This window comes from Massilia sp. PAMC28688, from assembly GCF_019443445.1.
In the GTDB taxonomy this organism is placed as follows: domain Bacteria; phylum Pseudomonadota; class Gammaproteobacteria; order Burkholderiales; family Burkholderiaceae_D; genus Telluria_A.
The window spans coordinates 5,336,472-5,449,561 of sequence record NZ_CP080378.1; the positions used below are offsets into that span (position 1 = coordinate 5,336,472).

Below are 113,090 nucleotides of genomic sequence, written 5' to 3' on the forward strand. Positions count from 1 at the left end.
AGCGAAGAGCGCCGCCGTCGTTGGTCACCAGCGGAGAAAGCAGCCCTGGTGCGGGAAAACCTACGAGCCTGGCAGCAGCGTGTCGAGGGGTACGGCACGGCGGGAGCGCCGGCGTGGATGCTGATCTTTCCAGGCTTAATACTGGCCTTGGCCTTGAAGATGGTGCACAGCGGCTATCGTGAAATGCAGTGCGAGATGCGGCCGATCACCGGCGGAATCGTGACGCCGGCCGTTTTGGTGAGGAACGCAACGGACGCCATCAGGCTGCAGTTCACGCTGTCCGACGGCACCCTGCATAGTCTGGTGCCGGACGCGGCCGCGTTAAAAATGAAACCGGGCCGGCAGGTGGAAATCATCTACTTGCCAGAGAATCCGGAAGCGGCAGTGCGCGTGCAGGCGATGGAGGAAATGACGCGCGCCATACTGCTGGCGCATCGGGGCGGAAGCTGGTGACGGCTTGAAATACAGAATAGAAGTATTCACTGCCCGCTTCCGAATCTCAAACCGCCCCGCTGTCCTGCCCGTGTCCGGATGTCGGCTCTGACCCGTCGAATCCCCCTTACGGCACCATCCCGGAGGCCGTCACGGATGACGCAGGGGACGGAGGCGGCAATTCAGAATGCGAGTGGTCGATAGCAATGCCAGGACCCCAGGAGCCACACCCCCGTTCCATTACAGAATAGACCATGAGACAAGGGCTTCACCTACAATTCCGATAGTAGACCCCGTCGATTCTGCTCGATGGAGCACACCATGGTAGAGTTGCATACACGTCAATTGATCGTAAGCCAAGCTTGGAGAATAAATGGAAAACCTTCCGGACGAATTTCCAGAAACTGAAGCGCCTCCACCGAGTGCCATGTCAGTGATCGTAGACGCAATAGGCGCATTTCTGGGACATATTCCAGCCGCGCTGAAGCGGAATGTGTTCAAGGCGTTTAATCACATGCTGAAAGTGCCAAACGCGTATCTCGACGGATGGGCCGACGAGGTTCGAGCGACATCCGACGCTCGCATACAGATTACTAAGGCGACGGGAAAAGCACTCGCAAAGGCAGTTGAAGTCGATAGTGCACTTGCACTAACAGCCACGCATACTCACGCTAGTAAAATATTGAGGCAGCAAACGAACGCTGTAAAAGTACTTCAGCATGCTGCGGAGGAAATAAAGTCGACACCACCGTCTGACGACACTGCTACTCCAGATATCAGTGAAGATTGGTTGAACGCGTTCGAAGCAGAAGCCATCAACATGAGCAGCGAGCAAATGCAAAAGTTGTTCGGTAAAATTTTGGCTGGTGAAATGCGGAAGCCGAGCACTTACTCCATACGCACGGTCAGACTATTGGCGCAGCTCGATAACGACGTTGCAGAATCGTTCCGGATGTTCTGCTCAATGGCAAGTGTTCTTCAAGTTGGTGGCCGGGTTGTGGAAGCGCAAATGCTTACACTGGGCAGTAACGACAGCCGAACTCTCGGGACCTACGGCATCACCTACAGCCGCCTGCACCCGCTGATCGAATACGGCCTTGTGTTTAGTACCGACACAGTCAGTCTTCCCTATGAAGTGTGCATTCCCGAGGGTGGAGCCGGTCCTTTGATAGCACTTCGTTATTGCGGCAAAGATTACTTTCTACTACGCTTACCGGAGCAAGATCAACGTGACTTCACCAACTTCCTTCAATCCGGGGTTGGGCTCACGCGCGCTGGCAAAGAGCTATCGAATATAGTGGAATTAGCAGAAAATCCAGAATACACGCGAGCACTCCAAACCCATCTTGCGAAGGCCGGACTCAAAATGACTCCAGTTTCAGAATGCTTGGATATCAAAGTTCCGAAATCGCGGTTCCAAAAATAGAAAGCTGTTGCGGCCATTAAATGGTGGTCAAGCGATCATATTGCGCGGAAGTAGTATCCGCCCCTAAAGTTTACGCGCTGAGCATTGCAGTTTGATGTTTTCGATACGCCGCTCCGTCCGACTGTCTCCCATACGAGTGCGCTCTTGAATAGCAAGTCGGAAAAATTTTTGCCGTTTTGTATTGCGAAAATTTTTTGAGGGTGATGTCTATCAAATGCGTAGTTGGGGCCGGTGGCTTCGCCCCTCCCCGTGGTGGGCTGGTCAGCGCGCTGCGGCCTCAGGCTGATGGGCAAAAGTCTGAGAGCGCCGCATGCGGTGATTTGACTACTTACAGATGAGGGTACGCCACAGTTCAAGTCTGCCATGGGCGTCAGGAATCTCGTTGTGCATTTGACGTGCCCCCCCGCGCCAGGACGTAATTCGATTCATCGGTTTCTCGTGCCAGCCGATATTGAATGTAACTTCATCCGCGAAGGCAAGGTTAGGCGTTGCAAAAAACTCTATGGTGCTCCAACCCGGCAAGTTGTCGTATATCCACCAAGCCACCGACGCAACGTCTGCACTGCCTTCAATTATCTTTTTTGAGATACTAGGCACACTTATACAGGCCGTGGCGCCAAAGCCATTTCCGGTTGTGCTTTCAAAGTCCCAAGTATGCGCACGTAAGCGTGACGCCAGCACCGTCTGGACGCAAGTAGGCATGCCCGCCAAAGTAGTTCCCACTACTTTTATGATGGGAACTACTTTGGATACTGAAATGAAGCCGGGAAACCGGAAAGGGCGGCCGAACTATCCGGTCGAGTTCAAGCGGCGCCTTGCCGCTGCGGCGTGCGAAGCCGGGGTGTCGGTTTCGAAGCTTTCGATGGCCAACGGCGTCAACGCCAACATGGTGTTCAAGTGGCGCCGCGAGTATCGCGCAGGTCTCTTTGACAATATACCGGACGCAAGCACAACGTTGCTGCCGGTCGTTATTGCGGATACTCCGTTGATGGTGGCGCCGGCGGTGATCGCCCAAGCGGCGTCGCCTGCCGCCAACCTGAGCACGGTCGAGATCATCTTCGCCGACGCGGTCGTGCGTGTTCACGAGGGCGTCGACGCTGCGCTGCTCAGAACGATCTTCCAGAGTCTGCGACCATGATCGGGCTGCCGGCGGGCACACGTATCTGGATCGCTGCAGGCTTCACGGATATGCGCTGCGGCTTTAACGGCCTGGCGGCCAAGGTGGAGAGTGCGTTGCTGGACGACCCATTCAGCGGCCACGTGTTCGCGTTCCGTGGTCGGCGCGGCAACGTCATCAAGTTGCTGTGGTCCAGTGGCGATGGCCTGTGCATGTTCGCCAAGCGCCTCGAGCATGGCCGCTTCGTCTGGCCGCAAGCAACCGACGGCAAGGTCCATCTGACGCCGGCCCAACTGTCGATGCTCCTCGAAGGCATCAACTGGAAACAGCCCGAACGCACCGCGCCCCTCATGTCGGTGTTGTAAACGTTTAAACATGCGCGTAAACTGCGCGCATGCCTTCCAGCCCTACCTCACTTCCCGACGATATCGAAGCCTTAAAAGCGCTGCTGCTGCAGCGCGACGGCGAAGTGCAACAACTGCGCGATACCGTCACGACGCTGGAGCAGGCCCTCAATGTCCGCTCTCTCGAAATCGAGCAGCTCAAACTCCAGTTGGCAAAGCTCAAGCGAATGCAGTTTGGCCGCAAGTCCGAGAAGCTCGACCGCAAGATCGAACTGCTGGAAACGCGGCTGGAGGATCTCATTGCCGAGGATGGCGCCGGCGAGCAGAAAGCGACATTGCCCGCTGCGCACGCGCGCAAGGTTGCGCGCCAGCCGCTGCCGGTGCATCTACCGCGCGAAGACAATATCATTGAGCCGCCGGACCAGGCCTGCTCCGAATGCGGTGGCAAACTCAAGCCCTTGGGCGAGGATGTATCCGAGCAGCTTGAGCTCATCAATTCGGCCTTCAAGGTAATTCGGCATATACGCCGCAAGAAGGCATGCGCCTGCTGCGATCACATCGTGCAGGCGCCAGCGCCTAGCCGCCCCATCGAACGCGGCATCGCAGGACCAGGCTTGCTGGCGCACATACTCGTCGCCAAGTTCGCCGACCATCTGCCACTGTACCGCCAGTCCGCCATCTACGCACGTGACGGCGTCGAGCTTGATCGTTCCACGATGGCGCGCTGGGTAGGTGCGTGCGGGGCCCTGATGCGCCCCCTGGTCGACGCACTGCAGCGCTACGTGCTCCAGCCCGGCAAGATCCATTCGGATGACACGCCGATGCCTGTGCTTGCGCCGGGGAACGGCCAAACCAAGACAGCACGCCTGTGGGTCTACGTGCGCGACGACAGGCGCTCCGGCTCGACTGCGGCGCCGGCCGCATGGTTCGCCTATACGCCGAATCGCCAAGGCCAGCATCCACAGTCGCACCTGGCCAACTTCACTGGGGTTCTACAGGCCGACGCGTTTCCAGGCTACGATAAAATCTTCGCCGATGGCCGCGTGCGCGAAGCAGCGTGCATGGCGCATGCGCGACGCAAGATCCATGATCTGCATGCGCGCAAGGCGACCGTGACAACGACAGAAGCGTTGCGGCGGATCGGCGAACTGTACGCAATCGAAGAACAGATCCGCGGCCAGCTGCCTGATCATCGACAGCGAATACGGCAAGCACAAGCGCGGCCTTTGCTCGACGACTTTGAAGTATGGTTGCGGGCACGGCTGCTCACACTATCGACCCAGTCCGACACTACGAAAGCCATAAACTACTTGCTCAATCAGTGGCAGGCGCTGGTGTACTACTGCGAAGATGGCTTGGCCGAGATCGACAACAACATCGCCGAGAACGCGTTGAGAACCTGCTGCCTTGGCCGCAAGAACTTCTTGTTCATGGGCGCAGACAGCGGCGGCGAGCGCGCTGCAACGATGTACTCGCTGATCGTCAGCGCCAAGCTCAACGGCATCGATCCGCAGGCTTATCTACGCCATGTGCTGGCCCACATCGCCGACTATCCGGTCAATCGGGTTGAAGATTTGTTGCCGTGGAATCTGGCTGATAAACTGAGCACTGTCAGCGCGTAGTTGTAACGTCACATCCGGTGATGGTAATTGCGCGCATTGAACGAAACTCTCATGGCCAAGAAAAATATCGTCATCACTTTGCGCATCAGCATCGCAGACATCACGCCGCCAATCTGGCGCCGTATCGTCGTCGACGGCGACCTCAGCTTGCGTGCGCTTCATCACATCATCCAGGCCGCGTTTGGCTGGACCGACGCCCATCTTCATGAGTTTCGTGTTGAGGGCCGCACCTACAGCATGCTTGACAACGAGCATGTTCTTGAGGGCAGCTACGACAGCGACGAGGAAATGTTCGATGACCGAAAAGGAAAGCTGAATCGATTGCTGTACACCGGCCAGCGCTTCACCTACCAATACGATTTCGGGGACAGCTGGCAGCATGAAATTCACGTCGAAAAAATTGAGCAACGTCCAGAGCCAATGGGCAGTGCCTATATCATCGATGGCAAGCGCGCATGCCCGCCTGAAGACGTCGGCGGCATCGGCGGCTACGACGACTTCCTCACGACACTGCGGGACGAACCGAAGAGCCAGGAAGCAAAGGACTATTTGAGATGGGTGGGCGGCAGCTTCGACGCAGAGGCCTTCGATCAGCGAATGGCGAACGCGACGCTGCTGCGCATGGCTTGGAATGGCTGGGGCCGGAAGTAAGCGGGCGTCAAGACGGTACTGATGCCACGCTTACATGCGCACCGTCGTTGTCTGCCGAGCAGTTGTGTTTTCCAACGCCAGCAGCGTTGACGGTTCGACTGCGGTAACCCGACCGGACATGCACGCGACCGAACACGTTCTGCAACGGCTCTAGTAGCAAGCCGCATAGTTTGCTCCCGGACTCCACAGCGCGATCGACGTCGTCTGGTATATTTCTCAGCCCATAGTGGGCCGCGATCTCGCTATACAAAATTCACGCATATGGAAAGAGCTAGAAAGCGGTATACGCCCCAGTTTGTCGAGACCTGCATACGAATTCACATCGAAATTATAATGCTTCGGCATTGGTTTATGGCAGACTTACGTTAGAGCAGGTAGGCACTTTGAAGATTAAAAGTTGCAGGCCGCGGCACCGTTTTATCCGCGGCCGCTGTCGCGGAGTAACTTACTTAATCGTATTTTTCGCAAGCACCAGCAGAGCTTAACCTGGTAAAACTAGTGCAACCTCTTAGTTTGGCTTCACAATGGTCAAAACGGTCGACCGGGAAATGCCGTAGAGCTTCGGCAAGGCGCTATCGCTCTGCTTGCTCGCTTATTCTTCCGTCATCGCCTTGCGCTGCTTAGGGGGTAATCCCCCCAGCAAATGATCGCATTTAAAAGTAGAATTTTCTAACTTAGCATTTGAAAGTTCTGCATGAAGACTTCCCGCTTTACCGACAGCCAGATCATCGCCATCCTGAAACAGGCCGAAGGTGGCTCGCCCATTCCAGAGCTGTGCCGTGAACACGGCATGAGCGCGGCCACGTTCTACAAATGGCGCTCCAAATTCGGCGGCATGGACGCCTCGCTGATGGCCCGCATGAAGGAGCTCGAAGAAGAGAACCGTCGGCTCAAGAAAATGTATGCCGAAGAGCGCCTCAAGGCCGAGATCGTGGCCGAGGCCCTCGCAAAAAAGTGGTAGCGCCATCTCGCCGACGGGAGATGGCGCGCAGCTTCGTTGACGCTGGACGGGTGAGCATCACGACGGCGTGCCTAGCCTTTGGCATCAGCCAGACCTGCTTCCGCTACCAAGCCAAGCTCAATGCCGAGAACGAGGCCATTGCCGATTGGTTGATTCGCCTGACGAACAACCAGCGCAACTGGGGCTTCGGCCTAAGCTTCCTGTACCTGCGCAACGTGAAGGGCTTCAAATGGAACCACAAGCGCGTCTACCGCATCTACCGTGAGTTGGAACTCAATCTGCGCATCAAACCGCGTCAGCGCCTGGTGCGTGAGAAGCCCCTGCCTCTGGCGGTGCCCACGGCGATCAACCAGACCTGGTCGATGGACTTCATGCACGACCAGCTTGCCGATGGGCGCAGCATTCGTCTGTTCAACGTCATCGACGACTTCAACCGCGAAGGCTTGATCATCGACGTCGATTTCTCGCTGCCATCGGAGCGCATCATACGGTCACTGAATCAACTGATCGAATGGCGTGGCAAGCCCCGCATTATCCGTTGCGACAACGGTCCCGAATACATCAGCGAGACGACCAAGATGTGGGCCGCCAAGCATGACATCGAGATTGCGTTCATCCAGCCTGGACAGCCGCAGCAAAACGCTTACGTCGAGCGCTACAACCGCACTGTACGCTACGACTGGCTGGCACATCATTTGTTCGATTCCCTTGATGAGATTCAGGACTTTGCCACGCGCTGGTTATGGACTTACAATCACGACCGGCCACACATGGCCCTTGGCGGCATCACTCCGATTCAGAAATTGGCCCTCGCCGCATAGCCTCTACTTTTGGCGCCCATCATTAATGGGGGGATTACCAGGGGTCGTTTTAGGCCGCTTGCCTAGAACTTTGCCCTCAGCCTTGGCACGCGCAAGTCCTGCTTGGTTGCGCTCAACTATAAGGTCACGCTCCATCTCGGCCACGGCTGCCAGCATCGCCAGCTTGAGCTTACCGGCCGGCGACGTCAGATCCAGTTTGCCAAGCTGGAGAACTACAACCTCCACTTCCAATTCAGCACATGATTGTATCCTCGTCATCACGTCGCGAGCATCGCGGCCGGGCCGACCGTTTCTAGTCAGGCAGCACGCTCCCCAAAAGGTATTACTGCAAAGTTAAAAGCAATCTTGCCGATACGCTCCCACCTTGTATCGTTATTAAGTAGCTGGAGGACTAACCGTGGCGGATTGTCGCGAAGGTACGCAATACACTTCTCAAGCAGTCCAGGCCCAAAGCCTGGAATAGCGGAGCATGAACACGTCTCGGCGACATCAATAGTTGCATGATCACAAGACGGACAGCCTTGCCGTTTCTTTTCAAGCCGGACTTTGGCCCTAGCCCAAAATTCCTGCGTTCGGCTATCTTGTGCCCTCATCCACTTCAAAGTAGGTCCAGTCTTCAAGTCGACATATGGCCAAAGTTCGGGACAATCCGAAAACAAGCAATCGAAAGCACCTAAAAAACGGTCTAATTCAACAACTCTATCCAACACGGCCAGCGGAATGAGATTTTCCACCTCCCGCTCTTCGAGGAATACGTACTCGATTACAGCGGCGCGTTCGCGAACAATCTTTCCACATTTCTTCACCGTGGATGACAATTCCCCGGCCGGATGAAATCTGTCACTATCGCTGATGCTGAGACAGGGCGAAGCTTCGCATTCTAAATACCGCTCAATAGCCGTGGGCAAGCCCGACCCACCACCACTTTTAAGCCTAGCCTTTACCCCGAAAGATCTGATACCGTGCTTACGCCGATAGAAGTCAGCAAAGATTAAGAATAGCTCAGCGTCTAGTTCGTTCTCGCCGAGAATGGCGCTTTGTAGCAAACCAGAGTGTGCCAGATAGTGCAAGGACACATTCCATAAATTCTTTTCCCGATAAATTGCTGATTTTTCGTCATCAATGAATACTATAACCTTATATTCGAGGTTTTTCGCGAACTCCCAGTCCTCTACGGAACGGTTTAACATTGTCTGGAGCATTGCCAAACTAGGGGAGCTAACATGGCCAGTGACCTTCGCAATTAAAGTCCGAAGTTCTTTCATTCTGCAAAACAGAAAATGATTGCCACTTTGGAAAGCGCCGAGTAAATTTTCTAAGGCGCGAATTTGGGCGTGCGAAGTGGGATCGATGTTTGCAAGTGTTGCGTCGAATTGAAATAACATCACATTCCCGGCTCGAAAAATCCTGTTGGCCAATTTTGCAGATACCCCTCTTCATCAAACCCGGCAGTTCGTATCGATGAGTTTGAATCGCCGTTTTTTTCGAAGATTAGAATTTGTACGTCCTCGTGGCGTAATTTTCCTTCGCTAATAAGCTGACCAAGTCGATTCACGATGTGGTTACTGTGGGTCTCGATGACTAAATGTGGTGTTTCTCCCTCACCCGTTACAGATGCGGCGAATACATCGGCCAGCTTCGCCTGAAAGGACGGGTGAAGATGCAGTTCTGGTTGCTCGATTACGATGCAGCTTGTTCTCTTAGCACGTGGTAAGGGCCTAGACGATAGCCACATTTGAGTAATTACCGGCAGAATCTGAGAAAACCCGAATCCGATGTCGGTGAGATTCGACTCTCCTTTCACACCTTCTTCGCCAATTACGATAGCCACATGACCACCATCATTTATGGTCTTGGCGGTAAATCCGAAGTTTTTCTGCGTCCACTCGTTGAAGTCTTCCAAATGCCATGGCCCTATATTATCCAAGTACATAGCAAGATTTTCGCCTTTTGAATCAATTTCGTCCAGAGCTAATTCTTGCTTACGATAATACCGCTGTGCCGTAGCTCGTAGCGGTTCGATATACTTCACGCCCGTGTAATACGAGCGCATCGAATTATCAAGCACCCCCAACAGTTCGTTGATTTTTGATGCAAAGACCAATTCCTCAATGCTTGCGATAAAACGGTGAAAGCGCTCGTGATTAATAGTATGAAACTCTTTATCTACAAACCGCAATCGTCCGACTAGGTGGGCGTTTAAACTTCCCCGCTCCAACAAAGGGGCAGTGACGATCGCGCCGTAGAGGGATTCTTGGTACGCGAATTCGCTCTCGCCAATCATTTGTAAAATTCGATCACTACAAGGAGCTATCTCCGCATATCGTGGATGAGGGCCTGTACGTTCGATTTCCCGCATTATAGTTACGCGTGGCAGGATCGACTCGTAAGTGACGTCGGTAAAGTCTGAGACAGAAGGCTTCCACTCTTCGCTACCACACTTAATCATCTCAAAATTGTTGGTTTCAGACAGTCGGAGCGTTACATCATAGCCAAGGCACTTTAGTCGAATCTGCGATGCGAAGCTGCGATGAATGCCTGCGCTGCGGATTGACAAAAAAATCTCAGCGTCGAACGTGCTTTTTGCAGCCTCGGACGGCACAGGGCGAGCCGACTTCGCGCCAGACCAAGAGGCCGCGGACAAACTAAAAACCAACTGAATTTCGTCTTTTTTTCCCGCGCCGCGCCTGAGGGACTGCTGATATGATCCGAAGTCAACCCGATCACCAAACCAGAGAATTGGTGCGCGTTTTTTCGCCTCGCAACTTTGTCTTATGAGAGGAAAGGTCCGTGCGAATGTGCTTTTCCCGGCGCTGTTCTTTCCAATCAAAATCGTTATGGGAACGAATTTAATCGGCTCATTCATTGAAATTGATCGGAGATTATTGATTTTAATTGCTGTTAATGTAGGGTGCACGATTTTTCCTAGGTTGAAGGTGAAGTGCGGACGGATCTGTCGTAACAAAAGATAACATTTCTCGGGGGGCATAACAACGCTTTGATTGCAATCTTACGACCCAGCCCTCGCGCTTTTTGCTGTCGACTGGTGCGTAACAATGGCATCTCATCGATCCCTGCGGCAAATTTTTATCCACTTTCGAACCGCCGTATGGTACGAATCGTCAAGTTCTTTAAATGAGTTGGCATTTTTGAGATATCTGCGGCGCCACTCATTCTGCGGCCGAGTCGGCGTGGCGAACTCTGGCGTGCATCCCAACCTTTTTCATTAACTTGTTTCGTGCTATTCGGGTCGTCTCAGCATCAGATGACGCTACGGTCGTCCGATACCTCAGCCGGTGACATAAACGGCACGCCAGTTCCTCGTCCCAAAAGTACAGCGACTGAAAATTTCCTCCTGCGCGCCGGGACACTTCAGGAGGGGGCGCACGGTCTCCAATGCACTGGACAGGCACGATGTCCACGCCCCAGTCGCGACCGCCCAGAACGATCGCTAGGCGGGTCTCAGCGAGCAAAACGACGGTCCGCACATCCCCGTTGCCAAGGACGAACTTGGACTACCTTTTGGCCTTCCCGGCTCTCGTCAGCTTCGGCAAGTTCACCTCGAATGCATTTTCGAGGATCGGAACTCTGGCCGCTTTGGCATTTTTCATTGACAGTACCTAAAAGATAAGCGAATCGAGCACCCGTATGCGCGGGTCATGAGCGCAGTACCGGATCAGATTGCACAACGCAGCGATGATGGGAGATGGTCAGTCCGGCGAAAAGGAAAACGCCCAAGAATCGCAGTGGGTCGGCTGCAAAGTTGGTTTACGAATGGAGCAGCCAGTTTCGCGATTCGCCCGTTGTCTCACACCGTTAACCTCCCCCGTGTTGAACTGCGGCGTGTGCGAGAAATGCTCAGGGATGCTGTTAGATTACCTGACAAAAAGCAATTCGTACGTGTGCCTTTCCTGACGCAGACGCTCTGTCTCCGCCGCGCAGGAGTTGATCTATCGGCGGCGCATACGCCGGGGCAACTACGGCAGAGACCTTAGATAGCACTTTGCGCACCACTGCAAGGCTCATTTCCACATAATTCAGCGGGCTGTGCGCATTCACGTCGCAGGCGGCCACTATGGAAGCACGCGAGCAAGTGGCTTGGATGATTAAGCGAGATTAAAAGCAAAAGCCGCTTGCGGCCTATGAGCTAGGCCACATGCGGCTTTCAGGTTAAATAGTGTATAAAAAGGATACCATCTTTCTTATACATTTTCTCTTCCACGCGACTGACGTAGCCTGAGTTCTGTGGACACTTCCATTTGATAAAATTGTCAAAGGGAGTGAACTTATGAAATTAACGACATACACGCCGGAGTTCCGGGCGGAGGCCGTCAAACTGGTGCTTGCCCAAGGCTTGACACTGGAAGAAGCGGCGAAGCGAATTGCGATCCCAAAGGGGACATTAGCGATCTGGGTGAGCGCGGCCAAGCGCGGCAGCGACCCGACTGCACCGCCAAGCAGTCGTGGCGTGGCCGAGCTTGAAGCAGAGGTGGCGAAGCCGCGCAAAGAACTGGCCGTGGAGCGCATGGAGAAGGAAGTGCTAAAAAAGGCCACCGCGTACTTTGCGAGGGAGTCGCTGCCCGGTACGCGTTCATGAATTCGGTGCGACTCGATTATCCGCTTAGTCTGTTGTGCCGCGTCTTTGACGTCTCGCGCAGCGGGTTCTACGCAGCAGTGGAGCGCCCGCCGTCCCAGCGTGCCCAGGACGACGAGCGATTGAAGGTGGCGATCAAGGCTGCGCATGTTCAAACCCGCGAGACATACGGCCCGCTGCGCCTTCGGCCCGAGTTGGTCGCTCAGGGGTTCGATACCGGGCGTGACCGCAACGTCCGGTTGCGGCAGGAGCTGGGCTTGCGGTGCAAGCAGAAGCGTAAGTTCAAGGCGACGACGAACTCGCGCCACGCGTTCCCAGTGACGGAGAACTTACTGAACCAAACGTTCGCGCCAACCCGGCCTAACGAAGCCTGGGTGACCGACATCACGTACGTGATGACCGATGAAAGATGGCTGTACCTCGCTGGTGTGAAAGACATTTTTACGTGCGAGCTGGTGGGCTGTGCGATGGGCCCACGTATGACGCAAGACCTGACCGCGCAAGCCCTGTGGCGTGCGGTACGCAGCAAGCGACCGGCAGCGGGATTGATCCATCACTCGGATCGCGGCACTCAGTATTGTGCTGATGATTACCGCAAACTGGTCGAACAATTCGGTATGCAGGCGTCCATGTCGCGCAAAGGGAACTGCTATGACAATGCTCTGATGGAGAGCTTCTGGGCTAGCTTGAAGAACGAAATGATTCATCATCAGAGGTATGCCTCGCGGGCTAACGCGGAGTCAGCTATCAAGGAGTACATCGAGATCTCCTACAACCGCCAGCGACGCCACTCGCGTCTTGGAGACGTATCGCCAGCTTCATTCGCCGAAAATTTATGGAAAGAGGCGCTGGCTGCTTGAAACGGACGTGTCCACGATTGACAGTACACCTCACACCTTGACGGAACGCGACAATGTCATCCCAGGATTGGTACGGCTGGTCTTCTTAGAGGCAAGCCGGGCGATCTGTGACAGCCTGAGGTCCGGGGCTATAGTGGTGCGGCCGCGTAGATAGGAAGGTGATGGCGGATTACCGCACGGGTAAATTCATCCTCGGTCCAAGCGCGTTTAGTCAGGGCACTCAGTACCTGGACTGCTTCAAGGATTGAGCAAACTTCATCAATTTACATCTCGACCTCGCTTGTTTGGCCGACCACCCTAGCAGTGGAGACGGGCATCCTCATTTTCACATGCGGGAACTGTCCCTGCTAGCAAATGACTGTCAGGGATCAATATTTTTTCGCATCTGGAAGTAATGGCGGCGCACACCGGATAGACGCGCGCCCAGCCATTGAGAGCAATGGGCGATAGAACTGCATAAATGACGCTGATATTCGGCACATCCGAATGCACTGTACACGAGCGCATCAGATCGGGCCGGTAAGGTATGCGCTCTTTCCGAATGGTCGACCGGACAAACAATCACGTCGGGGTACAGAGCGGGTACACGCCGTTTGCAACCGAGAATGCAGAGCATGTTCACACCAACAACTAATAAGTAAGTCATTGATTTCATTGGCCTGCCCAACAGGAATCGAACCTGTGACCCTCAGCTTAGAAGGCTGATGCTCTATCCAACTGAGCTATGGGCAGTATTGTCGCGGGCAAGAAAATGCCTGCGGAAATGGAAACGGGCTGTCACCTGAATGACAGCCCGTCCTTTGAACTTGGTCGGAGTACAAGGATTCGAACCTTGGACCCCCTGGTCCCAAACCAGGTGCGCTACCGGACTGCGCCACACTCCGAAGACGTCATTATACGTCGCGCGGCCGGTGGCGTCAACTTTGCTTACGAGACGACTTTGTCCGCAATCCGGCGTGCCGTCGAGGCTGCAACATGCGCGTCCTTGGCTTCCACCATTACCCGAATCAACGGCTCCGTACCCGATGCGCGGATCAGCACGCGGCCGGTGTCGCCCAGTTCCTGCTCAACAAGTTCCTTCTCCGCCACCATGCCGGCGTTCTTGGTCCAGTCGAAGCCAGCCGGCACTTTGACGTTGATCAAGGTCTGCGGGTACAGCGTCAGCTTGGCGCAGCACTCGTCGAGCGACTTGCCGGTGCGGCGCAGTGCCGACAGCACTTGCAGGGCCGACACGATGCCATCACCCGTGGTGTGCTTGTCCAGTGCCAGCAGGTGGCCCGAACCTTCGCCGCCGAATAGCCAGCCCTTCTCTTTCATCACTTCCAGCACGTAGCGGTCACCCACCTTGGCGCGCGCAAAGCCCACTCCCATTTCCTTGAAAGCCACTTCCAGCGCCATGTTGGTCATCAATGTGCCCACGGCGCCGGCCACCGGCCCGGTTTCCATGCGGTCCAGCACCATTACGTACAGCAGCTCGTCGCCGTTGTAGATGCGGCCCTTGCTGTCGCACATGACCAGGCGGTCGGCGTCGCCGTCCAGCGCAATGCCGAGGTCGGCGCGGTGTTCCAGCACGGCCGCGGCCATCGCTTTCGGCACCGTGGCGCCGCAGCCGTCGTTGATGTTGAAGCCGTCCGGCTTGGCGCCGATGGAGATGACCTCCGCGCCCAGTTCGTGGAACACGTGCGGGGCGATATCGTAAGCGGCGCCGTGGGCGCAGTCGACCACGATGCGCAGGCCGCGCAGGTCCAGCTCGTTCGGGAAGGTGCCCTTGCAAAATTCGATGTAGCGGCCCTGCGAGTGCTGCAGGCGCTTGGCGCGGCCCATTTTTTCCGGCGCCACGCAGGTCATCGGCTGGTCAATCATTTCTTCGATTTCCAGTTCCACCGAATCGGCCAGCTTGGTGCCGTTCTTGGAGAAGAACTTGATGCCGTTGTCGTGGTACGGGTTGTGCGAAGCCGAGATGACGACACCGGCCGACAGGCGCAGCGCGCGCGTCAGGTAGGCCACGGCCGGGGTCGGCGTGGGGCCGGCCAGGAGGACGTCCACGCCGGCGGCGTTAAAACCCGCTTCCAGCGCCGACTCCAGCATGTAGCCGGAAATGCGCGTGTCTTTTCCGATCAGAACCGTGGGACGACCCGATGATGAGCTGCGGGTCTTGGCCAGGACCTTGCCCGCGGCGTGACCGAGGCGCATCACGAAGTCAGGGGTGATCGGCTCGACGCCCACCAGTCCACGTACACCGTCCGTACCGAAATATTTACGTGCCATATTTTGCTCTTTTTGAATGAAAAGTTGTTAAATCGTGGCGGCTTGCCACACGTTGACGGCGTCGACTGTTTCAACGACATCATGCACCCGTACAATGCGAGCGCCATGCGCGATCGCAGCGAGTGCTCCAGCGATATTGCCTGCGAGTCGCTGCTCCACCGGCTTGCCGGTGACGGCCCCGATCATGGACTTGCGTGATACGCCAGCCAGAACCGGTAAGCCAATTTCTTGCTGCATCCTGCCAATGTTGCGCAGTAATGCGTAATTATGTTCCACGGTTTTGCCAAAGCCAAAGCCGGGATCGATGCAGATGCGCTCGCGCTCGATGCCGGCCGCCACCATGGCGTCGACCCGCTCGCGCAGAAAGCTGATCACTTCCGCCACCACATCCTCGTAGCGCGGATCCTGCTGCATCGATTGTGGCGTGCCCTGCATGTGCATTACGCACAGGGCGCAGTCGCTGCCCTGCACCGCTTCCAGTGCCCCCGGCGCCCGAAAACCGTTGATATCATTGATCATGTCCGCGCCGGCAATGATGGCTTCGCGCATGACCTGGGGCTTGTACGTGTCGACCGACAAGGGCTTGCCCATGTCGCGCAAAGCATACAGCACCGGCATCACCCGGCCCAGTTCCTGTGCCAATGGCACTGCGGGCGCGCCCGGACGGCTCGATTCGCCGCCCACATCAATGATGTCGACGCCCTCCCCGATCATTTCCTCGGCGCGCGAGACGGCAAACTCGAGCGACTCGTAACGCCCGCCATCCGAAAACGAATCCGGCGTCGTGTTCAGTATCCCCATCACGAGGGGGCGCTTGTCGAGCGCGAAGCCGAAACGGCCGCATTGCAGGTATTGTCGCATTCGTTGTTGGATTTCTTCCGGGCGTCATCCATGAAAAATGCCGCTCAGTTATTGCCTGAGCGGCATTATATACTTCTACGGAAACTTTCCGTTTTCGATTAGGCAGGTGCGGGCGCGTTGGGCGACACGCCGCCCGGGCCGCTGTCACCTGGCGGCACGCGCTTGGTCAGCAGGCCCGACTTTGGCGGACGCGGCTCGTTGCCGGCCATGATGTCGTTGATCTGGTCAGCGTCGATGGTTTCCCAGTCGAGCAGCGCGCGGGTCATGGTTTCCACCTTGTCGCGGTTTTCTTCGAGCAGGCGGCGTGCCAGGGCGTACTGCGTGTCAAGGATGGCACGGATTTCCGCATCCACCTTTTGCTGCGTCGCTTCCGAGATGGTCTTGGTGGCGCCGCCGAAGAAGCCTTCGTTCTCGCTGTCTTCGTACACCATCACGCCCATGCTGTCGCTCATGCCGAAGCGGGTGACCATGGAACGGGCCAGCTTGGTGGCACGCGAAAAGTCATTGGATGCACCGGTCGACATCTGGCCCACGAAAATCTCTTCCGCGATACGGCCGCCAAACAGGATGGAGATCTGCTCCAGCATCTTGTCCTTGTAGCCGGACAGCGCATCGTGCTCGGGCAGCTGCCAGGTCAGGCCCAGGGCGCCGCCGCGCGGCATGATGGTGACCTTGTGGACAGGGTCAGCCTTTGGCAGCAGCTTGGCGATGACGGCGTGGCCGGACTCGTGGTACGCCGTATTGCGGCGCTCTTCTTCACGCATGACCATCGACTTGCGCTCGGGACCCATGTATATCTTGTCCTTGGCGTCTTCAAAGTCGCTCATTTCCACCAGGCGCTTGCTGCGGCGTGCGGCAAACAATGCTGCCTCGTTGACCAGGTTGGCCAGGTCGGCACCCGAGAAACCAGGCGTACCGCGGGCCAGGATGTCGGCCTTGACGTCGGTGGCAATCGGCACCTTGCGCATGTGCACATTGAGAATTTGCTCGCGGCCGCGGATGTCCGGCAGGCCCACCATGACCTGGCGGTCGAAGCGGCCCGGACGCAGCAGCGCCTTGTCCAGCACGTCGGCGCGGTTGGTGGCAGCGACGACGATCACGCCGGAGCTCGCTTCAAAACCGTCCATCTCGACCAGCAGCTGGTTCAGCGTCTGTTCGCGCTCGTCGTTGCCGCCGCCCATGCCGGCACCGCGGTGGCGGCCGACAGCGTCGATCTCGTCAATGAAGATGATGCAGGGCGAGTGCTTCTTGGCGTTCTCGAACATGTCGCGCACGCGGCTGGCGCCCACGCCGACGAACATTTCCACGAAGTCGGAGCCGGAAATGGAGAAGAACGGCACCTTGGCTTCGCCGGCGATGGCGCGCGCCAGCAGGGTTTTACCCGTGCCCGGAGGGCCGACCATGAGCACGCCCCGCGGGATACGGCCGCCCAGCTTCTGGAATTTGCTTGGATCCTTGAGGAAGTCGACGATTTCGTTGACTTCTTCCTTTGCTTCGTCGCAACCGGCAACGTCGGCAAAGGTAACGGTGTTATTGGTTTCATCCATCATGCGCGCCTTCGATTTGCCGAAGGAGAATGCGCCGCCCTTGCCGCCACCTTGCATCTGGCGCATGAAGAAAATCCATACGCCGATGAGCAGGAGCATCGGGAACCAGTTGATGAAGACATGCTGCAGGAAACCTGGCTCTTCCGGTGGACGCACGTCGAACTTGACGCGGTTGTTCACCAGATCGCTCACCAGGCCGCGGTCGAGCATGGTCGCCGTGGAGGTGACGCGGGTGTCATCCGAGCGGGTGGCCGTGATGTTCTGGCCCACGATGACGACTTCCTTGATGCGGCCGGCTTTTACCTCGTCCAGGAGTTCGGAATAGGCGATGGTCTTGCTGCCGCCTGCCGCACCCGGAGTGTCGAAATTCCGGAACAGCATGAATAGCAACAGGGCAACCACTACCCAAATGGCCGATTTGGAAAACATATTATTCACGAAAACTCCTTCGATGCAGACGCATCCGATACCGATTCTAGAACGCCGATTTTACTCGCATTAAGCAGCAGGTGCCACGCGCGCCCCACTGCGGAGTCGAAAAACCCGCGAAAATCTTTGCTTATTAGCCGATTTGCATGGTTTTTCGGTTCTTCCACAGCCGATATTGGGGGAACCCATCAAATATCAAGGGGGGCTTCTTCTTCCAGCGCGGTATTGGTGGCCGAAGGATTTTTCAAGCCCTTGCCAACGAGGAAAATCTCGGACGATTTGTCCCGGCTCGCCTTGGGCTTGACTTGTTTGACAACCTTGAATTCGGTGCGGAATTTCTCGACGATTTGACTAAAACCCATGTCTTTAAAACATTTGACCACGAGCGCGCCGCTCGGCTTCATGTGGAACTGGGTAAATTCAATGGCCAGGTCAATCAGGTGCTCCATGCGCGCGGAGTCCGCCGTCGGAATGCCCGACAGGTTCGGGGCCATGTCCGACAGCACCAGGTCGCACTTGCGTCCGTCCAGGATGGTGTCGAGCTGACGCAAAATGCGCGCCTCGCGGAAGTCGCCGAGAATGAAATGCATGTCCGCGATCGGCTCCATGGGCAGCATGTCCAGCCCGATGATGGTGCCATTGATGCCGCCGCCTTCCTTGCCCGCCAGCTTGCGGCGCACGTACTGCCCCCAGCTGCCCGGCGTGCAGCCAAGGTCGACAATAACCTGGCCCGGCTTGATCAGCTTTTCAGCCTCGTCAATTTCTTTGAGTTTGAAAGCTGCGCGCGCCCGGTAACCCTCTTTTTGCGCCAGTTTGACGTAAGGGTCGTTGATATGGTCGTGTAACCAGTTTTTGTTTAATTTCTTCTTCTTCATTCGCGTAGAATACTGCTTTTAAGGGATTTAACTAAAATATTATGCAAAAACTTACACCCGTCGAGCGCAGCGCACTGCGCGCTGAGGCGCATGCGCTCAAGCCCGTTGTGATCATTGGCGAAGCGGGCCTGACGCCTTCCGTCATGAAGGAAATCGGCGCCAGCCTCGACTCGCACGGCCTGATCAAGGTCCGTGTGTTCGGTGACGACCGTGAAATGCGCACGGAAATCTATGAAAATATCTGCACCGAATTGCAGGCCCACCCGGTCCAGCACATCGGCAAGCTGCTCGTCATCTACCGCCCCAAGGTGGAAGTGGAAAAAGCGCGCAGCACCAAGTCCGGCAAGGGCATGCGTGAAGTGACCATCGTCAAGGCCAGCGCCAGCGGCACCAAGCGCCCCAGCGTGACCAAGGTCATGATCAAAGGGAATGAGCGCGTGACCGAAGGCGGCACCATCAAGCGTGCCAAGCCGCGCCAGAAGAGCACCAAGAAAAGCGAACTGGGCAAATAATGCCCATCCGGGTGGAAGGCTGGGGCTATTAACCCTATTGCGCTTCCACCTTGCGCGTTTCCTTGTGAATCAAAAAGAACGCCAGGATCGTCATCTGCGCGTACAGCAGCAGCGACACACCATGCAGGATGCCAAACAGGCGGCGGCTGTCGGCAATCATCACCCCGCCCTGCCCTGAAGCGCGCAGTTCCTGCATCAGCGGCTGCGAGCCAAAATAGAACAGCACCCACGCCAGCATCACCAGCAGCACGCCGGTCATGACATTGCGCGTGGCCGCATCGAGCTTCTTGTCCATCCACACCAACACCAGCAGCGCCATGCCGCATACGAGACCAATGATGGCTTCAGCGCGAAACAGCGGCGCCACCGCCTGGCCGAAGCCGGCGCGGTCGCTGATGCTCGCATTGATCAAGGAGGCGCGGATGGCCACCAGCACGGCGCTGCCCGCCCACAGGCTCAGAAGAGCCACGCGGGCGCGCTGCAGGAGAGACAAATTCGCCATCAAATGTATTTGACTTCCAGGATTTCGTATTCGCGCGGGCCGGACGGCGCCTGCACTTCCACCACGTCGCCGGCGTACTTGCCGATCAGGGCACGCGAGATGGGCGAAGTCACCGAAATCTTGTTCAGTTTGAGGTCGGCTTCGTCCATGCCCACGATCTGGTAGGTCACCTTCTGGCCGTTTTCCAGGTCTTCCAGGTCGACGGTGGCGGCAAACACGACACGCCCTTCGGCGTCGAGCGTGGTCGGATCGATGATCTGGGCGGCCGACAGCTTGCCTTCGAGTTCGGCGATGCGCCCTTCCACGAACGCCTGGCGCTCCTTGGCGGCGTCGTATTCTGCGTTCTCGGACAGGTCGCCGTGGGAACGCGCTTCTGCGATGGCGTCAATCACGATACGGCGCTCCTTGGTCTTGAGCTGATGCAGCTCTTCCTTGAGCAGTTCTGCGCCGAATTTGGTAAGTGGGACGGATGAATTCATGGTGTATTCGCGTTTCTGCTGAAAAGTGAAAACCACAGAGGCACGCGGCGTGTTACAAAAAACGCCGCCGCGCGAACTCTGTGGTTAAGGGTACTGCTGACTGCTTAGTTTAAGGTTTTATGCAGGCCTTGTAAATCGTACACGCGCAACTCGTCGAGATGACGCATGCCTTCGACCGCAGCCTCCGCACCCGCTATTGTAGTGTATGTCGTGACCCGGGCGGCCAAAGCCGAAATCCGGATCGCGCGCGAGTCCACAATCGCACTGCGTTTTTCATCGACCGTGTTGATCACCAGCGCGATCTCGTGGTTCTTGATCATGTCGACCACGTGCGGACGGCCTTCCAGCACCTTGTTCACGGCCTGGCACGGAATGCCGGCGGCGTTGATGACGGCGGCGGTGCCCTTGGTGGCGGCGATCTGGAAGCCCATCTCGTGCAGGTCACGTGCCACTTTCACGGCGCGCGGCTTGTCCGGGCCTTTGATCGACAGGAATACCTTGCCCGATTCCGGCAGCTTGACGCCGGCGCCCATCTGCGACTTCACGAACGCTTCGCCAAAGGTGGTGCCAACGCCCATCACTTCGCCGGTGGACTTCATCTCCGGTCCCAAAATCGTGTCCACGCCGGGGAATTTCACGAACGGGAACACCGCTTCCTTGACGCTGTAGAACGGCGGCACCACTTCCTTGGTGATGCCCTGCGAGGCGAGCGTCTGGCCCACCATGCAGCGCGCCGCGATCTTGGCCAGCTGCAGGCCGGTGGCCTTGGACACGAACGGCACGGTGCGCGATGCGCGCGGGTTCACTTCCAGCACGAACACGGTGTCCTGCACCACGCCGTCGATCTCCTGCTTCTGGATTGCGAACTGCACGTTCATCAGGCCCACCACGTTCAGGCCCTTGGCCATGAGCGAGGTCTGGCGCTTGAGTTCATCGATGGTGGCCTGCGACAGCGAATACGGCGGCAGCGAACAGGCCGAGTCGCCCGAGTGCACGCCGGCCTGCTCGATGTGCTCCATCACGCCGCCGATGAAGGTGGTCTCGCCGTCCGAGATGCAGTCCACGTCCACCTCAATCGCGTCGTTCAGGAAGCGGTCCAGCAGCACCGGCGAATCGTGCGATACCTTGACCGCTTCGCGCATGTAGCGCTCCAGGTCGCGCTGCTCGTGCACGATTTCCATCGCGCGGCCGCCCAGTACGTAGGATGGGCGCACCACCAGCGGGTAGCCGATTTCCTGTGCCAGGTCGATCGCTTCGGCTTCGGTACGCGCGGTGCGGTTGGGCGGCTGGCGCAGGCCGAGGGTTTGCAGCATCTGCTGGAAACGCTCGCGGTCTTCGGCCGCGTCGATCATGTCGGGCGAGGTGCCGATGATCGGCACGCCGTTCGCTTCCAGGTCCAGCGCAAGTTTAAGCGGGGTCTGGCCGCCGTACTGCACGATCACGCCCACCGGCTTTTCGAGCGCCACGATTTCCAGCACGTCTTCCAGCGTCAGCGATTCAAAGTACAGGCGGTCGGACGTGTCGTAGTCGGTCGAAACGGTCTCGGGATTGCAGTTGACCATGATGGTCTCATAGCCGTCTTCGCGCATCGCCAGCGCCGCGTGCACGCAGCAGTAATCGAATTCGATACCCTGGCCGATGCGGTTCGGGCCACCGCCCAGCACCATGATCTTTTTCTTGTCGCTCGGGTTGGACTCGCACTCTTCATCGTAGGTCGAGTACATGTACGCGGTGTCGGTCGAAAACTCGGCCGCGCAGGTGTCCACCCGCTTGTACACGGGACGGATGCCCATGGCGTGGCGCGCTTCGCGCACGGCCGTGTCGGTGGTGTGCATCAAAAAGGCCAGGCGGCGGTCCGAAAAGCCCTTTTGCTTCAACTTGTACAGCAGCGGCTTGTCGAGGTTTTCCAGCTTCTGATGGTCCAGCCACAATTCGATGTCGACGATTTCCTTGATCTGGATGAGGAACCACGGATCGATGTGGGTGAGCGCATGCACTTCTTCGAGCGTGAAGCCCTGGGCGAAGGCGTCGCCCACGTACCAGATGCGGTCCGGTCCCGGCTCGCCCAGTTCTTCCTCGATCTTTTCGCGGTCGCGCGTCTTTTCGTTCAGGCCATCGACGCCCACTTCCAGGCCGCGCAGCGCTTTCTGGAACGACTCCTGGAAGGTGCGGCCAATGGCCATGACTTCGCCCACCGACTTCATTTGCGTCGTCAGGTGCTGGTCGGCAGCGGGGAATTTTTCAAACGTGAAGCGCGGGATCTTGACCACCACGTAGTCAATCGACGGCTCGAACGATGCCGGCGTGGCGCCGCCCGTGATCTCGTTGCGCAGTTCGTCGAGCGTGAAGCCCACGGCCAGCTTGGCCGCCACCTTGGCGATCGGAAAGCCGGTCGCCTTGGAAGCGAGCGCCGAGGAACGCGACACGCGCGGATTCATTTCGATCACGATCATGCGGCCGTCGGCCGGGTTGATCGCGAACTGCACGTTGGAGCCGCCCGTGTCCACGCCAATTTCGCGCAGCACTGCCAGGCTGGCGTTGCGCATGATCTGGTATTCCTTGTCCGTCAGCGTCTGCGCCGGGGCCACGGTAATGGAGTCGCCCGTGTGCACGCCCATCGGGTCGAGGTTTTCGATCGAGCAGATGATGATGCAGTTGTCGGCCTTGTCGCGCACGACTTCCATCTCGTACTCTTTCCAGCCAATCAAGGACTCTTCAATCAGCAGTTCCTTGGTGGGCGAGGCTTCCAGGCCGCGCTTGCAGATGGTCTCGAATTCTTCTTCGTTGTAGGCGATGCCGCCGCCCGTGCCGCCCATGGTGAACGATGGACGGATAATGGTCGGAAAACCCAGCTCGCGCTGCACGGCCCACGATTCCTCCATCGAGTGAGCCACGCCCGAGCGCGCGGAACCGAGGCCAATCTTGGTCATCGCTTCCTTGAACTTGGAGCGGTCTTCTGCCTTGTCGATGGCTTCGGGCGAAGCGCCGATCAGCTCCACGTTGTACTGGGCCAGCACGCCGTTGTTGTGCAGGTCGAGCGCGCAATTGAGCGCGGTCTGGCCGCCCATGGTCGGCAAGATGGCGTCGGGACGCTCCTTGGCGATGATGCGCTCGACCACCTTCCAGGTGATTGGCTCGATGTAGGTCACATCGGCCATCTCCGGGTCGGTCATGATGGTGGCCGGGTTGCTGTTGACGAGGATGACCTTGTAGCCTTCTTCACGCAGGGCCTTGCAGGCCTGGGCGCCGGAATAATCAAACTCGCAGGCCTGGCCGATAATGATCGGGCCAGCGCCAATAATCAAAATACTTTTAATGTCACTACGCTTTGCCATCTATCTCTCTCTGCTTTAATTTTTCGCCGCGGCTTGCATCAGGCTGATGAAGCGGTCAAACAGGTAACTGACGTCGTTCGGTCCCGGCGACGCTTCAGGGTGGCCCTGGAAGCAGAAGGCCGGCTTGTCGGTGCGGGCAAAGCCCTGCAGCGAGCCGTCGAACAGCGACACGTGGGTCACGCGGCAGTTGGCCGGCAGCGACTGGGCATCGACTGCAAAACCGTGGTTCTGCGAAGTGATCATGACCTGTTTGGAGTCGAGATCCTGCACCGGGTGGTTGGCACCGTGGTGGCCGAACTTCATCTTCAGTGTCTGCGCGCCGGACGCCAGCGCCATGATCTGGTGACCAAGGCAGATGCCGAAGGTAGGCAAGCCTTTTTCAATCAGTTCTTTGGTCGCTGCAATGGCGTAGTCGCACGGTGCCGGGTCGCCCGGGCCATTGGCCAAAAAGATGCCGTCCGGGTTCAGGGCCAGTGCGTCGGCAGCGCTCGACTGGGCCGGGAGCACCGTCACGCGGCAGCCGCGCTCGGTGAGCATACGCAGGATGTTGCGCTTGACGCCGTAGTCGAACGCCACCACGTGAAATTTCGCGTCTTCCAGCTTGCCGTAGCCCTGCCCCAGCTGCCACTCGGTTTCGGTAAATTCGTAGGCGGTCTTGGTGGAGACCACCTTGGCCAGGTCCATCCCGTTCAGGCCCGGGAAAGAGCGCGCCAGTTCCAGCGCCTGCAGCGTGTCCGGCTCATTGCCCTGGGTACCCACCAGGATGGCACCGCTCTGCGCACCTTTTTCGCGCAGCAGGCGCGTGAGCTTGCGGGTGTCGATGCCGGCGAGGGCAACGATGCCTTCGGCTTTCAGGTATTCGGAGAGGGATTGGGTGGAGCGGAAATTCGATGCCAGCAATGGCAGGTCGCGAATGATGAGGCCGGCGGCGTGGACCTTGCTCGCTTCCACATCTTCAATGTTCACACCGGTGTTGCCGATGTGCGGGTATGTCAGGGTGACGATCTGGCGGGAGTAGCTGGGGTCGGTCAGGATTTCCTGGTAACCCGTCATGGCAGTATTGAAAACGACTTCCCCGGTGGTATGACCGGCAGCGCCAATGGAAATACCTTTAAATATGGTTCCGTCTGCTAGCGCCAGGATGGCTGGAACGGATGGGCCAGAAAAAAACGGCGGCAAGGGCAACTCCTGATAAAGTTACCGTAGCTGCGCCACGTCAGACCGACCGCCATGTGACCCCGGGCCGCATTCGCCTCTGGGTATGGTGTCTATTTGAATGAGGGATGGGTGGGTAGTCGCTACGGTATGTGGTGAATGGCTAAACCTCCGAATTATAGCGCAGTGCATCATTTACGGCAATCGCCAATTGGCGCATTTGACGGCAACAACGGCGATTTTCTTTCTTGTTGAGGACACAATACGATGACCACGTTTGGCAGAGATACTCCGATGGATCGTCCCAACCCCGGTGGCCGCGCGGCCGTGTTTGTGCCGCGCGCGGACGGCGATCCGGCCGTGATTGAAGCGTTCAGGAAGGGGTCGGGCATGGTCGGCTTTGGCAACCACGATGGCTCGCTGATGGTTTATTTCGAGAACAACAAATTCAATGACTCGTCGCTGCATGCCTGGCAGAACAAGGTGTTCAAGGCCTATGACCGCATGGTCAAGGGCTTCCCCACCGTGAACAAGATTTCTTGCGACGCGGGAAATGTGGAACAGGTGGGATTTATTGAAGGGCCGGAAATCCTGGTGCGCAACATGGATGCGCTGACCGACTGGCTGGTGCGTAGTGGCGCGGCCGATTCAGCCCCGGAGGGGCCGAATATCCACGCCTGAAGCCTTACAGGATGGCGGCAATGCCGGCCTTGGCAATCTGCGCGTCCTGCGCCGACTGCACGCCCGATACGCCCACCGCCCCCACCACGTGGCCATCGACCACGATCGGCACGCCGCCTTCGAGCATGCCCTCCAGCACCGGCGCGCTCAGGAAGGAAGTGCGGCCATTGTTGATGATGTCTTCGTAGATCTTGGTTTCGCGCCGGCCCAGCGCGGCCGTGGTGGCCTTGGCCGGCGCAATGTGGGCGGAAATGGCAGCGACGCCATCCATGCGGTGCAGGCTCAGCAGATGACCGCCGTCGTCCACGACGGCAATGGTGACGGCCCACTTGTTGGCCAGCGCTTCGGTTTCGGCAGCGGCTGTGATTTTCTTAACGTCATCGGCGGTCAGTACTGGTTTGGTGTGCATGGTTTTTCCTGTTGTGAAGTAAAACGGTCTGGCGGCAGCCACGTGCGCAGCCGCTGTGTTGGCGCTGGCAGCTTATGGCTGCTGGCGCGCTTTCAGTTTGGCTTTGATCTGGGGCATCATGGCCGCAGCTGCCTGCTCGCCGGCCAGGATGGCAAGGTTGCGGCCGGCAAAGTCGGCGCCGCCCATCTTGCCCAGCGCGGGCTGTATGACCACATCGGCGTCTTTGAGTTCATGATGATTGAGGCGCTGGCCCATGATGCTGAAGGTTTGCAGCAGCACTTCAAGCGAGCTGGTCGCCGCCTGCGCTTCGGTCTGGGTCGAGATATTGACCGCGATGATGAAGTCCGCGCCCATCTGCTTGGCAAAGCGCACCGGCACCGGTGCCACCAGGCCGCCGTCGACGTAGGAGCGCCCGCCAATGGTCACCGGCTGGAACACGCTCGGCACTGACGAGGACGCCCGCACGGCTTGCCCGGTATTGCCGCGCTGAAACAGGATCGGCTGGCCGCTGTGCAGGTCGGTCGCCACCGCGCCGAACTTGAGCTTGAGCTTTTCCATGGTGGTGTTCTTGACTGCCTTGTTGACATAGGTCTGCAGGGCGTCGCCCTTGAGCACGCCCGAGGACTTGTTGAACAAGGGAATGGCCCAGTCCGAGATGGTCGCCTCGTCCATCTCCATGGCCACGCGCTGCAGCTGGAAGCCATTGTTGCCGGCCGCGTACAGGGCCCCGACCACGCTGCCGGCGCTGGTGCCGACCACGATTTCCGGGTAAATGCCCTGCGCTTCCAGGGCCTTGATCACGCCAATGTGGGCGAAGCCGCGCGCCGCGCCGCCGCCCAGCGCCAGGCCGATGCGCACCTTTTTGGGCGGCTGGGGCGCCACCACGACAGGCTCAACCGGCTTGGGATCGGGCGTCGAACGGCAGGCAGACAGGAGAACGGCGAGGGACAGCAGGGCGAGGCGGCGTGAGGACATTGGTGCTCTTTAAAAATGTGGCGAACGCAATTGTAACTGCCTTCCCTTAAGTGGTGCTGAGCTGACATGCTTGTCCGCCGCGCCCGCGGCGCAGCGCCTAGGGCGCCGCCCGCGGAACGTCGTCCGGCATCAGGATGGCCTCGCCGTGGCCGCCGCGCAGCCACCAGAACAGCAGCGCCATGAAGAACGGCCCCACGAACAGGCCCAGTACGCCGAGCGTGGAGACCCCGCCCAGCAGGCCGAACAGCACGGCCAGGAATGGCAGGTTGACGCGCTGGCCAATCAGGCGCGGGCGCACGAACTTGTCGACCAGGAACAGCTCGAACGCGCCCCAGCAGAACAGGCCGAGCGCGGCGTCGGGATGGCCCTGGCCCAGCAGCAGCAGCGATACCGAGCTGAAGGCAAGCGGCGCGCCGCCGGGAATCAGGGCCAGGTAGCCGGTAATGACTCCCAGCAGGGCCGGTGCCGGCGCCCCCGCCAGCCAGTAGGCCACGCCCAGCACCACGCCCTCGATCACGGCCACCAGGCACAGGCCGAGCGCCGTGCCGCGCACCGACAGCGGGAACAGGCGCCGCAGCACGGGGTAATGGCGGGGAATGAGGCGCTCGCCTGCACTGTCGGTGTAGCGCATGACGGCCGGGCCGTGCAGGTAGAGGATGAATAGCGTCAGCAGTGCCAGGAACAGGAACAGGCCGTTGGCCAGGATGGTCGATCCCAGCACCCGCACGGTGCCGGTCAGGTGGGGCACGAAGTCGCCCACGGTGGAGCGGATCAGCGCGCCCAGTCCGCCCGGCACGGCAAGGTTTTCCTGCCACCACTGGATGGCCGGTTCGGCAATCAAGGGCAGGCTCGCCAGCCACTGGGGCGCGGCGACCCCGGTCTGATTGATTTGCCCGAGCAGACGCTGGACGGTGGCCAGTTCGCTGCCCAGCTTGTGGAACAGATAGATCGAAGGCGCCACGAAGGTCAGGAACAGCAGCACCAGCAAGGTGCTGGCACTGGCCACGCGCGACCAGCCCTGGCGCAGGAAGCGCTCATGCAGGGGCCAGGTGATCACCGCCAGCAAGCCGGCCCACGCCAGCGAGACGAGAAAATGCTGCAGCAGAAAGGCGAGCGCTACCGCAAAGGCCATGGGCAGGACGAGGGACAGAACATGCATCGTGAGAATTTTCCTGAAAATCTAATGGCCAGTGACAGTCGCCGCCGGTCCTGCGTGGTGCCGCCGCATGGGGCGCGGCTGTCATCATATAGGAGAGCGTTGCCGCAGCAAACACTTGCGTGGACACGCCCGCGGCAAATACCTGCCCGGCCACAGCATAGCCGTCACATGGTTGTCATGACAAGGTTTTAAGATCGATCACATTCAACCTGGAGTGACCCGATGACCCTGAACCAACCCACCCTGCTGCCGCTGGCTGCCATGCTGACACTGGCAGCCTGCGGCGGCGATGCACCGCCACCCTTGAACACCCTCGACAGCCGCCCTCCCCTGATTGCCGCCCACCGCGGCGCCAGCGGCTACCTGCCCGAGCAAACCGTGGAAGCGTACGCCATGGCGATCGCACAAGGGGCCGATGCCATTGAACCGGACCTGGTCTCCACCAAGGATGGCGTCCTGATCGCGCGCCACGACCCCAACCTGACCTACAGCACCGATGTGGCCATGCATCCCGAGTTTGCCGCCCGCAAGCGCACCCTGGATGTCGATGGCGAATTGCAGGAAGGCTGGTTCGCGGGCGACTTCACGCTGGCCGAAATCAAGACCCTGGGCGGGATCGCGACCGACGCCGAGCGGCCGCAGCAGTTCAACGGGCGCTACAAGATTGCCACCTTGCAGGAAGTGATCGACCTGATCAAGAAATCCGGCAAGCCCATTGCCCTGTATCCCGAAACCAAGAACCCCAGCTTTCACCGCCGCCACGGCCTGCCGCTGGAAGACAAGCTGCTGGCCACGCTGGACGCCGCCGGCTGGTCCACCCGCAGCGCGCCCGTGTACGTGCAATCGTTCGAGCCGGGCAGCCTCAAGTACATGCGCTCGAAAGGATCGACCCTGAAAATGATCCAGCTCATCGATGCCTATGATGTGGACCTCAAGACTGGTGCCCTGGTCTACGAAGCGCCCTACGACCGGCCGTTCGACTGGAAGCTGGCCGGTGACAGCCGCACCTTTGCGGCCATGATCACGCCCGCGGGCCTGGCCGAGATCAAGACTTACGCCGACGGCATTGGTCCCTGGAAGCGCTACATCGTGAGCCTGAAGGGGACGGTGGGCGCGGACGGCAAGCTGGCAGACGTCAATGGCGACGGCAAGATCAATGAAGCCGACGCGTCCACCACCGCGCCCACCCGCCTGATCGAGGACGCGCACCGGGCCGGACTGATGGTGCATGCCTACACCTTCCGCAATGAAAAGCGGCGCCTGGCGCTCGACTACAAGGGCGATCCCAAGGCCGAATACAAACAGTTCTATGCGCTGGGGCTGGACGGGCTGTTCACCGATTTTGCCGACACCGCCCTGGCCGCGCGCAGCGAATTTATGCGCGAACGCGGTTTATGAGTCGGCCGCACGCTTGCCGGCCAGTGAATTTTCGCCATTGATCAAACTATAACTTTATAATAGGAGACCTCTACCCACCAGGAACTGCACCATGCTGATGTCAAATATCGAAACCATCCCCGGCAAGACCATCACCACCTGTTTCGGCGTGGTTGCCGGCAGCACGGTGCGTTCCAAGCACGTCGGGCGCGACATCATGGCCAGCCTGAAAAACATCGTCGGCGGCGAGTTGCGCGGCTACACGGAGCTGCTCGAAGAATCGCGCGCGAGCGCCATCGAGCGCATGCAGGCCCAGGCCACGCAGATGGGCGCCAATGCCGTCGTCAATGTGCGCTTTTCCACGTCCTCCGTGGCTGCCGGCGCGGCGGAAATTTATGTGTACGGCACCGCCGTCACCGTGGTCTAAGCATGATCGAATTCATCCTTGGCCTGGCGTTCTGGGTCATTCCCATCTTGCTGGGATACATTTTCGGCCGCCGTGCCGAGGCCGCGCATTTCAAATCGATCCGGGAGCGCGAAGCGCGCTGGCTGCAACTGCCCACCACCTCCGCGAAAAAGCCCATGCTGAGCGGGCGCGAGGTCGCCAGTGCGCGGCTCGTGACCGGGTCGATGGTGGTGTCGATCGATTACTTCAAGCGGGCCCTGGGCGCCCTGCGCGCGATCATTGGCGGCCCCGTGCAATCGTACGAAACGCTGCTGGACCGGGCGCGGCGCGAGGCGGTGCTGCGCCTGAAGGAAAGCTGCAAGGGTGCGCACGAAGTCGTCAACCTGCGGTTGGAGACATCGTCCATTTCCGGCAAGGCCCCGGGAACCGTCGCCTGCGTGGAAGTGGTGGCCTACGGCACGGCAATTTATTACGCCTGAGACGGCGCATGGAATACAAGCCGGTCCTACCCGAGCATAACGACAACATCTCGCACGCGCAGCCGGTCAAGGAGTTTTTCGAGATCGCGGCAAGCCTGGCCATGATCGCCCTGCTCATTTTCGTGGGCCTGGGCTTGCTGGTCGATCGCATCGTTGATGGCATCAGCGCAGAAACGGAAGCGTCCATCAGCCGCATGGTGTCGGTGCCCACGGCCACGCCGGCGCCATTGCAGGCGCGCCAGCGCCAGGTGCAGCAGCTGGTGGACCAACTGCGCGCCTGCACACTCCTGCGCCGCCCTACGCCCATCTACCTGCACGATGCCGAACCGGTCAACGCGGCTGTGGGCCCGGGCGGCAATATCACCGTCTTCACCGGGCTGCTGGGCGCCAGGCTGTCGGAAAACGGCCTGTCGTTCGTGCTGGCGCACGAACTGGCGCACATCGAGCACCGCGATCATTTGCGCGGCATGGGGCGGGCCATTGCCATGGCGGCGGTGATCGCCACCATCACCGGCGGCGGCGACATCGATGCCATCGTCGGCCCCGGCCTGCACCTGGGCACTGCCAAATTTTCGCGCACGCGGGAAGCGGCCGCCGACGCGCGGGCGCTGGAAATTTTGCAGTGCCGCTACGGACATGTGGGCGGTGCGACACAACTGTTTGACAGCATGAAGGCCGAGGATTCCAGCTGGCCGCTGTCGCACTACATGGCCTCGCACCCGGCCATGCAGGAACGGATCGCGACCATCCATGCACTGGCCGCCGCCAGGCGGTTTCCAGTACGGCAGACCGTAGCGCTGGCCGCGCCGGCGGCAGGCCAACCGGCACCCTAAGCGGGGCCAGTCGCCTGCGGCGAAAACGGCCAAGGGCGCCGCAGCGCCCCGGTTACATGCAAGGCTGGCGCCAGTATTACTTTCGGCGGCGGCGCAGCATGGCACATGCCCCCATTCCTGCCAGCATCAAGGTCAGGTTGCCCGGTTCCGGCACGGCCGAGGTGATCACGAAGCGGTCGCCAACGGCCAAACCCGCCGTTGCCAGCTGCCAGTCAAACTTGTCGGCTTCGAGTACCGGGTTACCGATGTGCAGTTCAGCGTATTCGGGCGCGGAAAAGGTGATCGCCAGCTTGCCGTCGGTGCGGGTGACGGTGCCGACGCTGCCGAAGGCCGGGGTGACGCTGCCGTTGGCCGGGCCGAAGGCAATGCCGTCGAGGTAGAGCGCAAAGCCGTGCAGGGCCGAGCCGCTCAGGTTGCGCACCAGGGCGTTGAAACTGAGGTAGGGATTGGCCAGATCGGCCGCTTCCACGGTGTAGGTGAGCGATGTGTGGCTCAGCTGCGCCAGGTCCAGGTCAAATGATACCTGCGAGCCGGTCGAGTAGTCAGTGACCACATTGCCCGCACCGGTCGTGGTCGAGCTCAGCAAGGCAGCATTGGCGCTACCGGCAAAGGCCATGGCGCCCAGCACGGACACCAGCAATTGTTTTACAGTCATGGCAGTTCCTTAAAATGAATGTGGTTGGCTTACAGGGGGCCTTTCGCCCACGGACCGGTGATGGCAAAGGTGATGCCCGGGGTCTGGATGTTCGCAAACAGGTAGCGGCCCGTTGGGTCGAAGCAGGCACCGGCAAACTCGCTGCTGCGGCGGTCCCCTGCCAGCGTGCCCAGCTTGCCGGCGGCGAGCAGCTCGCTTTCGGTCAGATTGACATTGTTCTTGCCGAAAATGTAGGTGTCGCCGGCCGTGGTCACGCCCATCAGGCGGTTGCCCATGCCAAATTCGTCCACGCCTGCGGCGCCGCCATCTTCGCAAATGAGGATGCCGTGGCGCGGGCTGACGGTGAGGTTGTCGCCCATGTTGCCGATCGTGGGGCTGGGGCTGGAATAGATGCAGCGCAGGGTCTGGCGGGCCAGGTCGAGCTCCCAGATGGCGCCGCGCGCAACGTCGCCGCCGGACGTATCCATGACATAGATCTTGCCCTGGTCATACCACATGCCTTCGCCGCGGTTCATGCGCAGGCCACCTTGCAGCCAGCCCTGGACGAAAGGACCGGAAGCATTGCTGATGGCAACGCCGCTCGGGCCCACCACGTCGCTGCGGTCCTGGTCCGGATTGGCGATAGTGACCCATTCCAGTTCGTAGATATCGTTCACCGATACCCGGGCCAGGTTGGCATTGACGATGCCTTTGACCCGGGCCATCTGCAGCGTGCCGCCCTGGGCCAGCGAGCCCGGGTAGCCCGGGGTGACGAAGGGAATGTAGCGGTAAAAGCCCGAGCGCCCGCCCGAATCTTCCGATTCATAGACAATGCCGGTCGCAGGATCGACGGCCGCGGCCTCGTGGGCGAAGCGGCCCATGCCCTTGATCGGTACGGCGCTGGTCTGGAACGGGTCGGCATGGACTTCAAACACGTAGCCGTGCCGGTTGCCGGTGCTGCTGACCAGATTGGAGGCAACTTCTTCGCACGACAGCCAGGTGCCCCACGGCGTGACGCCGCCGGCGCAGTTGGTGGCCGTGCCGCCGAGGCTGGGACTGACGCTGACCCAGTTGCCGTCGCGGAAAATCAGATTGCTGTTACCACCGCGGAACTGACTCTCGCTGCCAGGCGGGCTGCCGCGGTCGTACACGGCGGGTGCACTGAGCAGGGCCGCGCTGGCACCGGCGCCAAGTTCGTGGTTACGCACCAGCACCAGTTCCGTGCTGCGCCCTACCCTGCGCGAGACCACCACGCCCATGCCGTCATGGCCGCCCGGGCACGGGTAACCGTCGCTCATGATGTCGCCAGTCCAGCCAAAGCTCTTGTAGCTGAAACCGGGCGGCAGCTGCAACAACGGCAAACCGGTGGTCAGGTCCCTGACCGGGGCGATCTTGCCGTAAGGGCTGGGCACCAGCATGGTGCTGCCATCGGCGGCGCCCGCTTCGCGCGCCTGCAGGGCAGCGAAGGAAGCAATAAACGGCAGGGCGGACGCGCCCGCAAGACCCTTCAGCAGGCTGCGGCGGGTGACTGACTGGTCGGATGAATCGTGGTTCATACTGTCCCTTTCTGTGGTGAAATGGCTGAGGAGCCTGCAAGCGGGCCCCGTTTGCTGAAGTGCCATTTCAACAAAGGAACACTACGGGACGATGACATTTGCATACCGAATTTGCGGCGCGGGGCGCCAGTGATCAGCGTCCGTCATCATATTGTCATACGGCAATTTTAGAATGATGCTTTCCATTCTTGAGAGCCGCACGTGTTCAAACGATTCATCAGCCTGCCCTGTGCGCTGTTGCCGGCACTGCCATCGCAGCCAGCCGCAATGTCGTTGTCGTCCAGTCCATCGACCTGTCCGGTCCCAATGGCAGCATAGGCCGCGATTACGTGGCCGGCATCACGACCTACTTCGACGGCATCAATCAGAAAGGCGGGGTCAAGGGGCGCAAGATCGCCTACATCGTGAAGGATGACCGTGGCAGCGCGGGCGACTCGGCCGCCAATGTCAGCGCATTGATCCGCGACGCAGGCGCCGATTACGTGCTCGGCGCCATTGGCACCAGCGCCAACCGGGCCATCCTGAGCACGCCCGCGTTTGCCCGGTCGCGCCATCAACTGTTCGCCCCGCTGGCCGATTCCAGCGCCACGGCCAGTGCCCGCGCCGTGTTCTGGCGTCCCAGCATTGAAAGCGAACTGCTGCACCTGCTCACCCACTTTGAAAAGCTGGGCGTGAGCCAGGTCGGCATCGCCCTCCAGCTATTGCCCGACAATACGCGCGCTTTCGAGTTCCTGAAAAGCGAAATCAAAAAGCGCAACATGAGGCTAGCCGGCGTGGCCAATATCACGGCCCATCCGGAGGAACTCAACACGCAGGCGCAGCGCCTTGCACAAAGCGGGCCAAGGCTGGTCATCTCGATTGGCGACACGATCGCCATGGCACAGTTCCTGCGGGCCTACCGCGCCCACGATGGGAGCACGTTCGTGGCTGGCACTTCGCTGGTCAACCTTACCACCCTGAGCGAAATTGCCGGCCGCCGCGCCACGGAATGGACCGTGTTTTCCCAGGTGGTGCCCAATCCTGCGCGCGCCGTGTCGGCCCTGCAGTCGGAGCATATCGACATGATGAAGCGGTTTCGCGATGAGCCCGTGTCCTCTTTGACCCTGGAAGGCTATGCGGTGGCCAAGACCATGGTCAGCCTGCTGCAGATCGATGAAACGTCGTCCGCCCCGCTGGCCGGCAAGTGGGGCAAGCTGGACCTGGGGGGCATGATCGTTGCAGCGCCGCAACAGGGGACCAATCTGTCCAGCTTTGTTGGCATCGCCCTGTTCCGCCCGGACGGTAGCTTGATGTTTTAAACTGTTGGTCAAGGTCAACATCCCATCTTTTTTTCCCATTCGCATCAGGACTCTTGTCTCTTTCGCGACATTGGCGCATGATTGTTTGACGCGCATCATGCTCCATGAATTCCCTTGTGCCAGGAATGTCCATGCAACTAGCCAATCTTCGTATTGCCGCGCGCCTCGCCCTGCTGGGCGCGTTTTTCGTGATCGCCATGATCATTGTTGCCGTGAGCGGCTCAAACACGCTCAGCAACGTCAGCGCCCGCAGCGCGGCCGGCCTGCAACAAGCCGCTGTGCTCACCGATGCCATTGACACGGCGCGCGCCGCCCAGGTCCACTTCAAAATCCAGGTCCAGGAATGGAAAAACATTCTGCTGCGCGGCGGCGACCCCGCGCAGCTCGAGCGCTATACGGCGTCGTTCAGGAAGAGCGGCGCCACCACCCGTGCCGAACTCGACAAGACCGCGGCCCTGCTTGCCAGGCTCGGCCTGCAGACGCCACTCATTGGCGACGCCATTGCTGCCCACGAAGCACTCGGCAAGAATTATTTGACAGCACTGGAACAGTACGACAGCGCCGACCCCGCCAGTCCCCAGCGGGTCGACGCCCTGGTCAAGGGCATGGATCGCGCCCCGACGGCCAGGATTGATCAGATCGTCGCCTTCATGCAGGCACAGTCCAAACAGCTCGTTGCCAGCACGGCCGCTGCCAATGCCGAGGCGCAGCGCCAGGCCACCATGGTCATCGTGATCACCGTGGTGTGCACGGTGCTGGTATGCGGCGCGATCATGCTGTGGCTGGCGCGCAGCATCACCACGCCCCTCAATGAAGCGGTGTCAATTGCACGCACGGTGGCCGATGGCGACCTGTCGACCAACATCAAAGTGCGCGGCAGCGATGAAATCGGCATGCTGCTGGCCTCGCTCAAGCACATGCACGACAACCTTGGTGATATCGTCGGCAAGGTGCGCGCCGGCACGGACGCCATCGCCCATGCGTCGACCGAGATCGCCGATGGCAACCTGGACTTGTCGATGCGCACCGAAGAACAGGCCAGCGCGCTGGAAGAAACGGCGTCGGCCATGGAAGAACTGACCAGTACGGTCAAGCAGACCAGCGCCAGCGCGGGCCAGGCCAGCAGTCTTGCGGGCGAAGCGAGCGGCGTGGCAGAACGTGGCGGGGAAGCCGTGAGCAATGTGATTGCGACCATGGGCGTGATCAATGAATCGTCGCGCAAGATCGTGGACATCATAGGCGTGATCGACGGGATCGCCTTCCAGACCAATATTTTGGCCCTGAATGCGGCAGTGGAAGCGGCGCGTGCCGGCGAACAGGGGCGCGGCTTTGCCGTGGTGGCGGCCGAAGTGCGCAGCCTGGCCCAGCGCTCGGCGGCGGCGGCGCGCGAGATCAAGGCCCTCATCGGTGACTCGGTCGACCAGGTGGCCGCCGGCAGCAAGCTGGTTCAGCATGCAGGCACCACCATGGGCGACGTGGTGAGCAGTGTCCAGAAGGTCAACAGCATCATTGGCGACATTGCCGTGGCGAGCAAGGAACAGAACGCCGGCATCGACCAGGTCAACGATGCGATCGCGCAAATGGACGCCATGACACAGCAAAATGCGGCGCTCGTGGAACAGGCAGCGGCAGCGGCGGCGGCAATGCGGCAGCAGGCTGCGGAACTGAAGCAGGCGGTCAGCGTATTCAAGATCCACGAACGGTTTGATACTGTGGTGGTTGCGGCGCCGCGCGTGGCGCGTGGTCATCGGGACGACGTGCTGAAGCTGGCGTAGCGCCGAAAAAAAACCCGCGCCATCGCTGGTGCGGGTTAAAAACGGAGTTTTCCCAGAAGAGGAAGAAACAAGTCCATGGTAAGGGCGGTATATGACGCCATGATGAAGCGGCATCGATTTTTGCAGGACTGCGGTAATGAGGAGGTCATGCGTGCTGCTTACAGTACGTCTGTCCGGCCCTGGGGCCGACAGCTTTGTCCGGTCAGCTCAAGCATCGGGCACCAATTCAGCAACGCCAGCTGCCGGCGATGAGGCAGCGGTTTGTTAATTCGTTTGGAGGCAAGAATGACGTCCAGGACCGAGTTACGCAACGACCGCAGCACCGCCGCCCACATCGCGCGTGCCCTCAAGCTGCAGCAGCAATGTGGCTACGACTATGCCCGCTCCCACTTGCACTCGGTCGGCGTCCCGGACGACCTGGCACGGCGCCTGCTGGCGATCCGCTTCGACCGGCGCCAGGCGGGGCAGCCCGGAGCAGCTGTGAGCATGCCGGCAACGGCGACACAATAGCGGGTCAGCCCAACGCCAAAGAAATTGATTTTGCCCCGTTTAAGTGGTCTGACCCTGGCAAGAGGAAATTGATTTTGCCCCGTTTAAGTGGTCTGACCCTGGCAAGAGGAAATTGATTTTGCCCGTTTAAGTGGTCTGACCCTGGCAAGAGGAAATTGATTTTCTCCCGTTTAAGTGGTCTGACCCTGGCAAGAGGAAATTGATTTTGCCCCGTTTAAGTGGTCTGACCCTGGCAAGAGGAAATTGATTTTGCCGTGTTTAAGTGGTCTGACCCTGGGCATGAGGAAATTGATTTTGCCCCGTTTAAGTGGTCCGTTTAAGTGGTCTGACCCTGGCAAGGGGAAATTGATTTTTCTGCGTTTAAGTGGTCTGACCCTGGCAGGAGGAAATTGATTTTGGGTTGTGCCGCAGACCTTGTCGCGCCTGCGGCACCAGGCAATATCAGCCAGCCTGCGGGTAGCGCAGGTCGAAGCGGTCCAGTTCCATGACCTTGGTCCACGCCTTGACGAAGTCTTGCACGAAGTGTGCCTCGCCATCGCGCGCGGCATACACTTCCGACAAGGCGCGCAGCTGGGCATTGCTGCCGAAGATCAGGTCGGCCAATGTCGCCGTCCAGCGCCGCTCACCCGTGGTGCGGTCGGTGCCTTCGAACAGGTGGGCGGTGCCGTCCACCCGCTTCCACGCGGTGCGCATGTCCAGCAGATTGGTGAAGAAGTCGGACGTGAGCGCACCAATCCGGGTGGTGAACACGCCATGCCGCTCGCCGCCACTGGTGGCGCCCAGCACCCGCATGCCCCCTACCAGCGCCGTCATTTCCGGCGCCGTCAGCATCAGGAGGTTGGCCTTGTCGATCATGGCGTTGGCCACATTCCCCGCAGCGCCGGCATGGATGTAGTTGCGAAAGCCATCGACTGCCGGCTCCAGCACGGCGAACGAATTGACGTCGGTCTGCGCCAGCGATGCGTCCATGCGGCCCGGGCGAAATGGGACGGTCACTTCGTGCCCCGCCTGCCTGGCCGCAGCTTCCACCGCGGCGCTCCCGCCCAGTACGATCAGGTCGGCCAGCGACACCTGCTTGCCGTTGTTTGCACCGGCGTTGAAGTTCTCGCGGATCGCTTCCAGCCGCGTCAGCACCTGCGCCAGTTCTGCCGGGTCGTTCGCCTCCCAATCCTTCTGTGGCGCCAGGCGGATGCGGGCCCCATTGGCCCCGCCACGCAGGTCGCTGCCGCGGAAGGTCGAGGCCGATGCCCAGGCCGCTTTGACAAGCGCCTGCACCGACAGGCCACACTCCAGCAGCGTTGCCTTCAATGCGGCAATGTCGGCCTCGTCGATGAGTGCATGGTCCACCTTCGGGATCGGGTCTTGCCAGATCAGGTCTTCCTGCGGCACGAGGGGCCCCAGGTAGCGTACCTTCGGTCCCATGTCGCGGTGGGTCAGCTTGAACCAGGCGCGCGCAAAGGCGTCGGCAAATGCGGCCGGATCAGCCAGAAAGCGGCGCCCGATCTGTTCGTAGGCCGCATCGAAGCGCAGCGCGAGGTCGGCAGTGGTCATCATCGGCTGGTGCAGCTTGCCGGGGATATGGGCGTCCGGCACATTGCGCCCGACGTCGCCAACCGGCTTCCACTGGTGCGCGCCGGCCGGGCTCCTGGTCAGCTCCCAGTCAAAGCCGAACAGCGTTTCCAGGTAGCTCATGTCCCAGGTCGTGGGCGTGGCGGTCCAGGCGCCTTCCAGGCCGCTGGTGATGGTGTGCGCACCAACGCCGCTGTCGTAAGCATTCTTCCAGCCCAGGCCCAGTTCTTCGATGTTGGCGCCTTCCGGATCCGCGCCCACATGGTGGGCTTCGGCGGCGCCATGGCATTTGCCAAAGGTGTGGCCGCCCGCCACCAGCGCCACCGTTTCTTCGTCGTCCATGGCCATGCGGGCAAAGGTTTCGCGGATGTCGCGCGCCGAGCGCACCGGGTCCGGCTCGCCATTGGGGCCTTCCGGGTTCACATAGATCAGGCCCATCTGGACTGCGGCCAGCGGCTTGGCCAGTTCCCGCTCGCCGCTGTAGCGTTCGTCCCCGAGCCACGTCGACTCAGGGCCCCAGTCGATCGGCAGCGGCTCCCAGATGTCGTCACGCCCGCCGCCGAAGCCGAAAGTCTTGAAGCCCATCGATTCGAGCGCCACGTTACCGGCGAGGATCATCAGGTCGGCCCAGGACAGCTGCTTGCCGTATTTTTGCTTGATCGGCCACAGCAGCCTGCGCGCCTTGTCCAGGTTGCCGTTGTCGGGCCAGCTGTTGAGGGGGGCGAAACGCTGCTCGCCGGAGCGGGCGCCGCCACGGCCGTCGAAAATGCGGTAGGTGCCGGCCGAGTGCCAGGCCATGCGGATGAAGAAGGGGCCGTAGTGGCCGTAATCGGCTGGCCACCAGTCCTGGGAGTCAGTCATCAGGACATTGAGGTCGGCAATGACGGCGTCCAGGTCAAGCTTCCGGAACTCCTGCTGGTAATTGAAGTCTTCCAGATTGGGGTCGCCCAGTTTGGCGTGCTGGTGCAGGATGGAGAGGTTGAGCTGATCAGGCCACCAGTGGGCGTTGGTCAGTGTCTTCTTCGGCTTGTTCCCGTGCGCGACGGGGCACTTGCCCATGTACTGCGATTCGGCGTTCTTGAGGTCGTTCGTGTCGTTCATGTGGCAGTATCCTTTGGTGAGATCGGGTCGAGGCAACTCGGTCACGATAGGATAAAACTACAATTAACTATGTTCCAATTGATATTTTTAATCGAAGGGATAGCCGACAACCCGTTTAGCGGGGTAAAAGGAAGCCGGCAAGGCAGGGAAACGCGCCGTCAAGCGGCGCCTGCCGGACGATGGAGACGCCGTCCACGGTCCGACACGGCAGAAAGTCGCCTGCTCAGGCCGCGATGATGCCGTCGCGGGATTTTTCCAGCGCCATGGACTGCGGCAGCGACACGGTGAAGGTGCTGCCCTTCCCCGCTTCCGAACAAATGGCGAGCTGGCCGCGGTGGCGCAGCAGCACGTGCTTGACAATGGCCAGGCCCAGGCCCGTGCCCTGGGTCTCGCGCGAGCGGCTCTTGTCGACCCGGTAGAAGCGCTCGGTCAGGCGCGCGATATGAATCTGCTCGATGCCGATACCGGAATCACGGGCCACGAATTGCGGCCCGTCCGGTCCCTGCTGCCAGCGCAGGTCGATGGTGCCGCCGGCCGGCGTGTAGCGCACGGCGTTCGAGGCCAGGTTGCCAAAGGCGCTGCGCAGTTCTTCCGCGCTGCCCGTCACGTCAGGGCCGCTCACGTCCGACGTCACCGTATGCTTGCCGGCCGAGAGCGCGCGCGCTTCGTCGGCAATGGCGCTCATCATGGCGGCCATGTCGACACGTTCCGGCCGCAGCGGATAATCGACCGATTCCAGGCGCGAGAGCGTGAGCATGTCCTCAATCAGGCGCTGCATGCGGCGCCCTTGCTCGGTCATGAGCTTGAGGTGCGCGGCGCGGGTGGCGGCATCGAGGCCCGGCTCGCTGGAAGCAATTTCCAAAAAGCCGACAATGACGGTGAGCGGCGTGCGCAGTTCGTGCGAGGCGTTGGCGATGAAGTCGCGCCGCATTTCTTCAATGCGCTGCGTTTCGGTGGCGTCGTGCGTGACCAGGATCTGGCGCCGGTTCTCGAACGGGATGATCTGGCAGATCAGCTTGCGTTCGCGCAGCGCCAGCGTGAGGGGCTGCTCGTAGCGGCCCAGAATGATGTAGTCGATAAAGGCAGGATGGCGGATCAGGTTGGTGATGCGCATGCCCTTGTCCTTGTCCAGCGTCAGGCCCAGGTGCTGCTCGGCGGCCGGGTTGCACCACTCCAGAAACAGCACGTCGTCCATGATGGCCACGCCGTCCGGCAGCAGGTGCATGGCCTGGCGAAAGCGCGCCAGCCATTCGGTCAGTTCGGCCTGGTTGCGCTCGTCATCGCGGCGCAGGCGGTACAGGCGCGAGAATATGCCCGTCCACGAACCCCAGCCGTCCGGCAGGCGCGAGCTGTGCGGGTCTTCCAGCCATTCGCCCAGCTTGCTCAGGTAGCTCAGCTGCACGAACAGCAGGATCGTCACCGCCGCCAGCGCCAGCATGGCCCCGTACACGGCGCCGAACATGGCCCCCACGATGGCGCCGCCGGCCAGGATGAAGGCCAGGCGCAGCATGGCCGGAATCCAGAAGAGCAGGCGCGGGTTCATTTGACCGAAAGCATATAGCCGACACTGCGCACGGTGCGGATCAGGCTTTCGGCCTGCTTGAGCGCCTTGCGCAGGCGCAGCACGTGGACGTCGACGGTGCGCTCTTCAATGACGGCGTGGTCGCCCCACACCTTGTCAAGCAGCTGGCTGCGCGAAAACACGCGCTCGGGATTGGCCAGGAAGAATTTGAGCAGCTTGAATTCGGCGTGGCCAATGTCGATCTTTTGTCCCGCCAGCGACACGCTGCAGCTGACCGGGTCCAGCGTGACCTCGCCGGCCGACAAGGGCGCTTCGGCATGCTCGGGACTCTTGCGCCGCAACAGCGCCTTGGAGCGGGCCAGCAACTCGCGCGGCGAGAATGGCTTGGTGACGTAGTCGTCCGCCCCCGTGTTCAGGCCGGCGATCTTGTCTTCTTCCATGCTCTTGGCGGTGAGCATGATGACCGGAATATCCTGGAAATGGCGGTCGGCCCGGATGCGCGAGAGCAGACGCAAACCGGTCTGGTCAGGCAGCATCCAGTCCAGCAGGATCAGGTGCGGGATGCGCTGGGTGATGAATTCCCAGGCCGCGCCCACATTCTGCACGGAACACACATTCCAGCCGGTTTCGCGCAGGGAGAACGTGACCAGCTCGATAATGGCCGGTTCGTCCTCCACGATCAGGACCGTGGTTTTGTCTACTGCCATCTGTTACGCCTGTGCGTCCGGTTTGCGGTGGCGGATGTCCTTGCCTTCGACCACGTAGATCACGTATTCGGCAATGTTCTTGGCATGGTCGCCAATGCGCTCGATGGCCTTGGCCACCCACAGGGTGTCGAGGGCCGAGGAAATGGTGCGCGGGTCTTCCATCATGAAGGTGATCAGGTTGCGCATGATGGACTTGAATTCGTGGTCGATCACGGCATCCTGGGCGATGAGCTGCAAGGCTTGCTTGCCATCGAGGCGGGCAAAGGCGTCGAGCGCATCGTGCAGCATGTCGATGGTGGAGGCGGCAATGGTACGCACCATTTCATAGTGGTTCAGGGCCGGGGCGCCGCGCGAATGCAAGCTCTTGGCAGTGCGGGCGATCTTGGACGCTTCATCGCCAATGCGCTCGAGGTCGGTGATTACCTTGACGGTTGCCATGACGGTGCGCAAGTCATTGGCCGTGGGCTGGCGGCGCACGATCAGGTGGCTGCAATCGTCGTCCAGCGCTACTTCGAGCTGGTTGACCTGGTCATCGTCGGCAATGACACGGTCGGCGCCTTCCTGGTTGCCGGTGCGAAAGCACGTCATGGCATCGATTAACTGCGACTCCACCAGGCCTCCCATCAGGAGTACCTTGGAGCGGATGGTTTCTAGTTCGTGGTCGTACTGTTTCGAGGAATGCTCGCCTATCATGCTGCTCTCCGTATTGGATGTTGTTGTCGGATCAGCCGAAGCGTCCGGTGATGTAGTCCTGCGTCTCTTTGCGGGCTGGATTCATGAAGATCTGGTCGGTCTCGCCAAACTCCACCAGCTCGCCCAGGTACATATAGGCGGTATAGTCCGAGCAGCGCGCAGCCTGCTGCATGTTGTGGGTGACGATGGTGATCGTGTAATCCTGCTTGAGCTCGCTGATCAGTTCTTCCACCTTGGCCGTGGAAATCGGGTCCAGTGCCGAGGTCGGCTCGTCCAGCAGCAGCACGTCAGGCTTGACGGCCACGCCGCGCGCGATGCACAGGCGCTGCTGCTGGCCGCCCGACAGCGACAGGCCGCTCTTGGACAGCTTGTCCTTCACTTCGCCCCACAGGGCTGCCTTCTTGAGGGCCCACTCGACGCGCTCGTCCATGGCACCCTTGGACAAGTCTTCATACAGGCGCACGCCAAAGGCGATGTTATCGTAGATCGACATGGGGAACGGTGTCGGTTTCTGGAAAACCATGCCGATCTTGGCGCGGATCATGTTCACGTCCTGATTGGCATCGAGCAGGTTGCGCCCGCGGTACAGGATCTGCCCTTCCGCGCGCTGGCCCGGGTACAGGTCGTACATGCGGTTGAGCGTGCGCAGCAGGGTCGACTTGCCGCAGCCGGACGGGCCGATAAAGGCCGTCACCTGCTTTTCATGGATGTCCAGGTTGACGTTGGTCAGCGACTGCGTCTTACCGTAAAAGAAGTTGAGGTTCTTGATCTCGATGGTCTTGTTCTTCGGCGTGACGGTCGGGATCGGTTGTGGCAATGGGCTCATGATCGTTATCTTATTTAGGCGTTTTTTGGCTGAACAGGCTGCGCGAGAGAATATTGAGCAGCAGCACGCTGAAGGTCACGAGCAGGGCCGCGGCCCAGGCCAGCGGAATCCAGTTCGCTTCCGAGCTCATCGCGAATTTATTGATGACCACGGGCATATTGGCCATCATGCCGTTCATGTCGGTACTGAAATACTGGTTGTTCAGGGCAGTAAATAGCAGCGGCGCGGTTTCGCCGGAGATGCGGGCCACTGCCAGCAGCACGCCGGTGATGACGCCGGCCTTGACGGCGCGCAGGCGCACGAAGGTGGCCACTTTCCAGCGCGGCGCGCCCAGGGCAAAGGCGGCTTCGAGCAGGCTGTTGGGAACCAGGCGCAGCATGTTGTCGGTGGTGCGCACCACCACCGGAATGGCGATGAGCGAGAGCGCGAGACTGCCGGCATAGCCCGAAAAGTGCTGGACCTGGGCCACATAAATCGCATACACGAACAGGCCGATCACGATCGAGGGGGCCGAGAGCATGATGTCGGTGACAAAGCGGGTGACACTGGCAAACCAGCTGGTCTCGCCATACTCGGCCAGGTAAATGCCGGCCAGGATGCCGATCGGGGTGCTGACGGCGGTCGACAGGCCCACCATCAGCAGGCTGCCGACAATGGCGTTGCGCAAGCCGCCCGGGTCGTCGCCCGGCGGCGGGGTATCGAGAATGAACAGGCTCAGCGACAAGCCGCCCACGCCCTTGATGATCAGGGTAGCGAGGATCCACAGCAGGAAGATGAGGCCGAAGGACATGGCCAGGATCGACAGCGCAATGCCGATGCGGTGCACCAGCAGGCGCTTGCGATAAACGGGATTGACCGCAGGATTAACCGCGGATTTGACGGCGGGATTGAACGAGGCCTGGCTCATTTGACGCCTTCCTTACGCGACATACCGGCCAGCATCAGCTTGGCGGCGGATAAAACGACGAATGTGATGGCGAACAGGATCAGGCCCAGCGCATACAGGGACGAGACATGCAGCACCGATTGTGCTTCGGCAAATTCATTGGCGAGCGTGGACGAAATCGAGTTGCCGGGTGCGAACAGCGACCACGACAGGCGCTGGGCGTTGCCGATCACGAAGGTCACGGCCATGGTTTCTCCGAGCGCGCGGCCCAGTCCCAGCATGACGCCGCCTACCACGCCGGTCTTGGTATAAGGCAGCACAATTTTGCGCACCACTTCCCAGCGTGTGCAGCCGAGGCCGTAGGCAGATTCCTTGAGCACGGCCGGGACGATCTCGAACACGTCGCGCATCACCGAGGCGATAAACGGGATGATCATGATGGCCAGGATCAGGCCGGCGGTGAGGATGCCCAGGCCCATGGCGGGGCCGCTAAAGAGCTGGCCGATGATGGGCAATTGGCCCAGGGTACTTTTGAGGGCCGGCTGCACATATTCGCCAAACAGGGGCACGAACACGAACAGGCCCCACATGCCATAAATAATGGAGGGGATGCCGGCCAGCAGCTCGATGGCCGTGCCGAGCGGGCGGCGCAGCCAGGCGGGGCAAATTTCAGTGAGGAACAAGGCGATGCCAAAGCTGATCGGAAACGCAATCAGCAGTGCAATCAGCGAAGTAACGACGGTGCCGAAAATGGCAATCAGGGCGCCATACTGGTCGTTGACGGGATCCCATTCAGACGAGGTGATGAAGCCGGCGCCGAATTCGCGGAAAGCGGGCAGCGAGCCATGCACCAGATAAATGATAATGCCCGCCAGCACCAGCAGCACGGAGGTGGCGAACAGCAGGGTTGTCTTGTGAAAAATAAAATCCTGCAGCCGCTGCGTTCGCATGGTGGAAAGCAAAGCGGCCTGATCATTGTCAGGCACGGCAGGAGAATCGAGTTGTATCGCAGCGGTTTGTGCACTCATGCGCTAGAGACCTAAGATTGCCGGCGGACGGCGCCGCCGGCGAAACAGCAAAAAGCGCACTTCCCTGCTGCAGGCAAGAAAGTGCGCCTGCCAGGAATTACCAGATCGCCTTGCCCGAAGCGTCTTTCAGGTTGGCCTTCCAGGCATCAGCAACCAGCTTGGTCACGACGTCCGGCATCGGCACGTATTCCAGTTCGGTGGCAGCCGCGTCACCATTCTTGGCGGCCCAGTCGAAGAACTTGAGCACTTCCTTGCCACGGGCAGCGTCGGCCTGCGCCTTGTGCATCAGGATGAAGGAAGCGCCGGTGATGGGCCAGCTTGCCTTGCCAGCCTGGTCGGTCAGGATGATGTTGAACCCTGGCGTCTTGGCCCAGTCGGCCGAGGCAGCAGCTGCCTTGAAGGCTTCATCGTCAGGCTGCACGAACACGCCATCGCGGTTCTTGATCTGGGTGTGAGCAATCTTGTTCTTCTTGGCAAACGCCCACTCGACGTAGCCAATGGTGCCCTTCATGCGCTGCACGTTGGCCGCGACGCCTTCGTTACCCTTGCCGCCCACGCCGGTGGCCCACTTGACGGACGTCTCGGCGCCGACTTTCGACTTGAACTCCGGGCTGACCTTGGACAGGTAGTCGGTGAACAGGAAGGTGGTGCCCGAGCCGTCAGCGCGGTAGACGACGGTGATGTCGTCGGCCGGCAGCTTCAGGCCAGGATTGAGAGCGGCGATTTGCGGCGCATTCCACTTGGTGATCTTGCCCATGTAGATGTCGGCGATCACAGGACCGGTCAGCTTCATGGCGCCGGGGGCGATGCCATCGAGGTTGACAATGGTGACCACGCCGCCCATGACGGTCGGGAACTGCATCAGGCCGGCCGCTTCCAGCTCGGCGGCCGAGAGTGGCTTGTCGGAAGCGCCGAAGTCGACGGTCTTGGCCTTGATCTGCTTGATGCCGGCACCAGAGCCAACGGATTGATAGTTCACGGCATTGCCGGAAGCTTTCTTGTACATGTCAGCCCACTTGGCGTACACAGGGGCCGGGAAAGTCGCGCCGGCGCCAGTCACATCGGCGGCGTGGGACACGGAGCTGGCCACGACGGCGGTGGCACCAACGATCATCGAAGCTAACAACTGTTTCATTCGCATATCAAGTCCTAAGTCCTGGTTGGGGGTGGTCACAAAAACCGAAAGCCTTTGTCGACGCTGCGCAGTCTAGCGCGCCAATATGACACGATTATGACATTCATGACATCCATGAAAACTGATGAATTCGTCCAGCATGGTACCCTTGTTCCACTGCGTTGATGACATGGTCTGCAGTATTGTCACAGACCTGTCACAGTTGGAAATTACACTGAAATGGGTTATTGGATCAGCAATCACACGACATAAAGAGCTAATGAAAACAGACGCCAAAACGTCCCCGCGGCCCTTGTTTCTGGACCGGGAATTGTCCCAACTGAAATTCAACCGGCGGGTCCTGGCCCAGGCCGAGGACAATGCGATACCGTTGTTGGAGCGACTGCGTTATTTATGTATCGTATCGAACAATCTCGACGAGTTCTTTGAAGTGCGCGTGGCCAGCCTGCTGGCCCAGGGCAGCCTGGCCGGTACCGCCGCCCTGGCCGCGTCGCTTGCGCGCATCAGCAGCGAATGCCATCTGCTTGTCAAGCAGCAATACGCAATCCTGAACAATGACGTGCTGCCCCAGCTGCAGGCGCGCGGCGTGCACCTGGTGCGCCATTCCGACCGCAATCCGGCCCAGCGCGCGTGGGTCAAGGAATACTTCGAGCGCGAGGTGCGGCCCCTGCTGACCCCGATCGGGCTCGACCCGGCCCACCCCTTCCCCCAGGTGGTCAACAAGAGCCTGAACTTCATCGTGGCCCTGAGCGGCAAGGATGCCTTCGGGCGCGGCAGTGCCATTGCCATTGTCAAGGCGCCCCGCGTGCTGCCGCGCGTTATCCGCCTGCCGGACAAGCTGTCGAAGAACGGCGCTTCCTTCTGCCTGCTTTCCTCCGTCATCCATGCCCATATTGAAGACTTGTTCATGGGACGCGAGGTGACGGCTTACTCCCAGTTCCGCGTTACCCGCGACAGCGATCTGTGGGTGGACGAAGACGAAGTCAAAAACCTGCGCCAGGCCCTCAAGGGCGAGCTGCAGGGACGCCAGTTCGGCACTTCGGTGCGGCTGGAAGTGGCGCGCAATTGTCCGCCGGAACTATCGCAATTCCTGCTCAACCAGTTCAGCCTGGATGAAAGCCGCCTGTACGCCGTGGACGGCCCCGTCAACCTGGTGCGCCTGCAGGAACTGGTGGGCCAGATCGACGAACCGGACCTGCGCTTCCCTGCCTTTACCCCGGGCCTGCTGGACAAGGCGGCCCACGCCGATATTTTCGAGCAGCTGCGCCGTCACGATGTGCTGCTGCACCATCCTTTCCAGTCATTTCAACCGGTCGTCGATTTCATCCGCGCCGCGGCGGTGGACCCGCAGGTGGTTGCCATCAAGCAAACCATTTACCGTACCGGCACCCATTCCGAACTGATGGAAGGCTTGATGACGGCCGCGCGCTTGGGCAAGGAAGTCACGGTCGTGCTGGAACTGATGGCGCGCTTTGACGAAGAAGCCAACATCAACTGGGCCGACAAGCTGGAACAGGCCGGCGCCCAGGTGGTGTACGGCGTGGTGGGCCTGAAGACGCACGCCAAGGTGGCGCTCGTGATCCGGCGCGAGGACAGCGGCCTGCAGTTCTATGCCCACCTCGGCACGGGCAATTACCACCTGACCACCACCCGCTTCTATACTGATTTTGGCATGCTCACGGCGCGCCAGGAACTGGGGCGCGAAGTCAATGAAGTATTCATTCACCTGACCAGCCTGACCAGGCCGGCGCGCATGCAGCACCTGTGGCTGGCACCGTTTGCGCTCCAGGCAGAGATCATCAAGGCCATCCGCAATGAAGCGCGCATCGCCAAGGCCGGCAAAACAGGCCGCATCATCGTTAAAGTCAATGCGATGGTCGACGAATCGGTGATCCGCGCCCTGTACGCGGCATCCCAGGACGGGGTCAAGATCGATCTCATCGTGCGCGGCGCCTGTACCTTGCGCCCCGGTGTGAAAGGTTTGTCGGACAATATCAAGGTGAGGTCGATCATTGGCCGCTTCCTGGAACACAGCCGGATTTATTATTTCCGCAACGACTTGAAGCACGATGTCTATCTCGCCAGTGCCGACTGGATGAGCCGCAACCTGTTCCGGCGCATCGAAGTGGCTTTCCCGGTGCTCGACAAGGCACTCAAGAAACGGGTCATCAGCGAAGGATTGAACCCCTACCTGAAAGACAACTCGAACGCCTGGGAACTCGATGCCGACGGCGAATACCACCGCCGCTCGCGGCGCGCCAGGACGGGTGGCTATTCGGCGCAGCAGTACCTGATGAACACGCTGGGCACGCCCGGCTGACGAGCAAGGAAGGAGCGAACATGGACCTCATCTTATGGCGCCACGCGGAAGCGGCCGATGCCGACGCCGGCGAAACCGACATGGAGCGCGCGCTCACACCCAAGGGACACAAACAGGCGCGGCGCATGGCCGACTGGCTCACCGCGCAACTGCCCGAAGGCTGCAAGATCCTGGTCAGCCCGGCAAAACGCACGGTGCAAACGGCTGAAGCGCTGGGCCGGAAGTTCAAGATCGTGCCCGAAATCGGCCCCGGCGCCGACGAGGAAGATGTGCTCGATGCGGCCAACTGGCCCAACAGCAAGGAGCCGGTGCTGGTGGTGGGCCACCAGCCCACGCTGGGCCAGGTGGCGGCAGTACTGCTGTCAAGCCAGCCGCTGGACTGGGAAGTCAAGAAGGGCAACGTGTGGTGGTTCGTGCAGCGCGATCCCGACGACGTCTACAGCCTGTACCTGAAAGCAGTCATGGGCCCGGACATGGTCATGAAATCCTGAGCCGGTTCCAGCCGCAAAACGCTCTTGCATTACGGCCCGGGAGTGCTACATTGAAACTGCTCCCAGGCTGGGGAGAAGTACTGGAAAGGCAGGGAAACATCATGTTGAGCGCACTGGTATTTGCCGCACTGGGCGGCATGGCTGGCTTCGTCGCCTGGGAATGGATCCAGGAGGCACGGGGCGGACGCCATCGGCTACGCGATCGCTATCACGAATAGCACTGGCCCATCGGGCCCACATCAAGCGGCGTTCAACGCCGCTTTTTTTTAGGACACTAGACGTGCAGCAGCAAGTGCTCGCGCTCCCACGGGCTGATCACGGTCATGAATTCCAGGTGTTCCTGGTCCTTGATGGCTGCGTACACATCAATAAAGCGCTCACCGAGCACTTCGCGCAGCTTGTCTTCGGCGCGCAGCATGGCCAGCGCTTGCGGCAGGCTCGATGGCAATTCAAAGTCGAGCGCCTGGGCGCTGCCGGAGGCAGGCGCCCCCGGTTCAAGCTGCTCCGTCATGCCCAGGTAGCCGCAGGCCAGGGTCAATGCAAAGGCCAGGTAGGGATTGGCATCAGCCCCGACCACGCGGTTTTCGATATGCCGTTCCTGGGGCGCCGCTTCCGGCACCCGGAAGCCGACCGTGCGGTTGTCGTGGCCCCACTGCATGTTAATCGGCGCGCTGGCATTGCGCACCAGGCGCCGGTACGAATTGACATAAGGCGCTGCCAGCGCCATGGCGGCAGGCATGTAGCGCTGCAGGCCGCCGATGAAATGATAAAAATGGCGTGAGGGCGCTCCGTCAGGATTGCTGAACAGATTGCGCCCTTCCCTGTCGAGCACGCTCTGATGCAGGTGCATGGCCGAGCCCGGCTCAGCTTCCAGCGGCTTGGCCATGAAGGTCGCGTACATGCCATGGCGCGACGCCGCTTCGCGGATCATGCGCTTGAACAAGAACAGATTGTCGGCCATGGCCAGCGGTTCGCCGGTGAGGAAATCCATGCCGATCTGGCCGGCCCCGAACTCGTGGATCAGGGTGTCCACATCGAGTTCCATTGCGTCGCAATAGTCGTAAATATCCTCGAACAGGGGATCGAATTCGTTGACAGCATCAATGCTGTACACCTGGCGGCTGGTTTCGCCGCGCCCGCTGCGGCCAATGGGCGACTTGAGCGGCTGGTCGGGATCGGCATTGCGGGCCGTCAGGTAAAACTCGATTTCCGGACGGATGGCAGGCGCCCAGCCGTGGCCGGCGTACAGCTTGAGCACCCGCCGCAGCACCGAGCGCGGCGCAAAGTCGACCAGCGTGCCATCGGAAAAATGGCAATCGTGGATCACCTGCGCGGTCGGGTCCTGCGCCCACGGCACCATGGTGATGGTGGCCGGGTCGGCCTTGAGTATCATGTCGCGGTCGGTGGCGGAAATGGCGCGCAGGTAAGCCGCGTCATGCTCCGGGTAGTTGCCGGTGACGGTCATGCCCAGCACGGCCTCGGGAATGCGCATGCCGCGCTCGTCCGCGAATTTGGCCCTGGGCAGGATTTTGCCGCGGGCCACGCCCGTCAGGTCGGGCACCAGGCATTCAATTTCCGTGACCTGGCGCCCGTTGAGCCACTGGTCCATCTCGGCGTAAGTAAAATTTTTTCTGCTGGACATCCGCGCCTCCACTGCGGAGTGGCAGCGCGGCGCACGCTGACACTCACCGTTGTCAATAACTATACGTTAGCAGATTTCCACGCAGTTTGAAAATCGCCCAGCCGCAGGCAGTGTGGCGCAGCGAACCGACGCCGGGATCGGCCCGCCCTATGATTGCCTCATTCATTACCTGGAGAAGACCATGTCCGACGACCTGAACAATCGTGGCCCTGCCGACCGTGCCCGCATCAACCTGTCGGAACAGCACGAGATCAATTACTGGACGGTAGCCCTGGGCGTACCGGAAGACGAACTGCGGCGCCTGGTGGCCGAAGCCGGCAACAGTGCCGAGGCCGTCCGCGAGGCGCTCGCGAAGAAGAACCCGCCCAGCATCCTCATCGAACGCTAGCCATCGCCGCACTGCGGAAGCTTGACCCACCCGCCGTGCGAGGATTGCCAAGCCCCTGCCATGGCGCATGCGGCCAGGCGCCTGCACGCGCCGCCGGAACGCGGGTTTCCGGCTCCCGAACAAGGTTGGGCGGCCGGTTTCCCGTTATACTTGCACGTTTATACATTTGCTCAACGCCCGTGCGTGAACAGCTGACAAGCGGCGCGCGGTCCCTGAGCACACTATGACCTTGCGCTGCCGCTAATATAGCAGTGCGTGGCCACCGGCATGCCTGCGGCCGCCGCCGAAATTGCAGCGGGCGCAGGAACTGATCACCAAGATGATAAGACAACGATTACTCCACCCGGCGCGCATCGTGGCCATTGCGTTTCTTGTGGCAATAGCGATTGGCACGACCTTGCTCATGCTGCCGTTTGCCCGGACGGGAGCGGGATCGGCGCCCCTGCTCGTGGCCCTGTTTACCGCGGTGTCTGCCGTCTGTGTCACGGGACTTGCCGTGGTCGATACCGGCACCTACTGGTCCCCTGCCGGCCAGGGCTTGATCATGTTCATGTTCCAGATCGGAGGATTCGGCATGATGACCGGCGCCACCCTGCTGGGCCTGATGGTCAACCGCTCGCCAAGGCTGCGCCTGAAACTCATCACCCAGACCGAAACCCATTCCCTGGGCCTGGGGGACGTGGCCAACGTGGCCAAGCTGGTCCTGGTCGTCACGGTGACGTGCGAACTGATCGTGGCCACCGTGCTGACCCTGCGCTTTCATCTGGCGTATGGCCTCGACTGGCAGCAGGCTGCGTGGAGCGGCCTGTTCCACGCGGTGTCGGCCTTTAACAATGCCGGCTTTTCCATCCACGCCGACAGTGTCATGCGCTACGCGCCCGATGCCCTGGTGCTTTTGCCCATCATGCTGGCCGTGATCATTGGCGGCATCGGCTTTCCCGTGATTGCCGACCTGCGCAACAAGACCTGGTCGCCGCGCAGCTGGTCCTTGCATACCAAGCTGACACTGGTCGTCACGGGCTTGCTGCTGCTGATCGGCTTTGTCGGTGTACTTTTGTTTGAGTGGAACAATAGCAACACCCTCGGTGCCATGTCGGTATCCGACAAGCTGCTGGCTGCCTCCTTTACCTCGGTGTCGGCGAGAACAGCGGGCTTCAATGCGATCGACTTTGCGCTCGCTACCCGCGAAACCTGGGCCATGCATTACTTTCTGATGTTCGTGGGCGCCGGCAGCGCCGGCACCGGTGGCGGCGTCAAGGTGGGCACGCTGGCCATCCTGTTCCTGCTGGTGGTGGCGGAATTGCGTGGCCAGCCCGACAGCGAAGCCTATGGCCGCCGGGTCGGCACCTCGGCCCAGCGCCAGGCCATTACCGTGGTGGCACTGGGCAGCGCATCGATTGTGATTGGCACCACCATCCTGCTCTCGCTCAGCGATGCGTCCACCGACCGCATCATCTTTGAAGTCATTTCCGCTTTCAGTACGGTCGGCCTGTCCACCGGCATCACCGCCGACCTCCCCCCGGCCGGGCAATATGTACTGATCGTCCTGATGTACCTGGGCCGGATCGGCACGGTCACCCTGGCCACTTCACTCATACTCAGCGAGCGGCGCATGTCGTATCGCTATCCCGAGGAGCATCCAATTGTTGGGTAGAATCTTTACAGAGCAGTTCGCATTTTCCGCCGGCGACAGCGTGCTGGTCATTGGACTGGGCCGCTTCGGCAGCTCCGTGGCGCAGTCGCTGATCCGCCTCGGCCACGATGTCATGGGCGTGGACACGGACAGCGACCGCGTGCAGCACTGGGCGGACCGGCTGACCCACGCGGTGCAGGCCGACGCCACCAAGGAAAGCGTGATGCTGCAACTGGGGGCGGCCGATTTCTCGCATGCGATCGTGGCCATTGGCGGTGACATTGCCGCCAGTCTCCTGACGCTGATGGTGCTGACCGAACTGGGCATCAAGGATATCTGGGTCAAGGCCCTGAACCACGAGCACGGGCAGCTGGCAAAGAAAATGGGCGCCCATCATGTGGTCATGCCCGAGGCAGACATGGGCGAGCGCGTCGCGCACCTGGTCACCGGCCGCCTCATCGATTTTCTGGAGTTCGATGACGGTTTCGCCATCGCCAAGATCCATGCCCCGGTCATGACCCATCACAAGACCCTGACCGAGTCCCGGGTGCGGGAGCAGTTTGGCGTGACGGTGGTGGGCGTCAAGCGTGCCAATACGGATTTCCAGCACGCGACTGCGCAAACCTCGGTCGAGCCTGCTGATTTGCTGATTGTCTCCGGCCCGACGCGCAAGATCGAGATGTTTGCCAGCGCCACCAAAGCGAAGAAATAGCGGCGCCGGGGGCCGGGCTCAGGCGGGCGCCGGCGGCGACTGCGGGAAGTGGGGAATGTCGGCATCCAGGCACACCCACGCTTGCGCATCAGCCGTGTAAATATCGAGCATGGGCTTGAAGGCCGAACAATCGTCCAGGGTGGGAAAGCGGATCGACGTGACATGGGGATTGGCGGCGCTTTGCGTCAGCAGGGGCGTGCCGCATGCGGGGCAAAAACTGCGGCTGACCAGGGCGCCGCTGCTGCCTTTCACGGTGTAGTACCTAGGCTCGCCGGTCAAGGCCAGGTCGGCTGTCATGATGACCACGCCCGAGGCAAACGGCGCGCCGCTGGAAACCTGGCAATCGCTGCAATGGCAATTGAGCATGGCCAAGGGCGCGCGCGCCACCGTGTAGCGAATGGATTGGCAGGCACAGCCGCCGGAAAATGCCTGGTCCATCGTGAACGCTCCTTGCCGCGATCGATGCAGCACAGATCTGCATCCGGATTAATGGATAAACCGTGAAATGGCGGCCATGGCCGACAGTTCCAGATTCATGAAGCGAAAACCCACCTTGAATTCGCCATTACTGAGAATACAGTACTGCGCCTTGGCCTTGATGGCAATCGATTGCACTTTCCCGTCATGAAACAGTTCAAAGCGCACCATGCCCACCGCCCCGTGCGGCACCGCCTTGGGCGTGACCAGTCCCAGCCCGTCACCGCCCACATCCATGGTGCGGGCCATGAGCGTTTCGCCATCTTCCAGGGTCAGTAAGGCCTTGACCTTGAGCACCTTGCGCACGCCTGTGCGCTGTTCCTTATGCACTGCCGATCCGTTGTTCTGCATGCCGCTCACCCATTTGCTAATCCAGTTCCCGTAATTTATTGAAGGCTTCGTCGATCCGCTCCACCGCCACGATCGTCATTCCTTCTATCTTTTGCTTTGGTGCATTCGACTTGGGGATCATGGCAATCGAGAAACCCAGCTTTGCCGCTTCCCGCAGCCGCTCCTGCCCCCGCGGGGCGGGCCGGATTTCGCCGGCCAGGCCCACTTCGCCAAATACCACCAATCCTCGCGGCAAGGGTTTGCTGCGCATCGAGGAATTTATTGCAAGCAATACTGCTAGATCGGCAGCCGGCTCCGTAATCTTTACCCCTCCGACAGCATTTATAAACACATCCTGGTCAAAAGCGGCGATCCCGGCATGGCGGTGCAGCACCGCCAGCAGCATGGCCAGGCGGTTTTGCTCCAGGCCCACCGACAGGCGCCGCGCATTGGGCAGGTGGCTGGTATCGACCAGGGCCTGGATTTCCACCAGCAAGGGGCGCGTGCCTTCCTGGGTCACCATCACGCAGGAGCCGGGCACTTGGCTGTCGTGCTGGGACAAGAACAGGGCCGACGGGTTGGATACCCCTTTCAAGCCTTTTTCCGTCATGGCGAACACGCCCAGCTCGTTGACGGCGCCAAAGCGGTTCTTGATCGCGCGCACCAGGCGGAAGCTGGACTGGGTATCGCCTTCAAAGTACAGCACCGTGTCGACAATGTGCTCGAGCACGCGGGGTCCGGCCAGCGCGCCTTCCTTGGTCACGTGGCCCACCAGAATGATGGTAATGCCGGTCTGCTTGGCCAGGCGCGTGAGCTGGGCCGCGCATTCGCGCACCTGGGCCACCGATCCGGGCGCCGAGGTGAGCGCATCCGAATACACGGTCTGGATCGAATCGATGACCGCCACTTCCGGTTTCAGGTCGGCCAGCGTACCAAGGATCTTCTCCAGCTGGATTTCGGCCTGCAGTTTCAGCGCGCGCGTTTCCACGCCCAGCCGGCGTGCGCGCAGGGCAATCTGGGCGCCGGATTCTTCGCCGCTCACGTACAGCGTGCTCTTGACGGCCGCGATATTGGCCAGCGCCTGCAGCAGCAGGGTCGACTTGCCAATGCCCGGGTCGCCGCCGATCAGCACCACGCCGCCCGGCACCAGGCCGCCCCCGAGCACGCGGTCAAATTCCTCGATGCCGGTGCCAAAGCGCGGCACGTCAATCGCTTCGATGTCCGACAGCGACAGTACCGGCGCCGTTTGCGCCAGGCTCTTGTGCTGCTGGTTCGACAGCCGGTTCACGCCCGGCGCCTCCACCACGGTCTCTTCCATCGTGTTCCACTGCTGGCAGGCGGGACACTGCCCGGTCCACTTGCTGGCCACGCCCCCGCAATCACTGCAGGTGTACTGGGTCTTTACCTTAGCCATGCTGCCCCGCGTTGGTTGTCAAATCAGCTTCCAGCATGCGCACGCGCGGTGCCACCGCGCACATGAGTTCGTATCCGATGGTGCCGGCGGCGCTGGCCACCTCGTCCACCGGCAGGCCGGCACCCCACAGCACCACCGGGCTGCCCACGCGGGCGTGGGCAATGGCCGTCAGGTCCACCGTCAGCATATCCATCGATACCCGGCCCACCAGTTCGGTGCGCACGCCGTCCACCAGCACCGGCGTGCCCTGGTCCGCATGGCGCGGATAGCCGTCGGCGTAACCGCAGGCCACCACGCCAACGCGCATGGGCCGGTCAGCGACAAAGCGGCTGCCGTAGCCCACCGTGTCGCCCGCAACAATGTCCTGGATGCCAATAATCTCGCTGGCCAGGGTCATGGTGGGGCGCAGGCCGAACGCTTGCGCACTCTTGCCCCCGGGCGAGCCGCCGTACAGCATGATGCCAGGGCGCACCCAGTCATTCGACAGCGCGGCCTGCAGCTCCTGCTGATGCAGCACGCCGCCCGAGTTCGACAGGCTGCGCAAGCCCGGCAGGCCCCTGGCGCCCTGGCAAAAGCGCGCCACCTGCTCATGGATGGAAAGGCGCGGGTGCTCCAGTTCGTCCGCATTGGCGAAATGGGTCATCAGGGTAATCTCGCGCACGGCCGCGATGGCGCGCAGGCGCGCATAGGCATGGGGAAAGGCATCGGGCGTGAAGCCGAGGCGGTTCATGCCGGTATTCATTTTCAAATGCACATCGATTGGCCCGGCCAGCCCGGCCTGCTCGAGCATGGCAATCTGCTCGACCGTGTGGACCGTGCTATTAATATGGTGGGTGGCCAGCATGGCCACGTCGGCCGCCTCAAAAATGCCTTCGAGCAGAAGGATCGGCTTGGTCCAGCCCAGTTCGCGCAGGCGCAGCGCGCCCTCCGTTTCGATCAGGGCCAGGCCGTCGGCCTCGGCGAAACCGCGCAAGCCCCGTTCCAGGCCGTGGCCGTAAGCATTGGCCTTGACCACCGCCCAGACCCTGGCGGCGGGCACGCAGGCGCGCGCGCGCGCCAGATTATGGCGCATGGAATCGAGGTGAACGGTCGCGGTAATGGGCCTTGGCATTGGGTCAATCGGCAGTAAAAAGAGTTCCGTATTTTACCGGACGGCGCCCCGCGCTGCGCGCTGTTTTCTTTGGGATCAAGGCTATTCATGGTATAAAGCAACCCACATCAGTTTATAGAACTTAACGAATGAACCGTGGTTTTTACACCATTATGACGGCGCAGTTCCTGTCGTCGCTGGCCGATAACGCCTTGCTGTTCGTGGCGATCGACCTGCTGATCCAGATGTCGGCACCAGATTCACTCAAGCCCCTGCTCAAGCTCTCGTTCGTCCTGTTCTACGTCCTGCTGGCCGCCTTTGTGGGTGCCTTTGCCGATGCGCTGCCCAAGGGCCGCGTCATGTTCATTGCCAACCTGGTCAAGATTTTTGGCTGCACCCTGCTGTTCTTCCACGTCCATCCCCTGCTCGCCTACGCCGTGGTGGGCTTTGGCGCGGCCGTCTATTCGCCCGCCAAGTACGGCATCCTGACCGAACTGCTGCCGCCGGAAAAGCTGGTGGAAGCCAATGGCTGGATCGAAGGCTTGACCGTCATGTCCATCATCCTCGGCACCGTGCTCGGCGGCGCGCTGGTGAGCAATGCCGGTTCGGCCTTCATGCTTGGCTTCGACCTGCCCCTGGTCGACACCATGATCGATACCACCAGCGAAGCGGCATTGACGGTGGTGGTGATCATCTACGTGCTGGCGGCACTGTTCAACCGCCGCATTCCGGAAACGGGCGCCGTGTACGAACACCAGGAACGCAATCCGGCCAAGCTGATTGCGGACTTTGCCAACTGCTCCGCCATCCTGTGGAAGGACAAGCTGGGACAGATTTCGCTGGCCGTCACCACCCTGTTCTGGGGTGCCGGCGCCACGCTGCAGTTCATTGTGCTCAAGTGGGCCGAAAAGCAGCTGCACATGCCGCTCGATAAAGCCACCACCCTCATTGGCGTGGTCGCCATTGGCGTGGCCGCCGGCGCCGCCCTGTCGGCCAAGACCATCCCGCTCAAGAAGTCGCTCACCGTGATCCCGCTCGGTATCGCCATGGGCCTGGTGGTGATGATCATGACCATGGTCCACTCGGTGGCCCTGGCCTACCCGCTGCTGATCCTCATTGGCGCGCTGTCGGGCTTTTTCGTGGTGCCCATGAACGCGCTGCTGCAGCACCGCGGCCACGTCCTCATGAGCGCCGGCCACTCCATCGCGGTCCAGAACTTCAATGAAAATCTGTCCATCCTGACCATGCTGGCGCTGTACGCCATCATGATCGTGCTGGACGTGAACCTCAATACCATCATCATCATGTTTGGCGGCTTTGTGGCCGGTGTCATGTTCCTCATCATGCGCCTGCACGCGGCCAACCAGCGCCAGAAGGATTCGCTGGCCCTGATCGGCGAACACAAACACTGAGCGCTCAGGAAGCCGGCGCGGCGAGCTTTTGGCGAAAAGCGGCGCGCGCGCGCCAGTCATCGGGCACGATGAAGCCGCGCGCCGTTTCCACGCTGTGTCCCTGCTCCTGCCTGACCACCGCCACCAGCACCGGCATCGGCACGCGCGTGAACTGTTCGGCAAGCTGCGCCTGCAGCGCGGCGGCGTCGAGGACGGCCTCCCCTTCGGCGCTGCCCGTGGGCAGGGTACCGCGATAAGGCGCCAGCCATTGCAGGCGTGGCAAAATCACGAAGCTGCTTGGCCCCAGCTGCGCGAGCTCCGACAGCTGGCACCAGAAACCGCGGCAGTGGCGGCTCGAAATGGCCGGGTCCAGCGGCCCGGCTGCGGCCGGATAGAACAGCCAGCCTTTCACCAGCGCGCGCGCCCGCACGACCGGCCGTGGCAGCACCGCCTGCGCCGCCGGGTGGCTACCCAGCACCAGCTGACGCTCGATAATCTTGCGCATCTTGGCGCCCAGGCTGTCGGCCAGGTTGGGGCCGACAAACGTATCAAGGCGCTGGGCCGCCGCGCCTTCGAGCAGATAAAACTTGGTCGCAAATTCAATGTGCTCCACGCCGTCAGGACCGGCATCGAGCAGGAAATCGAATTCGCCAATGGTGTCGTTGCGGGTGGCGCGCACCTGCAGGCCGTGCGCCACCAGCATGCCGTGGGAACGGAAATAAAAGGCCATGAGCTTTTCCGCGTACAGGCCAAGGCGGGTGTAGACCCGCTCGCCCAGTTCTGCCAGCAGCGGCGCCGGGTCGGCGTCGAGGGCCGCCAGCCATGCAGCCGTATCGGCATTCACGGGGCCGAGGGACGCAATCTGCCCTTCCCAGTGCGGATCGGCAGGGTCGAGCAGGTCGGGTGCGTCGAGCAGCCAGGCCAGTGCGCGCACGTGCGGCTGCGTGAGGTTGCCGAAGCGGCTGGCAAAGGATGCCTGCGCTGATGCGGGCGCAGGCAAGGCGCTATCCGGGCCGGCCGTCATGGGTCCGGGCCAGGCACAGGTCAGCCCACGCCAGGGCCTTGTCGGCGCCGCGCCGCAGCAGTTCGCCCGGGTGCAGCGTGGCGACCAGCTTCACCTCCCTGAACGCGTGCACCTGCCCGCGCGAACCGGCCAGCGCTTCCTGCAGCGGCTTGTCCTGCAAGGCGTTGGCGGCGATCTGGCCAAGCGTGAGCACCATGGAGGCGCCGGTGAGTGCCACCTCTCGCTCCAGGTAGGGGCGGCAGGCGGCTGCTTCATCGGCCGTGGGCGCACGGTCGCCGCCACTGGCGCTGACGGGTCGGCACTTGATCAGATGGGTCACGTAGGCGCCGCGTTCACGGGTCAGGTCCACCGCTGCCAGCATGTTGTCGAGCAGCTTGCCGGCGTCGCCCGACAGCGGCGCGCGGGCCTGCTCGTCGGCGGCGCTGACGGCACCAGCGGCGACTACCCAGGTGGCGGCGCGGTCGCCCGCGCCGTGCACGGCCCTGCGCGGCGGCTTGCAGTGGCCGCAGCGGGTGCAGCTGGCGATGGCATGCTTGAGCTGCGACCAGTCCATGCGTGCAATGTCTTCGTCCGTAGGTGGTGCCGGTTCGGATTCATCGCCCCATGCAGATTCGGTGGTATGCGCGGCGGCAGGGGCGGCGGCAGGCTGCGGCGGATTGGCGTACGGCGGCGCGCTCAGGGGCGTGTGGACCCGGGCCGTCGGCGCGGCCGCCGGATCGTGGGCCAGCGGCTCGGGCGCCGCTTCCGTGGGAGCATGTGCCCCATCACTGTCAGCGCGCACCGTCCACAATGGCGTGATGCCCATCTCCTGCAAAAAGGCCGCGGCGCGGCGGTCGAATGTCATAAGGCGTACCTCATCACGATGGCGTCTTCGCGCTGGCCATTGTGGGCCGGGTAGTAGCCCTTGCGGCGCCCGATTTCGGTAAAGCCATAGCGTTCATACACCTGCAGCGCGCGCAGGTTGGTGGGCCGCACCTCCAGCAGCACCGATTGCATCGACAGGCCGCGCGCGCAGGCCATCACCTTGTCGAGCAGGTACAGGCCAATGCCGCGGCCCTGCTGCTGCAGATCGACGGCGACATTGAGCAGGTGCGCCTCGTCCACCACTTCCATCAGCATGAAGTAGCCCACCAGCGCCCCGCCGTCGTCGCGCAGTACCCAGCCGTGATAGCCGCTGGCGAGCGAATCGACGAAATTGCCGTGGGTCCAGGGATGCGGATACACGCGCCGCTCCAGCGCATGCACGTCATCCACGTCGGCCACCACCATGGGCGCGTACAGGAGCTGGTCGTGTTCGCGCACTGCGCTCATGCCGCCGCCTTGGCCGCGTTGATGACCTGGCGCTCGGCACTGGTGTAGGCGATCTTGTTCCGCAGGTACAGGGGCTGGGCGTCGGCCGCCGCCATGATCTCGCCGCGCGCCAGCGCCGCCTGCGCCAGCTGCGCGATCTGCTGCGCATGCGGCATGATGTCTGGCCGGGCGCCTGCCGCCCAGGCGTGAGCGGCAAAGGCCTCTGGATAAGCCCCAATGCCGTTGCCGCAGGCAGCCAGGCCTTCCACCGCCAGTGGTGACACAGCCTCGGGCGCGCACAGTGCGGGGCCGGCGACCAGGTCCGCGCCCCGGTATTGCGCCCAGTAGACTTCGCCCATGCGCGCGTCCAGCACGGCCAGCACCTCGGTGGCGCCGGTCTGCTGGCGGCAGGCCAGCGCCATGGCGTCCAGCGTGACCAGCGCAATGACCGGCAGGCCGGCGCCGTAGGCCAGGCCCTGGGCAATGCCGCAGGCGGTGCGCACACCGGTGAACGAACCGGGACCTGCGCCAAAGGCGATGGCGTCGCACTCGGCCAGCGCAATGCCGGCTTCGGCCAGCAGTTCCTGCACCATGGGCAGGATGGACTGCGAATGGGTGCGCACGCCATTGGAGGCACGCGCCAGCAGGCGTTCGCCGTGCAGCAGCGCGCAGCTGGCGGTCTCGGATGACGTTTCGATGGCGAGAATGGTAGACATGCCCGTATTTTACCCGAGCCGCCCCCGGCTGGCAGGGCAAACCGGGGCAAGGTAGAATGCCGCACATGCACAGCCACACCCTAGACGCCGCCAACCGCGACACCACCGCCGACGCCCTTGCAGCCGGGGGCTGGATCGTGGCCTGCCTGTGCGCGGCCTGGTGCGGCACCTGCGGCGCCTACCGCGCCGCGTTCGAGCACCTGGCCGCGCGCCATCCCGACAAGCACTTCGTGTGGATCGACATTGAAGACCAGGCCGAGATCGTGGGCGACCTCGATGTCGACAATTTCCCTACCCTGCTGCTGCAAAAGGCGGACGTGGTGGCGTTTTTCGGCACCATGCTGCCCGATGCAGCGCTGGCCGAGCGCCTGATCCAGGCCCAGGCCGGCCAGAGCGACGACGAGCTGGCACGCCTTGCCGCCAGTTCTGCCGAGCGGCGCCAGTGGCAGCAGCAGTGCAACCTGCGCGTCCTGCTGGGTAACGCCGCCTGACACGGGGGCCAGGTCCTCAAGGCTTCCAGTTCTCCAGCATCACGTCGGGCAGGATCGGTCGGCTGTAAAAATACCCCTGCGCCAGATTGCAGCCATGGCGCAGCAGGAAGGCGGCCTGCTCTTCCGTCTCCACACCTTCCGCAATCACAGACAGATTCATGCTCTTGCCAAGCTGGATGATCGCAATCGCAATCGCCTCGTCGTTGACATCGGTGGAGATATCCTTGATGAAGCTGCGGTCAATCTTGAGCGTCTGCACCGGCAGCTGCTTGAGGTAGGCCAGCGACGAGTAGCCGGTGCCGAAATCGTCAATCGCCAGGCCCACGCCAATCGAATGCAGGTCGTTGATGAACACCAGCGCGTCGCCCGTATTCATGATCATCGACTCCGTCACCTCCAGCTGCAGGCGCTGCGGCTCCAGGCCCGTCTCGCGCAATATCTCGGCCACCATATTCACGATGCTGCCGCGTTCGAACTGCTTGACCGACAGGTTGACCGCGATCTTGGGCACATACAGGCCCGCCTCCTGCCAGCGCACCATCTGACGGCACGATTCGTACAGCACCCACTTGCCCAGCTGGTTGATGAAACCGGTGTCCTCGGCCAGCGGGATGAAGCGCACCGGCGTGACCACGCCCAGCTCCGGATTCTCCCAGCGCACCAGCGCTTCCACGCCTATGAGCCGGCCGGTGTCGATTTCCACCTGCGGCTGGTAATTGAGGAAGATCTCGTTGCGGTCGATCGAGCGGCGCAGCATCGCTTCCAGGCGCAGGCGCTCGACACCCTCGCCCGTCATGGACGGCGCATAGAACTGGTAGCCATTGCGCCCGCGCGCCTTGGCCTGGTACATGGCCACATCGGCATTGCGGATCAGCATATTGAGGTCTTCCGCATCATCGGGATAGACGCTGATGCCAACGCTGCCGGTGACGAACAGCTCATAGTCCGAGACCGTAAACGGCATCTCGAACATGGCCATCAGCTTTTCCGCCACCTGGCCGGCGCCGAACTGGCTGTCGATATTTTCCAGCAGGACGATGAACTCGTCGCCACCCAGGCGCGCCAGCGTGTCGCCATCGCGCAGCTTGCCCTGCAGGGCGCCGGCGACCTGCTTGAGCAGCTCGTCGCCCACGTGGTGGCCCAGCGTATCGTTGACGTTCTTGAAGCGGTCCAGGTCAATGAACAGGATGGCCAGGCGCTGATGGTCGCGCGAGGCGCGCTGGAGCGCGTGCTGCAGGCGGTCGTGGAACAGCAGCCGGTTCGGCAGCGACGTGAGCGGATCGTGATGCGCCATGTGATCGAGCTTGTCCTGCGACTCCTTGGCCTTGGTGATGTCGCTGAACACGCCCACGTAGTGCGTAATCTCGCCGGCGTTGTCGCGCACGGCCGAAATGGTGAGCCACTCCAGGTACTGCACGCCGTTCTTGCGCCGGTTCCAGACTTCGCCGCGCCAAAAGCCGCTGTCGGCAAGCTCGGTCCACATCGCGGTGTAGAAATCGCGGTCCTCGCGCGAAGAGCGGGTCAGGCTCGAATCCTGGCCGATTGCCTCAAGCTCGGTGTAGCCGGTGATCTGGGTGAAGGCCGGATTGGTTGCCACGATGCGGCCATCCAGGCCAATCACCATCACGCCATCGGCAATGTGTTCGAGCACCGTGGCCGACAGGCGCAGCTTTTCTTCGGCCACGCGCCGCTCGGTGACATCGGCATAGACCCAGATGCTGCCTTCGTTGGGCTGCAGCGGATCGAGCGCGCGGCCCGACACCAGGCACCAGAAGAGCGAGCCATCGCTGCGGCGGTACTGGCGCTCCTCGCTGAAATCCTGCTCCAGCGCCAGCGCCGGATACTGGACCAGGCCAGCGGCCTGGAAGTCGGCATCGCTCGGGAAGATGACGGCGGTGGACTCGCCCACCAGCGCGCCGTTCGGATAACCAAACAGTTCCTCGCAGCGGCGGTTGACCGACACCACGCGCCGTCCGCGCACGAACATCACGCCGAACATCACGTTGTCGAGGATGGCCGACTGCTCGGCCAGCAGGCCCTCGATGCGCATTTCATTATGCTTGCGGTCACTGATGTCGGAGATGATCCCGTCGATCCAGGCCGCGCCGGTGGCGTCGTCCTTTTGCGGCTGGCCGTTTTCCGAGACCCAGCGCTCGATGCCGAGGGCGTCGCGGATCCGGTATTCGATGTGATAAGGCTTGCCGCTGGCCAGCGCCCCCTGCACCGCGCGCACGTGGTTGCGGCGGTCCGCGGGATGGACGATGTCGGACCACTTGTCCGACGAACTGCGCATCAGCAGCGACGCCGGGTAGCCGGCGATATCCTCAATCGCATCGCTGACAAAGTCGATGGGGCCACCCGGACGCACCCGGAACACGGCGCCCGGCACCTGGGTAACGATGGTGCGAAAGCGCTCTTCACGGCGGCCGATATCCTCGAACAGGTGCTTGATCGCCACCCGCATCTGCTCCATCTGACTGGCCAGGCGGCCCAGTTCATCGTCGCCGCTCAGGTCAAGGCGGGTTTCAAAGTCGCCATGGGAGAGGCGGTCGGAAAACTTCATCAGCTTGCGCAGCGGGATCAGGAGGCGCTTGTTGAGGAACAGGACGATGAGCAGCAGCGACACGGTGAGCTGAAAGGCCAGCACAAAGGCGTAATTGGATTGCTTGCTGCGCAGCTCCTGCTGGCTGCGGGCGTCGTCCATTTCCACGATGATGTGGCCGATGCGCTCTCCGCGCACTAAAATGTCGCGCTCGGCGCGGTAGACATTGCCGATCGGCCGGTTGGGCGAGCGCACATTCATGAACTGGGTGTCGGACTGGCCGATCACCTGGATTTGCAGCACCGAGCGGTCACGCATCACCGATTCGACCAGCGAATTGGCCGATTCGGCATTCATGTTCCACAGCGACTCCTGCATGCCCAGGGCGAGGATGTCGGCGTTGCGCTGCAAGGACTCGTTGAGCGCAGTCTTGGCCGAGCGCTGTTCCTGCACGCCGACCAGGACATAACTGCCGATGATTGCCGGAATGACCAGACCGCCAAAAACAACCAGTAGTAAAGCGCCATAGATCGACAAACCATACAGCTTGCCTAACCTGGCGCGGAAACGTTGATAGGCGGTCTTAGGCATTCAGGTGGCCGGTACTCGTGTGCTCATGCATGCGCGATAGGGAAAGCTTTTCTAAACGGAATTATGCACGGAAAGTGACGGCGAGGCCATGCCGGGTTCCGTGGCGCGGGGCAAAGTGTGGGGCAGCAAGCGCAAAGGGCTGCGACTTGTTATGATCGCAGCACTTTTTAAAGGGGAACCCCATGACATTTTCCATGTATGAAGCATCGGTACCGGTATTCAAGCAAATCCTGACGAGCCTGTCGTCCATCCTGGAAAAAGCCGAAGCGCACGCGGCAGAGAAAAAAATCGACCCGCCCGCCCTGCTGCAGGCGCGGCTGTATCCAGACATGTTTCCGCTGCTGCGCCAGGTGCAGGTGGCGTGCGACTTTGCCAAGGGCGCCGCGGCCCGGCTGGCCGGCGTGGACGTGCCCCGCTATGACGACACCGAGCAGACCTTCGCCGAATTACGCGCCCGCATCGCCACCACCCTGGCATTCATCGACACGCTGCCGCAAGATGGCTTGGAAGCAAGCGCCCAGCGCGACATCACCACTGGCAGTGGCGAGAAAGCCAAGCATTTCAAGGGCCAGGTTTACCTGATGCACTACGCGCTGCCGCACTTCTACTTCCATGCCACAACGGCGTATGCCATCCTGCGCCATAACGGCGTGGAAGTCGGCAAAAAAGACTTCATCGGCAGCTTCTAAGCCGGCTGGCTATATATTAGAGACCACGCGCCCCCGAGGCGCGTTTTTCACGCCCCCGCCGCCTGCCCGGACGCTCTGCCCACCCGGGGTCAGACCACCTAAACCGGCCAAAATCAATTTCCTCCTCAAAAACAGCCGCCATTTCGTGCCCTAGATCACTTTCCCTAAACCAGGGTCAGACCACTTAAACGGCGTTTTTGCAACGCTTTTGAAACAGTCTTACCGCTGAAAAATGGCCCCCTGCGGGGGTGCCTGCCCGCGCAGTTTGCCCAAGCTCATGGTAGATGCAGGTAATTGCAAAATCAGGGAACCCAAAAGAGGGTATTTGCCCCCTGGTGGTCTGACCCTGGTGTTAGGAAACAGGGAACTCAATTGGGGCGGTTTGGAGGGCGGTGGTCTGACCCTGGTGAAGGGAAATTGTTGGTGGGACGGACTGTGCTTATGTGTTGCGGCGGGGGTAGCCCTGGCTGAGGATGCGCACCCAGACCACTTCCTTTTCCGCCGCCGTCATCGATACCCAGTGGGCAACTTCCACAACGGTGCGGCCGCAGCCGCGGCAGACGTCGTCAAAGGTGGTCGAACACACCGCCACGCACGGCGTGTCCGGCCGCTCGGGCAGGGGCTCAGGCTGGACCGACATCGAGCTTGTCCCAGCCATCATGGCCCAGTTTTTCCATGGTCTCGATGTTCTTGTCGAATATCTCGGATGCTTCGGGGAAGGCTTCCACCGCCCGCTCGATGCTCTCTTCCCGCAGCAAATGCAAGATGGGATACGGCGCCCGGTTGGTGAAGTTGCTGATGTCGTTCTGGTCCGTATCGGCAAACTGGTAGTCCGGATGGAAGCTCGCGACCTGCAATTCGCCATCAAGCTGCATGTCTTCCACCGCCGCATCGGCCACATCGAGAAACTCGTTGTAGTCGAGGAAGTCGTTGAGCACAAAAGGATGGATCAGGAGCGTGGTGTCGATTTGCTCAGGATCGGTGTCGGACAGCAGTTGCAGTTCGTTCATCAGCGTTTCGAGCAGCACTTCAGGCGTGGTCGCAGGCGACACCACATACCGGATTTGCTCTTTGACGTGCACTGCCTTGGCAAAGGGACACAGATTCAGGCCGATGACTGCTTTTTCCAGCCATTTTTGCGTGGCGGCGATGACTTGCTCATCGTCGGCATGCGGGTTGCGGGTGCTCATTGTGATACTTTCATGAAGTCTTGGCGCCGGGCGCAGTCCCTAAATTGTAACGACTCTTTGCCTGAGCTCATAGTTCTGCACAGGGAGATGCGCTACTTTGGTCCCATGCTGGCTGAATTGGTATTACTTTAAAGCATTTCCGCCGCATCGGCGGGATGCGCTCCGTTACTGCCGGGTTAGCGCGCATCTCCCCGTGGAGTTGTCGACATACTCCCCTGGGGTATGCATTAATGCCCATACAATTTTTATACGTATCCTTGCCATTTTGTTCGCATACCCCCCGGAATTGGTCTGGGCTGGTCTTGCAGCAGCGTGCCGGAATGTTGTCAAACTAATTGCCGCGCACGCCGTTAATTGGCTTGACGTGTAAGCCTAAGCCTACGTACACTCCGAACTTCTCTGTCGCCAGTCCAAAGTTCCAGGACGCAACTATGGAAAGTGCTATGACCGAAATTACTCGCAACAAAACAGCGCTCGCAGTATTCGCTCTCATGCTCGCTCCGGCCCTTAGCCACGCCGAGATCCTTCCAGAAGCCGCACCAGAAGGCGCAGCTTACGCCCCTGCCACTTCCGTAACCGCCGCTGCCAAGCCGGCATTGCCGACACCGTTCGTCAAGGTGGATGAATTCAAGGAAACCGATGTCTGGGGCCGCATCCGCACGGGTTATGCCATTCCCGATATCAATAACGCACTCGTACTCAAGCATACCGACGCCTACAGCGCCCGGCCCGAGTACCTGACCCGCATTTCCAACCGCGCCAGCCGCTACATGTTCCATGTCGTGCAGGAATTGGAAAAGCGCAATATGCCTACCGAGCTGGCCCTCTTGCCCATTATCGAGTCCGCATTCAACCCGCAAGCCTATTCCAGCGCCGATGCCGCCGGCATGTGGCAGTTTGTGCCGGGTACAGGGCGCGATTACAACTTGAAGCAAAACATGTTCAAGGACGAGCGCCGCGGTGTGCTGGCCTCGACCGATGCCGCTCTGTCCTATCTGCAAAAGCTGTACACCATGTTTGGCGACTGGCCGCTGGCCCTGGCCGCCTATAACTGGGGTGAAGGCAATGTGCAAAAGGCAATCAAGCGCAACCAGGACATGGGCAAGCCGACCGATTTCGAGTCGCTGGCCGACCTGATGCCTGCCGAAACGCGCAATTACGTGCCCAAGCTGCAGGCGGTCAAGAACATCATCGCCAACCCGGCCCAGTACAATGTGTCGCTGCCGGTCATCGATAATGCGCCCTACTTCACGGCCATTCCCAAGCGTAATGATATTGACCTGGTCCTGGCAGCCCAGCTGGCCGAGTTGCCGCTGGACGAATTCAAGGCGCTCAATCCCCAGTTTAACCGTCCGGTCATTACCGGCAGCGAGAACACGAAGATTTTGCTGCCGCAAAAGAATGCCGAGAAATTCCAGCTGAACCTGGCGCAATGGGGCCGTAACCTGTCGACCTGGACCACCCACAAGATCACCGGGGCCCGCGAAACGATTGCCTCCCTGGCCAAGCGCTTCGATACCACGCCCGACGTGATCCGCCAGGCCAACAACATTCCGGCCAAGTCCGGGGTGCGCGCCGGCTCCACCATCCTGGTACCGAAGACGGCAGCAACCATGCACACCGACATTGCCGACCATGTTGTCGATACGGCCGTGCTGGCCCTGAAGGCGGAAAGCACGGGCCGGAACAGCCGCCGTGGCGCCAAGATGAGCAACGCCCAGCGCCTGAAGTCCAAGGTTGCGGAAATTCGCAGCCGGGTCACCAAGCGCCAGGTGAAGACCGCCGCCGCCTCACCGCGCAAGAAGCCGCGCAACGGTTAAACACTGCCCCGCAAGCCGGCACATGCCGGCTTTTTTTACCGCCAGGCGCCCGCCCGCCGCGCGCACGATTCGGAATTATCTATACAAGTACAGTGAAAGTACTGTATAGTCTCATTTGTGCGCTGCAATACGTTTCTCGCAAGGCGAGCCTCCGGCAGTACATTTGATTGAGCAGTACCTTTAGCAGCTTCGCAAGCCTGGGCTTATCCATCCGATAGCCTTCTAAAGCCCTCCCGCCTTTGGTGTCGCACCTGACACCGTCCCGGCGCAAAGCTTTTGTGCCGAAATTTCTTTCTACCTGAGTCATTTCGTTGTTTGGTTGGCGTTGCTATTTTGCGCTCTGAGTTTTGTGCTCGGGCGCTGATCTATACCGAAAGAAAAAATACATGAGTTTTGAAGCACTAGGCCTCCACGCGTCCATCGTCAAAGCAGTGACCGACGCAGGTTATACCAAGCCAACCCCGGTGCAGGAGCAAGCTGTTCCTGCCGCGATCGAAGGACGCGACCTGCTCGTGTCGTCGCAGACCGGTTCGGGCAAGACCGCCGCTTTCATGCTGCCGGCCCTGCACAAATTCGCCGTCGCCGAACAGTCGCCTGCGGCCAAGACCGCTGCCCAGGAAGCGCAATCGGCGCGCGCCCGCGGCGAGCGCCCACGTTTCAAGCCAGCCCAACCTAAAATGCTGGTCCTGACCCCCACCCGCGAACTGGCTTTGCAGGTGACCACCGCTACCGAAAAATACGGCACCCAGATCCGCCGTATCAAGGCTGTCTCGATCCTGGGCGGCATGCCTTATCCCAAGCAGATGCAACTGCTGTCGCGCAATCCTGAAATCCTCGTCGCCACCCCTGGCCGCCTGATCGATCACATGGAGTCGGGCAAGATCGATTTCTCCGAGCTGGAGATTTTGGTACTCGACGAAGCCGACCGCATGCTGGACATGGGCTTCATCGATGACATCGAAAAGATCATTGCCGCCACCCCGGCCAACCGCCAGACCATGCTGTTCTCGGCCACGCTGGACGGCATGGTGGGTAACATGGCGCGCCGCATCACGACCAATCCGATGACGATCCAGATCACCGGTTCGGCCAGCAAGCACGAGAACATCTCGCAGCGCGTGCACTTCGTCGACGACCTGTCGCACAAGAACCGCCTGCTCGACCATCTGCTCCGCGACGAAACGCTGGACCAGGCCGTGGTGTTCACCGCCACCAAGCGTGACGCCGACACCATCGCCGACCGCCTGAACATTGCCGGTTTCTCGGCCGCCGCGCTGCATGGAGACATGCACCAGGGCGCCCGCAACCGCACGCTCGACGGCCTGCGCCGCGGCCAGGTCAAGGTACTGGTGGCAACCGACGTGGCAGCACGCGGCATCGACGTACCGAACATCACCCACGTGTTCAACTACGACCTGCCGAAGTTCCCCGAGGACTATGTGCACCGCATCGGCCGCACCGGCCGTGCCGGCCGCAATGGTCTGGCCATTTCGCTGGTCAACCATGCAGAAGGCATGAACGTCAAACGCATCGAGCGCTTCACCAAGCAGCTCATTCCGGTCACCGCCATCGAAGGCTTCGAGCCAAAGAAGACGGCGTCGGCACCGCGTTCGGCAGCCCGTCCTGGCAGCTGGAAGCCGGGCGACAACCGCTCGGCAGCCAAGCCAGGCCAGCGCACCTTCAGCAAGCCAGGCGCACCGCGCAAGGAAGGCAGCACCGGCGGCGGCTACAAGGGTTCCAACCCGCGTTCGGCTGACGGCGCGCGCCGCTCGTACGGCGACCGCTAATCGCCAGCGCCGCGCGCGCTGATGATGCAATAGAAACGGCTGTTTCGGTTTTCCGAAGCAGCCGTTTTTTTGCGTGGGTCGCATGGATCGCCAAGACGCCTGTGACGGGTAGTCATCCTGAGGACTTCGCCGCGTCGGTCGATCCAAATGAAAACGCTTCTGTTTGCTCAGATTTTTCTTTCAGTCAGCTGTTACGGAAGGAAGCCGCTCTCCAATAGCGGCAGCCGCTGATGGGGCGGAGCCATTTCACATTGCACGAACGCCCCACTGTTCAAATTGATCCAATTCATTTCCAATCCACGCCGGCGAGATGTCGGCATGTTGCTTTTTTAGCATACCGGCGCCTATACTGCCGTATGAAAACACCACTCATCTTTGTAATCCTGTTCAATGTTGCCTCGTTCGCCGCCGTGGCAACGCCTGTCAATCCCCTGATCCCGGAACCAGGCCCCCACGCCGTTGGCCTGCGCATCGTCCAACAATATGACTACAGCCGCGTGCTGGAAGCGCAAAGCGATGTCTTCGGCAAGACGACACGCGCAGAGAGCGCCCGTCCGATCCAGACCCTCGTCTGGTATCCGGCAGCGCGCAACACGGCGGCGCCCATGCTGATCGCCGACTATCAGCAGGCTAGTCTGTTTGAGACCAACTTCAGCTTCTCCGCAACGGAAGTGGCCAAACAACGCGCCAGCTGGTTGGCCAGCCCGCGCAAGGCTCTGTTCAGTGCCTCAACGCTGGCGGTGCGTGACGCCACGCCGTCCGTCGGAAAGTTTCCGGTGGTGATTTACGCCCCTAGCTTTGCCAGCTCTGCGCATGAAAATCTGGACTTGGCCGAATACCTCGCCAGCCATGGCTACGTGGTTATCGCCAGTCGCAGCCTGGGCGCCCGCTCGGTCATGATGACCGACGACGTTGAGGGCGTGGAGGCGCAGGCGGCCGATATCGCGTTCCTCTCGAACTATGCCCACACCCTGCCGCAGGCTGATATCAGCAAGGTGGCGGCCGCGGGATTTAGTTGGGGCGGTATGGCCAACGTGTTCGCGGCTGCAAAATCGAGCCGCATCAAGGCGCTGGTCAGCTTGGATGGCTCAATCCGATTCCATCCAAAAATCTGGGGCGCGGCCAGCTATGTACGGGCAACGCGCACCAGCGTGCCGATGCTATTCATCGGTGCGCGCGCACCGACAGCGGAGGAGATGGAAACATCGGACAAGCTGGGCCCCAGCTACCTCAATACAATGAAATTCTCGGACGTTTACGTCACCACCATGCACCCCATGCGGCACACGAATTTCAATTCGCTGGGCATGCGTTTCGCGCAGGACGCCAGCTTCGGCGACTACCAGCGAGCCGACGTGGTACAGGCCTATCGCAGCAGCGTGCTCTATACACACCGCTTCCTGGACGCTTACCTGAAGGGCGACACGGCATCGCTGGCATTTCTCCAGCAGTCGCCCGTCAAGAACGGCATTGGCCCGCAAGTGATGTCGATGCGTTACTCGCCAGCCGCCCAGGAAGCGCCGAGCGAGCCGGCCTTCTTGCGCGCCTTTGCCAAGGCAGGCTTCAAGGACGCGCAATCGATTTATACGCACATGACGGCCAGCGCGCCGGACTTCAAGCTGCACCCCATCAGCCTCAACCTCCTGGGCTACCAGCTGCTGCGCGCGGACAACGCGCGCGGCGCCGTTGACCTGTTCAAACTGGCCACGTACATCGAGCCGACATATGGTGATGCGTTTGACAGCGAGGGCGAGGCCTACGAGGCAATGGGCGAGAAGACACTGGCGATTGCCGCCTACGAGAAAGCAGTCGCCGTGGACAAGGACCAGGCCAACGCCGCCAATCGTATCAAAGCCCTCCGCGCGGCGCGCTAAGGGTCACCCCACCACTACGACATCCCATTCGGCCACCACCTGAAAGTAGACATGCTTGACCCTGACAACGTAAAACGCTCATCCGAAGTCATCATTAGGCAAATGGGTGGCGAAGTCTTGGATCATTTACCGACCATAGGCACAGAAGAAATTTCGCTCCGCCCGTGCGCAGAGATTGCCGAACGCGCACTGATATTGCACGTGCTCGTAGCGCTATCGTTCGGTATGCCCCGCGAAATGGGCCGCGACTGGCTATCGAAGCATGGCTTGACTGCGCAGCTATCTCGAGAAGAGCGCACGACGCTTGAGGGGAAGGGCCCGGTCGATGAGGCCGATCGAAACTACTTGCGTTGGAACATCGAATATCTATACACGTCGTTATGGGCTGGGTCCCTGGTTGCTTCTCTCGATCCGGTTCAAGACATTCCAGACACTCTCGCGTCGACCCTGCCTGATCTGAAAACCTGCGAGTCACCGGACCGCTTTCTGACGCAATTTGCCTTAAGACCGCTGCCAGACCTGTACGCACAGCTGGACCTGTTTTACCGCGCCCACTGGTATGCCAAAAACTGCAGCTTGACCGGCAGGGATGTTGGTGATTTTCACCCTGGCGTCGTAGAGACGCGCCGCAAGATGCTGGAGTGGCTGATGAACAGCGAGTCTGACTGGGACAACGTAGAACTGAGTACCTGAACAAGGCGCAAGCCAGCAGGCGCGCGATGAGAGTCAGTAGGCACAGGTGCGAAAGCCGACAAACATGTCGTCGCGTTCGGGCAGGTAGAAATTGCGAAAACGCGCGCTGGCAAAGCGTGCCGGCGTGGCAAACGAAGCGCCGCGCAATACCTGGTGGCTCATGAACCAGGGCGCCGAATACTCGCGGTAGGGCCCCGCCTCGAAGCCCGGATAGGGCTCGAACGGCGACGCAGTCCACTCCCACAGCTGGCCCCAGCGAAACCCAGCCTGCCCCGACAGGGCCGCGTACTCCCATTCCGCCTCGGTCGGCAGGCGGCGCCCGATCCACGCGCAGTAAGCCTGCGCCTCGAACAGGTTCACGTGGCGCACCGGTTCGGCCGGTGCCAGCGTGGACAGCCTTCCCAGCCGCAGCGCGCGCCACTGCTGGCCATCGCGCTCCCAGTAGCGCGGCGACGAGCGCTCCTGCTGCATCAGCCACGCGCTGCCTGCCACGCTCCAGAACTGGCGGTTCTGGTAGCCGCCATCGGCCATGAATTCGGCGTACTGCGCATTGGTCACCAGGCCGGTGTCGACCTCAAACGGCGCCACATAGCACTGGTGGGCCTGGCGCTCGTTATCGAACGCGAAGCCGCCTTCCTGGGCGCCGAGCATGATGGTGCCGCCCGGGTAGCTGATGGCGGCGTTCGGCGTAGTAGAGGGCTCGTCGCGCGACAGTGCCGGCGGCACCGCCACGCCCAGCGTCTGCAGGGTGTAGAGCAGGGCCTCGCCGTGCATGTCTTCGTGCGCCAGCGCCAGCCGGTAGGGATACAGCGCTTCATCGGTGCCGGCCGCGCGCGAGAGCTTGTCGAGCACCCGGTCCAGCACTTCGTGGCAGTAGGTCTTGAGCGCGCCGCTGGCAGGCAGGTCGAGCGACCAGCGCATGCGGTGCGCTACCGTATTGGAATCGAACCAGTCGTCGCCGCGCGTGAGCATCGAGGTGCGCTCGGCCGCGGCCGGGTGGCTCGATGCCGCCTCGCGCAGGATGTACCACTCGGCGAACCAGGCAATGTGGCCCAGTTCCCACAGCGGCGGATTGATGGTGGCGATGTAAGGCAGGCGCGCGCTGACGTCATAGCCTGCGTTGGCCAGGCAATCGAACAGGCTCAGCGTATAATTTCTGGCCCCCTGCAGCGCTTCCATCAGTTGCTGGGGCCTGGCATGGCGCAGCGAAGGCGAGGTCGGTGTAGTCTTCGGGTTCATGTATGGATTGTAACGAGCTTTTGGGAGTGTCACAGTGCCAGCCAAGCACGTTCTGATCGTCAGCCCGGCCTCGGCGCGGGAAAACAATGGCAACTGGCACACGGCCAGCCGCTGGGCCCACTTTTTGCGCAGCCGCTACCAGGTGGCCATTGCCCCGGACTGCTGCGCCGGCCCCAATGCGCCCGATGTGCTCATCGCCCTGCATGCGCGCCGATCCGCCGGTGCGGTTGCCGCGTTCGCACGGGCCAGGCCCGGCCGCCCGTGCATCGTGGTGCTGACCGGGACCGACCTGTATCGCGACCTGGCCAGCTCGCCCGAGGCGCAGGCATCCCTCGAGCACGCCACCCATCTGGTGCTGCTGCAGCCGGACGGCGTGGCGCTGCTGCCCGAACGGGTGCGCGCCAGGGTGCGCGTGATCTACCAGTCGGCGCCGGCCATGCGTCCGGTCACGCACGGCCAGGCACGCCGCCACTTCGACATCTGCATGATCGGCCACCTGCGCTCGGAAAAGGATCCCTACACCTTCATGCGCGCGGCCACGCTGGTGACCGCCCCCCGGGTGCGCCTGCTCCACATTGGCGGCGCGCTGGAGTCGCCCCTCGGCCAGGCCGCCACTGCCACCGCCGCCACCACCACCGGCTATCAATGGCTGGGCCACCTGCCCCACTCGTTTGCCCGCCAGCGCCTGGCGCGCAGCCATGCCATGGCGATCTGCTCGCTCATGGAGGGCGGCGCCAACGTGATTATCGAAGCCGTCACCTGCGGCGTACCCGTGCTGGCGTCCGACATCAGCGGCAACCGCGGCATGCTGGGACATGACTATGCGGGCTACTTCCCGGTAGGCGACGCGGCCGCGCTGGCGCGCCTGATCGACCGCAGCGTGGCCGATCCTGCCTGGTATGGCCAGCTGCAGGCGCAGTGCGTGCGCCGCGCCCCCCTGTTTGCGCCCGAGCGGGAACGCGCCGCCCTGCTTGCCCTGCTGGACGAGGCCACGGCAGCAGGCGACGCGGCGGGCGCACTTGCGTCATAATCCCGGCACGCGCTTCATCTGCCGCACCAACCTTGAACGATTCTGAAGAATGGACGACCACATGCCCGACACTCCCATCAAACTGACTTCCTTTTCGCACGGCGGTGGCTGCGGCTGCAAGATCGCACCCGGCGTGCTGGCGGAAATCCTGAAGAATTCGGCCGGCTTCCCCGTGCCCAAAGAACTGATGGTGGGCATCGAGACCGCCGACGACGCGGCCGTCTACAAGCTCAATGACGAGCAGGCCCTGATCGCCACCACCGATTTCTTCATGCCGATTGTCGATGATGCCTATGACTTTGGCCGCATTGCCGCCACCAACGCCATTTCCGACGTCTACGCCATGGGCGGCACGCCCATCATGGCACTGGCCCTGGTGGGCATGCCGGTCAACAAGCTGCCTCTGGAAACGATTGGCCAGATCATCCGCGGCGGCGAAGCCATCTGCGCCGAAGCAGGCATTCCGATTGCCGGTGGCCACACCATCGATTCGGTGGAGCCGATCTACGGCCTGGTGGTGCTGGGCCTCGTGCATCCCTCCAAGGTCAAGCGCAATGCCGGCGCCCGCGCGGGCGACGTGCTGATACTGGGCAAGCCGCTCGGTGTGGGCGTGCTGTCGGCGGCGCTGAAAAAGAATGTGCTGGGCGAAGATGGCTACGCGGCCATGATTGCCAATACCACCAAGCTGAACAAGCCAGGCAAGGCGCTGGCCGAGATGGACGGCGTGCATGCACTGACCGACGTCACCGGCTTTGGCCTGGCGGGCCACCTGCTGGAGCTGGCCCGGGGCGCCAGACTGGGCGCGCACCTGGAGATGGCCGCCATTCCCCTGCTGCCGGGGGTGGAACAGCTGGCGCACGACGGCTACATTACCGGCGCCTCGGGCCGCAACTGGGACGCATACGGCAAGGATGTCACGCTGGCCGCCACCGTTACCCCGGCCCAGCAGGCGCTGCTGTCGGACCCGCAAACCTCGGGCGGACTGCTGGTGTCGTGCGATCCGGCCAGCGTCGATGAAGTACTGGCGTTGTTTGCGCGCGACGGCTTTGGCCAGGCAGCCGTCATCGGCACCATGCAGGCTGGCCAGGCGCGCGTCACGGTCGCCTGAGACCGTCACGCCCGGCGCAGGGCCGCCACCGCCAGGCTGCCTGGCGCGAACCGGCGCTGCCTAGCGCCGGCGCAAGTCGTTCTGGCGCTGGCTGCGCACCAGCGCCAGGCGCCGCTGCGCTTCCACCATGCGGGGCAGCACAAAGGCCAACCACGCGCCACCGGCCACCCCGGCCAGGCCCAACAACAGGGTTTCCACGAGCTGGATGTCCAAGATAGCTCCCTCCAAGTGATCACCATCAATGTCATATCACTGTGCCAGCGCGCCGCCCTCGTAATTTGATTATTCTCAATACCGCTTGCGAACACTGTTCAAAATGTTATCGTTATCTGCCCGGGCGCAGGCGTACACTGGTTTGCCCGGACGGTTCGTGAGTCCACTTTTCTAAAGGAGAATTGCAATGCCATACGTCGATGGGTTCGTGGTACCAATACCGAAGGAAAATATCGAAGCTTACCGCGCCATGAGCGAGCGCTGCGGCGCCATCTGGCGCGAGCATGGGGCGCTGGAGTTCAAGGAGTGCATCGCCGACGATGTCAAGCCGGGCAAGGTCACTTCCTTTCCCCAGAGCGTGATTCTGGAAGACAATGAAACGGTCGCGTTTTCCTGGATTACCTACAATTCGCGCGAGGAGCGCGACGCCATCAACGACAAGGTCATGAAGGACCCCCGCATGGCCGACATGATGAAGCCCGAGAGCATGCCCTTCGACGGCAAGCGCTTGATTTATGGCGGCTTCACCATGCTGGTCGACATGTAAAGCTTGACAGGCAGGCGATGGCGCCCGTACAGTAAGGCCATGACCCTGCCTTCCCATCCTGTTTTTTTCCTATCGCTAGCCGGCTTGCCGCCTGCAGCGCTACTAGCTGCGCGCGCTTAAGTTTTCGCCCCGCATGCCGCGGCCTTGCCCGGCACCCAGCTACACCAGGAAAAACCATGATGCACTCTCTTGTCACCACCCCTGTTCTGCACCTGCTGCTAAAGCTACCGATCGGTTGCCTGGCCTAGCGTTCCCGTGGCCGCCCGGCAGCCTGTCGCCACGCACCCCGCGCTACCGCGCTTCCCCACAGCAAAACAGGAGTTCATCATGATGCATCCGCACCCGGCAGCCAAATACCGCCCCTTCCCCGCCATCGACCTGCCTGAGCGCCGCTGGCCGTCCGCCACCATCACCACGCCGCCTGTGTGGATGAGTACCGACCTGCGCGATGGCAACCAGGCCCTGATCGAGCCGATGACGCTGGAAAAAAAGCTGCGCTTTTTCGACATGCTGGTAAAAATCGGCTTCAAGGAAATTGAAGTGGGCTTCCCCTCCGCCTCGCAGACGGAATTTGATTTTGTGCGCACCCTCATCGAAGGCAAGCGCATCCCCGACGACGTGACCATCATCGTGCTGACGCAATCGCGCGAGGAACTGATCCGGCGCACGGTAGAGGCCGCGGCCGGAGCGACCCGCGCCATCGTCCACCTGTACAACTCGGTGGCACCCGTCTTCCGGCGCGTGGTGTTCAACATGTCGCGCGACGAGATCACCGGCATCGCCGTGCGCGGCACTGAGCTGGTCAAGGAGCTGGTGGCCCAGCACCCGGGCACTGACTGGGGCTTTGAATACAGCCCGGAATCATTCTCGACCACCGAACTGGATTTCGCGCTGGCCATCAGCGATGCCGTCAGCGCCGCCTGGCAGCCAACTGCCGCGCGCAAGATGATCCTGAACCTGCCGTCCACCGTGGAATCGTCCACGCCCAACGTCTATGCCGACCAGATCGAATGGATGTCGCGCCACCTGGCGCGGCGCGACGCGATCGTCCTGTCGGTGCACCCGCATAATGACCGCGGCACGGCCGTGGCGGCGGCCGAACTGGCCATCATGGCCGGTGCCGACCGGGTCGAAGGCTGCCTGTTCGGCAATGGCGAACGGACCGGCAATGTGGACCTGGTCACCCTGGCCATGAACCTGTACACCCAGGGCGTGCACCCGGGCCTGGATTTTTCCGACATCGATGCGGTGCGCCAGCTGGCCGAGTCGTGCAATGAATTGCCGGTGCATCCGCGCCATCCGTACGCGGGTGAACTGGTGTTTACCGCCTTTTCCGGTTCGCACCAGGATGCCATCAAGAAGGGCTTTGCGCGCCAGCAGAAAGACGCGCTGTGGGAAGTGCCCTACCTGCCGATCGACCCGGCCGACCTGGGCCGCAATTACGACGCCGTCATCCGTGTCAACAGCCAGTCCGGCAAGGGCGGCATGGCTTACCTGCTGGAGCAAGGCTACGGCCTGTCCCTGCCGCGCCGCCTGCAGATTGAAATGTCACGCGCGGTGCAGGCCGTGGCCGATGGCAGCGGGCGCGAAATGGATGCTGCCGCCATCCACGCCATCTTCGCCCGCAATTACCTGGATCAGGCCACGCCCTGGGCTTACCGCGCCCACAAGATGGTGGAAGACAGCAGTGCCGGCCAGAGCGTGACCATCGATATCACGCTTGACCACGCGGGCGCGCCCCTCACCAGAAGTGGCGCCGGCAATGGGCCGATCGACGCCTTTGTCAGCGCCCTGGGCCAGGACATCACGGTCATGGATTACCACGAGCATGCCATTGGCGGAGGCGCCGATGCGCGTGCGGTGTGTTACGTGGAAGTGCGGGTCGCGGGCGGGCCGACCGTGTTTGGGGCGGGCATTGACAGCAATATCGTCACCGCCTCGTTCAAGGCCGTGCTGTCAGCCCTGAACCGCCATCACGCCGCCAGCATCATGGCAGCCTGACGCTGCTCAATGCAGGCCGGCGCTGCCGGCGCCGGCCATGCCCGATTCAATCCCTGCGACCAGGCCCGACAGGCGGCGCGGCATGGGCAAATCGACGTAGGCCTGGGCTATTTCAAAGGGGTCGACCATCAGGTTGCCCTTGGCGAATTTGCTGAACTTGCCGACCACGCAGCGGCCGAACAGGCGCGAGCCGGGCGTTTCGTTGACGAACCAGTAGCCGCCATATTGTTGGGCAAAATACTCGCCAATGAAATACATCATGCGCACCAGCAGCCATTTACGGTCTTCATCATCGGCAATGGCCATGTCCTGCAGCGCTTTTTCCACGTACGGCAGATATTGCCCTGCCTGTTTGAGTACTTCGGATGCCGGGTCGATCCCCAGCACATCAATGAAGTCCACCAGCACCGGCGCCAGCTCGGCATAGAAATGGTCGAACTTCTGTTGACGTTCGACAGGCGTTGCGGCTTGTTGGGATAACATGTTTGGCGGAAGTGGTAAGTGGGGAAAGAAAATTTAGCTGCTCCAGCTGCGCCAAGCTTACCCGAAGGTCCCCGCCCGGAGAAGAATACTTGATCCTGCAGGCTGCCAGTGAGGCTTGCAACCAACAAAGTGACATCTAAAAAACAAGAAACGTGTCGCACCTTACGTCTTTCGATGCACAGTCGAAAAAAAAGCTCGCCTAGGCGAGCTCTATTCCAATGTATTACCAATGCTTTAATCGTATCTCAAGCGCCCATGCTATCTGCGTGGTGCGCTGACGTGTAACTCGACCAACGTATCCGGAAGTACAAACCAGGACCGGCTGCCGCCATCTGCGCTCAACCATTACACATCGTCGGGCGCGGGACAGGATCCTTGGTAGCGGCGCCGTTCCAGAAGAACCACACCACAGAACGCAGTGTAGCACAGTTATTTGTGCGCCGCACAAATATTTCTATTTGCCGTCCTCAGGCGGCAAGGGAGGCGGCGGTTGCGTGGTCATCGGTTCCGGTTCATCGTGCTGCTCGTTGCGCCCCACCCGCTCGTATTCGGCAATCACCTGCGCGCCATAGAGCAGCAAGATGGCGCCGATCTCCAGGCTGAACATGACAACGATGGCCGTGGTCATGGACCCGTACACCACATTGACTTGCGACAGCGTGGAAAAATACCAGACCAGCACATGGCGCGCGATCTCCCACAACAGCGCGGCAGTCACCCCGCCAATGAGCGCGTGCGATACCGACAGGCGCCCCACCGGCATGACCAGGTAAATGGAACTGAGCACCAGGATTTCGCCGGTCAGCCCCAGCAGGTACAGCAGCACGCCGGAGACTCCGTCAAGCGACCATGCATAGCCCAGAAACAGCACGCTCTCCTCGCCCATGACCTGCAGCGTGCCGGCCACCAGCGTCACGATCATGATGCCCAGCCCCAGGCCGACAATGTAGCAGTACGGCAGGATGGCCGAGATGAGGAAGCGCCGGCGCCGGATCGCGACGCGGTGATAGAAAATCACGGACATCGCGTTTTCCAGCGCGGTAAAGGCGACGGAACTGAAGAACAGCATCACCAGAAACAGTACCCAGGTGACCAGCTCGCGGTCAGCCAGAAAGTTCGACAGCTCGCCCACCACCGCGCGCGACTGGCTCGGCACCAGCCACTCCAGGTAGCGCGCCAGCGTATCGAGCAGCTCGGCCTGGGGGATGAAGTGTGACAGCGCCACCACCACCAGCATCAGGAACGGCACGATCGACAGCAGCGCGTAATAGGCCACGGCGCCGGCCAGCAGCAAGCCCTGGTTGGCCTTGAAGCCGCGCAGGGTCTGCCACAGGAAAGCCAGTGGATGCTTGAGGATGTATTTGTTGGCCCGCCGGTTCAGGACCAGCAGCTCGGGTCCGAAGCGGCTTTTCATCGTGCCAGCCTCACACCGGTAAATTGCCAGCGCGTGGCGGCAGGGAAGAAATTGCGGTAGCTGCGCCGTGCATGGCCCTCGGGCGTGGCCAGCGAGGCGCCGCGCAGCACGTACTGATTGAGCATGAACTTTCCATTGTATTCACCCAAAGCGCCCGGCGCGCTGGCGTAGCCAGGATACGGGGCATAACTGCTGCTGGTCCACTGCCAGCACGGTCCGGACAGGTCGTCGAGGCCGGGCGAAGCGGCGCCGGCTTCCCATTCGCCTTCGGTCGGCAGGCGCGCGCCCATCCACGCCGCGCAGGCTGCCGCCTCGTACAGCGACAGGTGGCAGGCCGGCTGCGCCAGATCGAGGGATTGCTCGCCGCGCAGGGAAAACTTGCGCCAGCCATCGTTGTCGTCATACCGCCAGTACAGCGGATGGGAAAGCCGCTCGCGGCACACCACATCCCAGCCCTCGGCCAGCCACAGGGCCGGATTGCGGTAGCCGCCATCGTCCATGAAGGCGAGGAAGTCGCCATTGGACACCAGGCGCGTGGCCAGCTGGTAGGGCGCCAGGTACTGGCGGTGGCGCGGCAACTCATTGTCAAAGCAAAAGCCATCGCCTTCGTGACCAATCTCGACCAGGCCGCCGTCAAAGCTGCACCACTCCATGGCACCGGGACGCGCTGCCGCCTGCGGCGCCGCGCTGTCATATGCGGGCAGCAGGGGATTGGCCGACAGCAGGTGCAGCACGTCGGTGAGCATCAGTTCCTGGTGCTGCTGCTCGTGCTGCAGTCCCAGCGAGGCCAGTTGCACCAGGGCCGCGTCGCTGTCGCCCTGCACGTTCAGCAAGGTCAGCATGCGCTGATCAACATCGGCGCGGTAGGCGCGCACCTCGGCCATGGAAGGCCGCGTCAGCAAGCCCCGCGCTGCGCGCGGATGGCGCTCGCCCACGCCGTTGTAGTAGGAATTGAACAGCATGCGAAACGCCGGATGAAACGGGCGGAACCCCGCCTCATGGCGCTCGAGCACAAACGTTTCGAAGAACCAGGTGGTGTGGGCCAGGTGCCACTTGACGGGACTGGCGTCAGCCATGGACTGCGCCGCGCAATCTTCGTCGGACAGGGGCGCTGCCAGCGCCAGGGAGCGCGCCCTCACCTGCCGGTAGTGTGCCTCGATCATGGCCGCAATGCCCTGGCGTAGATGATGGCGAACCACTGGCGTGGATCGGTCCATACGGTGGCAACGGAAAAGCCGCTTTGCTCGAGCAGGCCGGCAAACACCGGCACGGTGTACTTGTAGCTGTTTTCGGTATGAATGGATTCGCCCGCGGCGAAGCTGCGCTCGCCACCCTGCCACGCTACCTGCAGCGCCTCGCGCGCTTCCAGGTGCATTTCCACGCGCCCCTCCTGGGCATTGTAGAAGCCCTGGTGGCGCCACTGGCGCACATTGAAGTTGGCGCCGATCAGGCGGTTCAGGTGGCGCAGCAGGTTCAGGTTGAAGGCGGCAGTCACACCGAGCTCATCATCGTAGGCGCTGTCGAGGACGGCGCTGTCCTTGGCCAGGTCGATGCCGATCAGGATGGCGCCGTCGTCATCGCACTGGGCGCGCATGCGGCGCAGCAGGCCCACTGCCTGTGCGGGCGTGAAGTTGCCGATCGAGGAGCCCGGATAGAAAAACAGGCGCCGCGCGCTCGGCACCTGCTCCGGCAGCACCAGCTGTTCGGAAAAGTCCATGGCCAGCGCCGTCATGTCGATGCCGGGAAACTTCTGGCGCAGCGGGGCGATCGACGCCTGCAGGAAGTCGCTGGAGATATCGATCGCCACGTACCGGGCCGGATGCAGCAGGGGAAACAGGGCGGCGGCCTTGGCGCAGTTGCCGGCACCAAGATCAATCAGGGTGCAGTCAGGGCCCATGGCCTTGGTCATCTCGGCCCCGTGGCGCGCGACGATACTGGCCTCGGTGCGGGTGGGATAATATTCCGGCAGTTCGCAGATGGCCTCGAACAGCCTGGAGCCGAGGCTGTCATAGAAATATTTGGGCGACACCCAGGCCCGCGGCGCGCGCAGCCCGGCGCTGATCTCGGCAAGCGTATCTGCGGGAGCGGTCATGGTCGGCTGCATTGTAATACCTGAAAGGTTGAGGGGTGGGCGCGGCGTTTGCAAGGATTTTGGTATCATAGCTGATTATGTTTTATTCAACGGCACAGCACGAGATGCGTGCTCCCGCGCCCCGGCGCCAGCCATCCACTTCGACAGGATCATATGACTTCGTTTTCCACCATCCGCCGCACCTCCCTCAAGCATGTGCTGACCTGCGCTGCCGCTGCCGCCATGCTGGTCACCTCTGGCGGCGCACTGGCCCAGGCCACCCCGGGCGTGCTGCGCGTGTCCGCCATCCCGGATGAAGCGCCCACCGAACTGCAGCGCAAGTTCCAGCCGCTGGGCGACTACCTGGCCAAGGCTACCGGCATGAAGGTGCAGTTTACGCCGGTGACCGATTACGCGGCCGCGGTCGAAGGCCTGGTCAGCAACAAGCTGGACATGGTCTGGTTTGGCGGCTTCACCTTCGTGCAGGCCAAGGTACGCAGCAAGGGCCAGGTCGTGCCACTGGTGCAGCGCCTGGAAGACGAAAAATTCCGCTCGGTGTTCATCACCACCGACGACGATATCAAGACCCTGGCCGACCTCAAGGGCAAGACCATGGCCTTCGGCTCGGAGTCGTCCACCTCCGGCCACCTGATGCCGCGCTCCTATATGCTGGCCGCCAAGATCAATCCGGACACGGACCTGCGCCGCATTGCCTACTCCGGCGCGCATGACGCCACCGTGGCCGCTGTTGCCGGCGGCAAGGTCGACGCGGGGGCGCTCAACATCTCCATCTGGGACAAGCTGGTGGCCGAGAAAAAAGTGGACCCGGCCGCCGTGCGCGTGTTCTACACCACGCCCGGCTACTACGATTACAACTGGACCGTGCGCGCCGACATGAACCCTGCCCTGCGCAAGAAGATTACCGACGCCTTCCTGGCGCTCGACAAGTCGACCCCGCACGGCAAGACCATCCTGGAGCTGCAAAAGGCCACCAAGTTCGTGCCCACCAAGGCGGAGAACTACGACGCCATCGAAACGGCAGCGCGCAGCGCCGGCCTGCTCAAGTAAGCGTCGGCGCGCCATGAGCTACCGGCTCGAGCAGATCACGGTGCGCCACCTGTCCGCAGGCGGCGCGCTGGCCCTGCACGCGCTCGACCTGGCCATCGCCCCGGGCGAACAGCTCGCCATCATCGGGCCATCGGGCGCGGGCAAGACCACGCTGCTGTCGACCCTGGCCTGCGCCCACCGCCCGGCCAGCGGCCGCCTGGCGGTGCTCGGTCAGCAGCCGTGGGAGTTGTCGGAACGCGCGCGCCACGCCCTGCGCAGCCGCCTGTTCCTGGCGCCGCAGGCGCCGCCCCTGCCGCCGCGCCAGCGCGTGGTCAACGCCGTCCTGGCAGCACGCCTGCCGCACTGGACGCTGTGGCAGGCCATGTGCTCACTGGTGCGCCCGCGCGAGCCCGATGCCGCCCATGACGCCTTGCAGCGCTTTGGCCTGGGCGACAAGCTCTATGCGCGCGTGGACCGGCTCTCGGGGGGCGAGCGTCAGCGCTGCGGCCTGGCGCGCGTGGTGCTGTCCTCGGCCGAGGTCTTCCTGGTCGACGAGCCGCTGTCAGCGCTCGACCCGGCCCTCGCGCGCATCACCCTGGCCGCCTTGCAGCAAGAAGCGGCGCGGCGCGGCGCCACCCTGGTGTGCAGCCTGCACCAGGTGGAGGCGGCGCGTGCCAGCTTTCCCCGCCTGGTCGGCCTGCGCGACGGGCGCATCGTGTTTGACGCCCCGCGCGAGCAGGTGACGGACGCCATGGTGGCCGCCCTGTACCACAATGACACCGCAAGCGAGCCACTGCCTCTGCAGCACGAAACGCCCGAGCGGCTGGCCGTCGGTGCCTGCTTCTAGCGTGGCTGGCACCTTGCATCCCGATCCCGCCTGGCGCGGGCGGCTCGTCACCGCACTGGTGTGCCTGCTGCTGCTGTGGCCCATGCTGGTCTATGCCGAATTCAAACCCTGGCTCCTGTTCGACCTGCGCAGCCTGCGCGCCAGTGCCGGCTTCCTGTCCGGCTTTCTGACGCCGTCGGTCGACCCGCAGTTTCTGCGCCTGATCGTGCACGACACCTGGCAGACGGTGGCCATCGCCACCGCCGGCCTGACCCTGGCCCTGCTGGGCGCCATCCCGGCCACCCTGGTCGCCACCGAGCTGCTGTCAATTTCGCGCCTGGGCACGGGCCGCGTGCGCCCGCTGGCGGCGCTGGTGCGCCAGCTGGTGCGCTGGGTCATGGTGCTGCTGCGCAGCGTGCCGGAACTGGTGTGGGCGCTGCTGCTGGTGCGCGTGGTGGGGCTGGGACCGACTGCGGGCGTGCTGGCCATCGCGATTGCCTACAGCGGCATGCTGGGCAAGGTGTATGCCGAAATCCTGGAGTCGTCCGACAATCACGCCAGCGACATCCTGCTCACCAATGGCAGCTCTCGCCTTTCCTCGCTGCTGTATGGCGCCCTGCCCGGCGCCAGCTCGGAACTGGTGTCCTACACCGTGTATCGCTGGGAGTGCGCCATCCGCGGTTCGGCGGTGATGGGCTTCGTGGGCGCCGGTGGGCTGGGCCAGCGCATGGACGAGTCGCTCAAGGCCATGAACGGCAGCGAAGTGGCCACCATGCTGATCGTGTTCGTGCTGCTGGTGGCAGGCGCCGACCGGGTCTCGCGCCTGCTGCGCCGGAGCCTGTCGTGAGCGCGCGCCCCATGCCGGCCCCGCCGCAGCGCGACTGGCAGCTGCGCGCCCTCCTGATCGCGCTCGTGATCCTGATTGCGGCCAGCTTCATCTCGCTTGATCTGCAATGGGCGGCGCTGTTCGGTCCCGATGCGGCAGCGACCACGCGCGAATTCCTGCAAGGCTTTGCCCCGCCCGAGCTCGATCCGGCATTCCTGCGCAAGTGCGGCGTGGCGGCGCTCGAAACGCTGGCCATGTCGGCACTGGGCACACTGCTGGCGGTGGCCGGCGCCATGGCGCTGGCGCTGCCCGCGTCCGGGCGCTTCGGGCGCGCGGCGCGCAACAGTACCCGCGCCCTGCTCAACGTGCTGCGCTCGATACCGGAACTGGTGTGGGCGTCGCTGCTGCTGGTGGCAGCGGGACTCGGCCCGCTGGGCGGCACCCTGGCGCTGGCATTGCATACGAACGGCGTGCTGGGACGCCTGTTTGCCGATGCCCTGGAAAATACGCCAACAGAGCCGGAACAGGCGCTGCGCACCAACGGCAGCAGCGCCATGGCTGCCTTCCTGTATGCCACCTTGCCGCAGACCCTGCCCCAGATGCTGTCGTATACCCTGTACCGCTGGGAGAACAATATCCGCGCGGCCGCCATCCTGGGCGTGGTGGGCGCCGGCGGCGTGGGCCAGCTCCTGAAGTACCACCTGTCGCTGTTCCAGATGCCAAGTGCCGCCACCGTCATCATCATCATGCTGCTGATGGTGGCGCTGGTCGATGCTGCCAGCTACCTGCTGCGTCGCGCCCTGACCCGATAAAGGACCTTCATGCTGCAGCTGCGCGACCTGACCAAGACCTATGCCGGACGCACCGTCCTCGATTCACTCACCCACCAGTTCGCACCATGCGAATTCGTGGCCATCATGGGCGAGTCGGGCGTAGGCAAGTCGACGCTTTTGAACCTGATTGCGGGGCTCGACGCGCCCGACAGCGGCGACATCCTGGTCGATGGCGTGCAGATGGCGTCCCTGTCCGATGACGCCGCCACTGCCCTGCGCCGCACCCGCATGGGATTCATCTTCCAGGCCTTCCATGTGCTGCCGCATTTGACGCTGGCGCAGAATGTGGCCTTGCCGCTGCTGCTCAATGGCCAGGGCCAGGAACGCGCGCAGGCCATGCTGAGTGCAGTAGGACTGGGAGGGCGCGGCAATGATTTTCCGCGCCAGTTGTCGGGGGGCGAAATGCAGCGCGTGGCCATTGCCCGCGCCCTGGTGCACCGCCCGGCCCTGGTGCTGGCCGATGAACCGACCGGCAACCTCGATCCGGAGACCGCCGACAGCGTGCTGGCCCTGCTGCGCGCCGAAATCAAGGCATCCGGCGCCAGTGCCATCATGGTCACACATTCCCACGCGGCCGCCGCGCAGGCCGATAAAACGCTGGTATTGACCCGTTCCGGGCTTAATTTAGTGCCAAATACGCACAAAATCACGTGACGCGTTCTTTTTTATATCAACTTTGCTGCGAATATATTCTTATCGTAGTATCATCACTATAACCCGTACAGCATGAAAAATAGCAAAATGTCACAACGGGACAGTAAAACGGACAAGCAGCCCAACAGGAAAGTTACCTTCCAGAGGAGAGTACGATGAACGTACGACAGAAGAAATTAGAAATGATCGAGGCGATGAACCGCGCCCGCGCCCTCGAGCCCTCGAGCTTTGTGCCTAACAAGCTGCTCGATACCTTGATTGAAAAAATGAAGCTCAAGAACGACGCCGAGCTGTGCCGCGTACTGGAAGTGCAGCCGCCGATCATCAGCAAGATCCGTCACCGCAAGCTCGCCGTCGGCGCCACCATCTTGCTGCGCATGCACGAAAAATCGGAAATGTCGATCCGCGACCTCAAGGAACTGTCGAACGCCTCGATGCACTAAGCACCGCTGCTTCCGCATTGCTGCCTGGCGCCGGCAGCCGGCCGTGATCTCCGGGCCGGCGGCGCCCCGACGCACTGCCATGAACATGGTCACGCACCCCGAGCCCGTGCGCGTACCAGCTCATCCTTACCATGCCGGCAGATCTGCCCGGCCAGTTGCACCACCGTCTTCCCATCGCTCCACCGTGCATGGCTGGGACCACGGAGCAGACCTTCCATCCACCTCCACGCACGCCACCGCCCCTGCCATTACTGGCTTTTCGGCCGCCCTGTCTTGAGCTGCGGCAAACTGCCCAGTACGCGCTGCAGCGTTGCCATGTCCAGCTGGCTGATCAGGGCCACGCCAATGCGCAGCAGCTCGCTTTTCTTGATGTCGAAACCGGCCTTGAGGCAGGCTTTCTTGACCTGACCGAGCACCGCGTATTCCTGCTCCGGCATGGTGAAGCTGTCGCGCACCAGCTTGGCCTTGCGCGTGCGCTCGCCGCCACCTGCATCGTGCTCCACGGGCGCCGCTTGCGCCGCGCGCCCCGGAGCCTTGGCCGTGACCTCCACTTTCACGAGCTTTTTCGGGGCCGGCCCCGCGCTGCTGCCGGGCGCGCCGCTCTTGCCGCCGGCCGACGCCTTGGGCGTCTTGGCGGCGGACTTCCTGGCCGCAGGCGCTTTGGCGGCGGCGATGGCCCCCGCGCCGGCACTGCCTTTGGCACTCGCGGCCGCACTGCGCGTAGCACTGCCCGTCGCACTACCCGGCGCACTACCCTTGACCGCGCGCGCTGCAGTCTTTGCTGCCGTCTTTGCTGGGGTCTTTGCTGCTGTCTTCGCGACAGCCTTCGCCGCCGGCTTGGCTACGGCCTTGGCTGCCGGCTTGGCTGCGGCCTTGGCCGCTGATTTGGCTGGCGCCTTGACGGGGGCCGTGGCCGCCGTTTTGGCCGGCCGGGCAGCCGCACCGGCGCCGGATGCCGCCTGCGATGTGCTGGCGCCGCGCTTGCGCGGCGCTGCCGGCTTGAGGGCGGCCACGGCGTGGCCATTGGTTTTTGCGGTGCTGGATTTGGCCATGTGCGACTCCGTCGGCTGTTAGGTTGACTCAAATTGATTAAAACAATATATACGATTTAGCTGATGAAGTGAAGCCGTGCCGTTCCCGGCCGATGCTCAATTGTTGATGTGCATCACAGAAAACGGCCTCAGTTTGCCGGGCGGCGGCCCTGGCCCGCCCCCGGCAGCGGGCATCTGGGCTTGCTGCATGATGGCAGGCAGCATTGGCCTGGCTGCATGGGCCAGGCTGCGCCGCAGACCCACCAGCGAGTGTCCAAGGCGCGGGTCGGCCTGGGCGGCGGCGTAGGCCTCGAGCTGGGCCAGCCGCGCCTGCGCCATGGCAGTGTCGCCGCTCAGGCACTCGCATTCGGCCAGCGCCAGGTGCAGCGCAAAGGTAGTGGCACCCCGGGTCGTCCAGGATGCCGGGGGCGTAAGGGCCACCGCCACCCGGTAATAGTCACGCGCCGCCTCGAACGCCAGCAGCTCGCGGGCGCGCTTGCCGGCCGCGCTGTTGATGCGCACCAGACTGCGCGCCTCGCTTTCGTCCATCGCACCTTGCCCCCGGTTGAGCAGACCGGCGGCGGCAAAGATGGCATCGCCCCGCGCCCCGTGGGCCAGCACCCGGCCTATGTGCAGGCAGCGCTGCGCCTGGCCGCGTCCCACCAGTGTGGCGGCAGCTTCGCGTATGCGGTCGTGGAGAAAGCCATAGTGATCCGGTGCGCGGCGCAGCATCCCCAGGCGCGCGGCCGGCCACAGCGATTCATCCACTTCTTCCTCGCTCATCCCCGCCACGCGCGCCAGCGTGGCCACGCTTGCTTCCTGGCCCAGGCAGGCGAGCTGCTTGAGCAGTTCGAGGCTGTTGTAAGGCAGCTGCTGCAGGCGCGTACGCAGCAGCTCGGCCAGCGATGCCGCCCCCTGGTAGGCGGCGATGGCGGGCCCGTCCCACTGCCAGCCGTGGCCGGGACCGGCGTGGCGCAGCAGGCCGCACTCGGCAAAGCGGGTCAGCAGCTGCAGCATGAACATGGGGTTGCCACCACTGCGGGCATGGACCAGATCGGCCAGGGGCGCGCACACTGTGGCGCTGCAATCGAGGACGCGGGTCACCAGTTCGCCACTTTCGGCGCGCGACAGGGGCGCCAGGGCGATGCGCTGGGCGCGTACCTGGCGCTCCTGCAGCAGCTGGGCGGCGCGCATCACGACCGGTGCACGGGCCAGGCCGCGCAGGGCGCCGGCCACCATCACGTGCGGCAGCGGCGGGCCGTCCAGCAGCGCGATCAGCAGGGGCAGGCTGGCCGGGTCGGCCCATTGCAGGTCGTCAAAGCACAGCAGCAGAGGGACGCCGGGAGCGACGCATTGGCCGAGCAGGCGCCGGAAGGCCGCAGGCAGGCACGCCTGGGCCTGCGCCTCGCTCAGCGGCGCCCGGCCGCGCCGGCCAAGGCCCGGCAGGACGTGGGCCAGCAGGCCCGCGTCCGCGCCCAGTGCTGCGCGCCAGCCGGGCCGCACCACCATGTCCTGGCGCAGGGCGCCATAGGGGACATCGCGCAGGTGCTGCTCGAACTTGACGTGCATGACCTCGGCCCCGGCGCTGCGGGCCTGGCGGGCAAAGGCGGCCAGCAGGGACGACTTGCCGCTGCCGCCGGCGCCGGTCACCAGCACCGGTTCGGCCGCCAGGCCGGCCGCTGCCCGGCGCAGGGTGCGCCCCAGCAGTGCCAGTTCGTCGGCGCGGCCGACAAAGGCAGTCCCTGCACCGGCACCGGGCGCACGGTCGCTGCGGCCCAGGGGGAAGCGCGCGGCCGGCGCATCGGTGCGCACCAGACTCAGACAACGGGCCAGGTCGGCCGCCAGCCCGGCCGCGCTCTGGTAGCGCTGCTCGGGCGCCTTGGCCAGCAGCTTCATGACCACCCCGGCGCAGCAGGCATCGATGCCGGACGCCAGTGGCCGCGGTGCGCGCGCCACATGGCAGTAAATCCATTGCATGGCATCGGCGGCGGCAAACGGCAGTTCGCCGCACAGCAGCTGGTACAGCACCACCCCGAGCGCGTACAGGTCGGTGCGGGCGTCGATCCGGTGGCTCACGCGCCCGGTCTGCTCGGGCGCCATGTAAGCCAGGCTGGCGCTGGGGCAGCGCTCCGGCCCGCGCACCAGGGGGCTCACGCGCACGGCGCTGCCGAAACCGGTGAGCAGCACGCCGCCGCTGGCGGGATCGCGCAGGATGTGTTCGGGACGCAGATCCTTGTGCACCAGGTCGCGCTCGTGCAGCTGTGCGAGCGCGCGTGTGATGGCCAGGGCCAGGGGCAGGAAATCGCGCGCCGTCATGGCCGCGCCGGGGGCAATCTGCAAGGGAGAGGCGCCGCTGTCGGCCAGCACCAGCACATGGCCGCAATCGCTGTCGGCAAGGGCCAGTGGCATGGCGGCAAAGCCGGGATCGAGCTGGCCGCGCAAGGCATATTCGCGCTCGATGCGTTCGCGGCTGTCGCGGCAGCCATGTTGCGCGCCCAGCAGCAGCACCGGCATGCCATCGGCAAGGCGGCGCGCGCGCAGCAGCACGAACTGGCCGTCTGCCCGCAATCGCTGCGTGACGGCGTAACCGTTCAAGGCCTCGATCAAGGTCTCCCCTCGTATTGGACTGCTTGTTGGCTGAACCAGGCTTGCTGATTATGCCACTGCGATTGCCAAAAAGGGAAGCGATTGCTGGGCTTACCTGCAAGAACAGAGAGGGTCAGGCACTCTTGCGCAGCGCGAACTCCACGCCGGCCTGCTGCCACCACTCCTGTTCCTTGCCGATCCAGTACGACAGGGTCGGGTGGCTGGCCAGCCACTCGCGCGTCACTTCCAGCTCGATACGCTGCTTCATGCGCAGCTTTAGCTCATTGCCGCCATCCATGCGCGCATGCATGAGCAGCACCGCCATGCGCAGCGCCAGCACTGCCTTGGCCACGTCCGGATCGCGCAGGGCATCGGCCACCTTGCGCAGGTTGCCCTTGTGCGCCAGCGCCAGGGTGGCCATCAGCTTTTGCTCGCGGGTGGTGAAACCGGGCAGGTCGGCGTGTTCGATCATGTATGCGCTGTGCTTGTGGTAGCCCGTGTGCGAGAGCACCATCCCGATTTCATGCAGCATGGCGCTCCAGCGCAACGCGCGCACATGGTCGTCGGCCCCCGGTTTGAGCTGCACGTACAGGGCCGCGGCCTGCTGCGCCACGCGGGCGGCGCGCGCCTCGTCCACCTGGAAGCGGCGCGCCAGGGCCGCAACCGACTGCTCGCGCCGGTCGCGCTGCATGGAACGCAGGTACAGGTCCCACATCACACCCATGCGCAGCCCGGCCTCGACCGGCTGCACGGCGTCAATGTCCAGTTCGCGCACGAGGGCAATGAGAATGGCCAGGCCGCCGATGATGGTGGCGGCGCGATCCGGGCGCAGGCCCGGCATGTCGATGTGGCTGATGTGGCCACGCGCGACAAAGGCATCCTTGAGCGCTTCCAGGCCCGCCAGGCTGATGCGTCCGTCACCGAGGCTGTTCCTGGCAATGACTTCGCCGATGGTGCGGGCCGTGCCCGAGGAACCATAGGCCAGCTGCCAGTTGGCCCGCGAATACGGCGGGGCGCCGTCCTCGAACGTGCTGCGGGCCGAGACGATGGCCGCATCAAAGGCCGCCTCGTCGATGTGGCCACCCGGGAAAAACGCCAGGCTCTGCCTGACGGTGCCGATCGAGAACGATTCCACCAGCAGGATATCGCTGCCCTGCCCCAGGATCAGTTCGGTCGAGCCCCCGCCAATATCGATGACCAGCCGCTTTTCGTCCGGCACGGCCAGCGCGTTGGCCACGCCCATGTAGATCAGGCGCCCTTCTTCTTCGCCCGAAATGATTTCGATCGGATGGCCGATCGCCTGTTCCGCCACCGGCAAAAAGGCGGCCCCATTGCTGGCCACCCGCATGGCCGAGGTGGCCACCACGCGCACGGCGTCAAGTTCATAGCCGGCCAGCACCTCGCGAAAGCTGGCCAGGCAAGCCAGGGCGGCCTGCATGGCCGCGCCACTCAGCGTCCCCTGCGCGTCGAGCCCGGCGGCCAGGCGGATCGGTTCGCGCATGCTCTTGATGACGCGGATACCCTCGCCATCGTGCTTGCCGATGTGAAGGCGAAAACTGTTGGAACCCAGGTCGACGGCGGCGTACATATTTCCTCTTTGAATGTGACGCTTACGCGGGCTGCGGTTCTGCCGCTTCCATCACGCAATTGCGGCCAGCCTGCTTGGCCTGGGCCAGGGCCTCTTCGGCGCGCTTGAACAGGCTCACGGTATTGTCGTCGGCGCGGATCAGGGTGACGCCGAAACTGGCGGTCAGGCTGATCATGGCGCGCTCGGTCTTGATGGCGCCGCCGGCAATGGCGGCGCGCATGCGTTCGGCCACCAGCAGCGCTTCCGGGGCTCCGGTGCGCGGCAGCAACAGCGCAAATTCCGCGCCCACCAGGCGTCCGAGCTGGTCGCTGTCGCGCAGCTGGCGCTTGCATACTTCCACCACTTCGCTGAGCACGGCATCGCCGGCCGGATGCCCATAGCTGTCATTGACCCGCTTGAAGCCGTCCAGGTCGATCAGCACCAGCGCGGTGGGCAGGCCGGGGCGGCGCGCCAGTGCCATCCACGGTGCCAGCTTGTCGAAAAACCCGCGCCGGTTCGGCACATCGGTCAGGGGATCGACCATTTCCAGACGCGCCAGTTCCTGCTGCAGCTGCTCGCGCGAGAGCAGCAGGAAGCCGAAGCCGCCCAGGATCATGAGCATGAAGAAGGCGGCCGAGGACAGTGAACCGAGCATGTCGCTCGTCAGCCAGCCCCAGCCAACGGGCGTGGTCAGCACCATCACCCCGCGCGCCGCCACCACCAGGGCCAGCAAGGTGGTGGCCAGCACCAGGAAGCGGCGCAGCATGGAGCCGTCACGCCAGCCGGTGGCCATGGCAGCGGCCAGCGACAGGTAGCACAGGCCCAGGATGAGCGAGGCGGCCACCTTGCGCAAGCCCAGTTCATCGATGTAGTAGGACGCAAAAAACAGCACAATGCCCAGCGCCAGCAGCGGATAGGTGGTGCGGCGCCAGCGCAGGCGGCCGGCCCCTTCCCACAGGGCGCCCCCTTCCAGCGCCACGCCGGCAAACAGGACCGCGTAGCCGACCGGGAGCGATACCGGGTCCGGCAGCAGGCCGTTGCCGCGAAAGTACAGCAGCAGCCAGGCCGCGGCCTGGCATTGCTTGGCAATGCTCCAGATCGACAGCGAGGTCGAGCGCGGACTTTCAAACTGGTAGAAAAACAGCGCCGCGCACAGGGTCACATTGCCCAGCGCAAGCGCAAACACCATGGTGGTGATATCCATGGCCGGTCAGACTTCGTGCTCGACGTTGTCGCTGCCATCGCCAATCTTGCTGGCCCAGGCACGGCGGAAAAAGTCCCGTTCCAGCTCGCCCGGCGCTTCGCTCCAGAACACGATCAGGGTGCCCTTATGGTCGTGCAGCTGGGTGAATTTCTCGATGAACCCGTCGTGCATGCCGTGGGCGTCGGCCAGTGCCACCACGTAACCGTAGACCCGGGTCAGGCGCTCGATCCGGTCCGGCTCGGTCTGGCTGTTGGTCGCGGTGATCGTCGGGTGGTCTAAAAACATGGGTTTCTCCAGGTGGTCGCAGTGAGCTTATCAGAAAGGAGCGTGGCCCACCAAGCGCCGGCCACGCGCGCGCGAAGGGCGCGGCGCCACGCTATACTCGGGGCATGACCGCCTGCCCGCCCCCGCCTCCGCTGGTGCGCACCACGCACGATCGCCGCACGCTCGAGTTTTCGCCCGGCGAAGTGCAAAGCGAAATGTGCCTGGCCGCCCCCGACGCCCTGGTGCTGGCCTACACCCGCGCCATGATGTGCTTTACCCTGTTCGTGCCACATCCGCGCCACATCGTGATGGTGGGCCTGGGCGGCGGCTCCCTGCTCAAGTTTTGCCACCGCCATTTTCCCGGCGCCCGTATCACGGTGATCGAGCTGCGCGCCGATGTGATTGCCCTGCGCGCGCAATTTGCCATCCCCCCCGATGACGCCCGCCTCTCGGTCCTGCAGGGCGATGCCGCCCTGCTTCTGCCGGCGCTCGCGGAACGGGCCGACGTCATCATGGTGGACGGCTTCGGGCGCGAAGGCATGCCGGCGCAGCTGGCCAGCGCCCGCTTCTACGGCCACTGCCGGCGCCAGCTCCATGAGGGCGGCATCCTGGTGGCCAATATCCTGAGCTACGACCCACGCCGCACTGCCGCCATGGCCCGCCTTGGCCTGATCTTCAACGACCATGTATGTCGCCTGACTGGCGTGGCCGGCAACAATCACGTCGTGTTCGCCGTCAAGGCCGCCAGCGGCGCGGCAGGCGAACTGCTGCCGGCCGTACGCCGCGCCCGGCGCCTGGCGCGCCGCCGGGGACCCGTTGCCGGCTGGCGCAACCGGCTGCTGGTCGCCTGGCAAATGTGGCGCCTGGGCCGGTTGCGCCTCAAACGCAACAGTTAGCACGGCGCGACGTTGCCCTATCGCAATTGATTTGCCGTCAGGCACGCTTTGTGACACACTGGCGAAGCTTTACACCACGCGCGATCGCGCCCTTCACACATCGTTAGGAAACAGGAAATGTTGCGTCACCGCCCGCGTTCCCCTCTTGCCGTTGCGGTGGCCCTGACCCTGGCCGGCGGGCTGGCGGCCACCGGCCTGCTGTCGGCATCGGTGGCGCGGCTGGAAGCGGACAAGCTCACGCTCAGCTTTGAGCAGCGTGCCGATGTGCGCGCCACAGCGATCCAGCACGGGCTCGATGAAGCGGTCGAGGTGCTGGTCATGCTCAACCAGTTCCATGCGGCCGTGCAACCGGTCACGCGTGCCCAGTTCCACCACTTTACCCAGCCCTTGCTGGCACGCTACCCCTTCATCCAGGCATTTAATTACCACCGCCTGGTGCCCCATGCCGAGCGCGCGGAGATGGAAGCGCAGCTCGCAGCCGTTCGTCCCGGCACCGTGATTACTGAAATGCGCGGTGCCACGCGCACCCCGGCCCCGCAGCGCGAACGCTACAGCGTGGTCGACTACCTGGAACCAATGGTTGGCAATGAAGCAGCCTTTGGCCTGAACGTGGGCCAGAACCGCATGCTCATGGATACCCTGGCGCGCGCAGCCGAACGGGGTGCCCCGGCCGCGACCGGGCTGCTCAGCCTGGCCCAGGATACGCGCCCCAATACCGGCTACGAAGTCATCATGCCGGTGTACCGGCCCGGGGCCGACCTGTCCAGTGGCGCCGCGCGCCAAGCTGCCGTGGTGGGCGACACGGCCGTCATCATCCGCGCCGCGGTACTGGTCGACAAGATCCTCACCGCCAGCAAACTGCGTGAGGGCGGGATCGACCTGTGGGTGTATGCGGGCGCGGCCGCCGACCCGGCGCGGCTGGTGTATGCCACGCCCGGCGTCACGTCGGCGCCAAGGGCGCAGACCACCACGCGCCTGGCCAGCTGGCTCGGCACGCACGCCCGTTCGCGCTATGAGCGTACCGTGACGGTGGCCGGCCAGAGCTGGCATGTCGTGGCCACCAGCGCGGTGCGCCCCTTGCTGCCGGAGCGCATCGGCTCGCTCTCCTGCCTGATAGGCGGGCTGCTGTGCACCTTGCTTGTCAGTGCCTTTGTGCACACCCTGGTGCGGCGCTCGCGCCGCGTGCAGGCACTGGTGGACGAACGCACGGCCGACCTCAAGCTGTCCAATGCCCGCCTGCTCGACGACGTCGGCGCCCGCGCCCGCACCGAGCAAGCCCTGCAGCACAGCGAGCAGCGCTTCCGCCAGCTCGTGTCCATGTCCTCCGACTGGTACTGGGAACAGGATGCCGAGCTACGCTTTGTCAACATCACCGGCGGCATCGGTGAAAAAGGGGGCGTGGCGCCTGAACACCTGATTGGCCGCACGCGCTGGGAAACCGTGGAAGGCATGGCCGAGAGCGCATGGGGCCGCGCCCACATCGCCACCCTCATGGCACGCGAGCCGTTCGACAACCTGGAATACGCAACGCGCGACCAGTATGGCGAGCTGCGCTGGTTCTGTGTCAATGGCCAGCCGGTGTTCGACCAGATCGGCACCTTTGTCGGCTACCGCGGCACCGGCACCGACATTACCGCGCGCAAGCTGACCGAACAGCGCATCCAGCATGTGGCCCAGCACGACGCCCTGACCGGCCTGCCCAACCGCAGCCTGCTGCAGGACCGGCTGGCACAGGCGGTGGCGTATTCCGCGCACACGGCGCACGCGGTCTGGGTCATGCTGATCGACCTCGACCGCTTCAAGTTCGTCAATGACAGCATGGGCCACCGGGCCGGCGACGTGCTCCTGATGACGATTGCCGCGCGCCTGCGCTCGGCCCTGCGCGACAGCGACACGGTGGCGCGCCTGTCGGGTGACGAATTTGTCGTCATCCTGGCCGAGCGCGACGGTGAAACACTCAGCGCCGACATCGTGCAGCGCCTGATGGACGCGGTCGCCCAGCCGGTCATGCTGGGCACCAAGGAATTCTTTGTCACCTGCAGCATCGGGGTGTCGGTGTTCCCCACCGACGGGGCCGGCACCGATACCCTGATCGAGCATGCCGACATTGCCATGTACCGTGCCAAGAAGCTCGGGCGCAACAACTTCCAGTTCTACACCCCGGCCATGAACGAGGAAGCGATGGAACGGGTGCGCATTGAAAGCGCCCTGCGCAGCGCGCTCGAACGCAATGAATTCGTGTTGCATTACCAGCCCCAGGTGGACCTGACGAGCGGGCGCATCAAGGGCATGGAAGCGCTGATCCGCTGGCAGCATCCGGAACTGGGCGTGGTGGCGCCGTCGCGCTTTATCTCGGTGGCCGAGGAAACCGGTCTCATCGTCCCTATCGGCGCCTGGGTCATGCGCACTGCCTGCGCGCAGACCCGGCGCTGGCAAGAGGCCGGCCTTGGCACGCTGCGCGTGGCCGTGAACCTGTCGGCGCGCCAGTTCGGTTCGAGCACCCTGTTGGCTGATATCGGCAATGTGCTTGACGAAACCGGACTGGACCCCGCCTGCCTGGACATCGAGCTGACCGAAAGCCTGTTCATGACCGACGTGACCTCGGCCGTGGAGCTGCTCCATGGCATGAAGGCGCTGGGCGTGAAGCTGTCGATCGACGACTTCGGCACCGGCTATTCGAGCCTGTCGTACCTGTCGCGCTTTCCGATCGACGTGCTCAAGATCGACCGCAGTTTTGTGGCCGACATTGCGCGCGATGCCAGCGACGCGGCCATTGTGGCGTCCATCATTGCCCTGGCCCACAACCTGAAGCTGTCGGTCATTGCGGAAGGCGTGGAGACGGCGGAACAGCTTGACTACCTGCGCCGCCACGGCTGCGATGAAATGCAGGGCTACCACTTCAGCCGGCCCCTGGCAGCCGATGATTTTGAACAGCTGCTGCGCCAGCGCGCCTGCCTGCCGGCCGCGGCCGAGGCGCGTGTGCCGGTCAGCGTGGCAGCCTGATCAACTTACAACAATTTTTGTGGTCAAATGTACATCTTGGGGAAAAAATAGATTATGATCGATGGCGATCCGACAAGGATAGTCAAAGGAAAATGATGAACCAGCCCCAGCAGCTCCAGCGCGCCCCGCGCACCGACTTTCGTACCCGTGACGTAGTCAACCAGGCCATTGCGGCCATTCCCTCGCTGGGTTTGCAGCAAGTGGCAGAATTCCTCAATGCCATGAATGTGCCGCCCGAAGTGGCGATCCGCACCCTGGTCTATCCGAATCGTCGCCGCAATTACGGCTGACCGCCCTGGCGCTGCGCCGCCACGACCAGCAGCATGGCGCGCGGGCGGTGCAAGCGACATCCATGCTGCGCCGTGCCCGCCGAACTTTTCACTTTTCGTTAGCAAACGGAGGCACGGCAGACGCCAGGATGGCTGCGTGTTGTGTTTCTCCGGCGTTGCGGACGGTCAAAGGATTGGCAAGACCCTCCCAGCCGAAACGGCATGAACGAATGGCTGCAGCGGTTCGACAATGAAAACAGGGAGCTAGCGTCCGATTGCCGGAATCACAGCCGCCGAGCAACTGATGTGGGAATCGTTGAGCGCCGGCGTCGGCTGCCATGGTCCAACCAGTGGCCCGCCGGCAAGCAGCCTTCAGCGTGCCTTGTCCTGGGCGTCGATGTCGGCCAGTGATTCGCGGCCCTTGTCGGTGACGAGGTGGCCACCGCCGTCGAGCGGGGCAATATGGGATTTTTTGCCGAGGAAGAGTGCCACATCGGCGTCCACGGGAGCCTGGCTGTCCGCAGTGAGCGCCCGCAAGGCCTGGATACAGCGCCGCAGAAACAAGACCTGGCGCCCCTTTTCCGTCAGCGCCACTCGACCGTCACGCGCGTATTCAATCATCTTCAGCCCCGACAGGCGCTTGGCGTTGCGTCCGACGCAGGCATTGACCTTGTCGTGCTTGGCGCCGCGTTCGATGTGGCCGAGCGCGTCGTATTCGTCGGTCGTCAGTTTCTCATTCTTCATTGCAGCTTTCTTGGGTTCAGGTGGCGGCCCACATGGTACCCCCCGGCGCTCCCGGCGGCAACCAGCTTTCGCCACCCTGCCTGGCGGCGGCCCGAGCTAGCGTACGATCAAGAGCCACAGCCCCCCGATGCCGGCAAACGCGGCCACCACCAGCGCTGCCTGCACGCCGCGCGAGTGCAGCGCTGTCGCCCTGCCGAGCCGGATTTTATTGTGTAAGGAATTGCCCATGTCAGTCTCCCTGGAGGACAGATATATTGATGAATCCGTAGGGAAATAATGCAACAATTCGGGCGAGTCTGCCTGCCTATTTGCGTATGCATGTATCTTTGAAGCAACGATTGTTGCAGTCAGATTCAGGCACGCGCGCGCCGGGGTTAGCGCCGCACTGCTAGCATGGCAATACTGACATATTGGTCACCATCACAGGAGCATGCATGGCAACTACCCCATCCCCAGCAGACCCCGCCGGCGCGGCATCCATGACCGAGGAAGCCGACATCGGCAGCGGCGAAAAGTCTCCCGGCCAGCGCGAGACGGAGAAAATCATCGAGTCCGTGCCAGAATTGCCTGATGATGGCGACCAGACCGGTCGCGCGCAGGGCCGGGATGGCGCGCGCGCGCCGGGAACTCAGCCGAAGTAGGCTGCCTTGATCGGTGGCTCCGGGAAAGTCGGTTCTTCCACCGGGGCGTTGACCGGCGGAGGGACATCGTCCGGCACCGGTGGCGTTGGTGTGGGTTCCGGAATCGCATCCGGATCGGGCGTGGAATGGGCGCGCATGGCGCCCGGCCCCTGCTTGCTGTGATTCATGGTATCCCCTTGTGCTGTGGATGACAGCGCGGCCAGTCCGGCAAGGCCGGCCCGGCCGCCACCGCGTATGACTTAGTGCCTGGTGCGAAAGCTTAGTGCTTCCTTAGTGCTTCCTTAGTGCTTCTGTTCCTGCTTGGCGCCGCCGCCGGCGCCGCCTTCCTTGCCGGCTTTTTCGCGCGACATGTGGTCGTGGCTGCTCTTGTCGGTCACGCCCGCTTCGCGCTTTGCCTCTTCGGCTTCCGACACTTTGCCCGACTGCTGGTTCTGCTGGTTCGATTTCGATTCATTCATGCTGTTCTCCTTGGTTGAAATTTATTGATTGCCCCTGCCGGCCAGGGCCAGCAGGTTGTCCACTTCGGTGCGCCCCACCTGCAAGCCCGCCGCGCGGGCGATATCAGGCGAGTTGTAGCCGCCCGACGTCTTGCTGCGGGTAATCGCCGCGGCCGGGTCGCCATCTTCGCCACCCTGGCCGGTCTTGGTGATGCGGTATTCGAAGTCCCACAGGTCGCCGTTATCCTTGATGGGGGTCACGGCAATGGTGAAGCCTTTATATTCTTCCGTTGCAATTTCCATATGTTTTCCCCGCAGTTTTTTGGAGCCTATCATGGAAAAAGTGAAACTTCTGTACGGTGCTTCAATCGTGCGCGGGTGCTGCCGCTGCAGTTTCCCCAGGTGGGAGAAGGCTGTATAGTTTGCAGACTTTCACTATAGGACATGCCATGATTCCCAGGCTGCACTTGTTGCTTTGCTCAATGCTGGTGTCCGGTTGTGGCGCCGGCACTGCGGCCCCGCCCTCGCCGGCCAGTGCCGGCGCGCCGGCACCGATGACCCTGAATGACTACCTGGCTTTGACCGGACCCGCGCCCACGGCCACCTTCGCCTATGGCAGTGCGCCTTCCCAGTACGCACAGCTGTTCCGCCCGTCCGGGCCCGGCCCGTTCCCGGTGGTGGTGCTGGTGCATGGCGGCTGCTGGACCGTGCAGTTCGGCGGCATCACGCAAATGCACAACGTGGCCGGCGCCCTGGCCGCGCGCGGCATCGCCGTGTGGAATGTGGAATACCGGCGCGTCGACGAGCCCGGCGGCGGCTATCCCGGCACCTACCAGGACATGAACGCGGCCCTCGACAAGCTGGCCGCCGAGGCGCCCGCCCACCAGCTCGATACCACGCGCATCCTGGCCATGGGCCACTCGGCCGGGGGGCAGCTGGTGCAGTGGCTGGCCGGACGCAGCAAGATCGCGCCCACCAGTCCCCTGTTCCACCCCAACCCGCTGCCGGTGCCTGCCATCATCAGCCTGGGCGGCCTGGCAGACTTGCGCCATGAAAAGGAGCTGATCAAATCCAGCTGCGGGCGCGACATGGTGCAGCTGGCCGGCAGCCCCAGCGCCCAGCGGCCTGACATCTATGCCGACACCAATGCAGCAGACTTGATGCCCAATGGTAGCCAGACGGTTCTCATTACCGGCGAACTTGACACGGTGTCGCCGCCCCGCGTGGCCTATGCCTATGCAGCCCGGGCCCAGGCCGCGGGCGACCAGGCCAGGGTCGTCATCCTCCCCGGCGCCAGCCACTACGATGAGATCGCGGCCACCTCGCCATCATGGAAATTGATTCTTCCTGTAATTGAACAGGCATTACGCCTGTCCAGATAGGCAAGACAAAACGGGCGGACGTTGCTACAGAACAACGTCAAGCGCCCATTTTCACGCCAGTACGACGTATTACCGACCAAACGGGATTACCATTTCGCATGCGTTCCTGAAACGTCATCCATCGCCGGCCCAACCCCCTGCCGCCGATTCATGTACGGACTGTGCCACCTGCCGCCCCTTCCCTGCGTAGGAACTCGCAGCCCTGCCCCATTGCAGTCGCCTCGGCTGCACGCGTTGCGATGCATCGTGTGAACGTTTTTAAGGATTTTCAATGTTCAAGAATATGACCGTCAAGGCCCGGTTGCTGACCGGCTTTTTGATCGTGGCTCTGCTCGGTGCCCTGGTTGCCGGTATCGGCATCATCAATATGGCCAAGATGAATGCGCAGGCCGAGCGCGCCTATCGCGACGACCTGCTGGGCATATCGGCTTCCAAGGAAGCCAACATTAACTTGATCTACATTGCCCGCGCCATGCGGAACGTGATGCTGGCCCCCACGGCCCAGGAACGCCAGAAATTCAGCGATGTCGCCGAGCGCGCCCGCAAGACCATGCACGAGCAGCTCGAAGTGGCCCGCCCGCTGTTTCGCACCGCGGCCGCCAAGACGCTCCTGGCCGAAATTGACAAGGGCCTGGCCGACTATGAAGTCAGCCGCACTGAACTGCTCAAGATGACGGCCGACGAAACCCCGGAAGGACGTGCAGCCGCCGTAGCGTACGCCCTGGGACCGCTGACCACCAGCGCCAATTATGTGGACGAGCGGCTCACTGCGCTCGGCAAGAACAAGGAACAGGCAGCGCAGGCGGCAGCAGCCGAGGCGGCAGCGGTGTACGACCAGAGCCGCACCCTGATGCTGGCCCTGGTTACCCTCAGCCTGGCAGCGGGCGTGGGACTGGGCCTGTGGATCACCAACTCGCTCACGCGCCAGCTCGGCGGCGAGCCTGCGTACGCCACCGCGGTGGCCGGCACCATTGCCGCCGGCGACCTGGCCACGCCGGTCGAACTGCGCCATGGCGACCAGCGCAGCCTGCTCTTTGCCATGGAATCGATGCGCCGCGCGCTGGTCAATATCGTCGGCCAGGTGCGCATGGGAACCGACACCATCGCCACGGCATCGAACCAGATTGCGGTAGGTAACCTGGACCTGTCGTCGCGCACCGAAGAACAGGCCAGCTCGCTGGAAGAAACAGCCTCGTCGATGGAAGAGCTGACCAGCACCGTCAAGCAAAACGCCGACAATGCGCGCCAGGCCAATGCGCTGGCCGTGTCGGCGTCGGAAGTGGCAGTGCGTGGCGGCGCCGTGGTGTCCGAAGTGGTCGATACCATGGCGTCGATCAATGAATCGTCGCGCAAGATCGTCGACATCATCGGTGTCATTGACGGCATCGCGTTCCAGACCAATATCCTGGCACTGAATGCGGCAGTGGAGGCGGCGCGCGCCGGTGAACAGGGCCGCGGCTTTGCGGTCGTCGCGTCCGAGGTGCGCAACCTGGCCCAGCGTTCGGCGGCGGCAGCCAAGGAAATCAAGACCCTGATCAATGATTCGGTGGACAAGGTGGGCGCCGGCGGCAAGCTGGTGGACCAGGCTGGCGTAACGATGGCGGAAATCGTGCAGTCGATCACGCGGGTGACCGACATCATGGCCGAGATTGCCTCTGCCAGCCAGGAACAGACCATGGGCATCGAGCAGGTCAATTCGGCCATCGCGCAGATGGATGAAGTGACCCAGCAAAATGCGGCGCTGGTCGAAGAAGCGGCAGCTGCCGCCGGCTCGCTGCAGGAGCAGGCGGCCACCCTGGCCGAGGTAGTGAGCATATTCCAGCTCGGCTCGGCAAGCGCGGGCGCAGCCCCGGCGCCACGCCAGCCGGCGGCGGCGCAGTCCACGGCCACGGCAGCGGCGGCGCCGGCGCGCGTGGCAGCCCGCCCTGCTGCCCGTCTGGCACCGGTCAGGAAGGATGCCGCCCCGCGCCGCGTCGCCAATGGCGCTTCGGAAGACTGGGAAGAATTCTGATCCCACGCCCGGCCTTCACGGCCGGGCAATCAGGGCAGGCGCCGCGCGGCCGGCGCCTCCAGTTCCAGTGCTTCCAGCGGCACTGCCACGCACGGCAGGATCCAGCCCGCTTCTTTCTCTTCCCTGCTCAATCCCGGCCACGGCACCTCATGGCGTGCCGTTCCCGCGCACACCCTTGCCAGACAGGTACGGCAACTGCCATTGCGGCAGGAACTGGGCAACACAATGCCGGCCCGCTCGGCGCTGGCCAGCAGGCTTTCGCCGCAGGCGGCCGTGAAGGTCCAGCCAGCGGGTAGAACACGGACTTCAAAGGAACTCATCGGGTATCCCGGGTAAGTACGGTGCCGCACAGACAGTTGTGTCTGAAGGGAATTAATCTAAGCCCATTGAAAGATTCTTAAGGGGCTTATATGAAACACCTGACATTTTGCATGATTGCCGCCGGCCTGGCGAGCGCGGCCCTGGCTCCCGCCGCGGCGCTGGCTGGCAAGACCATCACCTTGCAGCCGGCCCAGGCTGCTGCCGGTACACCTGCGGCTGCACCAGCCTCCGCCCCTGCTGCTGCCAACAGCGCCGCTGCGGCCGACGCAAAAGCCAGCGCCGGCGCGTCCGCCGGCAGCGCTGCCAACGCCCTGACGCCGGAAGCGGTCAACGCCGCCACCCTGCCCGCCACAGCTGACGCCAAGGCCAGTACCGCCGCCGTGGTGCGGGTCCAGGTGCTGCTGGACCGCGCCCACTTTTCGCCCGGCGAAATCGACGGCGCCATGGGTTCGAACGTCAAGCGCGCCATCACGGGCTTTCAGCGCAAGCACGGCCTCAAGGAAACCGGCATGCTCGACGCCGAGACCTTTGCCAAGCTGACGGCCGACAAGACCCCGGCCCTGACCACCTACACCATTGCCCAGGCCGATGTGGCCGGTCCGTTCACGTCCATTCCCGAAGACATGGCCGAGAAAGCCAAGCTGGAAGCGCTCGGCTACACCAGCGCCCTGGAAGCGCTGGGCGAGAAGTTCCACGCCAGCCCCAAGCTGCTGCAGCGTCTCAATCCCGGCAAGGATCTGACGCGCGCCGGGGAACAGATCGTGGTGCCCAATGTCGAAGGCAGCGAGCCTTTGCCCAAGGCCGGCAAGATCGTGATCGACAAGACCGATCGCACGCTGACCCTGCTCGATACGGCCGGCAAGGTCATTGCCCAGTATCCATCGTCGTCCGGTACCGAGAACGATCCCCTGCCCATCGGCACCTGGAAAGTGAACGGCATTTCCAAAAATCCCGTGTTCCACTACAACCCGAAATTGTTCTGGGATGCCGAACCGGGCGACAAGAAAGCCAAGATTCCGCCCGGCCCCAACAACCCGGTGGGCGTGGCCTGGATTGACCTGTCCAAGCCCCACTACGGCATCCACGGCACCCCGGTACCTGCATCGATCGGCAAGACCCAGTCGCACGGCTGCATCCGCCTGACCAACTGGGACGTCACGGCCGTGACCACTTCCGTCAGCGCCGGCACCGAAGTGGTCATGCAGGAATAAGAGCCGGTTCAGGATATCGTCAACAACAAAGAAGGAAGTGCCATGAAATGGATTCTGACGTTTGTGGGAGGCGTGCTGCTGGGCGCCCTTGCCATGTTCATCTACCTCACCCAGATCGGCGGCAGCGCGCCGCCGGCGGTGGTGGCCACGGCGCCGGCGGTGACGGCGCCGGCCCCGGCCGGCCAGGTCGTCCCGCCCGGCGCCCTGCCGCCGGCACCAGTGGTCTCCACTGACCTGAGCGAAGCGGACTTGCCGCTGCGCCCGGCGCAAGGCGCACCAGCGGCCGACGGGGCCGCGCCCGATGCCACCGCCTCCGGCGCGGCCGGCATGGCCAAACTGATGATTCCGGTTGAAGGCATGAAGCTGGCCCAGCTGAGCGACAACTTCGACCAGCCACGCGGCAGCGATCGCCATCACGAAGCGCTCGACATCATGGCGCCCAAGGGAACCCGGGTGCTCGCCGTTGCCGATGGCAAGATCGTCAAACTGTTCAACAGCAAGCCGGGCGGGCTGACCATTTACCAGTTCGACCCGACGGAAAAGCTGGCCTACTACTATGCCCACCTCGACAAGTACGCGGACGGGATCAAGGAAGGGCAGGAGGTCAAGCGGGGCGAGCTCATCGGCTACGTGGGCGTGACCGGCAACTCCGATCCGAATGCGCCCCACCTGCATTTCGCCGTCATTGAACTGACGCCCGAAAAGCAGTGGTGGAAAGGCACGCCGATCAATCCGTATCCGCTCATGGCCGACTGACCATTGCAGCAGAACGCATCAAGGAAGCGCCGCGGCGCTTCTTTTTTTTGTTCGGCGGGGCGTGCCTACTCGTCCACGTCGGCGCCCACATTGATGGCGGCGTAGGCGCGCTGCACGGCCGTGGCTTCGCGGCTGCCCTCGCCATACAGTTCCTGCGCCGACTCGATCATTTTGGCGCGCGCATCCTTGTAGTTGGTGGTGGCCGTAAACTTGGTGGTGGCGGCCTTGAACCAGATGCGGTAAGCCTTGTCGGCACCAATGCCGCTCATCGCCTGGGGTTGCTTTACCAGGTACTTGCTGAAGTGGTCGGACTGCTTGTCGGCCTGTGAGCCCTGTGCCAGGAAATAGAACATGCGGTTGTTCGGCCCGCTGCTGTAGTGCACGTCCAGGCGCTTGAGGGCGGTGCTCCAGGCATCCGGGCTGCTGCCATCCTTGCTCGGCTTGTACATATAGCGCAGCGGCGTGCCGTTCTTGCTGATTTCCTTGCCCAGCACCCAGTCATTGCCCTGGCCGGGGATCTTGCCACCGCGCCCGCCCCCACGCGCATACGCTTCCACCATCTCGCCGGCGATGTCGGAACTCGACTCGTTCAGCCCTCCCGACTCGGCAAAGTACAGCAGGTCGGAGGTGGCGGCAGTGACACCATGGCCCATTTCATGGCCCACCACATCGATGGCACCGAGACTGTTGAAGGCCTTGCCGTCGCCGATGAACATGCATTTGCAGGTATCGCTGTAATAGGCATTGTCATAGTCCACATTGACATGGGCGGCGATGTAGGTGGACGTGTTCCTGCCGTCCAGTGCGTGCCAGTTGAGCACGTTTTTCATCATGTCGTAGGTATTCATCAGGCCCCACATGGCATTGACGGCGGCTGTCTGGCCATTGGCGTCGGTGGTGCTGCCGCCCGGTTTGTATTGCAGGCCGTCGCCCCACTGGTTGGCGCTGTGCACGAACACTTCGCCCGCTTCCGCACCATTGTTGGCATTGGTGATGGCCATGCCGCCAAACTTGCCGCCGCTGCCGCGCAGGGGATCGACCATGCGGAAGTTCTTGCCGTCCGGCGTGGTCGACAGCGGGACCACGCCGTTGTACTGGCTCTTGCCGCTGCCGATGGCCGTCTGCAGCATGCTCCACTGTTCCAGGATGCGCCCATCCACGGCACTGACGATGGTGTCATGAAACACCGGCTGCAGTCCCACGCGCATGCGGGTGCGCACGTGATAAGCCAGATCGTGGCCCTCGACCACGTCATGGACGTCCAGTGCGTTCAATTCTTCATCGCGCTTGTTCACGGCCGCGGCCACGCGCTCGGTGCGCATGGTGGGAAACACCACCAGCTCGGCGCGCGGGGGCACCACCGCAATCCCGGCCACCCCGACCGAGCCGATGGCCGTGGCAATTGCCTGCCTGGCCGGCACCGCCGGCGTCACGCCAAAGGGCGGCTTGCGCGTTACGGTGGCCCCGGGGCTGCCCAGGCCCTGGCGCCGGTCGCCCACGGATTCGCTCACGATCTTGCCGCTGTCGGTGGCCACCACCACCGACTCAGAACCGAAGATGCGCACCCCCTTGTAGGTGTGGGCGACGCGCACCACCTGGGTGCCGGCGGCGCCCGGGTGGGTGCCGGCCAGCGCGAACTGGTGGTCGGCATCGAGCCCATGGAGACTGCGCCGCGCGCTCAGTTCGGCCATCACGGCAGCGACCGTGTCGCGCGAGGGCGTGACCGGTCCGGTCATCAGGGGCGCGGCGCAGGCGAAGTGGGGCAAGGCGCCAAGAATGGCAGCCAGCGAAGTCATGCGTAAGGTCATTGCGTCTCCAATCAGAAAAGGCCAGCGCTCGGACTGAGCGATGGCCAGTGTGACTGAGATGCGGGAAGGAAATCTTGCTCAATCGCAAGAGAACGCCCCATGCATGCACTTAAAAGATGCGGCTCCAGCTCATGGCCAGTGTGCGGCCGCGGCCGGCAAAGCTGGCGTCGGGATCGCCCTCACTGGCCGACTGCGAGTAGTAACCGATATATTGACGGTCGAGCAGGTTTTCCACGCTCAGGCCAAACCTGCCGTAGGGCGTGTCGTAGCTGACGGCAGCGTCGACCAGGGTGTAGCCCTTGAAATGCTCTTCCAGGTCGCTGGTGCCGACCATGCGGCCAATGTTGATGTCGCGGTCGCGCAGGTGAGCCGCTTGCAGGCGCACCTGGGCCTTGTCGCGCGGGCGCCAGTTGATGCCGACCGTGGCCTTGTCCGGCCCCTGGGAGCGGGCGCCCAGGTCAAGGTCAATCGGGGCCCCGGCCCGCGCGGCCGTCTTGCCGTCGGTAACAGAAGCATTGCCAAACAGCGACACGGCCGGCGTCACGCGCCAGTCGGCCGACATCTCCCAGCCCTTGACGATGGTGGGCACGCGCTCGACCAGGCCGACGCCGGCCGAGGTGATCCGGATCACGCTGCCCAGGCGCGAGCGTGAATCGTAGCGCGACAGCCCCAGCTGGCCCTTCTCGCCGCGCCAGTTGACCCCGATCTCATTGTTGCGCGTGATGATAGGCTGCAGGTCGACCAGGCTGGCCACCGACTGCCCGGGGCGGTTCACGCCGCGCAGCACCAGGCCGGCGTCGGGCAGGCCGAATCCTTCGGCGCTGCCGGCAAATACCGACCAGCCGGGTGCGAAGCGCCACACGGCGCCGATATTCTTGACCGACTTGGAAAATTCGGCCGCGCCGCCCTGCACCACCTGGCTGTTGTAGGCGGCCAGCGTGGTATAGGTGTCGACCGTCAGGCGCGCCATTTCGTGGCGCACGCCGGCGCGCACCGTGACCGGGCCGGCATCATACTCGAGCTGCGCAAAGGGGGCGGTGGACTTGAACTTCAGTTCCGGCACCCAGGTGCGGTCGGTGGCAGCGAGGCGCTGTTTGGTGTTGTCTTGCAGGTGGTCCAGGCCCAGTGTCGCTTCCAGGCCGGCCAGCATGGCGTCCGGACGTACCCAGGTCAGGCGTGCCCCGCCCTTGTCGGCCACGATTTCGGACTGGTCGTACAGGGTGCCGCGCGGGGCAATACGCACATCCTGGAACGTGCCGGTATTGGTGGCACCGTACAGCGAAGCGAAATCATGCTTGAACAGCTGCGCCGTGAAGGCGCCGCCGCCCAGTTCCGCATGGCGGTAGTCCAGGCTGGCGCTGCGCACCTTGTTGCGCGGAGGCTCGCCTTCCGGGGTGCCACGCTCGGAGCTGGTGGGGTTGCCGGGCAGGCGCCTGTAGTCGCCCTCGCCGGCCAGGTTGAAGCGGTTGATGCTGGCCTGGATGCGCTGGGCGCCAAAACTCTTGCCCAGTTTGAGGAACAGGTCGTCGCCCTGGGAATCCATGGTGTCGCCCTGCACGCTGTCCAGGCCCACCCGGCGGCCGTCGCCATCGTAGGCCATGCCGCGCCGCTGCAGGCCGACATAGCCCAGCATGTCGAAGTTGTCATCCTTGTGCTGCAGTGAATAGCCGGTCTTCCAGTCCACATTGTCCGACTTGAACTGGGTGGCGGCCCGCAGGTGCAGGCCGAAGCTGCTGCCGTTGCTGCGCGGGGACTTGGTGATGTAATTGATGATGCCGCCGGTGGCCCCCATGCCCTGCATGGCCGACGCCCCCGCAATGACTTCAATCCGCTCGATGATGGCCGAATCGGCAAAGTAGCCTTCGCGCATGCCGGCGCGCAGGGGATTGGACTGGGGAATCCCGTCGAGCAGGATCAGGGGCTGGCGCCCGCGCAGCGATTCGCCGGTCGAGGTCATTTTCTGGCGGCTTGGCGCATACCCCGGCACAAAGGTGGCCAGGGCCTGCGACGGGTCGTCGGCAATCAGGTATTGGGCGGCCAGTTCCTGCTGGCTGATCACGGTGACGGCGCCCGGAATCTTGTCCACGGCCTTGGCTGCGCGCGTGGCCGTCACCACCACAGCCGTGATGTCGCCGCCTTCCCTGTCTTCCTGCACTTGTCCCTGCTGGGCGTGAAGACTGGCGCTGGACAATGCCAGGCCAATGGCAAGAGTAAGGGGCTTCAAGTTGCGCATGCGAAAAATCCTGTGAAAGTTGTATAATGTCTCAAGAATGCGAATGATAACGATTCTTATTAACTTTAACAAGCCTGATTCCTCATGACACGCTTTATTCATCTATGGACAAGTCTGATTTTCGGCGCCATTCTCGTGCTCATGGGGCTGACCGGCAGCGCGCTGGCCTGGATCGAGGAACTCGACCACGCACTCAACCCCACCCTGTTCCAGGTCAGCCCGGGCCCCGGCCTGCGCGCCGGTGCACCGCTGCACATGGCGCCGGCGCAGATTGACGCCGTCTACCAGCGCCTGCTGCACGATCCGCACTATGGCAAGCCCAGCATGCTGGCCCTGCCCGCCACTGCCGGCGAGGTGGTGGTGGCGTGGTACCGGCCGCAGCCGCGCGCCGATCACAGTGCCTGGGCCATGACCGTGTCGCGCCAGGTCATGCTCGACCCGTCCACGCTGGTGGTAACGGGCGAGCGCAACTGGGGTGAAAGCGGCCTCAGCCGCCCGCTCATCATGCCGACCCTGTTCCACCTGCACCGCTATCTGGTCGCCGGCGACGTGGGCAAGATCGTCATTTCCGTAACCGGCGTGGCGCTGCTGGTGTGCGCCGTTACCGGCATCATCCTGTGGTGGCCGCGCATGACCGCCTCTGCCATCTGGCATGCCCTCACGGTGCGCCATGGCGGCTCGTGGCCACGGTTTTCCTTCCAGCTGCACCGGGCAGCGGGCTTTTTCGCCGCGCCGGTGCTGGCCATGCTGGCGTTTTCCGGTATCTATTTCAATTCACCGGCGTGGGTGCTGCCGGCCGTCAAGGCGGTGTCGCACGTGACGGAGCAAGCCAAGCCGCTCAACCGCAGCGGGCCGGGTCCCGTGCTGGCCCCCGGCAGCGCTGCCCGGCATGCGCAGGCGGCATTTCCGGCGGCGCGGGTATCGCGCATTTCGCTGCCCGCCGGCGCCGGTGCCCCGTTTGAAGTGCGCCTGCGCCAGGACGGCGAACTGCGCCACGGTCCGGGCGCCACGCGGGTATCGGTCGACGCCCGCGACGGCGCGCTGCTGCGCGTGATCGATCCCCTCAGCGCCCGCAGCGGCGACCGCTTCCTGAGCTGGATGTTCCCCCTGCACACCGGCGAAGCATTCGGCACCGCCGGCCGGGTGGTCATCAGCGTGTTCGGCGTGGCGCCGCTCATGTTCATGGTCACCGGCCTGGTCATCTGGCTCAAGCTGCGCCGCAAGACCCCCAAGACCCGCAAGGCGGCACCGGCGAGCGCGCGCTCAGCCGCGCCGGCGCGCCCCGCCCGGCTTGTAAAACCCCTCTAGCTCGCGCTGCACCAGGTCTTGTCCCTGGTCGATCACGAAATCCTGGAACGCGGCCGCCACCTTGGGGATGGGTACGCCGGCCAGGTGCATCACATGCCAGTGGGCTTCGACCGGGTTGCCCGCCATGGGCAGCAGCTTGAGCAAACCCGTTTCAAACTCCAGCGCGCAGGCGTGGACCGACAGGAAGCCCAGGCCCAGGCCGGCCGACACCATGCGCTTGATGGCTTCATTGGACGACACTTCGGAGCCGAAGTCGAGCGGGTGGCCGCCATCCTTGAACAGCTTTTCCACCGCCGTGCGGGTACCGGAGCCCCGTTCGCGCACCAGCAGGTTGGCGCTGGAAACGTCGGCCAGGGTGATCCGCTTCTTCTTCATGAGGGGATGGTCGGCGCTGGCCACAAATCCCATCGGGTGGCGCGCGAAGCGGGCCGCATTGGTGCCGAATTCGCGCGGCGGCGTGCCCATGATGGCCAGGTCAATCTCCTGGCGCGCCAGCATGTTGACGATCTCCACCCGGTTGCCCACCTGGAGCTTGAGGCGCACGTCGGGCCGCTCCAGCGTGAACGGCACCAGCAGTGGCGGCAGCAGGTGTTCGGCCGTGGTCACCGCGCCAATGCGCAGCGTGCCGCTGGTGACGCCATTGAGCGCGGCCAGTTCGTCGCCGGCCTGCTCCCACAGGCGCAGGATGCGTTCGGAAAATTCGGCCATCACTTCGCCGGCGGCCGTCAGCTGGATGGTGCGCCCCACCTTGCGCGTGAGCGCCGTGCCGGTGATTTCTTCCAGCGTGCGCAGTTGCAGCGACACCGCCGGCTGCGTCACGTGCAGCGCTTCGGCAGCGCGCGACACGCTCTCATGGCGCGCCACCAGGACCAGTGACTGCAGCTGGCGAAAGCTGGCGTGATACATAAGCAATTCCTTATTGGTTATGAAATATCTCTAATTTCTCTTTTGCGACTGCTGCCTTTATATTAACAGTGAAAGGAGGGAGCATATGCAAACAATCGTCATTGCCGGAGGCGGCGCCGGGGGCCTGGAACTGGCCACACGTCTTGGGGACAGCCTGGGAAAAGCAGGCCAGGCCCGCATTGTGCTGGTGGACCGCTGGCCATCCCACTTCTGGAAACCCTTGCTGCATACGGTCGCCTCGGGCAAGCGCGCTGCCCAGGCCACCTCGGTCGACTACGCGGCCCAGGCAGAGGGCCACTGCTTTACATTCCAGCGCGGCGACATGACCGGCATCGACCGCGCGGCGCGCACCATCACGCTGGCCGCGCTCACCGGCGATGACGGCACCGAGATCATGCCGCAGCGCGCACTGGCCTACGACAAGCTGGTGCTGGCGCTGGGATCGGTCACCAATTTCTACGCGGTGCCTGGCGCGGCCGAGCATGTGTTCACCCTGGACGACGTGCCCCAGGCGCAGGCGTTCCACCAGCGTTTCCTTGACGGCTGCATGCGCGCCAGCGCCCGCCACGCTGCAGGCGGCGGTGACGAAGGCCTGGACATCGTCATCGTGGGCGGGGGCGCCACCGGGGTGGAGCTGGCCGCCGAACTCAGTCACAGCGCGCGCATGCTGGCGCGCTATAAAGTGCATGCGCTCGATCCGGTACGCCACGTCCGTATCCGTATCCTGGAGCGCGGCTCGTTCCTGCTGCCGCACCTGCACCCGCGGCTGTCCCGGCGCGCGGCGCGCCATCTGCGCTCGCTCGGCATCAAGGTCTGCACCGATACGGCCGTG

At 62.5% G+C, this 113,090-nt stretch carries 105 protein-coding genes, 2 tRNA genes and 1 pseudogene (2 of these 108 cut by a window edge); 50 read left to right on the forward strand and 58 right to left on the reverse strand.

Annotated elements, in window-relative coordinates; genetic code table 11:
• The 8 genes and pseudogenes from KY495_RS24185 to KY495_RS23420 all read left to right on the forward strand — a co-directional run.
• Nucleotides 1-106, forward strand: a pseudogene (locus KY495_RS24185) (transposase); its annotated part reaches 39 nt to the left of the window's first position; the annotation flags it as partial.
• 11 nt (nt 107-117) lie between these two features.
• The gene (locus KY495_RS23390; protein ID WP_229518434.1) at nt 118-453 is read left to right on the forward strand and encodes a hypothetical protein; all 336 of its coding nucleotides are present in this window, start codon (nt 118-120) and stop codon (nt 451-453) included.
• Nucleotides 454-805: 352 nt separating this feature from the next.
• The gene (locus KY495_RS23395) at nt 806-1,858 is read left to right on the forward strand and encodes a DUF2806 domain-containing protein (protein WP_219881659.1); all 1,053 of its coding nucleotides are present in this window, start codon (nt 806-808) and stop codon (nt 1,856-1,858) included.
• 757 nt (nt 1,859-2,615) lie between these two features.
• Nucleotides 2,616-2,996, forward strand: a complete 381-nt coding sequence (locus tag KY495_RS23400; RefSeq protein ID WP_229518289.1) for a transposase — start codon at nt 2,616-2,618, stop codon at nt 2,994-2,996.
• A complete protein-coding gene (tnpB, locus tag KY495_RS23405; RefSeq protein ID WP_119784802.1) occupies nt 2,993-3,340 on the forward strand; it encodes an IS66 family insertion sequence element accessory protein TnpB in 348 nt (115 codons plus the stop codon). Before KY495_RS23400 ends, tnpB begins: the two co-directional genes overlap by 4 nt.
• 29 nt (nt 3,341-3,369) lie before the next feature.
• Nucleotides 3,370-4,941 carry an IS66 family transposase gene (locus tag KY495_RS23410; protein ID WP_219879846.1) on the forward strand — a complete coding sequence of 524 codons (1,572 nt, stop codon included), beginning with the start codon at nt 3,370-3,372 and terminating at the stop codon, nt 4,939-4,941.
• A gap of 51 nt (nt 4,942-4,992) precedes the next feature.
• Complete coding sequence (locus KY495_RS23415; protein ID WP_219879845.1) at nt 4,993-5,592, forward strand: plasmid pRiA4b ORF-3 family protein; 600 nt, start codon at nt 4,993-4,995, stop codon at nt 5,590-5,592.
• A gap of 694 nt (nt 5,593-6,286) precedes the next feature.
• Nucleotides 6,287-7,374 (forward strand): IS3 family transposase gene (locus KY495_RS23420; protein WP_219881660.1). Its coding sequence is split into 2 segments (ribosomal slippage): nt 6,287-6,539 and nt 6,539-7,374, totalling 1,089 coding nucleotides; the frame shifts between segments, so codons are not numbered across the junction.
• Nucleotides 7,375-7,377: 3 nt separating this feature from the next.
• Here the strand turns inward: KY495_RS23420 and KY495_RS23425 are convergent.
• From KY495_RS23425 to KY495_RS23435, 3 genes are read right to left on the reverse strand one after another with little or no spacing between them, the layout of a single operon-like run.
• Nucleotides 7,378-7,674, reverse strand: coding sequence for a recombinase family protein (locus KY495_RS23425; protein WP_374041018.1), 297 nt, complete (start codon nt 7,672-7,674; stop codon nt 7,378-7,380).
• Complete coding sequence (locus tag KY495_RS23430; protein WP_219881662.1) at nt 7,671-8,759, reverse strand: hypothetical protein; 1,089 nt, start codon at nt 8,757-8,759, stop codon at nt 7,671-7,673. The genes KY495_RS23425 and KY495_RS23430 overlap by 4 nt, the downstream gene beginning before the upstream one ends.
• Nucleotides 8,759-10,291, reverse strand: a complete 1,533-nt coding sequence (locus KY495_RS23435) for a DUF3696 domain-containing protein (protein ID WP_219881663.1) — start codon at nt 10,289-10,291, stop codon at nt 8,759-8,761. Before KY495_RS23435 ends, KY495_RS23430 begins: the two co-directional genes overlap by 1 nt.
• Nucleotides 10,292-11,662: 1,371 nt before the next feature.
• On the opposite strand from KY495_RS23435, the gene KY495_RS23440 reads away from it, so the two are divergent.
• A protein-coding gene (locus KY495_RS23440; protein ID WP_219881664.1) for an IS3 family transposase occupies nt 11,663-12,828 on the forward strand; the annotation gives its coding sequence in 2 pieces (ribosomal slippage) (nt 11,663-11,915 and nt 11,915-12,828; 1,167 coding nt in all).
• Between the two features lie 655 nt (nt 12,829-13,483).
• Here the strand turns inward: KY495_RS23440 and KY495_RS23445 are convergent.
• The 6 genes from KY495_RS23445 to KY495_RS23470 form a co-directional block, all read right to left on the reverse strand.
• Nucleotides 13,484-13,560 (reverse strand) — tRNA-Arg (locus tag KY495_RS23445).
• A gap of 75 nt (nt 13,561-13,635) precedes the next feature.
• Nucleotides 13,636-13,712: transfer RNA gene (locus tag KY495_RS23450), tRNA-Pro, on the reverse strand.
• A gap of 43 nt (nt 13,713-13,755) precedes the next feature.
• On the reverse strand, nt 13,756-15,096 hold the full coding sequence (glmM, locus tag KY495_RS23455; protein ID WP_219881665.1) for a phosphoglucosamine mutase: 1,341 nt from the start codon (nt 15,094-15,096) through the stop codon (nt 13,756-13,758).
• A 27-nt stretch (nt 15,097-15,123) separates the two neighbouring features.
• On the reverse strand, nt 15,124-15,957 hold the full coding sequence (gene folP, locus KY495_RS23460; protein ID WP_219881666.1) for a dihydropteroate synthase: 834 nt from the start codon (nt 15,955-15,957) through the stop codon (nt 15,124-15,126).
• Between the two features lie 98 nt (nt 15,958-16,055).
• Nucleotides 16,056-17,942 carry an ATP-dependent zinc metalloprotease FtsH gene (gene ftsH, locus KY495_RS23465; protein ID WP_219881667.1) on the reverse strand — a complete coding sequence of 629 codons (1,887 nt, stop codon included), beginning with the start codon at nt 17,940-17,942 and terminating at the stop codon, nt 16,056-16,058.
• Nucleotides 17,943-18,121: 179 nt separating this feature from the next.
• Nucleotides 18,122-18,808 carry an RlmE family RNA methyltransferase gene (locus tag KY495_RS23470; protein ID WP_219881668.1) on the reverse strand — a complete coding sequence of 229 codons (687 nt, stop codon included), beginning with the start codon at nt 18,806-18,808 and terminating at the stop codon, nt 18,122-18,124.
• Between the two features lie 41 nt (nt 18,809-18,849).
• On the opposite strand from KY495_RS23470, the gene yhbY reads away from it, so the two are divergent.
• Nucleotides 18,850-19,320, forward strand: a complete 471-nt coding sequence (gene yhbY, locus KY495_RS23475) for a ribosome assembly RNA-binding protein YhbY (protein WP_219881669.1) — start codon at nt 18,850-18,852, stop codon at nt 19,318-19,320.
• Between the two features lie 34 nt (nt 19,321-19,354).
• On the opposite strand, the gene KY495_RS23480 is transcribed toward yhbY, so the two are convergent.
• From KY495_RS23480 to carA, 4 genes are all read right to left on the reverse strand, one after another.
• Nucleotides 19,355-19,822, reverse strand: coding sequence for a DUF4149 domain-containing protein (locus KY495_RS23480; protein WP_219881670.1), 468 nt, complete (start codon nt 19,820-19,822; stop codon nt 19,355-19,357).
• Nucleotides 19,822-20,301, reverse strand: a complete 480-nt coding sequence (greA, locus tag KY495_RS23485; protein WP_219881671.1) for a transcription elongation factor GreA — start codon at nt 20,299-20,301, stop codon at nt 19,822-19,824. Before greA ends, KY495_RS23480 begins: the two co-directional genes overlap by 1 nt.
• Before the next feature lie 104 nt (nt 20,302-20,405).
• Nucleotides 20,406-23,636 carry a carbamoyl-phosphate synthase large subunit gene (gene carB / locus KY495_RS23490; protein WP_219881672.1) on the reverse strand — a complete coding sequence of 1,077 codons (3,231 nt, stop codon included), beginning with the start codon at nt 23,634-23,636 and terminating at the stop codon, nt 20,406-20,408.
• A gap of 15 nt (nt 23,637-23,651) precedes the next feature.
• Entirely contained in the window at nt 23,652-24,815 is a 1,164-nt protein-coding gene (gene carA / locus KY495_RS23495; protein ID WP_219881673.1) for a glutamine-hydrolyzing carbamoyl-phosphate synthase small subunit, read from the reverse strand.
• A gap of 270 nt (nt 24,816-25,085) precedes the next feature.
• On the opposite strand from carA, the gene KY495_RS23500 reads away from it, so the two are divergent.
• Nucleotides 25,086-25,472: a hypothetical protein gene (locus KY495_RS23500; protein ID WP_229518435.1), complete on the forward strand. Its 387-nt coding sequence runs from the start codon at nt 25,086-25,088 to the stop codon at nt 25,470-25,472.
• Nucleotides 25,473-25,476: 4 nt separating this feature from the next.
• On the opposite strand, the gene KY495_RS23505 is transcribed toward KY495_RS23500, so the two are convergent.
• From KY495_RS23505 to KY495_RS23515, 3 genes are all read right to left on the reverse strand, one after another.
• On the reverse strand, nt 25,477-25,881 hold the full coding sequence (locus tag KY495_RS23505; RefSeq protein WP_219881675.1) for a heme-binding protein: 405 nt from the start codon (nt 25,879-25,881) through the stop codon (nt 25,477-25,479).
• Between the two features lie 72 nt (nt 25,882-25,953).
• Nucleotides 25,954-26,856, reverse strand: a complete 903-nt coding sequence (locus KY495_RS23510; protein WP_219881676.1) for a patatin-like phospholipase family protein — start codon at nt 26,854-26,856, stop codon at nt 25,954-25,956.
• A gap of 97 nt (nt 26,857-26,953) precedes the next feature.
• The gene (locus tag KY495_RS23515; protein WP_229518436.1) at nt 26,954-28,015 is read right to left on the reverse strand and encodes an AI-2E family transporter; all 1,062 of its coding nucleotides are present in this window, start codon (nt 28,013-28,015) and stop codon (nt 26,954-26,956) included.
• 222 nt (nt 28,016-28,237) lie between these two features.
• Here KY495_RS23515 and KY495_RS23520 point away from each other — a divergent pair, with 222 nt between their 5' ends.
• The 4 genes from KY495_RS23520 to KY495_RS23535 all read left to right on the forward strand — a co-directional run bounded on the left by KY495_RS23520 (nt 28,238) and on the right by KY495_RS23535 (nt 31,110).
• On the forward strand, nt 28,238-29,413 hold the full coding sequence (locus tag KY495_RS23520; RefSeq protein WP_219881677.1) for a glycerophosphodiester phosphodiesterase: 1,176 nt from the start codon (nt 28,238-28,240) through the stop codon (nt 29,411-29,413).
• A 91-nt stretch (nt 29,414-29,504) separates the two neighbouring features.
• Nucleotides 29,505-29,819, forward strand: coding sequence for a YbjQ family protein (locus KY495_RS23525; protein WP_219881678.1), 315 nt, complete (start codon nt 29,505-29,507; stop codon nt 29,817-29,819).
• A 2-nt stretch (nt 29,820-29,821) separates the two neighbouring features.
• On the forward strand, nt 29,822-30,277 hold the full coding sequence (locus tag KY495_RS23530) for a YbjQ family protein (RefSeq protein WP_219881679.1): 456 nt from the start codon (nt 29,822-29,824) through the stop codon (nt 30,275-30,277).
• Nucleotides 30,278-30,285: 8 nt separating this feature from the next.
• Entirely contained in the window at nt 30,286-31,110 is an 825-nt protein-coding gene (locus tag KY495_RS23535; RefSeq protein WP_219881680.1) for a M48 family metallopeptidase, read from the forward strand.
• A gap of 76 nt (nt 31,111-31,186) precedes the next feature.
• Here KY495_RS23535 and KY495_RS23540 read toward each other — a convergent pair whose 3' ends face one another.
• Complete coding sequence (locus tag KY495_RS23540) at nt 31,187-31,765, reverse strand: PEP-CTERM sorting domain-containing protein (protein WP_219881681.1); 579 nt, start codon at nt 31,763-31,765, stop codon at nt 31,187-31,189.
• A 29-nt stretch (nt 31,766-31,794) separates the two neighbouring features.
• Nucleotides 31,795-33,300 (reverse strand): PhoX family phosphatase, encoded by a 1,506-nt coding sequence (locus tag KY495_RS23545; RefSeq protein ID WP_219881682.1) that lies wholly within the window; start codon nt 33,298-33,300, stop codon nt 31,795-31,797.
• A gap of 188 nt (nt 33,301-33,488) precedes the next feature.
• On the opposite strand from KY495_RS23545, the gene KY495_RS23550 reads away from it, so the two are divergent.
• From KY495_RS23550 to KY495_RS23560, 3 genes are all read left to right on the forward strand, one after another.
• A complete protein-coding gene (locus KY495_RS23550) occupies nt 33,489-34,598 on the forward strand; it encodes an ABC transporter substrate-binding protein (RefSeq protein WP_229518437.1) in 1,110 nt (369 codons plus the stop codon).
• A gap of 131 nt (nt 34,599-34,729) precedes the next feature.
• Nucleotides 34,730-36,373: a methyl-accepting chemotaxis protein gene (locus KY495_RS23555; protein ID WP_219881683.1), complete on the forward strand. Its 1,644-nt coding sequence runs from the start codon at nt 34,730-34,732 to the stop codon at nt 36,371-36,373.
• Between the two features lie 285 nt (nt 36,374-36,658).
• Nucleotides 36,659-36,883, forward strand: coding sequence for a hypothetical protein (locus KY495_RS23560; protein WP_219881684.1), 225 nt, complete (start codon nt 36,659-36,661; stop codon nt 36,881-36,883).
• A 441-nt stretch (nt 36,884-37,324) separates the two neighbouring features.
• Here KY495_RS23560 and katG read toward each other — a convergent pair whose 3' ends face one another.
• The 8 genes from katG to pstS form a co-directional block, all read right to left on the reverse strand.
• Nucleotides 37,325-39,553 carry a catalase/peroxidase HPI gene (katG, locus tag KY495_RS23565; protein WP_374040973.1) on the reverse strand — a complete coding sequence of 743 codons (2,229 nt, stop codon included), beginning with the start codon at nt 39,551-39,553 and terminating at the stop codon, nt 37,325-37,327.
• Nucleotides 39,554-39,776: 223 nt separating this feature from the next.
• Nucleotides 39,777-41,096, reverse strand: coding sequence for a phosphate regulon sensor histidine kinase PhoR (gene phoR, locus KY495_RS23570; RefSeq protein ID WP_219881685.1), 1,320 nt, complete (start codon nt 41,094-41,096; stop codon nt 39,777-39,779).
• On the reverse strand, nt 41,093-41,782 hold the full coding sequence (locus tag KY495_RS23575; protein ID WP_219881686.1) for a response regulator: 690 nt from the start codon (nt 41,780-41,782) through the stop codon (nt 41,093-41,095). The genes phoR and KY495_RS23575 overlap by 4 nt, the downstream gene beginning before the upstream one ends.
• A 3-nt stretch (nt 41,783-41,785) precedes the next feature.
• A complete protein-coding gene (gene phoU, locus KY495_RS23580) occupies nt 41,786-42,475 on the reverse strand; it encodes a phosphate signaling complex protein PhoU (protein WP_219881687.1) in 690 nt (229 codons plus the stop codon).
• Nucleotides 42,476-42,506: 31 nt separating this feature from the next.
• Nucleotides 42,507-43,301, reverse strand: a complete 795-nt coding sequence (gene pstB, locus KY495_RS23585) for a phosphate ABC transporter ATP-binding protein PstB (protein ID WP_219881688.1) — start codon at nt 43,299-43,301, stop codon at nt 42,507-42,509.
• Between the two features lie 10 nt (nt 43,302-43,311).
• Nucleotides 43,312-44,208 carry a phosphate ABC transporter permease PstA gene (gene pstA, locus KY495_RS23590; RefSeq protein ID WP_219881689.1) on the reverse strand — a complete coding sequence of 299 codons (897 nt, stop codon included), beginning with the start codon at nt 44,206-44,208 and terminating at the stop codon, nt 43,312-43,314.
• Nucleotides 44,205-45,215 carry a phosphate ABC transporter permease subunit PstC gene (pstC, locus tag KY495_RS23595; protein ID WP_219881690.1) on the reverse strand — a complete coding sequence of 337 codons (1,011 nt, stop codon included), beginning with the start codon at nt 45,213-45,215 and terminating at the stop codon, nt 44,205-44,207. The genes pstA and pstC overlap by 4 nt, the downstream gene beginning before the upstream one ends.
• Nucleotides 45,216-45,312: 97 nt before the next feature.
• On the reverse strand, nt 45,313-46,356 hold the full coding sequence (gene pstS, locus KY495_RS23600) for a phosphate ABC transporter substrate-binding protein PstS (protein WP_219881691.1): 1,044 nt from the start codon (nt 46,354-46,356) through the stop codon (nt 45,313-45,315).
• Nucleotides 46,357-46,609: 253 nt separating this feature from the next.
• Between pstS and ppk1 the strand changes: the two genes are divergently transcribed.
• Complete coding sequence (gene ppk1, locus KY495_RS23605; protein WP_219881692.1) at nt 46,610-48,670, forward strand: polyphosphate kinase 1; 2,061 nt, start codon at nt 46,610-46,612, stop codon at nt 48,668-48,670.
• A gap of 20 nt (nt 48,671-48,690) precedes the next feature.
• Nucleotides 48,691-49,161 carry a phosphohistidine phosphatase SixA gene (gene sixA / locus KY495_RS23610; protein WP_219881693.1) on the forward strand — a complete coding sequence of 157 codons (471 nt, stop codon included), beginning with the start codon at nt 48,691-48,693 and terminating at the stop codon, nt 49,159-49,161.
• 274 nt (nt 49,162-49,435) lie between these two features.
• On the opposite strand, the gene KY495_RS23615 is transcribed toward sixA, so the two are convergent.
• Nucleotides 49,436-50,803 carry a glutamine synthetase family protein gene (locus KY495_RS23615; protein WP_219881694.1) on the reverse strand — a complete coding sequence of 456 codons (1,368 nt, stop codon included), beginning with the start codon at nt 50,801-50,803 and terminating at the stop codon, nt 49,436-49,438.
• A gap of 112 nt (nt 50,804-50,915) precedes the next feature.
• Here KY495_RS23615 and KY495_RS23620 point away from each other — a divergent pair, with 112 nt between their 5' ends.
• The 3 genes from KY495_RS23620 (at nt 50,916) to KY495_RS23630 (ending at nt 53,536) form a co-directional block, all read left to right on the forward strand.
• Nucleotides 50,916-51,191 carry a DUF3606 domain-containing protein gene (locus KY495_RS23620; RefSeq protein WP_307728226.1) on the forward strand — a complete coding sequence of 92 codons (276 nt, stop codon included), beginning with the start codon at nt 50,916-50,918 and terminating at the stop codon, nt 51,189-51,191.
• Between the two features lie 319 nt (nt 51,192-51,510).
• The gene (locus KY495_RS23625; RefSeq protein WP_219881695.1) at nt 51,511-52,845 is read left to right on the forward strand and encodes a TrkH family potassium uptake protein; all 1,335 of its coding nucleotides are present in this window, start codon (nt 51,511-51,513) and stop codon (nt 52,843-52,845) included.
• Nucleotides 52,835-53,536: a TrkA family potassium uptake protein gene (locus tag KY495_RS23630; protein WP_229518439.1), complete on the forward strand. Its 702-nt coding sequence runs from the start codon at nt 52,835-52,837 to the stop codon at nt 53,534-53,536. The genes KY495_RS23625 and KY495_RS23630 overlap by 11 nt, the downstream gene beginning before the upstream one ends.
• A gap of 18 nt (nt 53,537-53,554) precedes the next feature.
• Here the strand turns inward: KY495_RS23630 and KY495_RS23635 are convergent, their stop codons facing one another.
• The 4 genes from KY495_RS23635 to alr are packed head-to-tail and all read right to left on the reverse strand — an operon-like array spanning nt 53,555 to nt 56,868.
• Nucleotides 53,555-53,974 carry a GFA family protein gene (locus KY495_RS23635; RefSeq protein ID WP_219881696.1) on the reverse strand — a complete coding sequence of 140 codons (420 nt, stop codon included), beginning with the start codon at nt 53,972-53,974 and terminating at the stop codon, nt 53,555-53,557.
• Nucleotides 53,975-54,022: 48 nt separating this feature from the next.
• Nucleotides 54,023-54,364: a PilZ domain-containing protein gene (locus KY495_RS23640; protein WP_219881697.1), complete on the reverse strand. Its 342-nt coding sequence runs from the start codon at nt 54,362-54,364 to the stop codon at nt 54,023-54,025.
• A 16-nt stretch (nt 54,365-54,380) separates the two neighbouring features.
• The gene (gene radA / locus KY495_RS23645; RefSeq protein ID WP_219881698.1) at nt 54,381-55,757 is read right to left on the reverse strand and encodes a DNA repair protein RadA; all 1,377 of its coding nucleotides are present in this window, start codon (nt 55,755-55,757) and stop codon (nt 54,381-54,383) included.
• On the reverse strand, nt 55,750-56,868 hold the full coding sequence (alr, locus tag KY495_RS23650) for an alanine racemase (RefSeq protein ID WP_219881699.1): 1,119 nt from the start codon (nt 56,866-56,868) through the stop codon (nt 55,750-55,752). Before alr ends, radA begins: the two co-directional genes overlap by 8 nt.
• 128 nt (nt 56,869-56,996) lie before the next feature.
• Here alr and lplT point away from each other — a divergent pair, with 128 nt between their 5' ends.
• Nucleotides 56,997-58,259 carry a lysophospholipid transporter LplT gene (gene lplT, locus KY495_RS23655; protein WP_219881700.1) on the forward strand — a complete coding sequence of 421 codons (1,263 nt, stop codon included), beginning with the start codon at nt 56,997-56,999 and terminating at the stop codon, nt 58,257-58,259.
• Between the two features lie 4 nt (nt 58,260-58,263).
• Here the strand turns inward: lplT and KY495_RS23660 are convergent, their stop codons facing one another.
• From KY495_RS23660 to tsaB, 4 genes are read right to left on the reverse strand one after another with little or no spacing between them, the layout of a single operon-like run.
• Nucleotides 58,264-59,238, reverse strand: a complete 975-nt coding sequence (locus KY495_RS23660) for a DUF1853 family protein (RefSeq protein WP_374040974.1) — start codon at nt 59,236-59,238, stop codon at nt 58,264-58,266.
• A 4-nt stretch (nt 59,239-59,242) separates the two neighbouring features.
• Nucleotides 59,243-60,106 carry a uracil-DNA glycosylase gene (locus tag KY495_RS23665; RefSeq protein WP_219881702.1) on the reverse strand — a complete coding sequence of 288 codons (864 nt, stop codon included), beginning with the start codon at nt 60,104-60,106 and terminating at the stop codon, nt 59,243-59,245.
• Entirely contained in the window at nt 60,103-60,573 is a 471-nt protein-coding gene (gene rimI / locus KY495_RS23670; protein ID WP_219881703.1) for a ribosomal protein S18-alanine N-acetyltransferase, read from the reverse strand. Before rimI ends, KY495_RS23665 begins: the two co-directional genes overlap by 4 nt.
• Nucleotides 60,570-61,268: a tRNA (adenosine(37)-N6)-threonylcarbamoyltransferase complex dimerization subunit type 1 TsaB gene (gene tsaB / locus KY495_RS23675; RefSeq protein ID WP_219881704.1), complete on the reverse strand. Its 699-nt coding sequence runs from the start codon at nt 61,266-61,268 to the stop codon at nt 60,570-60,572. The genes rimI and tsaB overlap by 4 nt, the downstream gene beginning before the upstream one ends.
• A 65-nt stretch (nt 61,269-61,333) precedes the next feature.
• On the opposite strand from tsaB, the gene KY495_RS23680 reads away from it, so the two are divergent.
• Complete coding sequence (locus tag KY495_RS23680; protein ID WP_219881705.1) at nt 61,334-61,759, forward strand: co-chaperone YbbN; 426 nt, start codon at nt 61,334-61,336, stop codon at nt 61,757-61,759.
• A gap of 16 nt (nt 61,760-61,775) precedes the next feature.
• Here the strand turns inward: KY495_RS23680 and KY495_RS23685 are convergent, their stop codons facing one another.
• Nucleotides 61,776-64,892 carry an EAL domain-containing protein gene (locus tag KY495_RS23685; RefSeq protein WP_219881706.1) on the reverse strand — a complete coding sequence of 1,039 codons (3,117 nt, stop codon included), beginning with the start codon at nt 64,890-64,892 and terminating at the stop codon, nt 61,776-61,778.
• 182 nt (nt 64,893-65,074) lie between these two features.
• On the opposite strand from KY495_RS23685, the gene KY495_RS23690 reads away from it, so the two are divergent.
• Nucleotides 65,075-65,581 carry a DUF1993 family protein gene (locus KY495_RS23690; protein WP_219881707.1) on the forward strand — a complete coding sequence of 169 codons (507 nt, stop codon included), beginning with the start codon at nt 65,075-65,077 and terminating at the stop codon, nt 65,579-65,581.
• A gap of 439 nt (nt 65,582-66,020) precedes the next feature.
• Here the strand turns inward: KY495_RS23690 and KY495_RS23695 are convergent, their stop codons facing one another.
• Entirely contained in the window at nt 66,021-66,221 is a 201-nt protein-coding gene (locus KY495_RS23695; RefSeq protein WP_219881708.1) for a DUF1289 domain-containing protein, read from the reverse strand.
• Complete coding sequence (locus tag KY495_RS23700; RefSeq protein WP_219881709.1) at nt 66,205-66,771, reverse strand: DUF1415 domain-containing protein; 567 nt, start codon at nt 66,769-66,771, stop codon at nt 66,205-66,207. The genes KY495_RS23695 and KY495_RS23700 overlap by 17 nt, the downstream gene beginning before the upstream one ends.
• A gap of 443 nt (nt 66,772-67,214) precedes the next feature.
• Here KY495_RS23700 and KY495_RS23705 point away from each other — a divergent pair, with 443 nt between their 5' ends.
• The 4 genes from KY495_RS23705 (at nt 67,215) to KY495_RS23720 (ending at nt 72,945) form a co-directional block, all read left to right on the forward strand.
• Nucleotides 67,215-68,591 carry a transglycosylase SLT domain-containing protein gene (locus KY495_RS23705; protein WP_219881710.1) on the forward strand — a complete coding sequence of 459 codons (1,377 nt, stop codon included), beginning with the start codon at nt 67,215-67,217 and terminating at the stop codon, nt 68,589-68,591.
• Nucleotides 68,592-68,977: 386 nt separating this feature from the next.
• Nucleotides 68,978-70,378 (forward strand): DEAD/DEAH box helicase, encoded by a 1,401-nt coding sequence (locus KY495_RS23710; protein ID WP_219881711.1) that lies wholly within the window; start codon nt 68,978-68,980, stop codon nt 70,376-70,378.
• Between the two features lie 356 nt (nt 70,379-70,734).
• Nucleotides 70,735-72,252 (forward strand): dienelactone hydrolase family protein, encoded by a 1,518-nt coding sequence (locus tag KY495_RS23715; RefSeq protein ID WP_219881712.1) that lies wholly within the window; start codon nt 70,735-70,737, stop codon nt 72,250-72,252.
• A 51-nt stretch (nt 72,253-72,303) separates the two neighbouring features.
• A complete protein-coding gene (locus tag KY495_RS23720; RefSeq protein WP_219881713.1) occupies nt 72,304-72,945 on the forward strand; it encodes a DUF4272 domain-containing protein in 642 nt (213 codons plus the stop codon).
• Between the two features lie 33 nt (nt 72,946-72,978).
• On the opposite strand, the gene senA is transcribed toward KY495_RS23720, so the two are convergent.
• Nucleotides 72,979-74,124, reverse strand: a complete 1,146-nt coding sequence (gene senA / locus KY495_RS23725; RefSeq protein ID WP_374041019.1) for a selenoneine synthase SenA — start codon at nt 74,122-74,124, stop codon at nt 72,979-72,981.
• Between the two features lie 94 nt (nt 74,125-74,218).
• On the opposite strand from senA, the gene senB reads away from it, so the two are divergent.
• Entirely contained in the window at nt 74,219-75,214 is a 996-nt protein-coding gene (gene senB, locus KY495_RS23730) for a selenoneine biosynthesis selenosugar synthase SenB (protein WP_219881715.1), read from the forward strand.
• 61 nt (nt 75,215-75,275) lie between these two features.
• Nucleotides 75,276-76,322 carry a selenide, water dikinase SelD gene (gene selD, locus KY495_RS23735; protein WP_219881716.1) on the forward strand — a complete coding sequence of 349 codons (1,047 nt, stop codon included), beginning with the start codon at nt 75,276-75,278 and terminating at the stop codon, nt 76,320-76,322.
• A 60-nt stretch (nt 76,323-76,382) separates the two neighbouring features.
• Here selD and KY495_RS23740 read toward each other — a convergent pair whose 3' ends face one another.
• On the reverse strand, nt 76,383-76,535 hold the full coding sequence (locus tag KY495_RS23740; protein WP_219881717.1) for a hypothetical protein: 153 nt from the start codon (nt 76,533-76,535) through the stop codon (nt 76,383-76,385).
• A gap of 187 nt (nt 76,536-76,722) precedes the next feature.
• Between KY495_RS23740 and KY495_RS23745 the strand changes: the two genes are divergently transcribed.
• Nucleotides 76,723-77,082: a DUF1428 domain-containing protein gene (locus tag KY495_RS23745; protein ID WP_219881718.1), complete on the forward strand. Its 360-nt coding sequence runs from the start codon at nt 76,723-76,725 to the stop codon at nt 77,080-77,082.
• A gap of 327 nt (nt 77,083-77,409) precedes the next feature.
• Nucleotides 77,410-79,083 (forward strand): 2-isopropylmalate synthase, encoded by a 1,674-nt coding sequence (gene leuA, locus KY495_RS23750; RefSeq protein WP_219881719.1) that lies wholly within the window; start codon nt 77,410-77,412, stop codon nt 79,081-79,083.
• 6 nt (nt 79,084-79,089) lie between these two features.
• On the opposite strand, the gene KY495_RS23755 is transcribed toward leuA, so the two are convergent.
• The 4 genes from KY495_RS23755 to egtD all read right to left on the reverse strand — a co-directional run bounded on the left by KY495_RS23755 (nt 79,090) and on the right by egtD (nt 83,072).
• Complete coding sequence (locus KY495_RS23755; protein WP_219881720.1) at nt 79,090-79,566, reverse strand: hypothetical protein; 477 nt, start codon at nt 79,564-79,566, stop codon at nt 79,090-79,092.
• 454 nt (nt 79,567-80,020) lie between these two features.
• Nucleotides 80,021-80,980 carry a YihY/virulence factor BrkB family protein gene (locus KY495_RS23760; protein WP_219881721.1) on the reverse strand — a complete coding sequence of 320 codons (960 nt, stop codon included), beginning with the start codon at nt 80,978-80,980 and terminating at the stop codon, nt 80,021-80,023.
• Entirely contained in the window at nt 80,977-82,143 is a 1,167-nt protein-coding gene (gene egtB / locus KY495_RS23765; protein WP_219884405.1) for an ergothioneine biosynthesis protein EgtB, read from the reverse strand. Before egtB ends, KY495_RS23760 begins: the two co-directional genes overlap by 4 nt.
• A complete protein-coding gene (egtD, locus tag KY495_RS23770; protein ID WP_229518440.1) occupies nt 82,140-83,072 on the reverse strand; it encodes an L-histidine N(alpha)-methyltransferase in 933 nt (310 codons plus the stop codon). The genes egtB and egtD overlap by 4 nt, the downstream gene beginning before the upstream one ends.
• Nucleotides 83,073-83,225: 153 nt before the next feature.
• Here egtD and KY495_RS23775 point away from each other — a divergent pair, with 153 nt between their 5' ends.
• From KY495_RS23775 to KY495_RS23800, 6 genes are all read left to right on the forward strand, one after another.
• Nucleotides 83,226-84,119 (forward strand): putative selenate ABC transporter substrate-binding protein, encoded by an 894-nt coding sequence (locus KY495_RS23775; RefSeq protein ID WP_219881723.1) that lies wholly within the window; start codon nt 83,226-83,228, stop codon nt 84,117-84,119.
• 13 nt (nt 84,120-84,132) lie between these two features.
• Entirely contained in the window at nt 84,133-84,945 is an 813-nt protein-coding gene (locus tag KY495_RS23780; protein WP_219881724.1) for a phosphonate ABC transporter ATP-binding protein, read from the forward strand.
• A 1-nt stretch (nt 84,946) separates the two neighbouring features.
• Nucleotides 84,947-85,771 (forward strand): ABC transporter permease, encoded by an 825-nt coding sequence (locus tag KY495_RS23785; protein WP_229518441.1) that lies wholly within the window; start codon nt 84,947-84,949, stop codon nt 85,769-85,771.
• Nucleotides 85,772-85,782: 11 nt separating this feature from the next.
• Nucleotides 85,783-86,562 carry a phosphonate ABC transporter, permease protein PhnE gene (gene phnE / locus KY495_RS23790; RefSeq protein ID WP_219884406.1) on the forward strand — a complete coding sequence of 260 codons (780 nt, stop codon included), beginning with the start codon at nt 85,783-85,785 and terminating at the stop codon, nt 86,560-86,562.
• A 9-nt stretch (nt 86,563-86,571) separates the two neighbouring features.
• Complete coding sequence (locus tag KY495_RS23795) at nt 86,572-87,237, forward strand: ABC transporter ATP-binding protein (RefSeq protein ID WP_219881726.1); 666 nt, start codon at nt 86,572-86,574, stop codon at nt 87,235-87,237.
• A gap of 155 nt (nt 87,238-87,392) precedes the next feature.
• Entirely contained in the window at nt 87,393-87,680 is a 288-nt protein-coding gene (locus KY495_RS23800; RefSeq protein ID WP_219881727.1) for a hypothetical protein, read from the forward strand.
• 248 nt (nt 87,681-87,928) lie between these two features.
• On the opposite strand, the gene KY495_RS23805 is transcribed toward KY495_RS23800, so the two are convergent.
• The 5 genes from KY495_RS23805 to KY495_RS23825 all read right to left on the reverse strand — a co-directional run bounded on the left by KY495_RS23805 (nt 87,929) and on the right by KY495_RS23825 (nt 94,353).
• Complete coding sequence (locus KY495_RS23805; protein WP_219881728.1) at nt 87,929-88,732, reverse strand: hypothetical protein; 804 nt, start codon at nt 88,730-88,732, stop codon at nt 87,929-87,931.
• Between the two features lie 96 nt (nt 88,733-88,828).
• Nucleotides 88,829-91,318, reverse strand: a complete 2,490-nt coding sequence (locus tag KY495_RS23810; protein ID WP_219881729.1) for an AAA family ATPase — start codon at nt 91,316-91,318, stop codon at nt 88,829-88,831.
• Between the two features lie 112 nt (nt 91,319-91,430).
• Entirely contained in the window at nt 91,431-92,885 is a 1,455-nt protein-coding gene (locus KY495_RS23815) for a Ppx/GppA phosphatase family protein (RefSeq protein WP_219881730.1), read from the reverse strand.
• A 22-nt stretch (nt 92,886-92,907) separates the two neighbouring features.
• Nucleotides 92,908-94,068: a GGDEF domain-containing protein gene (locus KY495_RS23820; protein ID WP_219881731.1), complete on the reverse strand. Its 1,161-nt coding sequence runs from the start codon at nt 94,066-94,068 to the stop codon at nt 92,908-92,910.
• A 6-nt stretch (nt 94,069-94,074) separates the two neighbouring features.
• Nucleotides 94,075-94,353: a hypothetical protein gene (locus KY495_RS23825; protein WP_219881732.1), complete on the reverse strand. Its 279-nt coding sequence runs from the start codon at nt 94,351-94,353 to the stop codon at nt 94,075-94,077.
• Between the two features lie 104 nt (nt 94,354-94,457).
• Here KY495_RS23825 and KY495_RS23830 point away from each other — a divergent pair, with 104 nt between their 5' ends.
• From KY495_RS23830 to KY495_RS23840, 3 genes are all read left to right on the forward strand, one after another.
• Nucleotides 94,458-95,228 carry a transferase spermidine synthase gene (locus KY495_RS23830; protein ID WP_219881733.1) on the forward strand — a complete coding sequence of 257 codons (771 nt, stop codon included), beginning with the start codon at nt 94,458-94,460 and terminating at the stop codon, nt 95,226-95,228.
• Nucleotides 95,229-95,345: 117 nt separating this feature from the next.
• A complete protein-coding gene (locus tag KY495_RS23835) occupies nt 95,346-98,231 on the forward strand; it encodes an EAL domain-containing protein (RefSeq protein WP_219881734.1) in 2,886 nt (961 codons plus the stop codon).
• 92 nt (nt 98,232-98,323) lie between these two features.
• On the forward strand, nt 98,324-98,521 hold the full coding sequence (locus KY495_RS23840) for a hypothetical protein (protein ID WP_219881735.1): 198 nt from the start codon (nt 98,324-98,326) through the stop codon (nt 98,519-98,521).
• A gap of 351 nt (nt 98,522-98,872) precedes the next feature.
• On the opposite strand, the gene KY495_RS23845 is transcribed toward KY495_RS23840, so the two are convergent.
• Together KY495_RS23845 and KY495_RS24260 are read right to left on the reverse strand one after the other, a co-directional pair.
• A complete protein-coding gene (locus KY495_RS23845; RefSeq protein WP_219881736.1) occupies nt 98,873-99,244 on the reverse strand; it encodes a hypothetical protein in 372 nt (123 codons plus the stop codon).
• Nucleotides 99,245-99,340: 96 nt separating this feature from the next.
• Complete coding sequence (locus KY495_RS24260; RefSeq protein ID WP_267876163.1) at nt 99,341-99,472, reverse strand: hypothetical protein; 132 nt, start codon at nt 99,470-99,472, stop codon at nt 99,341-99,343.
• 206 nt (nt 99,473-99,678) lie between these two features.
• Between KY495_RS24260 and KY495_RS23850 the strand changes: the two genes are divergently transcribed.
• The gene (locus tag KY495_RS23850) at nt 99,679-99,885 is read left to right on the forward strand and encodes a hypothetical protein (protein WP_219881737.1); all 207 of its coding nucleotides are present in this window, start codon (nt 99,679-99,681) and stop codon (nt 99,883-99,885) included.
• Here the strand turns inward: KY495_RS23850 and KY495_RS23855 are convergent.
• From KY495_RS23855 to KY495_RS23865, 3 genes are all read right to left on the reverse strand, one after another.
• Nucleotides 99,873-100,052: a hypothetical protein gene (locus KY495_RS23855; protein WP_219884415.1), complete on the reverse strand. Its 180-nt coding sequence runs from the start codon at nt 100,050-100,052 to the stop codon at nt 99,873-99,875. The genes KY495_RS23850 and KY495_RS23855 overlap by 13 nt on opposite strands.
• 114 nt (nt 100,053-100,166) lie before the next feature.
• Nucleotides 100,167-100,343, reverse strand: a complete 177-nt coding sequence (locus KY495_RS23860; RefSeq protein WP_219881738.1) for a hypothetical protein — start codon at nt 100,341-100,343, stop codon at nt 100,167-100,169.
• A 21-nt stretch (nt 100,344-100,364) separates the two neighbouring features.
• Complete coding sequence (locus tag KY495_RS23865) at nt 100,365-100,625, reverse strand: hypothetical protein (RefSeq protein WP_219881739.1); 261 nt, start codon at nt 100,623-100,625, stop codon at nt 100,365-100,367.
• Between the two features lie 146 nt (nt 100,626-100,771).
• On the opposite strand from KY495_RS23865, the gene KY495_RS23870 reads away from it, so the two are divergent.
• Nucleotides 100,772-101,704 carry a S9 family peptidase gene (locus KY495_RS23870; protein WP_219881740.1) on the forward strand — a complete coding sequence of 311 codons (933 nt, stop codon included), beginning with the start codon at nt 100,772-100,774 and terminating at the stop codon, nt 101,702-101,704.
• A gap of 271 nt (nt 101,705-101,975) precedes the next feature.
• Nucleotides 101,976-103,715, forward strand: a complete 1,740-nt coding sequence (locus KY495_RS24335) for a methyl-accepting chemotaxis protein (RefSeq protein WP_307728227.1) — start codon at nt 101,976-101,978, stop codon at nt 103,713-103,715.
• Nucleotides 103,716-103,744: 29 nt separating this feature from the next.
• Here KY495_RS24335 and KY495_RS23880 read toward each other — a convergent pair whose 3' ends face one another.
• Complete coding sequence (locus tag KY495_RS23880; RefSeq protein WP_219881741.1) at nt 103,745-104,035, reverse strand: 2Fe-2S iron-sulfur cluster-binding protein; 291 nt, start codon at nt 104,033-104,035, stop codon at nt 103,745-103,747.
• Nucleotides 104,036-104,125: 90 nt separating this feature from the next.
• Between KY495_RS23880 and KY495_RS23885 the strand changes: the two genes are divergently transcribed.
• Nucleotides 104,126-105,247, forward strand: a complete 1,122-nt coding sequence (locus KY495_RS23885; protein ID WP_229518442.1) for a L,D-transpeptidase — start codon at nt 104,126-104,128, stop codon at nt 105,245-105,247.
• Between the two features lie 42 nt (nt 105,248-105,289).
• Entirely contained in the window at nt 105,290-106,003 is a 714-nt protein-coding gene (locus tag KY495_RS23890) for a M23 family metallopeptidase (RefSeq protein ID WP_219881742.1), read from the forward strand.
• Between the two features lie 65 nt (nt 106,004-106,068).
• On the opposite strand, the gene KY495_RS23895 is transcribed toward KY495_RS23890, so the two are convergent.
• On the reverse strand, nt 106,069-107,811 hold the full coding sequence (locus tag KY495_RS23895; RefSeq protein WP_219881743.1) for a M4 family metallopeptidase: 1,743 nt from the start codon (nt 107,809-107,811) through the stop codon (nt 106,069-106,071).
• Nucleotides 107,812-107,920: 109 nt separating this feature from the next.
• Nucleotides 107,921-110,044 (reverse strand): TonB-dependent receptor, encoded by a 2,124-nt coding sequence (locus tag KY495_RS23900; protein WP_229518443.1) that lies wholly within the window; start codon nt 110,042-110,044, stop codon nt 107,921-107,923.
• A gap of 84 nt (nt 110,045-110,128) precedes the next feature.
• Between KY495_RS23900 and KY495_RS23905 the strand changes: the two genes are divergently transcribed.
• Nucleotides 110,129-111,352 carry a PepSY domain-containing protein gene (locus KY495_RS23905; protein WP_219881744.1) on the forward strand — a complete coding sequence of 408 codons (1,224 nt, stop codon included), beginning with the start codon at nt 110,129-110,131 and terminating at the stop codon, nt 111,350-111,352.
• Here the strand turns inward: KY495_RS23905 and KY495_RS23910 are convergent.
• Complete coding sequence (locus KY495_RS23910) at nt 111,308-112,258, reverse strand: LysR family transcriptional regulator (protein WP_219881745.1); 951 nt, start codon at nt 112,256-112,258, stop codon at nt 111,308-111,310. The two genes, KY495_RS23905 and KY495_RS23910, sit on opposite strands and share 45 nt — an antisense overlap.
• Nucleotides 112,259-112,343: 85 nt before the next feature.
• On the opposite strand from KY495_RS23910, the gene KY495_RS23915 reads away from it, so the two are divergent.
• Nucleotides 112,344-113,090, forward strand: the 5' portion of a protein-coding gene (locus KY495_RS23915; RefSeq protein WP_219881746.1) for an NAD(P)/FAD-dependent oxidoreductase. Its footprint extends 546 nt past the window's final position; 747 of the gene's 1,293 nt are visible here — the first part of the coding sequence; it begins with the start codon at nt 112,344-112,346; its stop codon lies beyond the right edge, outside the window.

What these genes read in the sequence shown, in the direction of transcription:
- leuA (WP_219881719.1), top strand. Translation starts at nt 77,410, where the DNA reads ATGATGCATCCGCACCCGGCAGCCAAATACCGCCCCTTCCCCGCCATC.
- KY495_RS23555 (WP_219881683.1), top strand. Translation starts at nt 34,730, where the DNA reads ATGCAACTAGCCAATCTTCGTATTGCCGCGCGCCTCGCCCTGCTGGGC.
- phoR (WP_219881685.1), bottom strand. Translation starts at nt 41,096, where the DNA reads ATGAACCCGCGCCTGCTCTTCTGGATTCCGGCCATGCTGCGCCTGGCC.
- KY495_RS23615 (WP_219881694.1), bottom strand. Translation starts at nt 50,803, where the DNA reads ATGTCCAGCAGAAAAAATTTTACTTACGCCGAGATGGACCAGTGGCTC.
- KY495_RS23820 (WP_219881731.1), bottom strand. Translation starts at nt 94,068, where the DNA reads ATGGATATCACCACCATGGTGTTTGCGCTTGCGCTGGGCAATGTGACC.
- KY495_RS23410 (WP_219879846.1), top strand. Translation starts at nt 3,370, where the DNA reads ATGCCTTCCAGCCCTACCTCACTTCCCGACGATATCGAAGCCTTAAAA.
- KY495_RS23815 (WP_219881730.1), bottom strand. Translation starts at nt 92,885, where the DNA reads ATGTACGCCGCCGTCGACCTGGGTTCCAACAGTTTTCGCCTTCACATC.
- KY495_RS23870 (WP_219881740.1), top strand. Translation starts at nt 100,772, where the DNA reads ATGATTCCCAGGCTGCACTTGTTGCTTTGCTCAATGCTGGTGTCCGGT.
- KY495_RS23840 (WP_219881735.1), top strand. Translation starts at nt 98,324, where the DNA reads ATGATGAACCAGCCCCAGCAGCTCCAGCGCGCCCCGCGCACCGACTTT.
- selD (WP_219881716.1), top strand. Translation starts at nt 75,276, where the DNA reads ATGCCCGACACTCCCATCAAACTGACTTCCTTTTCGCACGGCGGTGGC.
- KY495_RS23480 (WP_219881670.1), bottom strand. Translation starts at nt 19,822, where the DNA reads ATGGCGAATTTGTCTCTCCTGCAGCGCGCCCGCGTGGCTCTTCTGAGC.
- KY495_RS23805 (WP_219881728.1), bottom strand. Translation starts at nt 88,732, where the DNA reads ATGGCCAAATCCAGCACCGCAAAAACCAATGGCCACGCCGTGGCCGCC.
- KY495_RS23545 (WP_219881682.1), bottom strand. Translation starts at nt 33,300, where the DNA reads ATGAACCACGATTCATCCGACCAGTCAGTCACCCGCCGCAGCCTGCTG.
- KY495_RS23745 (WP_219881718.1), top strand. Translation starts at nt 76,723, where the DNA reads ATGCCATACGTCGATGGGTTCGTGGTACCAATACCGAAGGAAAATATC.
- KY495_RS23850 (WP_219881737.1), top strand. Translation starts at nt 99,679, where the DNA reads ATGGCAACTACCCCATCCCCAGCAGACCCCGCCGGCGCGGCATCCATG.
- KY495_RS23895 (WP_219881743.1), bottom strand. Translation starts at nt 107,811, where the DNA reads ATGACCTTACGCATGACTTCGCTGGCTGCCATTCTTGGCGCCTTGCCC.
- egtB (WP_219884405.1), bottom strand. Translation starts at nt 82,143, where the DNA reads ATGATCGAGGCACACTACCGGCAGGTGAGGGCGCGCTCCCTGGCGCTG.
- KY495_RS23710 (WP_219881711.1), top strand. Translation starts at nt 68,978, where the DNA reads ATGAGTTTTGAAGCACTAGGCCTCCACGCGTCCATCGTCAAAGCAGTG.
- KY495_RS23700 (WP_219881709.1), bottom strand. Translation starts at nt 66,771, where the DNA reads ATGAGCACCCGCAACCCGCATGCCGACGATGAGCAAGTCATCGCCGCC.
- KY495_RS23625 (WP_219881695.1), top strand. Translation starts at nt 51,511, where the DNA reads ATGATAAGACAACGATTACTCCACCCGGCGCGCATCGTGGCCATTGCG.
- KY495_RS23525 (WP_219881678.1), top strand. Translation starts at nt 29,505, where the DNA reads ATGCTGATGTCAAATATCGAAACCATCCCCGGCAAGACCATCACCACC.
- glmM (WP_219881665.1), bottom strand. Translation starts at nt 15,096, where the DNA reads ATGGCACGTAAATATTTCGGTACGGACGGTGTACGTGGACTGGTGGGC.
- rimI (WP_219881703.1), bottom strand. Translation starts at nt 60,573, where the DNA reads ATGAGCGCAGTGCGCGAACACGACCAGCTCCTGTACGCGCCCATGGTG.
- pstC (WP_219881690.1), bottom strand. Translation starts at nt 45,215, where the DNA reads ATGAGTGCACAAACCGCTGCGATACAACTCGATTCTCCTGCCGTGCCT.
- KY495_RS23400 (WP_229518289.1), top strand. Translation starts at nt 2,616, where the DNA reads ATGAAGCCGGGAAACCGGAAAGGGCGGCCGAACTATCCGGTCGAGTTC.
- KY495_RS23885 (WP_229518442.1), top strand. Translation starts at nt 104,126, where the DNA reads ATGAAACACCTGACATTTTGCATGATTGCCGCCGGCCTGGCGAGCGCG.
- pstB (WP_219881688.1), bottom strand. Translation starts at nt 43,301, where the DNA reads ATGAGCCCATTGCCACAACCGATCCCGACCGTCACGCCGAAGAACAAG.
- alr (WP_219881699.1), bottom strand. Translation starts at nt 56,868, where the DNA reads ATGCCAAGGCCCATTACCGCGACCGTTCACCTCGATTCCATGCGCCAT.
- KY495_RS23635 (WP_219881696.1), bottom strand. Translation starts at nt 53,974, where the DNA reads ATGGACCAGGCATTTTCCGGCGGCTGTGCCTGCCAATCCATTCGCTAC.
- KY495_RS23395 (WP_219881659.1), top strand. Translation starts at nt 806, where the DNA reads ATGGAAAACCTTCCGGACGAATTTCCAGAAACTGAAGCGCCTCCACCG.
- KY495_RS23530 (WP_219881679.1), top strand. Translation starts at nt 29,822, where the DNA reads ATGATCGAATTCATCCTTGGCCTGGCGTTCTGGGTCATTCCCATCTTG.
- KY495_RS23535 (WP_219881680.1), top strand. Translation starts at nt 30,286, where the DNA reads ATGGAATACAAGCCGGTCCTACCCGAGCATAACGACAACATCTCGCAC.
- KY495_RS23780 (WP_219881724.1), top strand. Translation starts at nt 84,133, where the DNA reads ATGAGCTACCGGCTCGAGCAGATCACGGTGCGCCACCTGTCCGCAGGC.
- KY495_RS23540 (WP_219881681.1), bottom strand. Translation starts at nt 31,765, where the DNA reads ATGACTGTAAAACAATTGCTGGTGTCCGTGCTGGGCGCCATGGCCTTT.
- KY495_RS23680 (WP_219881705.1), top strand. Translation starts at nt 61,334, where the DNA reads ATGCACAGCCACACCCTAGACGCCGCCAACCGCGACACCACCGCCGAC.
- katG (WP_374040973.1), bottom strand. Translation starts at nt 39,553, where the DNA reads ATGAACGACACGAACGACCTCAAGAACGCCGAATCGCAGTACATGGGC.
- KY495_RS23560 (WP_219881684.1), top strand. Translation starts at nt 36,659, where the DNA reads ATGACGTCCAGGACCGAGTTACGCAACGACCGCAGCACCGCCGCCCAC.
- KY495_RS24260 (WP_267876163.1), bottom strand. Translation starts at nt 99,472, where the DNA reads ATGGGCAATTCCTTACACAATAAAATCCGGCTCGGCAGGGCGACAGCG.
- carB (WP_219881672.1), bottom strand. Translation starts at nt 23,636, where the DNA reads ATGGCAAAGCGTAGTGACATTAAAAGTATTTTGATTATTGGCGCTGGC.
- KY495_RS23905 (WP_219881744.1), top strand. Translation starts at nt 110,129, where the DNA reads ATGACACGCTTTATTCATCTATGGACAAGTCTGATTTTCGGCGCCATT.
- KY495_RS23390 (WP_229518434.1), top strand. Translation starts at nt 118, where the DNA reads ATGCTGATCTTTCCAGGCTTAATACTGGCCTTGGCCTTGAAGATGGTG.
- KY495_RS23760 (WP_219881721.1), bottom strand. Translation starts at nt 80,980, where the DNA reads ATGAAAAGCCGCTTCGGACCCGAGCTGCTGGTCCTGAACCGGCGGGCC.
- folP (WP_219881666.1), bottom strand. Translation starts at nt 15,957, where the DNA reads ATGCGACAATACCTGCAATGCGGCCGTTTCGGCTTCGCGCTCGACAAG.
- pstA (WP_219881689.1), bottom strand. Translation starts at nt 44,208, where the DNA reads ATGAGCCAGGCCTCGTTCAATCCCGCCGTCAAATCCGCGGTTAATCCT.
- KY495_RS23510 (WP_219881676.1), bottom strand. Translation starts at nt 26,856, where the DNA reads ATGTCCTCACGCCGCCTCGCCCTGCTGTCCCTCGCCGTTCTCCTGTCT.
- KY495_RS23800 (WP_219881727.1), top strand. Translation starts at nt 87,393, where the DNA reads ATGAACGTACGACAGAAGAAATTAGAAATGATCGAGGCGATGAACCGC.
- KY495_RS23835 (WP_219881734.1), top strand. Translation starts at nt 95,346, where the DNA reads ATGTTGCGTCACCGCCCGCGTTCCCCTCTTGCCGTTGCGGTGGCCCTG.
- KY495_RS23415 (WP_219879845.1), top strand. Translation starts at nt 4,993, where the DNA reads ATGGCCAAGAAAAATATCGTCATCACTTTGCGCATCAGCATCGCAGAC.
- sixA (WP_219881693.1), top strand. Translation starts at nt 48,691, where the DNA reads ATGGACCTCATCTTATGGCGCCACGCGGAAGCGGCCGATGCCGACGCC.
- KY495_RS23825 (WP_219881732.1), bottom strand. Translation starts at nt 94,353, where the DNA reads ATGTTTTTAGACCACCCGACGATCACCGCGACCAACAGCCAGACCGAG.
- KY495_RS23430 (WP_219881662.1), bottom strand. Translation starts at nt 8,759, where the DNA reads ATGTTATTTCAATTCGACGCAACACTTGCAAACATCGATCCCACTTCG.
- KY495_RS23695 (WP_219881708.1), bottom strand. Translation starts at nt 66,221, where the DNA reads ATGTCGGTCCAGCCTGAGCCCCTGCCCGAGCGGCCGGACACGCCGTGC.
- ppk1 (WP_219881692.1), top strand. Translation starts at nt 46,610, where the DNA reads ATGAAAACAGACGCCAAAACGTCCCCGCGGCCCTTGTTTCTGGACCGG.
- KY495_RS23640 (WP_219881697.1), bottom strand. Translation starts at nt 54,364, where the DNA reads ATGCAGAACAACGGATCGGCAGTGCATAAGGAACAGCGCACAGGCGTG.
- KY495_RS23880 (WP_219881741.1), bottom strand. Translation starts at nt 104,035, where the DNA reads ATGAGTTCCTTTGAAGTCCGTGTTCTACCCGCTGGCTGGACCTTCACG.
- KY495_RS23900 (WP_229518443.1), bottom strand. Translation starts at nt 110,044, where the DNA reads ATGCGCAACTTGAAGCCCCTTACTCTTGCCATTGGCCTGGCATTGTCC.
- KY495_RS23685 (WP_219881706.1), bottom strand. Translation starts at nt 64,892, where the DNA reads ATGCCTAAGACCGCCTATCAACGTTTCCGCGCCAGGTTAGGCAAGCTG.
- KY495_RS23665 (WP_219881702.1), bottom strand. Translation starts at nt 60,106, where the DNA reads ATGACATTCGACCGCCGCGCCGCGGCCTTTTTGCAGGAGATGGGCATC.
- KY495_RS23720 (WP_219881713.1), top strand. Translation starts at nt 72,304, where the DNA reads ATGCTTGACCCTGACAACGTAAAACGCTCATCCGAAGTCATCATTAGG.
- tnpB (WP_119784802.1), top strand. Translation starts at nt 2,993, where the DNA reads ATGATCGGGCTGCCGGCGGGCACACGTATCTGGATCGCTGCAGGCTTC.
- phnE (WP_219884406.1), top strand. Translation starts at nt 85,783, where the DNA reads ATGCCGGCCCCGCCGCAGCGCGACTGGCAGCTGCGCGCCCTCCTGATC.
- KY495_RS23755 (WP_219881720.1), bottom strand. Translation starts at nt 79,566, where the DNA reads ATGTTATCCCAACAAGCCGCAACGCCTGTCGAACGTCAACAGAAGTTC.
- KY495_RS23515 (WP_229518436.1), bottom strand. Translation starts at nt 28,015, where the DNA reads ATGCATGTTCTGTCCCTCGTCCTGCCCATGGCCTTTGCGGTAGCGCTC.
- KY495_RS23830 (WP_219881733.1), top strand. Translation starts at nt 94,458, where the DNA reads ATGACCGCCTGCCCGCCCCCGCCTCCGCTGGTGCGCACCACGCACGAT.
- KY495_RS23715 (WP_219881712.1), top strand. Translation starts at nt 70,735, where the DNA reads ATGAAAACACCACTCATCTTTGTAATCCTGTTCAATGTTGCCTCGTTC.
- senA (WP_374041019.1), bottom strand. Translation starts at nt 74,124, where the DNA reads ATGGAAGCGCTGCAGGGGGCCAGAAATTATACGCTGAGCCTGTTCGAT.
- phoU (WP_219881687.1), bottom strand. Translation starts at nt 42,475, where the DNA reads ATGATAGGCGAGCATTCCTCGAAACAGTACGACCACGAACTAGAAACC.
- KY495_RS23775 (WP_219881723.1), top strand. Translation starts at nt 83,226, where the DNA reads ATGACTTCGTTTTCCACCATCCGCCGCACCTCCCTCAAGCATGTGCTG.
- KY495_RS23520 (WP_219881677.1), top strand. Translation starts at nt 28,238, where the DNA reads ATGACCCTGAACCAACCCACCCTGCTGCCGCTGGCTGCCATGCTGACA.
- egtD (WP_229518440.1), bottom strand. Translation starts at nt 83,072, where the DNA reads ATGACCGCTCCCGCAGATACGCTTGCCGAGATCAGCGCCGGGCTGCGC.
- radA (WP_219881698.1), bottom strand. Translation starts at nt 55,757, where the DNA reads ATGGCTAAGGTAAAGACCCAGTACACCTGCAGTGATTGCGGGGGCGTG.
- KY495_RS23505 (WP_219881675.1), bottom strand. Translation starts at nt 25,881, where the DNA reads ATGCACACCAAACCAGTACTGACCGCCGATGACGTTAAGAAAATCACA.
- greA (WP_219881671.1), bottom strand. Translation starts at nt 20,301, where the DNA reads ATGAATTCATCCGTCCCACTTACCAAATTCGGCGCAGAACTGCTCAAG.
- tsaB (WP_219881704.1), bottom strand. Translation starts at nt 61,268, where the DNA reads ATGTCTACCATTCTCGCCATCGAAACGTCATCCGAGACCGCCAGCTGC.
- lplT (WP_219881700.1), top strand. Translation starts at nt 56,997, where the DNA reads ATGAACCGTGGTTTTTACACCATTATGACGGCGCAGTTCCTGTCGTCG.
- KY495_RS23890 (WP_219881742.1), top strand. Translation starts at nt 105,290, where the DNA reads ATGAAATGGATTCTGACGTTTGTGGGAGGCGTGCTGCTGGGCGCCCTT.
- KY495_RS23470 (WP_219881668.1), bottom strand. Translation starts at nt 18,808, where the DNA reads ATGAAGAAGAAGAAATTAAACAAAAACTGGTTACACGACCATATCAAC.
- pstS (WP_219881691.1), bottom strand. Translation starts at nt 46,356, where the DNA reads ATGCGAATGAAACAGTTGTTAGCTTCGATGATCGTTGGTGCCACCGCC.
- KY495_RS23855 (WP_219884415.1), bottom strand. Translation starts at nt 100,052, where the DNA reads ATGAATCACAGCAAGCAGGGGCCGGGCGCCATGCGCGCCCATTCCACG.
- KY495_RS23705 (WP_219881710.1), top strand. Translation starts at nt 67,215, where the DNA reads ATGACCGAAATTACTCGCAACAAAACAGCGCTCGCAGTATTCGCTCTC.
- KY495_RS23865 (WP_219881739.1), bottom strand. Translation starts at nt 100,625, where the DNA reads ATGGAAATTGCAACGGAAGAATATAAAGGCTTCACCATTGCCGTGACC.
- KY495_RS23910 (WP_219881745.1), bottom strand. Translation starts at nt 112,258, where the DNA reads ATGTATCACGCCAGCTTTCGCCAGCTGCAGTCACTGGTCCTGGTGGCG.
- yhbY (WP_219881669.1), top strand. Translation starts at nt 18,850, where the DNA reads ATGCAAAAACTTACACCCGTCGAGCGCAGCGCACTGCGCGCTGAGGCG.
- KY495_RS23860 (WP_219881738.1), bottom strand. Translation starts at nt 100,343, where the DNA reads ATGAATGAATCGAAATCGAACCAGCAGAACCAGCAGTCGGGCAAAGTG.
- KY495_RS23795 (WP_219881726.1), top strand. Translation starts at nt 86,572, where the DNA reads ATGCTGCAGCTGCGCGACCTGACCAAGACCTATGCCGGACGCACCGTC.
- KY495_RS23690 (WP_219881707.1), top strand. Translation starts at nt 65,075, where the DNA reads ATGACATTTTCCATGTATGAAGCATCGGTACCGGTATTCAAGCAAATC.
- KY495_RS23500 (WP_229518435.1), top strand. Translation starts at nt 25,086, where the DNA reads ATGGATCGTCCCAACCCCGGTGGCCGCGCGGCCGTGTTTGTGCCGCGC.
- KY495_RS23845 (WP_219881736.1), bottom strand. Translation starts at nt 99,244, where the DNA reads ATGAAGAATGAGAAACTGACGACCGACGAATACGACGCGCTCGGCCAC.
- KY495_RS24335 (WP_307728227.1), top strand. Translation starts at nt 101,976, where the DNA reads ATGTTCAAGAATATGACCGTCAAGGCCCGGTTGCTGACCGGCTTTTTG.
- KY495_RS23575 (WP_219881686.1), bottom strand. Translation starts at nt 41,782, where the DNA reads ATGGCAGTAGACAAAACCACGGTCCTGATCGTGGAGGACGAACCGGCC.